This is a genomic window from Stenotrophomonas rhizophila (assembly GCF_020857975.1).
Lineage (GTDB): Bacteria > Pseudomonadota > Gammaproteobacteria > Xanthomonadales > Xanthomonadaceae > Stenotrophomonas > Stenotrophomonas rhizophila_C.
In genome coordinates, this window is the sequence record NZ_JACWUO010000004.1 from 55,990 (window position 1) to 170,472 (window position 114,483).

Annotated in this window: 101 protein-coding genes, 1 tRNA gene and 1 pseudogene (2 of these 103 cut by a window edge); 51 read left to right on the top strand and 52 right to left on the bottom strand. The window is 67.6% G+C overall.

Annotated elements, in window-relative coordinates; genetic code table 11:
• The 3 genes from IC535_RS05360 to IC535_RS05370 all read left to right on the top strand — a co-directional run.
• Positions 1-124: the 3' end of a protein adenylyltransferase SelO gene (locus tag IC535_RS05360; protein ID WP_228885192.1), read on the top strand. Its footprint begins 1,442 nt before the window's first position; the window shows 124 of its 1,566 coding nt (coding positions 1,443-1,566); its start codon lies beyond the left edge, outside the window; it ends in the stop codon at positions 122-124.
• A gap of 137 nt (positions 125-261) precedes the next feature.
• Positions 262-798, top strand: a complete 537-nt coding sequence (locus tag IC535_RS05365; RefSeq protein WP_228885191.1) for an adenine phosphoribosyltransferase — start codon at positions 262-264, stop codon at positions 796-798.
• Between the two features lie 22 nt (positions 799-820).
• Positions 821-1,150, top strand: a complete 330-nt coding sequence (locus tag IC535_RS05370) for a hypothetical protein (RefSeq protein ID WP_228885190.1) — start codon at positions 821-823, stop codon at positions 1,148-1,150.
• A gap of 411 nt (positions 1,151-1,561) precedes the next feature.
• Here IC535_RS05370 and dbpA read toward each other — a convergent pair whose 3' ends face one another.
• From dbpA to IC535_RS05385, 3 genes are read right to left on the bottom strand one after another with little or no spacing between them, the layout of a single operon-like run.
• Positions 1,562-2,938: an ATP-dependent RNA helicase DbpA gene (dbpA, locus tag IC535_RS05375; protein ID WP_228885189.1), complete on the bottom strand. Its 1,377-nt coding sequence runs from the start codon at positions 2,936-2,938 to the stop codon at positions 1,562-1,564.
• Positions 2,939-2,986: 48 nt separating this feature from the next.
• Positions 2,987-3,271, bottom strand: coding sequence for a hypothetical protein (locus IC535_RS05380; protein WP_228885188.1), 285 nt, complete (start codon positions 3,269-3,271; stop codon positions 2,987-2,989).
• Positions 3,272-3,298: 27 nt separating this feature from the next.
• Positions 3,299-4,375 (bottom strand): YeiH family protein, encoded by a 1,077-nt coding sequence (locus tag IC535_RS05385; RefSeq protein WP_228885187.1) that lies wholly within the window; start codon positions 4,373-4,375, stop codon positions 3,299-3,301.
• A gap of 106 nt (positions 4,376-4,481) precedes the next feature.
• On the opposite strand from IC535_RS05385, the gene IC535_RS05390 reads away from it, so the two are divergent.
• Both IC535_RS05390 and IC535_RS05395 read left to right on the top strand, forming a co-directional pair.
• Positions 4,482-5,381 (top strand): LysR family transcriptional regulator, encoded by a 900-nt coding sequence (locus IC535_RS05390; RefSeq protein ID WP_228885186.1) that lies wholly within the window; start codon positions 4,482-4,484, stop codon positions 5,379-5,381.
• 36 nt (positions 5,382-5,417) lie between these two features.
• Complete coding sequence (locus IC535_RS05395) at positions 5,418-7,301, top strand: ATP-binding cassette domain-containing protein (RefSeq protein ID WP_228885185.1); 1,884 nt, start codon at positions 5,418-5,420, stop codon at positions 7,299-7,301.
• 132 nt (positions 7,302-7,433) lie between these two features.
• On the opposite strand, the gene IC535_RS05400 is transcribed toward IC535_RS05395, so the two are convergent.
• Positions 7,434-7,895: a c-type cytochrome gene (locus IC535_RS05400; RefSeq protein ID WP_228885184.1), complete on the bottom strand. Its 462-nt coding sequence runs from the start codon at positions 7,893-7,895 to the stop codon at positions 7,434-7,436.
• Between the two features lie 8 nt (positions 7,896-7,903).
• Complete coding sequence (locus tag IC535_RS05405) at positions 7,904-8,299, bottom strand: c-type cytochrome (protein ID WP_228885183.1); 396 nt, start codon at positions 8,297-8,299, stop codon at positions 7,904-7,906.
• A 204-nt stretch (positions 8,300-8,503) separates the two neighbouring features.
• Between IC535_RS05405 and IC535_RS05410 the strand changes: the two genes are divergently transcribed.
• The 3 genes from IC535_RS05410 to IC535_RS05420 are packed head-to-tail and all read left to right on the top strand — an operon-like array spanning position 8,504 to position 16,259.
• The gene (locus IC535_RS05410) at positions 8,504-9,646 is read left to right on the top strand and encodes an efflux RND transporter periplasmic adaptor subunit (RefSeq protein ID WP_228885182.1); all 1,143 of its coding nucleotides are present in this window, start codon (positions 8,504-8,506) and stop codon (positions 9,644-9,646) included.
• Positions 9,643-13,158, top strand: a complete 3,516-nt coding sequence (locus tag IC535_RS05415; protein ID WP_228885181.1) for an efflux RND transporter permease subunit — start codon at positions 9,643-9,645, stop codon at positions 13,156-13,158. The genes IC535_RS05410 and IC535_RS05415 overlap by 4 nt, the downstream gene beginning before the upstream one ends.
• Entirely contained in the window at positions 13,155-16,259 is a 3,105-nt protein-coding gene (locus IC535_RS05420; protein ID WP_228885180.1) for an efflux RND transporter permease subunit, read from the top strand. Before IC535_RS05415 ends, IC535_RS05420 begins: the two co-directional genes overlap by 4 nt.
• 262 nt (positions 16,260-16,521) lie before the next feature.
• Here IC535_RS05420 and IC535_RS05425 read toward each other — a convergent pair whose 3' ends face one another.
• The 6 genes from IC535_RS05425 to ykgO form a co-directional block, all read right to left on the bottom strand.
• Positions 16,522-17,754 carry a TraB/GumN family protein gene (locus tag IC535_RS05425; RefSeq protein WP_429000328.1) on the bottom strand — a complete coding sequence of 411 codons (1,233 nt, stop codon included), beginning with the start codon at positions 17,752-17,754 and terminating at the stop codon, positions 16,522-16,524.
• The gene (locus tag IC535_RS05430; RefSeq protein ID WP_228885178.1) at positions 17,747-18,277 is read right to left on the bottom strand and encodes a GNAT family N-acetyltransferase; all 531 of its coding nucleotides are present in this window, start codon (positions 18,275-18,277) and stop codon (positions 17,747-17,749) included. Before IC535_RS05430 ends, IC535_RS05425 begins: the two co-directional genes overlap by 8 nt.
• A 20-nt stretch (positions 18,278-18,297) precedes the next feature.
• Complete coding sequence (locus IC535_RS05435) at positions 18,298-19,185, bottom strand: carbon-nitrogen hydrolase (protein ID WP_228885177.1); 888 nt, start codon at positions 19,183-19,185, stop codon at positions 18,298-18,300.
• A gap of 216 nt (positions 19,186-19,401) precedes the next feature.
• Positions 19,402-20,439 carry an agmatine deiminase family protein gene (locus IC535_RS05440; protein WP_228885175.1) on the bottom strand — a complete coding sequence of 346 codons (1,038 nt, stop codon included), beginning with the start codon at positions 20,437-20,439 and terminating at the stop codon, positions 19,402-19,404.
• Positions 20,440-20,483: 44 nt separating this feature from the next.
• Positions 20,484-20,810 carry a hypothetical protein gene (locus tag IC535_RS05445; protein WP_228885174.1) on the bottom strand — a complete coding sequence of 109 codons (327 nt, stop codon included), beginning with the start codon at positions 20,808-20,810 and terminating at the stop codon, positions 20,484-20,486.
• A gap of 130 nt (positions 20,811-20,940) precedes the next feature.
• The gene (gene ykgO, locus IC535_RS05450; RefSeq protein ID WP_057628212.1) at positions 20,941-21,066 is read right to left on the bottom strand and encodes a type B 50S ribosomal protein L36; all 126 of its coding nucleotides are present in this window, start codon (positions 21,064-21,066) and stop codon (positions 20,941-20,943) included.
• A gap of 194 nt (positions 21,067-21,260) precedes the next feature.
• On the opposite strand from ykgO, the gene cmk reads away from it, so the two are divergent.
• From cmk to galU, 8 genes are all read left to right on the top strand, one after another.
• Complete coding sequence (cmk, locus tag IC535_RS05455; protein ID WP_228885172.1) at positions 21,261-21,941, top strand: (d)CMP kinase; 681 nt, start codon at positions 21,261-21,263, stop codon at positions 21,939-21,941.
• A gap of 173 nt (positions 21,942-22,114) precedes the next feature.
• The gene (gene rpsA, locus IC535_RS05460) at positions 22,115-23,821 is read left to right on the top strand and encodes a 30S ribosomal protein S1 (RefSeq protein ID WP_324250471.1); all 1,707 of its coding nucleotides are present in this window, start codon (positions 22,115-22,117) and stop codon (positions 23,819-23,821) included.
• A gap of 87 nt (positions 23,822-23,908) precedes the next feature.
• On the top strand, positions 23,909-24,214 hold the full coding sequence (locus IC535_RS05465) for an integration host factor subunit beta (RefSeq protein ID WP_017355596.1): 306 nt from the start codon (positions 23,909-23,911) through the stop codon (positions 24,212-24,214).
• Between the two features lie 122 nt (positions 24,215-24,336).
• Complete coding sequence (locus tag IC535_RS05470; RefSeq protein ID WP_228885170.1) at positions 24,337-24,627, top strand: hypothetical protein; 291 nt, start codon at positions 24,337-24,339, stop codon at positions 24,625-24,627.
• 6 nt (positions 24,628-24,633) lie between these two features.
• Positions 24,634-25,812 (top strand): lipopolysaccharide assembly protein LapB, encoded by a 1,179-nt coding sequence (lapB, locus tag IC535_RS05475; protein ID WP_228885169.1) that lies wholly within the window; start codon positions 24,634-24,636, stop codon positions 25,810-25,812.
• 3 nt (positions 25,813-25,815) lie between these two features.
• Entirely contained in the window at positions 25,816-26,802 is a 987-nt protein-coding gene (locus IC535_RS05480; protein ID WP_228885168.1) for an MraY family glycosyltransferase, read from the top strand.
• A 4-nt stretch (positions 26,803-26,806) separates the two neighbouring features.
• The gene (locus IC535_RS05485; protein ID WP_228885167.1) at positions 26,807-28,714 is read left to right on the top strand and encodes a polysaccharide biosynthesis protein; all 1,908 of its coding nucleotides are present in this window, start codon (positions 26,807-26,809) and stop codon (positions 28,712-28,714) included.
• The gene (galU, locus tag IC535_RS05490; RefSeq protein WP_228885166.1) at positions 28,711-29,592 is read left to right on the top strand and encodes a UTP--glucose-1-phosphate uridylyltransferase GalU; all 882 of its coding nucleotides are present in this window, start codon (positions 28,711-28,713) and stop codon (positions 29,590-29,592) included. Before IC535_RS05485 ends, galU begins: the two co-directional genes overlap by 4 nt.
• A gap of 82 nt (positions 29,593-29,674) precedes the next feature.
• On the opposite strand, the gene IC535_RS05495 is transcribed toward galU, so the two are convergent.
• Positions 29,675-31,960 (bottom strand): TonB-dependent receptor, encoded by a 2,286-nt coding sequence (locus IC535_RS05495; RefSeq protein WP_228885165.1) that lies wholly within the window; start codon positions 31,958-31,960, stop codon positions 29,675-29,677.
• Positions 31,961-32,144: 184 nt separating this feature from the next.
• A complete protein-coding gene (locus IC535_RS05500; protein ID WP_228885164.1) occupies positions 32,145-33,278 on the bottom strand; it encodes an alpha-D-ribose 1-methylphosphonate 5-triphosphate diphosphatase in 1,134 nt (377 codons plus the stop codon).
• A 101-nt stretch (positions 33,279-33,379) separates the two neighbouring features.
• Between IC535_RS05500 and phnF the strand changes: the two genes are divergently transcribed.
• Entirely contained in the window at positions 33,380-34,129 is a 750-nt protein-coding gene (gene phnF, locus IC535_RS05505; RefSeq protein WP_228885163.1) for a phosphonate metabolism transcriptional regulator PhnF, read from the top strand.
• A gap of 62 nt (positions 34,130-34,191) precedes the next feature.
• On the opposite strand, the gene IC535_RS05510 is transcribed toward phnF, so the two are convergent.
• From IC535_RS05510 to IC535_RS05540, 7 genes are all read right to left on the bottom strand, one after another.
• The gene (locus IC535_RS05510) at positions 34,192-35,415 is read right to left on the bottom strand and encodes a TIGR03364 family FAD-dependent oxidoreductase (protein ID WP_228885161.1); all 1,224 of its coding nucleotides are present in this window, start codon (positions 35,413-35,415) and stop codon (positions 34,192-34,194) included.
• Positions 35,366-36,664: a DUF5690 family protein gene (locus IC535_RS05515; protein WP_228885159.1), complete on the bottom strand. Its 1,299-nt coding sequence runs from the start codon at positions 36,662-36,664 to the stop codon at positions 35,366-35,368. Before IC535_RS05515 ends, IC535_RS05510 begins: the two co-directional genes overlap by 50 nt.
• Positions 36,661-37,368: an HAD family hydrolase gene (locus IC535_RS05520; protein ID WP_228885158.1), complete on the bottom strand. Its 708-nt coding sequence runs from the start codon at positions 37,366-37,368 to the stop codon at positions 36,661-36,663. Before IC535_RS05520 ends, IC535_RS05515 begins: the two co-directional genes overlap by 4 nt.
• A 388-nt stretch (positions 37,369-37,756) precedes the next feature.
• Positions 37,757-38,287, bottom strand: a complete 531-nt coding sequence (locus IC535_RS05525; RefSeq protein WP_228885157.1) for a hypothetical protein — start codon at positions 38,285-38,287, stop codon at positions 37,757-37,759.
• 312 nt (positions 38,288-38,599) lie between these two features.
• A complete protein-coding gene (locus IC535_RS05530; RefSeq protein ID WP_228885156.1) occupies positions 38,600-39,808 on the bottom strand; it encodes an acetyl-CoA C-acyltransferase in 1,209 nt (402 codons plus the stop codon).
• Positions 39,809-39,899: 91 nt separating this feature from the next.
• Positions 39,900-42,320 carry a 3-hydroxyacyl-CoA dehydrogenase/enoyl-CoA hydratase family protein gene (locus IC535_RS05535; RefSeq protein WP_228885155.1) on the bottom strand — a complete coding sequence of 807 codons (2,421 nt, stop codon included), beginning with the start codon at positions 42,318-42,320 and terminating at the stop codon, positions 39,900-39,902.
• A 44-nt stretch (positions 42,321-42,364) separates the two neighbouring features.
• Positions 42,365-43,024, bottom strand: coding sequence for a TetR/AcrR family transcriptional regulator (locus IC535_RS05540; RefSeq protein ID WP_228885154.1), 660 nt, complete (start codon positions 43,022-43,024; stop codon positions 42,365-42,367).
• Positions 43,025-43,343: 319 nt separating this feature from the next.
• Between IC535_RS05540 and ndk the strand changes: the two genes are divergently transcribed.
• The 12 genes from ndk to guaA all read left to right on the top strand — a co-directional run bounded on the left by ndk (position 43,344) and on the right by guaA (position 58,000).
• A complete protein-coding gene (gene ndk / locus IC535_RS05545; protein ID WP_038688788.1) occupies positions 43,344-43,769 on the top strand; it encodes a nucleoside-diphosphate kinase in 426 nt (141 codons plus the stop codon).
• 10 nt (positions 43,770-43,779) lie between these two features.
• Positions 43,780-44,985 (top strand): 23S rRNA (adenine(2503)-C(2))-methyltransferase RlmN, encoded by a 1,206-nt coding sequence (rlmN, locus tag IC535_RS05550; protein ID WP_228885153.1) that lies wholly within the window; start codon positions 43,780-43,782, stop codon positions 44,983-44,985.
• A complete protein-coding gene (pilW, locus tag IC535_RS05555; protein WP_228885152.1) occupies positions 44,972-45,769 on the top strand; it encodes a type IV pilus biogenesis/stability protein PilW in 798 nt (265 codons plus the stop codon). The genes rlmN and pilW overlap by 14 nt, the downstream gene beginning before the upstream one ends.
• Positions 45,770-45,775: 6 nt before the next feature.
• Positions 45,776-46,639 (top strand): RodZ domain-containing protein, encoded by an 864-nt coding sequence (locus IC535_RS05560; protein ID WP_228885151.1) that lies wholly within the window; start codon positions 45,776-45,778, stop codon positions 46,637-46,639.
• A gap of 58 nt (positions 46,640-46,697) precedes the next feature.
• Complete coding sequence (locus IC535_RS05565; RefSeq protein WP_228885149.1) at positions 46,698-47,336, top strand: YfgM family protein; 639 nt, start codon at positions 46,698-46,700, stop codon at positions 47,334-47,336.
• Positions 47,336-48,544, top strand: coding sequence for an outer membrane protein assembly factor BamB (bamB, locus tag IC535_RS05570; RefSeq protein WP_228885148.1), 1,209 nt, complete (start codon positions 47,336-47,338; stop codon positions 48,542-48,544). Before IC535_RS05565 ends, bamB begins: the two co-directional genes overlap by 1 nt.
• Positions 48,545-48,556: 12 nt before the next feature.
• On the top strand, positions 48,557-49,948 hold the full coding sequence (der, locus tag IC535_RS05575; protein WP_228885146.1) for a ribosome biogenesis GTPase Der: 1,392 nt from the start codon (positions 48,557-48,559) through the stop codon (positions 49,946-49,948).
• 168 nt (positions 49,949-50,116) lie between these two features.
• On the top strand, positions 50,117-51,250 hold the full coding sequence (gene moeB, locus IC535_RS05580; RefSeq protein WP_228885144.1) for a molybdopterin-synthase adenylyltransferase MoeB: 1,134 nt from the start codon (positions 50,117-50,119) through the stop codon (positions 51,248-51,250).
• 349 nt (positions 51,251-51,599) lie between these two features.
• Positions 51,600-53,429 carry a monovalent cation:proton antiporter-2 (CPA2) family protein gene (locus IC535_RS05585; RefSeq protein ID WP_228885142.1) on the top strand — a complete coding sequence of 610 codons (1,830 nt, stop codon included), beginning with the start codon at positions 51,600-51,602 and terminating at the stop codon, positions 53,427-53,429.
• Between the two features lie 233 nt (positions 53,430-53,662).
• Positions 53,663-54,544: a bifunctional methylenetetrahydrofolate dehydrogenase/methenyltetrahydrofolate cyclohydrolase FolD gene (gene folD, locus IC535_RS05590; RefSeq protein WP_228885140.1), complete on the top strand. Its 882-nt coding sequence runs from the start codon at positions 53,663-53,665 to the stop codon at positions 54,542-54,544.
• Between the two features lie 321 nt (positions 54,545-54,865).
• Positions 54,866-56,323, top strand: coding sequence for an IMP dehydrogenase (gene guaB, locus IC535_RS05595; RefSeq protein ID WP_228885138.1), 1,458 nt, complete (start codon positions 54,866-54,868; stop codon positions 56,321-56,323).
• Positions 56,324-56,434: 111 nt separating this feature from the next.
• Positions 56,435-58,000, top strand: coding sequence for a glutamine-hydrolyzing GMP synthase (guaA, locus tag IC535_RS05600; protein WP_228885136.1), 1,566 nt, complete (start codon positions 56,435-56,437; stop codon positions 57,998-58,000).
• Between the two features lie 143 nt (positions 58,001-58,143).
• Here the strand turns inward: guaA and IC535_RS05605 are convergent, their stop codons facing one another.
• A complete protein-coding gene (locus IC535_RS05605) occupies positions 58,144-59,334 on the bottom strand; it encodes an MFS transporter (protein ID WP_228885133.1) in 1,191 nt (396 codons plus the stop codon).
• Between the two features lie 138 nt (positions 59,335-59,472).
• On the opposite strand from IC535_RS05605, the gene IC535_RS05610 reads away from it, so the two are divergent.
• Positions 59,473-60,360, top strand: a complete 888-nt coding sequence (locus IC535_RS05610; RefSeq protein ID WP_228885130.1) for a LysR family transcriptional regulator — start codon at positions 59,473-59,475, stop codon at positions 60,358-60,360.
• Between the two features lie 106 nt (positions 60,361-60,466).
• Here the strand turns inward: IC535_RS05610 and IC535_RS05615 are convergent, their stop codons facing one another.
• Positions 60,467-61,102, bottom strand: a complete 636-nt coding sequence (locus IC535_RS05615; protein ID WP_228885129.1) for an FMN-dependent NADH-azoreductase — start codon at positions 61,100-61,102, stop codon at positions 60,467-60,469.
• 157 nt (positions 61,103-61,259) lie between these two features.
• Here IC535_RS05615 and IC535_RS05620 point away from each other — a divergent pair, with 157 nt between their 5' ends.
• Positions 61,260-62,156, top strand: coding sequence for a LysR family transcriptional regulator (locus IC535_RS05620; RefSeq protein ID WP_228885128.1), 897 nt, complete (start codon positions 61,260-61,262; stop codon positions 62,154-62,156).
• Between the two features lie 119 nt (positions 62,157-62,275).
• Here IC535_RS05620 and IC535_RS05625 read toward each other — a convergent pair whose 3' ends face one another.
• Positions 62,276-62,608 (bottom strand): hypothetical protein, encoded by a 333-nt coding sequence (locus IC535_RS05625; RefSeq protein ID WP_324250472.1) that lies wholly within the window; start codon positions 62,606-62,608, stop codon positions 62,276-62,278.
• A gap of 23 nt (positions 62,609-62,631) precedes the next feature.
• Positions 62,632-63,222, bottom strand: coding sequence for a helix-turn-helix domain-containing protein (locus IC535_RS05630; protein ID WP_343238239.1), 591 nt, complete (start codon positions 63,220-63,222; stop codon positions 62,632-62,634).
• Positions 63,223-63,310: 88 nt separating this feature from the next.
• Here IC535_RS05630 and IC535_RS05635 point away from each other — a divergent pair, with 88 nt between their 5' ends.
• Both IC535_RS05635 and IC535_RS05640 read left to right on the top strand, forming a co-directional pair.
• Positions 63,311-63,763: a hypothetical protein gene (locus IC535_RS05635; RefSeq protein WP_228885125.1), complete on the top strand. Its 453-nt coding sequence runs from the start codon at positions 63,311-63,313 to the stop codon at positions 63,761-63,763.
• A 26-nt stretch (positions 63,764-63,789) separates the two neighbouring features.
• The gene (locus IC535_RS05640; protein ID WP_228885123.1) at positions 63,790-65,130 is read left to right on the top strand and encodes an MFS transporter; all 1,341 of its coding nucleotides are present in this window, start codon (positions 63,790-63,792) and stop codon (positions 65,128-65,130) included.
• A gap of 227 nt (positions 65,131-65,357) precedes the next feature.
• Here IC535_RS05640 and lpdA read toward each other — a convergent pair whose 3' ends face one another.
• From lpdA to IC535_RS05660, 4 genes are read right to left on the bottom strand one after another with little or no spacing between them, the layout of a single operon-like run.
• The gene (gene lpdA / locus IC535_RS05645; RefSeq protein WP_228885121.1) at positions 65,358-66,764 is read right to left on the bottom strand and encodes a dihydrolipoyl dehydrogenase; all 1,407 of its coding nucleotides are present in this window, start codon (positions 66,762-66,764) and stop codon (positions 65,358-65,360) included.
• Positions 66,765-66,767: 3 nt separating this feature from the next.
• The gene (locus IC535_RS05650; protein ID WP_228885119.1) at positions 66,768-68,108 is read right to left on the bottom strand and encodes a dihydrolipoamide acetyltransferase family protein; all 1,341 of its coding nucleotides are present in this window, start codon (positions 68,106-68,108) and stop codon (positions 66,768-66,770) included.
• Between the two features lie 3 nt (positions 68,109-68,111).
• Complete coding sequence (locus IC535_RS05655; protein ID WP_228885117.1) at positions 68,112-69,155, bottom strand: alpha-ketoacid dehydrogenase subunit beta; 1,044 nt, start codon at positions 69,153-69,155, stop codon at positions 68,112-68,114.
• 5 nt (positions 69,156-69,160) lie between these two features.
• Complete coding sequence (locus tag IC535_RS05660) at positions 69,161-70,411, bottom strand: 3-methyl-2-oxobutanoate dehydrogenase (2-methylpropanoyl-transferring) subunit alpha (RefSeq protein ID WP_228885115.1); 1,251 nt, start codon at positions 70,409-70,411, stop codon at positions 69,161-69,163.
• 263 nt (positions 70,412-70,674) lie between these two features.
• Here IC535_RS05660 and IC535_RS05665 point away from each other — a divergent pair, with 263 nt between their 5' ends.
• Positions 70,675-71,586, top strand: a complete 912-nt coding sequence (locus IC535_RS05665) for a LysR family transcriptional regulator (RefSeq protein ID WP_228885113.1) — start codon at positions 70,675-70,677, stop codon at positions 71,584-71,586.
• Here the strand turns inward: IC535_RS05665 and IC535_RS05670 are convergent.
• The 7 genes from IC535_RS05670 to IC535_RS05700 form a co-directional block, all read right to left on the bottom strand.
• Positions 71,556-72,698, bottom strand: a complete 1,143-nt coding sequence (locus IC535_RS05670) for a YkvI family membrane protein (RefSeq protein WP_228885112.1) — start codon at positions 72,696-72,698, stop codon at positions 71,556-71,558. The two genes, IC535_RS05665 and IC535_RS05670, sit on opposite strands and share 31 nt — an antisense overlap.
• Complete coding sequence (gene bla, locus IC535_RS05675) at positions 72,695-73,696, bottom strand: class A beta-lactamase (RefSeq protein WP_228885111.1); 1,002 nt, start codon at positions 73,694-73,696, stop codon at positions 72,695-72,697. The genes IC535_RS05670 and bla overlap by 4 nt, the downstream gene beginning before the upstream one ends.
• Complete coding sequence (locus tag IC535_RS05680; RefSeq protein WP_228885109.1) at positions 73,693-74,736, bottom strand: DUF1611 domain-containing protein; 1,044 nt, start codon at positions 74,734-74,736, stop codon at positions 73,693-73,695. The genes bla and IC535_RS05680 overlap by 4 nt, the downstream gene beginning before the upstream one ends.
• Positions 74,737-74,933: 197 nt before the next feature.
• Positions 74,934-76,232, bottom strand: a complete 1,299-nt coding sequence (locus IC535_RS05685) for a peptide MFS transporter (RefSeq protein ID WP_228885106.1) — start codon at positions 76,230-76,232, stop codon at positions 74,934-74,936.
• 19 nt (positions 76,233-76,251) lie between these two features.
• Positions 76,252-78,267, bottom strand: coding sequence for a serine hydrolase domain-containing protein (locus IC535_RS05690; protein ID WP_228885104.1), 2,016 nt, complete (start codon positions 78,265-78,267; stop codon positions 76,252-76,254).
• Complete coding sequence (locus IC535_RS05695) at positions 78,264-79,262, bottom strand: dipeptide epimerase (RefSeq protein WP_228885103.1); 999 nt, start codon at positions 79,260-79,262, stop codon at positions 78,264-78,266. Before IC535_RS05695 ends, IC535_RS05690 begins: the two co-directional genes overlap by 4 nt.
• Before the next feature lie 33 nt (positions 79,263-79,295).
• On the bottom strand, positions 79,296-81,275 hold the full coding sequence (locus tag IC535_RS05700; RefSeq protein ID WP_228885102.1) for a serine hydrolase domain-containing protein: 1,980 nt from the start codon (positions 81,273-81,275) through the stop codon (positions 79,296-79,298).
• A gap of 320 nt (positions 81,276-81,595) precedes the next feature.
• Between IC535_RS05700 and IC535_RS05705 the strand changes: the two genes are divergently transcribed.
• Complete coding sequence (locus IC535_RS05705) at positions 81,596-82,231, top strand: helix-turn-helix domain-containing protein (protein WP_228885101.1); 636 nt, start codon at positions 81,596-81,598, stop codon at positions 82,229-82,231.
• 100 nt (positions 82,232-82,331) lie between these two features.
• Here the strand turns inward: IC535_RS05705 and IC535_RS05710 are convergent, their stop codons facing one another.
• The 4 genes from IC535_RS05710 to IC535_RS05725 all read right to left on the bottom strand — a co-directional run bounded on the left by IC535_RS05710 (position 82,332) and on the right by IC535_RS05725 (position 87,251).
• A complete protein-coding gene (locus IC535_RS05710; RefSeq protein ID WP_228885100.1) occupies positions 82,332-82,793 on the bottom strand; it encodes an SRPBCC family protein in 462 nt (153 codons plus the stop codon).
• Positions 82,794-82,795: 2 nt separating this feature from the next.
• Positions 82,796-83,110, bottom strand: coding sequence for an ArsR/SmtB family transcription factor (locus IC535_RS05715; protein ID WP_228885099.1), 315 nt, complete (start codon positions 83,108-83,110; stop codon positions 82,796-82,798).
• A 267-nt stretch (positions 83,111-83,377) separates the two neighbouring features.
• Positions 83,378-86,500 carry a discoidin domain-containing protein gene (locus IC535_RS05720; RefSeq protein ID WP_429000326.1) on the bottom strand — a complete coding sequence of 1,041 codons (3,123 nt, stop codon included), beginning with the start codon at positions 86,498-86,500 and terminating at the stop codon, positions 83,378-83,380.
• A 313-nt stretch (positions 86,501-86,813) separates the two neighbouring features.
• Positions 86,814-87,251, bottom strand: a complete 438-nt coding sequence (locus tag IC535_RS05725; RefSeq protein ID WP_228885097.1) for a GNAT family N-acetyltransferase — start codon at positions 87,249-87,251, stop codon at positions 86,814-86,816.
• A gap of 105 nt (positions 87,252-87,356) precedes the next feature.
• On the opposite strand from IC535_RS05725, the gene IC535_RS05730 reads away from it, so the two are divergent.
• The 8 genes from IC535_RS05730 (at position 87,357) to IC535_RS05765 (ending at position 96,979) form a co-directional block, all read left to right on the top strand.
• Positions 87,357-88,262, top strand: coding sequence for a LysR substrate-binding domain-containing protein (locus IC535_RS05730; RefSeq protein WP_228885096.1), 906 nt, complete (start codon positions 87,357-87,359; stop codon positions 88,260-88,262).
• A gap of 171 nt (positions 88,263-88,433) precedes the next feature.
• Positions 88,434-89,612 (top strand): MFS transporter, encoded by a 1,179-nt coding sequence (locus tag IC535_RS05735; RefSeq protein ID WP_228885095.1) that lies wholly within the window; start codon positions 88,434-88,436, stop codon positions 89,610-89,612.
• A 102-nt stretch (positions 89,613-89,714) separates the two neighbouring features.
• The gene (locus IC535_RS05740; RefSeq protein WP_228885094.1) at positions 89,715-90,302 is read left to right on the top strand and encodes a TetR/AcrR family transcriptional regulator; all 588 of its coding nucleotides are present in this window, start codon (positions 89,715-89,717) and stop codon (positions 90,300-90,302) included.
• A complete protein-coding gene (locus IC535_RS05745) occupies positions 90,299-91,339 on the top strand; it encodes a DUF418 domain-containing protein (RefSeq protein WP_228885093.1) in 1,041 nt (346 codons plus the stop codon). The genes IC535_RS05740 and IC535_RS05745 overlap by 4 nt, the downstream gene beginning before the upstream one ends.
• Positions 91,340-91,791: 452 nt before the next feature.
• Positions 91,792-92,304 carry a hypothetical protein gene (locus IC535_RS05750; protein ID WP_228885092.1) on the top strand — a complete coding sequence of 171 codons (513 nt, stop codon included), beginning with the start codon at positions 91,792-91,794 and terminating at the stop codon, positions 92,302-92,304.
• A gap of 92 nt (positions 92,305-92,396) precedes the next feature.
• Positions 92,397-93,614: a hypothetical protein gene (locus tag IC535_RS05755; RefSeq protein ID WP_228885091.1), complete on the top strand. Its 1,218-nt coding sequence runs from the start codon at positions 92,397-92,399 to the stop codon at positions 93,612-93,614.
• Positions 93,611-95,806: an ATP-binding protein gene (locus IC535_RS05760; RefSeq protein WP_228885089.1), complete on the top strand. Its 2,196-nt coding sequence runs from the start codon at positions 93,611-93,613 to the stop codon at positions 95,804-95,806. The genes IC535_RS05755 and IC535_RS05760 overlap by 4 nt, the downstream gene beginning before the upstream one ends.
• A gap of 138 nt (positions 95,807-95,944) precedes the next feature.
• Entirely contained in the window at positions 95,945-96,979 is a 1,035-nt protein-coding gene (locus IC535_RS05765) for a phosphotransferase enzyme family protein (RefSeq protein WP_228885088.1), read from the top strand.
• 9 nt (positions 96,980-96,988) lie between these two features.
• Here the strand turns inward: IC535_RS05765 and IC535_RS05770 are convergent, their stop codons facing one another.
• The 10 genes from IC535_RS05770 to amaB form a co-directional block, all read right to left on the bottom strand.
• Positions 96,989-98,032 carry a hypothetical protein gene (locus IC535_RS05770; protein ID WP_228885087.1) on the bottom strand — a complete coding sequence of 348 codons (1,044 nt, stop codon included), beginning with the start codon at positions 98,030-98,032 and terminating at the stop codon, positions 96,989-96,991.
• A gap of 131 nt (positions 98,033-98,163) precedes the next feature.
• Complete coding sequence (locus IC535_RS05775) at positions 98,164-99,471, bottom strand: type II toxin-antitoxin system HipA family toxin (protein ID WP_228885085.1); 1,308 nt, start codon at positions 99,469-99,471, stop codon at positions 98,164-98,166.
• The gene (locus tag IC535_RS05780) at positions 99,468-99,815 is read right to left on the bottom strand and encodes a helix-turn-helix domain-containing protein (RefSeq protein ID WP_228885083.1); all 348 of its coding nucleotides are present in this window, start codon (positions 99,813-99,815) and stop codon (positions 99,468-99,470) included. Before IC535_RS05780 ends, IC535_RS05775 begins: the two co-directional genes overlap by 4 nt.
• Before the next feature lie 146 nt (positions 99,816-99,961).
• A complete protein-coding gene (locus IC535_RS05785; protein ID WP_228885250.1) occupies positions 99,962-100,849 on the bottom strand; it encodes a DMT family transporter in 888 nt (295 codons plus the stop codon).
• Between the two features lie 32 nt (positions 100,850-100,881).
• Positions 100,882-101,931, bottom strand: a complete 1,050-nt coding sequence (gene murB, locus IC535_RS05790; RefSeq protein WP_228885081.1) for a UDP-N-acetylmuramate dehydrogenase — start codon at positions 101,929-101,931, stop codon at positions 100,882-100,884.
• Positions 101,928-102,983, bottom strand: a complete 1,056-nt coding sequence (locus IC535_RS05795; protein WP_228885080.1) for a quinone-dependent dihydroorotate dehydrogenase — start codon at positions 102,981-102,983, stop codon at positions 101,928-101,930. The genes murB and IC535_RS05795 overlap by 4 nt, the downstream gene beginning before the upstream one ends.
• A 9-nt stretch (positions 102,984-102,992) precedes the next feature.
• Positions 102,993-103,763, bottom strand: coding sequence for a class I SAM-dependent methyltransferase (locus IC535_RS05800; protein ID WP_228885077.1), 771 nt, complete (start codon positions 103,761-103,763; stop codon positions 102,993-102,995).
• Positions 103,764-103,776: 13 nt separating this feature from the next.
• Positions 103,777-104,061, bottom strand: a complete 285-nt coding sequence (locus IC535_RS05805) for a DUF4190 domain-containing protein (RefSeq protein ID WP_228885075.1) — start codon at positions 104,059-104,061, stop codon at positions 103,777-103,779.
• A 46-nt stretch (positions 104,062-104,107) separates the two neighbouring features.
• Positions 104,108-104,869, bottom strand: coding sequence for an SDR family NAD(P)-dependent oxidoreductase (locus IC535_RS05810; protein WP_228885073.1), 762 nt, complete (start codon positions 104,867-104,869; stop codon positions 104,108-104,110).
• Positions 104,866-106,398 carry an L-piperidine-6-carboxylate dehydrogenase gene (amaB, locus tag IC535_RS05815; RefSeq protein ID WP_228885071.1) on the bottom strand — a complete coding sequence of 511 codons (1,533 nt, stop codon included), beginning with the start codon at positions 106,396-106,398 and terminating at the stop codon, positions 104,866-104,868. The genes IC535_RS05810 and amaB overlap by 4 nt, the downstream gene beginning before the upstream one ends.
• Before the next feature lie 234 nt (positions 106,399-106,632).
• Here amaB and kdsA point away from each other — a divergent pair, with 234 nt between their 5' ends.
• From kdsA to IC535_RS05830, 3 genes are all read left to right on the top strand, one after another.
• Positions 106,633-107,478: a 3-deoxy-8-phosphooctulonate synthase gene (kdsA, locus tag IC535_RS05820; protein ID WP_228885069.1), complete on the top strand. Its 846-nt coding sequence runs from the start codon at positions 106,633-106,635 to the stop codon at positions 107,476-107,478.
• Between the two features lie 122 nt (positions 107,479-107,600).
• Positions 107,601-107,677, top strand: a tRNA-Arg gene (locus IC535_RS05825).
• A 269-nt stretch (positions 107,678-107,946) separates the two neighbouring features.
• Positions 107,947-108,597, top strand: coding sequence for a DUF2306 domain-containing protein (locus IC535_RS05830; protein WP_228885068.1), 651 nt, complete (start codon positions 107,947-107,949; stop codon positions 108,595-108,597).
• Between the two features lie 12 nt (positions 108,598-108,609).
• Here the strand turns inward: IC535_RS05830 and IC535_RS05835 are convergent, their stop codons facing one another.
• The gene (locus tag IC535_RS05835) at positions 108,610-109,101 is read right to left on the bottom strand and encodes a DUF6265 family protein (RefSeq protein ID WP_228885062.1); all 492 of its coding nucleotides are present in this window, start codon (positions 109,099-109,101) and stop codon (positions 108,610-108,612) included.
• Positions 109,102-109,517: 416 nt separating this feature from the next.
• Positions 109,518-109,739 (bottom strand): hypothetical protein, encoded by a 222-nt coding sequence (locus tag IC535_RS05840; protein ID WP_228885060.1) that lies wholly within the window; start codon positions 109,737-109,739, stop codon positions 109,518-109,520.
• A 238-nt stretch (positions 109,740-109,977) separates the two neighbouring features.
• On the opposite strand from IC535_RS05840, the gene IC535_RS05845 reads away from it, so the two are divergent.
• Positions 109,978-110,427, top strand: coding sequence for a PA2169 family four-helix-bundle protein (locus tag IC535_RS05845; RefSeq protein WP_228885058.1), 450 nt, complete (start codon positions 109,978-109,980; stop codon positions 110,425-110,427).
• A 154-nt stretch (positions 110,428-110,581) separates the two neighbouring features.
• On the top strand, positions 110,582-110,869 hold the full coding sequence (locus IC535_RS05850; protein ID WP_228885057.1) for a hypothetical protein: 288 nt from the start codon (positions 110,582-110,584) through the stop codon (positions 110,867-110,869).
• Here IC535_RS05850 and IC535_RS05855 read toward each other — a convergent pair whose 3' ends face one another.
• Positions 110,870-111,349, bottom strand: coding sequence for a GNAT family N-acetyltransferase (locus IC535_RS05855; RefSeq protein ID WP_228885056.1), 480 nt, complete (start codon positions 111,347-111,349; stop codon positions 110,870-110,872).
• Positions 111,350-111,529: 180 nt separating this feature from the next.
• Here IC535_RS05855 and IC535_RS05860 point away from each other — a divergent pair, with 180 nt between their 5' ends.
• From IC535_RS05860 to thrA, 3 genes and pseudogenes are all read left to right on the top strand, one after another.
• Entirely contained in the window at positions 111,530-112,258 is a 729-nt protein-coding gene (locus tag IC535_RS05860; protein ID WP_228885055.1) for a helix-turn-helix transcriptional regulator, read from the top strand.
• Between the two features lie 71 nt (positions 112,259-112,329).
• Positions 112,330-113,206: pseudogene (locus IC535_RS05865) on the top strand (DMT family transporter).
• Between the two features lie 352 nt (positions 113,207-113,558).
• On the top strand, positions 113,559-114,483 hold the 5' end (the start) of the coding sequence (gene thrA, locus IC535_RS05870) for a bifunctional aspartate kinase/homoserine dehydrogenase I (RefSeq protein WP_228885054.1). 1,595 nt of this gene lie beyond the right edge of the window; only the first 925 of its 2,520 coding nucleotides appear in the window; the start codon lies at positions 113,559-113,561; its stop codon lies off the right edge, out of view.

Consider the following 114,483-nt stretch of genomic DNA (forward strand, 5'->3'; position numbering starts at 1 on the left):
TACCCTGCTGGAGGTGCTGCGCCATCCCTACCAGGAGCAGCCCGGGCGGGAGCACTACGCTGGCAAGCGCCCGGACTGGGCGCGCGACAAGGCCGGCTGTTCGACCTTGTCGTGCAGTTCCTGATCTGGTCCTGCGCCAAGTGACGCCAGGTGCCGCGCGCTGAGCCGCGCAACGCAGCTTTCCGGCCTGGGCAGCGGCAGGGTGAACGGCGCGCCGCACGGACCGGGTTACCCTATGCCACCCGTTTGCAGCCTGTTCCCATGACCGATTCCTCCGCCACGCCTGCCTGGGCCGGCCGCCTGCGCGATGTCGCCGATTTCCCCAAGCCGGGCATCCTGTTCAAGGACATCATGCCGCTGCTTGCCGACGGCGCCGATTTCGCCGCTGCGATCGATGCGATGGTGGCACCGTGGCGCGACGCCGGCCTGCAGGCGGTGATGGGCATCGAGTCGCGCGGTTTCATCCTGGGCGCAGCGATGGCGCAGGTGCTGGGCGTGGGCTTCGTACCGGTGCGCAAGCCGGGCAAGTTGCCGGGCCGCACCTTGAAGCAGGATTACACGCTGGAATACCGCACCGACAGCATCGAGGTGCATGCCGATGCGCTGCCGGCCGGTGCGCGGGTGTTGGTGGTGGACGATGTGCTGGCCACCGGCGGCACGCTGCTGGCGGCGTTGTCGCTGGCGCGCCAGCTGCAGGTGGAAGTGGTGGGCGCGGCGGTACTGGTCGAGCTGGCCGGCCTGGGGGCCCGCGACCGCTGGGATGCGGACGTGCCGCTGCTGGCGAACCTGGTGTATTGATCCGGCCGTGAGGTGGCGGTGGTTGCCGCTGTTGCTCTTGCGGTCGCCGTCGCCGTCGCCGTTGCCGTTGCCGTTGCCGTTGCCGTTGCCGTCGCCGTTGCCGTTGCCGTCGCCGTTGCCGTCGCCGTCGCCGTTGCCGTTGCCGTTGCCGTTGCCGTTGCCGTTGCCGTTGCCGTCGCCGTTGCCGTCGCCGTTGCCGTCGCCGTTGCCGTTGCCGTTGCCGTCGCCGTTGCCGTTGCCGTTGCCGTTGCCGTCGCCGTTGCCGTCGCCGTCGCCGTTGCCGTTGCCGTTGCCGTTGCCGTTGCCGTCGCCGTCGCCGTCGCCGTTGCCGTTGCCGTTGCCGTTGCCGTAGAGCCGGGCTCTGCCCGGCTGCCGTTGCTGTTGCTGTTGCTGGTGATCTTGATCTACCTCCCCCTTGGAGCGAGCCGAGCATCGCAGTCCCATACGTCAGGAGATAGGCGCGTGGCGACGCGTTCTTCACTACGGAGATTCGCTGTTACGGAGGCGCGGGCGTGTTCTTTGGTTACTTTCTTGCACGAGCACCAGCGCCGCAGGAGCGGCGCGGAACAGCGCAGCTGGCCCGTAGGGTGGCGCACACGGATGTGCGCCATCAGAAAGTGACTCGCGCCCCGCAGGGGCACGAAACGCATTTGATCCTGCCTGGCTTCATGAGGAGCCGGCCAGCGGCCGGCACTACCCAAGAAGCAATGCCAACAGCAACAGCAACAGCAGCCGGGCAGAGCCCGGTGCTGTGGCGGCGTGTTTACATCTTCCGCACGCGGAAGCGCTTGCCCTTGATCTTGCCCGCTTCCAGCCGCGCGATGGCCCGGCCGACCTGCTCGCGGGCGATGGCCACGTAGGAACGGGTGGCATAGATGTCGATCTTGCCGATCACCTTGGCCGACAGCCCGGCCTCGCCGGTCAGCGCACCGAGGATGTCGCCGGGGCGCAGCTTGTCGGTCTTGCCGCCGTCGATGCGCAGGGTCTCCATCGCCGCCTGCGGCAATACCGCCGGGCGTGCGGTGGCCAGCGGCGTCTTCTGCCAGTCCAGCGGCTTGCCCTGCGCCAGTTCCAGCGCATCGGCGCGGCTGCGCTCACGGCTGGTGACCAGGCTGATCGCCAGGCCGGTGGCGCCGGCACGGCCGGTGCGGCCGACCCGGTGTTCGTAGGTTTCGATGTCGGTGGGCAGCTCGTAGTTGATCACCGCCGCCAGGTCCTGCACGTCCAACCCGCGCGCGGCCACGTCGCTGGCCACCAGCACGTTGCAGCTGCGGTTGGAGAAGCGCACCAGCACTTCGTCGCGGTCGCGCTGTTCCATCTCGCCATGCAGCGGCAGCGCGGAGAAACCGAACTGCTGCAGCGAGATGGCCACATCGTCCACGTCGCGGCGGGTATTGCAGAACACCACGGTCGATTCGGGCGTGTACTTCAGCAGTAGGCCGGCCAGCGCCTTCTGCTTGTTGGCAAGGTCGGTCTCGCAGAACAGGTGGCGGATCGCCGGGGCGTGGTCGGCGCCTTCCACCGTCACTTCCACCGGGTCGCGCAGCAGCACGCGCGCGATCGCGCGGATTTCGTCGGGGAAGGTGGCCGAAAACAGCAGCGTCTGGCGGTCCTTGCTGGTGCGCCCGGCGATCTCGCGGATCGGCTCTTCAAAGCCCATGTCGAGCATGCGGTCGGCTTCGTCCAGCACCAGCGTGGTCACCCCGCCCAGGTGCAGGGCGCGCTTGCGGCCCAGTTCCTGGATGCGGCCGGGCGTGCCCACCACCACATGCGGGTCATGCGCTTCCAGCGAGGCCAGCTGCGGGCCCAGCGGCATGCCGCCGGTCAGCACCACCAGCTTCAGGTTGGGGATGCCGGTGGCCAGTTTGCGGATCTGCTTGCCGACTTGGTCGGCCAGTTCGCGGGTCGGGCACAGCACCAACGCCTGGGCGCGGATCACCGACGGGTCCAGTGCCTGCAGCAGGCCCAGGCCGAACGCGGCGGTCTTGCCGCTGCCGGTAGGCGCCTGGGCGATCACGTCGCGGCGTTCGAGGATGGCCGGCAGGCTCTGCGCCTGCACGGGGGTCAGGCGGGTGTAGCCCAGCGCGTCGATGCCCGCCGCCAGCGAGGCCGACAGGGGCAGTTCGGAGAATTCATTCATGGCGCATTCTACCCGCTGCGCCGCCTGCCGGGCGTGTGCCGGCGCTGCTCAGGCCAGATCCAACGCCTGCAGTCCCTCCACCAACGCGGTGTGCTGGGCATGGCTGAACTCGCCCGGGCCGTCGCTGACATCCAGAATCAACGTATGGAACCAGGGGTTGGGGTGGCCGATGTCCTGCTCCCAGCGTACGACCACATCCGGGCCCAGCACCCGCTGCAGCAGGTCGAGCAGGTCGTCTTCGGCTTCATCGACCGCCCCGTAGCGATCCAGCACCAGGCGGTACGGGATGTGCAGGCGACGGCGATCGACGGGGGGAACACGCTCACGCTTCATCGCACCAGTGTTGCATGGGGCACGCGCTCATCCCAGCAACGCGTGCACGCCAACGTTGATCCCCAGCCCGCCGGCCAGCAACCAGCCGAACAGCAGCAGGGCCAGCAGCAGCGGCCTGATCCCGGCCTGGCGCAGTGCCGAGACATGGGTGGTCAGGCCCAGCGCGGCCATCGCCATGGCCAGCAGCGCGGTGTCCACCGCGACGGCCTGGGCCACCAGCGCGGCCGGCAGCAGTTGCAGCGAATTGAGCCCGGCCACCGCGACGAAGCCGAACGCGAACCACGGCACCACGATCTTCGCCCGCGCCGCGCCGGCCCGGGCAGCGGCGCCGCGCGCCAGCAGCAGCGACAGCGCCACCAGGAACGGGGCCAGCATCATCACCCGCACCATCTTGGCGATCACCGCCGTGTCGGCGGCCGTCTCGCTGACCGCACGCCCGGCCGCAACCACCTGGGCCACTTCGTGCACGGTCGAGCCGGTGAACACGCCGTAGGCCTGCGCGCTGATCGGGATCCACCCGTGCGCCGCGTTGAGCTGGTAAAGCATGGGGTACAGGAACATCGCGAGCGTCCCGAACACCACCACCGTGGAGACGGCCACGGTCACCTGTTCGGCGCGCCCGCTCACCACCGGCTCGGCCGCCATCACGGCCGCCGCTCCGCAGATCGAGCTGCCGGCCCCGATCAGCAGGGCGCTGTTCCGATCCATGCCGAACCAGCGCGTGCCCGCCCACCAGGCCAGCGCGAACGTGCTGGCCAGCACCAGTGCGTCGATCAGCACGCCGGCCACGCCGACCTGGCCGATGTCCTGGAAGGTCAGGCGCAGGCCGTACAGCACGATGCCGGCGCGGAGCAGCCACTGCTTGGAGAACCCGACGCCGGCGCCGGCGCGTGCGGCCAGCCGCGGATAGAGCGTGTTGCCCAGCGCGATCCCCAGCACGATGGCCAGGGTCAACGCACTGATGCCGTGGGTCTGCAGCCACGGCTGGGTCGCCAGCCCCATCGCTGCGGTGGCCACTGCAGCCGTCAGCAACAGCCCGGGCAGGCGCACGCGCCAGCGCTGGGCCAGGGTGGGGGCGGGCAAGGGGAGGGCGGCGGCGTTCACGGGTGGGGCTCCTGTCCAGATCAGGCCTACAGCGTGCGCGCCTCAAATAAACCTGTAAAACGCATTGTCCGTGTCATTTCAACCGGTTTTGTGACTTAATTGCTGCGTGCATCTGACCCTTCGCCAATGGCAGGTTTTCGTCGCCACCGCCGATGCCGGCACCACGGCGGCGGCCGGCGCGCGGTTGGCCCTGTCGCAGTCGGCCACCAGCGCCGCGCTCAACGACCTGGAGAGCCAGCTGGCCGCGCCGCTGTTCGACCGCATCGGCCGTCGCCTGGTGCTCAATGCGCAGGGACGGGCACTGCTCGACCCGGCCCGTGCGCTGCTGGTGGCGGCCGGCGACCTGGAGCGGCAGGCCGGGGTGGGGCAGGCCGACGCCGGCGCGTTGCCGCTGCTGTTGCGGATCGGCGCCAGCACCACCATCGGCAACTACCTGCTGCCGGCCCGGGTCGCCGCGCTGCTGGCCGACAATCCGCAGGCGCAGGTGGATCTGCGCATCGGCAACAGTGCCGAGGTGGTGGCGGCGGTACAGCGGCTGGAGGTGGACCTGGGCCTGATCGAAGGGCCCTGCCATGCAAGCGGCCTGCAGGTGCTGCCGTGGCAGCGCGATGCACTGGTAGTGGTCGCCGCGCCGGGCATGGCGCTGCCCGCCGCGCCGGACCTGACCACGCTGGCGGCCGCGCGCTGGTTGCTGCGTGAACCCGGCTCGGGCACCCGCGAGGCGGTCGAGCAGGCCCTGTTGCCCTACCTGCATCACTTCGCCCGCGCCATGCAGCTGGGCAGCACCGAGGCGATCAAGCAGGCGGCCGCAGCGGGGCTGGGCGTGGCCTGCCTGTCCGCGCATGCGGTGGCCGACCTGGTGGCGCTCGGCACGCTGCGCATCCTGCCCACCCCGCTGCCGCCGCTGTCGCGCCAGCTCTGGGTGGTGCGGCACCCGGGCAAGCGGGTGCCGCCGCCGCTGGTGGCGTTGCTGGGGCTGCCCCCGGCGACTTTCGCGCACGGCTGAGCGACGGCGCGGGCCGCCAGCCCGTACAATGGCCGGATGCCTCTGATTACTCTGCAAAACGTCGACTTCAGCGTCGGCGGCCCACTGTTGCTGGAAAAAGCCGAACTGTCGATCGAGCCGGGCGAACGCATCGCCCTGATCGGCCGCAACGGCGCCGGCAAATCGACCCTGCTCAAACTGCTGTCCGGCGATCACAAGCCCGATGACGGCGAAGTCCGCGTGCAGCAGGGGGTGCGCATCACCCGGCTGGAACAGGAAGTACCGCACGGTGCCGCCGGCAGCGTGTTCGACGTGGTCGCCGACGGCCTGGGCGAGCTGGGCCAGTGGCTGGCCGAATTCCACCATCTGAGCGTGGCCGAAGAATTCGACGGCGACGCCCTGTCGGCCGTGCAGGCCAAGATCGACGCCGCCAACGGCTGGGGCCTGGACCAGCGCGTCAGCGAAACCCTGACCAAGCTGGACCTGGACGGCGATGCCGAATTCGCGCGCCTGTCCGGCGGCATGAAGCGCCGGGTGCTGCTGGGCCGCGCGCTGGTGTCCTCGCCGGACCTGCTGCTGCTGGACGAACCAACCAACCACCTGGACATCGAAGCCATCGACTGGCTGGAAATGTTCCTCAAGAACTGGAACGGCAGCGTGGTGTTCGTCACCCATGACCGTCGCTTCCTGCGCGCGCTGGCCACCCGCATCGTCGAGATCGACCGCGGCCAGGTCACCAGCTGGCCGGGCGACTGGGCCAACTACGAGCGCCGCCGCGAGGAACGGCTCAACGCACAGGCGCAGGAAAACGCGCGCTTCGACAAGCTGCTGGCGCAGGAAGAAATCTGGATCCGCCAGGGCATCAAGGCCCGCCGTACCCGCGATGAAGGGCGCGTGCGCCGGCTCAAGGCGATGCGCAACGACCGCTCGCAGCGGCGCGACCTCGGCGGCAACGTACGCATGGAAGCGGCGCAGGCGGAGAACTCCGGCAAGAAGGTCATCGACGTCAAGGACGTCTCCTTCGCCTTCGGCGAACGGGTGATGGTCAAGGATTTCAGCACGGTTATCCTGCGCGGCGACCGGATCGGCCTGATCGGCCCCAACGGCAGCGGCAAGACCACCCTGCTCAAGCTGCTGCTGGGCGACCTGCAGCCGCAGAGCGGCGAAGTGCGTGCCGGTACCAACCTGCAGATCGCCTATTTCGACCAGTACCGCGCGGTGCTGCGCGAAGACTGGACCGCGATCGAGAACGTGGCCGAGGGCCGCGATTTCATCGAGTTCAACGGCAAGCGCAAGCATGTGCACGCCTACCTGCAGGACTTCCTGTTCTCGCCCGAGCGCGCCCGCGCGCCGATCACCCGCCTGTCCGGCGGCGAGCGCAACCGCCTGCTGCTGGCCAAGCTGTTCGCCCAGCCGTCCAATCTGCTGGTGATGGACGAACCGACCAACGACCTGGACGTGGAAACCCTGGAGCTGCTCGAAGAGCTGCTCAGCGACTACGCCGGCACGCTGCTGCTGGTCAGCCACGACCGTGACTTCCTGGACAACGTGGTGACCTCCACGATGGTGATGGAAGGCGACGGCGTGGTGGGCGAGTACGTGGGCGGCTACAGCGACTGGCAGCGCCACGCCGCGCGCGTGGCCGCGGCCGCCGCGTCGGCCCCGGTGGCAGCGGCCAAGCCGGCAGCGCCGGCTGCGGCGGCCGCCGCGCCGGCCGAGCCCAAGCGCAAGCTCAGCTACAAGGATGCGCGCGAACTGGAACAGCTGCCGCTGAAGATCGAGAGCCTGGAAAAGGACGTCGAAGGCCTGACCGCGGCGATGAACGACCCGGCGTTCTACCAGCGCAGCGCCGCCGACATGGCCGCCCATACCCAGCAGTTGAACAAGGTGCAGGCCGAGCTGGATGCGGCCTATGCGCGTTGGGAAGCGCTGGACGCGTAGAACCGACCCTTGTCGGCTGGCGGTGCCATAGCGGTAGTGCCGGCCGCTGGCCGGCTCCAGGCAATCCCGAGGAGCCGGCCGGCGGCCGGCACTACCTTGATCGGCCTTCCACGGCCGCCGGTCTGCTGGCGGTCACTTCAACCCGTGCAGATCGCGCAGCTGGCTGGGCCGCGAACCGAAATACGCGGCCAGGTCGGCGATGTCCTGGTCGCTCAGGTCGGTTGCCTGGGGGGTCATCAACGCATGCTGGCGGTCGCCGGCACGGTAGGCCTGCAACGCATGGGCCAGGTAATCCCCGTACTGACCCCCCAGCTTCGGGTAGGTCGGGTCGATCGGCTTGTTGCCGTCGGCCCCGTGGCAGTCGATGCAGCTCTGCCCGGTAGCCTTGCCCTTGACCTGGGCACGGGCCTCACCGGCGGCAACCCGCCCGTTTGGCAGGCCGGCGGAGGAGCCCGACCCGTGCTCGCCACTGGCGTGGCCCGGGTCTGCGGCGGAATCTGCGCTGTTTTCCACCTGCGACTGCGAACAGCCAGCCAGCAGCAGGGCAACGGACAGGGCGATGGCATAACGCTTGAACGGCGCGGCTTTCGTCATGAGCGTGCTTATTTGGCGGTGGACAGGTAAACAGCGAGATCGGCGATCTCCTGTTCGCTGAAGCTCATGGACTGCGCCTGCATCGTGGGATGCTTGCGCTTGCCCTGGCGGTATTCGCTCAGCGCCTGGCTGAGGTACTGCTGGGTCTGCCCCCCGATCTTGGGCACCTTGTAGCTGGGGTAGGCGTTCTTGTAGCCGGTGATGCCGTGGCAACCCTGGCAGGTATAGGCAAGCACGCGGCCATTGTCGAAGCTCCCGGTGAGGGGGGCTGGCGTGGCGGCGGCAGGAGGCGGAGCGGGTGCGGCAGGTGCTGCGGGTACTGCAGGAGCAGTTGCGGCCTGTGCGGCGGCCCCGAGGGGCAGGAGGACGGCCAGAAGACAAGCGGCGAGCGGCTGCGGGCGCATGATGTCCTTTCCGGTATACGGGTCTGGTCGTTCCGGCGTGGGGTACGGAACTGGCCCGAGTATAGCCTGCGTTTTCATCTAGCTGAAACCAGGGGCCGGCGGCGGTCGCCGCAGGTCACCATGACCTATGGGATATGGTGTGATTGTGACGTGGTGCATTACTTTGCTACCACACCTGCCACCGCATCCCTCAGGGACACGACGATGTTGCGAATTTCCTTCCTGCACGGCCGCACCGGAACCTGTGCTGCCGCCTTGCTGATCACCACCTGCCTGTTGCTCACCGCCGGCTGCGGCAGCGGCACCGCCGATGCGCAGGCCGCCGAAAAGGACGCCAAGGCCGAAAAGGCCGCCGAGGCCGTACCGGTCGAAGCGGTGGCTGCCAGCCGCCGTGCGGTGGCCGCCAGCTACACCGGCACCGCCGCCCTGGAAGCCCGCGCCGAATCGCAGGTGGTGGCCAAGACCTCCGGCGTGGCGCTGGCGGTACTGGTCGAAGAAGGCCAGACCGTGCGTGCCGGGCAGCCGCTGGTGCGGCTGGACCCGGACCGGGCGCGGCTGGCGGTGGCGCAGAGCGAAGCGCAGATGCGCAAGCTGGAAAACAACTTCCAGCGTGCGCAGAAGCTGATCGGCCAGCAGATGGTCAGTGCCGCCGACGTCGACCAGATCCGCTACGACCTGGAAAACGCGCGCGCGCAGTACCGCCTGGCCACGCTGGAACTGTCCTACACCACGGTGACCGCGCCGATCTCCGGGGTGATCGCCTCGCGCTCGATCAAGACCGGCAACTTCGTGCAGATCAACACGCCGATCTTCCGCATCGTCGACAACTCGCGGCTGGAAGCCACCCTCAACGTGCCCGAGCGCGAACTGGCCACGCTGCGCGCCGGCCAGCCGGTGACCCTGCTGGCCGACGCGCTGCCGGGCAAGTCCTTCCCCGGCGTGGTCGACCGCATCTCGCCGGTGGTCGATGCCGGCAGCGGCACCTTCCGCGTGGTCAGCGGTTTCGGCGAAGACGCCCAGGGCCTGCAGCCGGGCATGTTCGGCCGCATCCGCATCGACTACGACCAGCGCGCCGACGCACTGGTGGTCCCGCGCCTGGCGCTGCTCGACGATGGCGAGCCGGCGGTGTTCCGCGTGCGTGCCGGCAAGGTGGCGCGGGTGCCGGTCAAACTGGGCTATGCCGAAGGGCCGTGGGTGGAAATCCGCGACGGCCTGGCCGCTGGCGACCTGGTGGTCACCGCCGGCAAGGTGGCGCTGCGTGATGGCACCGTGGTGCAGGTGATCGGCGCCAAGCCGGCCGTTGCCGCCGCCGCGCCCGCCGCGAAGAAGGCGGAGAGCCGTCAATGACCTCGGCCGGCAATGACCACGGCAACGATCCGCACCACGGCGATCGCCCCGGTGCACAGGGCGGCGGCCTGGTGGAGTTCGCCACCCGCCGCCGCGTCACCATCGCCATGTGCACGGTGACGCTGATGCTGTTCGGCGTCATCGCGCTGGGCAACCTCAAGGTCAACCTGCTGCCGGACCTGAGCTATCCGACCCTGACCGTGCGTACCGAGTACACCGGCGCGGCACCAACGGAAATCGAAACCCTGATCAGCGAACCGGTCGAAGAGGCCGTGGGCGTGGTCAAGAACCTGCGCAAGCTCAAGTCGGTCTCGCGCACCGGGCAGAGCGATGTGGTGCTGGAGTTCGCCTGGGGCACCAACATGGACCAGGCCAGCCTGGAGGTGCGCGACAAGATGGAAGCGCTGAACCTGCCGCTGGAGGCCAAGGCCCCGGTGCTGCTGCGCTTCAATCCGTCCACCGCGCCGATCATGCGCCTGGTGATCTCGGCCAAGGCCGACGCCAGCAGCGATGCCGACGCGGTACGCCAGCTCACGCAGCTGCGCCGCTATGCCGATGAAGACCTGAAGAAGAAGCTGGAGCCGGTGCTCGGCGTGGCCGCGGTCAAGGTCGGCGGCGGCCTGGAGGACGAGATCCAGGTCGATATCGACCAGCAGAAGCTGGCCCAGCTCAACCTGCCGATCGACACCGTGATCAAGCGGCTCAAGGAAGAGAACATCAATATTTCCGGCGGCCGCCTGGAAGAGGGTTCGCAGCGGTTCCTGGTGCGCACCGTCAACCAGTTCGCCGACCTGGACGACATCCGCAACCTGCTGGTGACCACCCAGGGCAGCAACGGCAGTGCCGCCGACGCGGCCATGCAGCAGATGTTCGCCATCGCCGCCTCGACCGGGTCCGATGCGGCGGTGGCCGCCGCCTCGGCTGCGCAGAGCGCGTCCAGCAGCAGCTCGGCGACCATCGCCAACGGCATGCCGGTACGCCTGAAGGACGTGGCCAGCGTGCGCCAGGGCTACAAGGAGCGCGAGGCGATCATCCGCCTGGGCGGCAGGGAAGCGGTGGAGCTTGCCATCTACAAGGAAGGCGACGCCAATACCGTGGCCACCGCCGAGGCCCTGCGCGCGCGCCTGGAACAGATCAAGGCGCAGATTCCCGGCGATGCCGAGCTGACCACCATCGAAGACCAGTCGCGCTTCATCGAACACGCCATCAGCGACGTCAAGAAGGACGCGGTGATCGGCGGCCTGCTGGCGATCCTGATCATCTTCCTGTTCCTGCGCGATGGCTGGAGCACGTTCGTGATCAGCCTGTCGCTGCCGGTGTCGATCATCACCACCTTCTTCTTCATGGGCCAGATGGGCCTGAGCCTGAATGTGATGTCGCTGGGCGGGCTGGCACTGGCCACCGGGCTGGTGGTGGACGACTCGATCGTGGTGCTGGAAAGCATCGCCAAGGCGCGCGAGCGCGGCCTGGGCATCCTGCAGGCGGCCATTGCCGGCACCCGCGAAGTGAGCATGGCGGTGGTCGCCTCGACCCTGACCACCATCGCGGTGTTCCTGCCGCTGGTATTCGTCGACGGCATCGCCGGGCAGCTGTTCCGCGACCAGGCGCTGACCGTGGCGATCGCCATCGCGATCTCGCTGCTGGTGTCGATGACCCTGATCCCGATGCTCAGCTCGCTCAAGGGCCAACCGCCGCTGGCCTTCCCGCAAGAGCCGGCGCATCAGCCGTGGCAGCCGGACAACCGCTGGCTGAAGCCGGTCGCCGGCAGCCGCCGCGGCGTGGGCACCCTGGTACGCTGGATCTGCTTCGGCATCGCCTGGTCGGTGATCCGCGTCTGGCGCGGCCTGGTGGCCGTGGTCGGCCCGGTGATGCGCAAGGCCAGCGACATCGCGATGAAGCCCTATGCCGGCGCCGAACGTGGTTACCTCAAACTGCTGCCGGGCGCGCTGCACCACCCCGGCAAGGTGCTGGGCCTGGCCGCGCTGGCATTCGTGGCCAGCATGGCGCTGCTACCGATGCTGGGCGCCGACCTGATCCCGCAGCTGGCCCAGGACCGCTTCGAAATGACCGCCAAGCTGCCGGCCGGCACGCCGTTGAAGCAGACCGATGCCTTGGTGCGCGAGCTGCAGCTGGGCCATGCCAAGGACGACAGCATCGCCTCGCTGTACGGCGTCAGCGGCAGCGGCACGCGGCTGGATGCCAGCCCGACCGAGAGCGGTGAGAACATCGGCAAGCTGACCGTGGTGATGGCCGGTGGCGGCGATGCGCGCACCGAGGCGGCGATCACCGAACGCCTGCGCGCGTCGATGCAGCAGCATCCGGGCGTGCAGGTCGACTTCGCGCGGCCGGCATTGTTCAGCTTCTCCACCCCGCTGGAAGTGGAACTGCGCGGCCAGGACATGGCCACGCTGGAACGCGCCGGCCAGTCCCTGGCGGCGATGCTGCGCAACAACCCGCACTACGCCGACGTCAAATCCACGGTGGAAGAAGGCTTCCCGGAGATCCAGATCCGCTTCGACCAGGAGCGCGCCGGCGCGTTGGGCCTGACCACGCGACAGATCGCCGACGTGGTGGTCAAGAAGGTGCGCGGCGACGTGGCCACCCGCTACAGCTTCCGCGACCGCAAGATCGACGTGCTGGTGCGGGCGCAGGAAGGCGACCGCGCCAGCGTGGACAGCATCCGCCGGCTGATCGTCAATCCGGGCAGCACCCGCCCGGTGACCCTGGACGCGGTGGCCGAAGTGGTTGCCACCAACGGCCCCAGCGAGATCCACCGGGCCGACCAGACGCGGGTGGCGGTGGTATCGGCCAACCTGCGCGACATCGACCTGGGCGGCGCGGTGCGCGAAGTGCGGGACATGGTGGCCAAGGATCCGTTGGGCGCCGGGGTGGGCATGCATATCGGCGGGCAGGGCGAGGAGCTGGCCGAGTCGGCGCGTTCGCTGATCTTCGCGTTCGGCCTGGCGATCTTCCTGGTCTACCTGGTGATGGCCTCGCAGTTCGAATCGCTGCTGCATCCGTTCGTGATCCTGTTCACCATCCCGTTGGCACTGGTCGGCGCGATCCTGGCGCTGACGTTGACCGGCAAGCCGATTTCGGTGGTGGTGTTCATCGGCCTGATCCTGCTGGTGGGGCTGGTGACCAAGAACGCGATCATCCTGATCGACAAGGTCAACCAGCTGCGCGAGGCCGGCGTGGCCAAGCGCGAGGCGCTGGTGGAGGGCGCGCGCTCGCGCCTGCGCCCGATCATCATGACCACGCTGTGCACCCTGTTCGGCTTCCTGCCGCTGGCGGTGGCGATGGGCGAGGGTGCCGAAGTACGCGCGCCGATGGCGATCACCGTGATCGGCGGCCTGCTGGTATCCACCCTGTTGACCCTGCTGGTGATCCCGGTGGTGTATGACCTGCTCGACCGCCGCGGGGATGCCTATTACCGTGCGCGTGGCCGCCAGCACGCCGGTGCGGCGCAGCCCGGCGGCACCACCGACGGCAGCGCACAGGAGCCGGCATGAGCATTGCCGAGTTCTCGATCCGCCGCCCCATCACCACCATCATGTGTTTCGTGTCGCTGGTGGTGGTGGGCCTGATCGCCTCGTTCCGGCTGCCGCTGGAGGCGCTGCCGGACATCTCCGCGCCGTTCCTGTTCGTGCAGGTGCCCTATACCGGCTCCACCCCGGAGGAAGTGGAGCGCAACATCATCCGCCCGACCGAGGAAGCCCTGGCGACCATGACCGGGATCAAGCGCATGCGCTCCTCGGCCACCTCCGAAGGTGCCAGCATCTTCATCGAGTTCACCGACTGGGACCGCGACATCGCCATCGCCGCCTCCGATGCGCGCGAGCGCATCGATGCGATCCGCAGCGACCTGCCCGACGACCTGCAGCGCTACAACGTGTTCAAGTGGTCCAGCAGCGACGAGCCGGTGCTGAAGGTGCGCCTGGCCAGCAGTGCCGACCTGACCGGCGCCTACGACATGCTCGACCGCGAGTTCAAGCGGCGCATCGAGCGCATTCCCGGCGTGGCCCGGGTCAACATCTCCGGCGCGCCGCCCAATGAAGTTGAGATCGCGATCAGGCCCGATCGCCTGACCGCGCACAACCTGAGCATCAACGAACTCAGCGACCGCCTGCGCACGCTGAACTTCTCGATCTCGGCCGGGCAGATCGACGACAACGGCCAGCGCGTGCGCATCCAGCCGGTCGGCGAGATCACCGACCTGCAGGAACTGCGCGACCTGGTGATCGACACCAAGGGCCTGCGCCTGGGCGACATCGCCGATATCCGGCTCAAGCCGACCCGGATGAACTACGGCCGGCGCCTGGACGGCAATCCGGCGGTGGGCCTGGACATCTACAAGGAACGCAGCGCCAACCTGGTGGAAGTCTCGCGCGCGGCGCTGGCCGAGGTCGAGGCGATCCGCAAGCAGCCGTCGATGCGCGATGTGCAGATCAAGGTGATCAACAACCAGGGCAAGACCGTCACCTCCTCGCTGCTGGAACTGGCCGAAGCCGGTGCGGTCGGCCTGCTGCTGTCGGTCACGGTACTGTTCTTCTTCCTGCGCCACTGGCCGTCCACGCTGATGGTCACCCTGGCGATCCCGATCTGTTTCGTGATCACCCTGGGCTTCATGTACTTCGCCGGGGTCACCCTCAACATCCTGACCATGATGGGCCTGCTGCTGGCGGTGGGCATGCTGGTGGACAACGCGGTGGTGGTAGTGGAGAGCATCTACCAGGAACGCGAGCGCATGCCCGACCAGCCGCGGCTGGCCTCGATCATCGGTACCCGCAACGTGGCCATCGCGCTCAGCGCCGGCACCTTGTGCCATTGCATCGTGTTCGTGCCCAACCTGTTCGGCGAAACCAACAACATCAGCATCTTCATGGCGCAGATCGCGATCACCATCTCGGTCTCGCTGCTGGCCTCCTGGCTGGTCGCGGTCAGCCTGATCCCGATGCTGTCCGCGCGCATGGCCACGCCCAAGCTGGTGCATTCGCAGACCGGGGTGATCGCACGGCTGCAGCGGCGCTATGCCGGGCTGCTGCAGTGGTCGCTGGAGCACCGCGGCTGGAGTGTGTTCGGCATCGTGCTGGTGGTGCTGGTCAGCCTGGTGCCGATGAAACTGACCAAGATCGACATGTTCGGTGGCGAAGGCGGCCACGAAGTGTTCATCGGCTACAACTGGAAGGGCGCCTTCACCTACGGGCAGATGTCCGATGAAGTGGCGCGGGTGGAGCGCTACTTGGATGCCAACCGCGAGAAGCTGCACATCACCCAGGTGTATTCCTGGTACAGCGAGCAGGAAGGCAGCAGCACCATCGTCACCTTCGACGAGAAGCACGCCGACAACATGCCGGCGGTGCAGGAAGCCCTGCGCAAGGGCTTGCCGCGTTCGGCGCGCGCCGATTATATCGTCGGCAACCAGGGCGGCGATGGTGGTGGTGGCGGTGGTGGCGGCCAGTCGGTGCAGGTGCAGCTGGTCGGCGACTCGACCAAGATGCTGCAGGAGATCGGCGAGGAAGTGGTGCCGCTGCTGGCCCGGCGCAAGGAGCTGCGCGATGTGCGCATCGACAACGGCGAGAAGGGCAGCGAGCTGGCCATCCACGTCGACCGCGAGCGCGCGGCCGCGTTCGGCTTCAATGCCGAACAGGTGGCCAGCTTCGTCGGCCTGGCCCTGCGCGGCGCGCCGCTGCGCGAGTTCCGTCGCGGCGACAGCGAGGTGCCGGTATGGGTGCGTTTTGCCGGGGCCGAGCAGAGCAGCCCGGAAGACCTGGCCAGCTTCACCGTGCGCACCGGCGATGGCCGCTCGGTGCCGCTGCTGAGCCTGGTGGAGGTATCGATCAAGCCGTCGGCGACCCAGATCGGCCGCACCAACCGGCAGACCACGCTGACCATCAAGGCCAACCTGGCCGAGAAGGTCACCACGCCCGAGGCACGCAAGGCGATGGAGGAAACGCTCAAGCCGATGAACTTCCCGGCCGGCTACACCTTCACCTTCGACGGCGGCGACTACGGCGATGACGACAAGGCAATGCAGCAGATGCTGTTCAACCTGGTGATCGCGCTGGTGATGATCTACGTGGTGATGGCTGCGGTGTTCGAGTCGCTGCTGTTCCCGGCCGCGATCATGAGCGGGGTGGTGTTCTCGATCTTCGGGGTGTTCTGGCTGTTCTGGATCACCGGCACCTCGTTCGGAATCATGTCCTTCATCGGCATCCTGGTGTTGATGGGGGTGGTGGTGAACAACGGCATCGTGATGATCGAACACATCAACAACCTGCGCCGGCACGGGGTGGGGCGGACCCGGGCGCTGGTGGAAGGCTCGCGCGAGCGCCTGCGCCCGATCATGATGACCATGGGCACGGCGATCCTGGCGATGGTGCCGATCTCGCTGACCGACACCCAGCTGCTGGGCGACGGCCCGCCCTACTATCCGATGGCGCGCGCGATCGCCGGCGGGCTGGCGTTCTCCACCGTGGTCAGCCTGCTGTTCCTGCCGACCATCTACGCGATGCTCGACGACATGAGCACGGCGGTGTCGCGGATCATCCGCCGCGCGCGTGGCCGCGGTGTGGACGCTCCGGTCGTCGAGCCCGGCGCAGAGTCGGTTTGAGGGTGGACGGGGGGCCGCTGGTGGGCCTCCTTCACCAGCCGCATCCACGCATGGCGTGGATCTACGCGTGTGGAAACGGTCGACATCCACGCGTGCACACGTGGGACGGTAGTGCCGGCCGCTGGCCGGCTTTGCTCCTATTCCCAGGCGGCGCATGTTGTGGACACCCCGCGAGCCGGCCAGCGGCCGGCACTACCCAAAAGAAAAGCCGACCCAGGGTCGGCTTTGTCTTTTGCGGCGGTGGGCCGGTACCGGCCCGGGTTTACCCCGCCACCTTGCCCCATACCTGGAACCCGGTCAGCCACAGGCCCAGCATGCTGCCCAGGTTGGTCAGCATGAAGGTCAGCACCACCCGGGTGACGCGGTTGCGGTACCAGCCCTTGACGCTCTGCGCATCGTCGCGCAGCTTGAGGAAATCCTCGTAGGCCGGCTTGCGCAGGCGCGTCTCGACCAGGGCGGCGAAGGCGCCGGTCGGGATGCTCAGGCGGAACGGCTTGAACGGGGCCACCACGATCGCCGTCAGGATGCTCAGCGGGTGGCTGCCGGCCAGCAGGCAGCCCAGGCCGGCCAGGCCGCCGGTATACATCGCCCAGGTCAGCAGCAGCTCGCCGCCCACGCCCAGCCCGCCACGGTAGAAACCCACCGCGATCCCGGCCAGCACCACCGCCAGGATGGTCAGGGTGATCCACGGAATATTGCGCTTCTTCGGCACGTCTTCCAGCGACTGGCGCAGCGGGCCGGGCGCCTCGGTATCGGTTTCCAGGTACTTTGCCAGCCCGGCCAGATGGCCGGCGCCGACCACCGCCAGCACCTCGCGCTGGGCCGGGTCGTGTACCTCGCGCAGGCGGGTGGCCATGTAGCGGTCGCGCTCGCCGATGATGGTTTCGTACAGCGCCGGGCTCTCGCTGGCGAACTCGCCGAAGCTGGCTTCGAGCATGTCGCCCTGCTTGAGCTTCTCGATCTCGTCTTCGCCCACGTCCTCGGAGGCGAACAGGCCGGCGCCCAGGCCCATCACCAGCTTGATCCGGCCGAAGAAGCCCAGCCGCTGCGAGGCGCGCTTGAAGGTCAGCCCGACTTCGCGGTCGATCAGGTGGACCGGCAGGTTGTGTTCGTTGGCCAGGGTCACCGCACGCTTGAGCTCGGCGCCCGGCTCGATGCCGAGCTGTTCGGCCAGGCGGCGCTGGTAGGCGGCCAGGGCCAGGTTGGCGGCGAACAGCGCGACGCGGCCCTTGCGGATCACCTCGACCAGGTCGAGCTTGGCCAGCGCATCGGGGTTGGTCAGCGCCTGCAGCCGCTGCGGATCCAGTTCGACTGCGACCGCGTCGAAGCGCCCGCTGCCGATCGCCCGCTCCACCGCTTCCACGCTGGCCTGGGAGACGTGCGCGGTGCCCAGCAGGGTATAGCGCACGCCATCGCGCTCGACCACGCGCACCGGCTGGCCGGCGAACAGGGTGTCGCCGGGTTCAATCTGGGTATCTGTCATTGCTTCATTCATTCGAAGGGGCGCTGTCGGCACCATCGCCGAGCGCGCGCTGCATCTGGACGGTATCCAGCCAGCGGCCGTGCTTGCGGCCGAGGCCGCGGAAAACGCCGACGGTATGGAAACCGAAGCGTTCGTGCAGTTTGATCGAGGCGGTGTTGGTCGGTTCGCCGATCACCGCCACCATCTGCCGGTAACCGCGCGCCACGCAGGCGTCGATCAGGCCCTGCATCAGCGCGGTGCCGACGCCGCGGCCCTGGAAGGCCGCGTCCACGTAGACCGAGTTTTCCACCGTCCACTGGTAGGCGATGCGCCCGCGGTAGGTGTTGGCATAGGCATACCCGGCCACCTGGCCATCGACCTCGGCCACCAGGTACGGAAAACCGCGGCCGACGATGTCGTGCATGCGCCGCTGCATTTCGGCCAGGTCGGGCACGTCGTACTCGTAGGTGTTGACCAGGTCGGTGACCTCCACCGCATAGATGGCGGTGATGGCGGCGAGGTCGGCATCGGTGGCGTCGCGCAGCAGCACGGTCACGGGGCAGGGGTCCTGTGCGATCAGTCGATGTAGCGCTTGAGCAGGTCGCCGTACGCATCGATGCGGCGGTCGCGCAGGAACGGCCAGATCCGGCGCACGTGTTCGCTGCGCTGCAGGTCGACCTCGCACAGCAGCACGGTCGGTTCGGCGCCGGCTTCGGCGATGAACTCGCCCTGCGGCCCGAGTACGTGGCTGTTGCCCCAGAACTGGATGCCCGAGGCGCCCAGCGGCGAGGCTTCATGGCCGACCCGGTTGCAGCTCAGCACCGGTACGCCGTTGGCCACGGCATGGCCGCGGTGGCTGAGCACCCAGGCATCGCGCTGGCGGCCTTGTTCGTCGGCCTGGTCGTCCGGGTCCCAGCCGATCGCGGTGGGGTAGAGCAGCAGTTCGGCGCCGGCCAGCGCCATCAGGCGCGCCGCTTCGGGGTACCACTGGTCCCAGCAGACCAGCACGCCGAGGCGGCCGACCGAGGTGTCGATCGGGGTGAAGCCCAGGTCGCCGGGGGTGAAGTAGAACTTCTCGTAGAAGCCCGGGTCGTCGGGGATGTGCATCTTGCGGTACTTGCCCAGCAAGGTGCCGTCCTTTTCAAGGACTACCGCGGTGTTGTGGTACAGGCCGGCGGCGCGGCGCTCGAACAGCGAGCCGACGATGACCACGCCGTGCTTTTTGGCCAGCGCGCCCAGGCGTTCGGTACTGGGGCCGGGGATCGGTTCGGCCAGGTCGAATTCGTCCACCGATTCGTGCTGGCAGAAGTACGCGCCGTTGTGCAGTTCCTGCAGCAGGACCAGCTTGGCACCCTGGGCGGCCGCTTCCGCCACGCGCGTTTCGATCACGGCCAGGTTGGCCGCGGCGTCGCCGTGGTTGCGTTCCTGGATCAGGGCGACGGAAAGGGTGTGGCGTGGGCTCATCCGAGTGCGGTCCTGCGGGGGAAAAACCCAGTTTATCGCGGATGGGTGTGCACGGCGTGCTGCCGGGTAAATGGCATAGTGCCGGCCGCTGGCCGGCAGCCTCATGAACGTTGCCGGCATCGCCTGGTTGCCGGCCAGCGGCCGGCACTACCGATCCACCCGCGCGGAAGGTATGAAGAGCTTGGGCCACGACCGTTGGTCGTGGCCCAAGCCGAGTCAGGCCAGCAACCCTTCCGGCAACTGCATGGTGATGCAGTGCAGGCTGCCGTTCTGCCAGATCAGCGAACGGCACGGTACCTGGACGATCTCGCGGCCCGGGTAGGCCTGGGCCAGCACGTCGCGCGCGGCGTCATCGGCGGCATCGCCATAGGCCGGCATCAGCACCGCGCCGTTGAGGATCAGGTAGTTCGCGTACGACGCGGCCAGGCGGCGGCCCTGGTCGATCACCGGCTGCGCCCACGGCAGCGGGAACAGCCGGTACGGCTGGCCCCCGGCGGTGCGCAGGGCGGCCAGCTCGTTGCCCATCGCCTGCAGTTCGGCGTAGTGCGAATCGCCAGCGTCGTCGCAGGCCTGGTAGACGATGCTGTCCACCGAGGCGAAGCGGGCCAGGGTATCGATGTGGGCGTCGGTGTCGTCGCCCTCCAGGTAGCCGTGGTCCAGCCACAGCACGCGGTCCTGCGCCAGCCAGTTGGCCAGGTCGGCGCTGAGCGAGGCACGGTCGCGCTCGGGATGGCGCTCGTGCAGGCACTGCCAGGTGGTCAGCAGGGTGCCGGCGCCGTCGGTTTCGATGCCGCCGCCTTCCAGGGCGAACGGAATGCTCTGCACGTCGGCGCTGGCGGCGAACGCGCCGGCCTGGTGCAGCACGCTCACCAGCTTGTCATCCAGGCTGGCGTCGAACTTGCCGCCCCAGCCGGTGAAGCGGAAGTCGAGCAGGCGGAAGCCGCCGTCGGCGCGCTTGAGCGTGATCGGGCCCGAATCGCGCAGCCAGGTGTCGTCGTAGGGCGCGGTGATGAAATGCACCCGGTCGGTGTCGATCCGGTTGGAGCGCAGGCGCGCATCGGCATAGGCCTCCAGGTCATCGTCGGCGACGATGATCAGCACCGGCTGGAAGCGGGTGATGGCCGCCACCAGGGCGATGTAGGTTTCCTCCACCTCGCCCAGGCGCTCGGCCCAGTCGGTGTCGGCGTTGGGCCAGGCGATCAGGATGGCGGACTGGGTTTCCCATTCGGCCGGAAAGCGGAGCGTGTCGTTCATGGTCTCGGTGCGGTGACCCGCCGAGCAGCCGGCGGAGTGGAAGTTCAGCGGATCGGCGGCTTGGGGCCGACTTCGTTGGCGTCGGCCCGGTTGGCCACCACGTCGATCACCTTCTGCTTTTCGAAGTAGACGGTGAACTGCGGGTAGACCCAGCGGTGGATGGTCGGCCATTGGCGCTTCTGCCCGCCGCGCGGTTCCAGGCGTTCGCCCGGGTCGCCGTACTGCGCCTGGACCTGCTGCATGCTCTGGCCGCGGACGGGCAGGGCGATGGCGGGCTTTTCCCGGCTGCGGTCGATCAGCAGGGTATCGGCGTGGACGCTGGATGCCGCCAGCAGGGCAAGCACGGGCAGGGTGGTCAGGTAACGCTTCATCTCGATCTACTCCCCAGTGGTCAAGAAATGCGATTACAACAAAAATGGCAGCAAAAAGCCGCCCGAAGGCGGCTTTTTGTTCATCGCCCGGTCCGTTGAGGAACCGGTGGCGGCCGCGAGGCCAGCCGGCTCAGCGCTGGCGAGCCTTGAAACGCGGGTTCGACTTGCAGATCACGAAGATCTTGCCGCGGCGACGGACGACCTTGCAGTCGCGGTGACGGGTCTTGGCCGACTTCAGGGAAGACAGGACTTTCATTGCATACCTCGGCGTAAACGTTGGATTCGGTTGGAGCGCGGCCGCGATATGCAGATGACAATCGGCAGGTGACGCCCGTTCAAGCCCGCCATTCTACCGGGCTTTTTCCCATCCTTTCAAGTGGTTGGCCCAAAAAAGTCTCAGGCCACCCCGGGCAGGGGCTAGAATGGGCGGTCACATCTATCGGGAAACCCATGAATCAGCTTCCATCCGTGCTCACCATCGACGGTCCTTCCGGGGCCGGCAAAGGCACTGTCAGCCGCATTGTCGCACGCCGGCTGGGCTGGCATTACCTGGATTCGGGCGCCCTGTACCGGGCGGTGGGCGTGGCCGCCAGCTGGGCCGATATCGATACCTCCGACGCCTCGGCGCTGGTCCGCTGCACCTTCGATACGCACGTGCGGTTCGTGGAATCGGCCGATGGCGGGCTGCGGGTGCTGGTCAACGAGACCGATGCCACCGACGAGCTGCGGCTGGAGACCACCGGCGCCCTGGCCTCGGCGATCGCGGCCATCCCGGAAGTCCGGGCGGCGCTGAAAGAGCGCCAACGCGCATTCAGGATGGAGCCGGGCCTGGTCGCGGACGGTCGGGACATGGGCACGGTGATCTTCCCGGACGCCCCGTTCAAGGTGTTCCTGACCGCCAGTGCCCAGGAGCGCGCCGAGCGCCGGCATAAGCAGTTGAAAGACAAGGGGGTTTCTGTTAACTTTGAAGACCTCCTGCGCGAGATCATGGCCCGCGACGCCCGTGATGCACAGCGCACAGTGGCGCCCCTGAAGCCGGCAGACGATGCCGTCATCATCGACACCAGTGGCATCGGCATCGACGCAGTCGTTGCCAGCGTGTTGGATCTGCTCCCGGTTTCGGGTGCCTGATCCGTTGTACAGGAGCACCGTCGATACAGTGGCGGTAGTCGCACCATCGCAAGGCAACAACAGCTCCGTCCCGCAATGATGCGTGGCGGTTTTCCTACTTAACACACGACCCGCGTTCCGGGGTCGACCAACAGGCGGGCAGTAAGCGGTTCCCTGCGGGGGCCATTGCCCATGTGTCCAACAGAGTAAATCTAATGACCGAATCATTTGCCGAACTGTTCGAAGCCAGCCAGGCCAATCTGGCCAAGCTGAAGCCGGGCTCCATCGTCGTCGGCACCGTCGTGGAAGTCCGCGGCGATGTGGTGGTGATCAACGCCGGCCTGAAGTCCGAAGGCATCGTGCCGATCGAACAGTTCCGTAACGACGCTGGCGAAATCGACGTGGCCGTGGGCGACCAGGTCAAGGTTGCCCTCGACTCGATCGAGAACGGCTTCGGTGAGACCGTCCTGTCGCGCGAGAAGGCCAAGCGCGCGATGGTGTGGGACGAGCTGGAAGAAGCGTTGGAAAAGAACGAAACCATCACCGGCCGCATCAGCGGCAAGGTCAAGGGTGGTTTCACCGTGGACATCAAGGATGTCCGCGCGTTCCTGCCCGGTTCGCTGGTGGATGTGCGCCCGGTGCGCGACCCGGCCTACCTGGAAGGCAAGGAGCTGGAATTCAAGCTCATCAAGCTGGACCGCAAGCGTAACAACGTCGTGGTGTCGCGTCGTGCCGTCGTCGAAAGCGAGCATTCGGAAGAGCGCGAGCAGCTGATGGACAAGCTGCAGGAAGGCGCGATCCTGAAGGGTGTCGTCAAGAACCTGACCGACTACGGCGCATTCGTGGACCTGGGCGGTATCGACGGCCTGCTGCACATCACCGACATGGCCTGGAAGCGCGTGCGCCATCCGTCCGAAGTCGTGAACGTCGGCGACGAGCTGGACGTGCGCGTGCTGAAGTTCGACCGCGAGCGCAACCGCGTTTCGCTGGGTCTGAAGCAGCTGGGCGAAGATCCGTGGGACAACATCGCCCGTCGTTACCCGGCCAACAGCCGCGTGTTCGGCAAGGTCTCCAACGTCACCGATTACGGCGCATTCGTCGAGATCGAGCCGGGCGTGGAAGGCCTGGTGCACGTGTCGGAAATGGATTGGACCAACAAGAACGTCAACCCGTCCAAGGTTGTGCAGGTCGGTGACGAAGTTGAAGTCATGGTCCTGGACGTGGACGAGGAGCGTCGCCGCATCTCGCTGGGCATGAAGCAGGTTGCCGCCAATCCGTGGGAAACCTTCGCTGCCATCCACAAGAAGGGCGACAAGGTGTCGGGCCAGATCAAGTCGATCACCGACTTCGGCATCTTCATCGGCCTGGACGGCGGTATCGATGGCCTGGTGCACCTGTCGGACATCAGCTGGAACACCACCGGCGAAGACGTGGTCCGCAACTTCAAGAAGGGCGACAACCTGGACGCCGTCGTCCTGGCCGTCGATCCGGAGCGCGAGCGCATCAGCCTGGGCGTCAAGCAGCTGGAGCAGGATCCGTTCGGCCAGTACATGGCTGCCAACCCGAAGGGTTCCAAGGTCGAAGGCGTGGTCAAGGAAGTGGACGCCAAGGGCGCAACCATCGAACTGGCTGACGGCATCGAAGGCTACGTGGCTGCTCGCGACGTCGCCAACGAGCGCGTGGACGACGCGACCCAGTTCCTGAAGGTCGGCGACAAGGTCGAAGCCAAGTTCGTGGGCATGGACCGCAAGGGCCGTACCCTGCAGCTGTCGATCAAGGCCAAGGACGATGCGGAAATGCGCGAAGTGCTGGAGGAATACCAGTCCTCTTCGGCGTCCAGCGGCACCACCCAGCTCGGCGCGCTGCTGCGTGCACAGCTGAACGGCAACAAGTCCGAGTAATCGGCCTGACGCTGTAGTCGTTTCCTGGGCGGCCCGGACATCAGTCCGGGCCGTTTCAGGGTCTGAGTTCCTCCCCAAGAGCCCGCAATGACCAAATCCGAGCTGATCGAAATCCTGGCGCGCCGACAGGCGCATTTGAAGTCGGACGATGTCGATCTGGCCGTGAAATCGTTGCTGGAAATGATGGGTGGGGCGCTGGCCGGCGGGGATCGCATCGAGATCCGCGGGTTCGGCAGTTTTTCGTTGCACTACCGGCCGCCGCGGCTGGGGCGCAACCCCAAGACCGGGGAATCGGTCGCATTGCCGGGCAAGCATGTCCCGCACTTCAAGCCGGGCAAGGAACTGCGCGAGCGCGTCAGCGCCGTGGTGCCGCTGGAAAGCGATCCTGCCTGAGCCTCCGCATCCGCATGGGCGGATGCATGGCGTGCCCGCCGGGCATGCTGGTAGAGCGGACTATTCGTCCGCTACTCTTTTATTCCGCTACTCTTAAAGCCTCCCGGAACTGGAGCTGCTGCATGAAAGTCGTACGTCTGCTCATCCTGTTGGCGGTTCTGGTCGCCGGGCTCATCATCGGTGCGCTCAACTCGGACAAGATGGTCCTGAGCCTGGGCTTCACCCAAATCACCACTACCACCGGCCTGGCGATCATTGTCGCGCTGTTGTCCGGTGCCATCATCGGCGGCGGCATCGTGCTGGCCAGCCTGGTGATTCCGTTGTACGCGAAGCTGCGCAGGGCGCAGAAGGCAACCCCGGCCGTGGTCGTGGCGCCGGCTTCCACTTCTTCTTCCCCTCTCGACGGACGCTGAGCACCGATGGAATTTGTCTCCGAGTGGTTCTGGTTCTTCCTGTTCCTTCCCCTGGCCGCGTTGTCGGGTTGGGTGATCGGGCGCCGCGGCGGGCAACGCCATGGCGACAACCAGGTCAGTCGCCTGTCCAGCACCTATTTCCGCGGCTTGAACTACCTGCTCAACGAGCAGCCGGACAAGGCGATCGAGCTGTTCCTGCACATCGCCGAGCTGGACAAGGAAACCTTCGAGACCCAGGTCGCGCTGGGCCATCTGTTCCGCCGCCGTGGCGAGGTGGACCGTGCGATCCGCCTGCACCAGGGCCTGGTCAACCGGGCCGACCTCACCGATGCCCAGCGCGTGCAGGCGCTGCTGGCGCTGGGTGAGGACTATATGAAGTCCGGCCTGCTGGACCGCGCCGAAACCGTGTTCACCGAGCTGGCCCAGATCGACCAGCGCGCCCCGCAGGCGCTCAAGCACCTGATCGGCATCTACCAGGCCGAACGCGACTGGGAAAAGGCGATCGACAACGCCAGCCGTTACGAGGAAGTCACCGGCGAGCCGATGGGCAAGCTGATCGGGCAGTTCGAGTGCGAGCTGGCCGAACGCTACCGCGGCGCCGGCAGGATCGACGAGGCCAGGGCCGCGATCGCGCGTGCCTACCAGGCCGACGCGATGTCGGTCCGCGCCGGCATCATCGAGGGCCGCCTGGAGGCCGACGCCGGCAACGCCGAGGCCGCGGTGCGCGCCTTCGAGCGCGCCGCGCGCAACGATCCCGAATACTTGCCCGAAGTACTGCAGGCGCTGATGCAGAACTACCGCAAGGTCGGCGACCTCGGCGGTGCGCGTGCCTTCCTGTCGGAGATGACCGAACACTACCGCGGCATCGCCCCGGTGCTGGCGCTGACCCAGCTGATGGAAGAGCAGGAAGGCGTGGCCCCGGCGCGCGCCTACCTGGGCCGCCAGCTCAAGGACCGCCCGTCGGTACGTGGCGAGTCGGCGCTGATCGACCTGACCCTGGCCGAGGGCGCCGATGCCACCGCGACCCTGCACGATCTCAAGCACATCACCGACCAGTTGCTGGTGCGCAACCCGGCCTACCGCTGCACCCGCTGCGGGTTCGGCGCGCGCACCCATCATTGGCAATGCCCGAGCTGCAAGGAGTGGGGCACCGTCAAGCCGCTGCTGAATTACGCGGTGCTCTAAGCCATGCCGGCTGCCTGGATGGCTGGATGGCTGGCGGTGCTGGCGATCTCGGCGCTGCTTACCTGGGGCGCGCGCCACTACGCGCTGCGCCGCAACCTGCTCGACCAGCCCGGCGCGCGCCGCAGCCACGGCGTGGCCACCCCGCGCGGTGGCGGCATCGCCATCGTGCTGACCCTGCTGCTGGCCGGCCTGGCTGCCGCGGTGCTGTGGCCGGGGGCGCGCATGGCGCTGCTGGTGTCCGGCCTGGGCCTGGTGCTGGTGGCCGGAATCGGCTGGTGGGACGACCATCGGCCGTTGCCGGCGGTGCGCCGGCTGCTGGTCCACGTGGTGGCCGCCGCCTTGCTGGCGGGCCTGGTCTGGCAGGCCAGCGGCAATCCCTGGCAGGCCCTGCTGGCGCTGTTGTTCACGACCTCGCTGATCAACATCTGGAACTTCATGGATGGCATCAATGGCATCGCCACCACCCAGGCAATCCTGGCCGGGGTTGCCTTCGCGCTGGTGATGCCGCCGCCGTTTGCCCTGGCCGGCATCGTGCTGGCCCTGGCCTGCCTGGGTTTCCTGCCGTTCAACTACCCGCGGGCGCGGATCTTCATGGGCGATGTCGGTAGCGGCGCGCTGGGCTATGCCATCGCCGCGCTGGTGTGCCTGGCCAGCGTGACTACCGATATCCATTGGCTGCTGCTGCTGGTGCCGCTGTCGGCCTTTCTTGTGGACGCCGGCTTCACACTGCTGTCGCGCATGCTGTCCGGGCAACGATGGATGGAGCCCCACACCCAACATCTGTACCAGCGCGCCGTCAAACGTGGCGCCGGCCACACTTTGGTCACCGCGCTCTATTTTGTTTTTGGTCTATTCAGTATTACAGTGTTTAATGCATGCAGCGATTTGCAGCCGAGGTGGGAGGCTGCCGTGGCCGTGTCGTGGTTGACCCTGACGACCGGTCTTTGGCTACTCCTGCGCAAGGGAATGCGCAACCAGAAGGATTGTTAGTTTTATGACGCCTTGGCAGGACCGTTTCACCAGTATGTTGCCCCGTGCCGCCATTGTGGCCCACGACCTGTTCATGGTCTGGGCGTGCTGGCAGCTGTTGCATGCCGGCCGCTATTCGATGCTGGCCGATGCCCCTTCGCTTCCGCTGTGGAACGTCGACACCTCGCTGGTGCTGGTGATCCAGGCGGTGGTGTTCTGGCGGGTGGGCCTGTACCGCGGCCTGTGGCGTTTCGCCAGCGTGGCCGACCTGCTCAACATCTTCAAGGCCAGCTTCATCGGCCTGCTCGCCATCGTGATGGTGCTGGCCTACAAGCGCTTCAACGGCGTGCCCATGTCGGTGCTGGTGATCTATCCGTTCGCGCTGTCGGCGCTGCTGGGCGCGCCGCGCCTGCTGTACCGCGCATGGAAGGACTACCAGTCGCTGCAGTCCGACGCCACCGCGCGGCGGGTACTGATCCTGGGCGCCGGCCAGGCCGGCGAGGCGCTGGTCCGCGACCTGCGCCGCTCGGGCGATTTCGAACCAGTCGGCCTGCTCGACGACGCCCCGCACCTGCAGGGCGCCAAGCTGCAGGGCCTGCCGATCCTGGGCACGCTGGACGATGCCCAGGCGGTGGTCCGCGAGACCGCCGCCAAGCTGCTGGTGATCGCCATCCCGTCGCTGGACGCGGTGGGCATGCAGCGGGTGGTGGCCATCTGCGAAAGCACCGGGGTGCCGTTCCGCATGGTGCCCAAGCTCAATGACGTGCTGCTGGGCCATTCGCTGCCCGGCGAGCTCAAGGAAGTGGCGATCGAGGACCTGCTCGGACGCAAGCCGATCCTGCCGGACTGGTCGCTGATCCGCGGCTGGCTGGGTGGGCGCACGGTGCTGGTCACCGGTGCCGGCGGCTCGATCGGCTCGGAGCTGTGCCGCCAGTGCGCGCGCCACGGCGCCGGCCGGATCATCCTGCTGGAAATGAGCGAACTGCTGCTGCTGACCATCGAGGCCGAGCTCACCCGCAGCTTCCCGGACCTGGACGTGCAGGCGGTGCTGGGCGACTGCGGCGACCCGGCGGTGATCCGCCACGCACTGGCGCTGTCCAGCGTCGATGCGGTGTTCCATGCCGCCGCCTACAAACAGGTGCCGGTGCTGGAGCGCCAGCTGCGCGAAGCGGTGCGCAACAACATCCTGTCCACCGAAACGGTGGCCCGGGCCTGCGTGGAAGCGCGGATCGAGCATTTCGTGTTCATCTCCACCGACAAGGCGGTCGACCCGGTCAATGCGCTGGGCGCCAGCAAGCGCTACGCCGAGATGATCTGCCAGAGCCTGGACCAGAAGACCAGCCATACCCGTTTTGTGACCGTGCGCTTCGGCAACGTGCTGGCCTCGGCCGGCAGCGTGGTGCCGGTGTTCCGCGAGCAGATCCTCAAGGGCGGCCCGGTCACGGTGACCGACCCGGAAGTGACCCGTTACTTCATGACCATCCCCGAGGCCTGCCAGCTGATCCTGCAGGCGGCCGCCTCGGCCTCGCACGGGGCGATCTACACCCTGGACATGGGCGAGCCGGTGCCGATCCGGGTCCTGGCCGAGCAGATGATCCGCCTGGCCGGCAAGCAGCCGTACAAGGACATCGCGATCATCTACACCGGCCTGCGCCCGGGCGAGAAGCTGCACGAGACCCTGTTCTATTCGGACGAGGACTACCGGCCGACCGCGCACCCCAAGATCCTCGAGGCCGGCGTGCGTACCTTCGCCCGCGAGCAGGTACTGGGCAACGTGCCGCGCCTGCGCGAAGCGATCGCCACCTACGACACCGACGCGATCAACAGCATCCTGTTCGCGACCATGCCGGAGTTTTCGCCGTTGCAACAGGACGATCACGTCGCATCGGCTAAAGTGCTTCCCTTTCCGGCACGAGAGGCCAACAGGCTGTGACGAACAAGCGTATCCGCAAGGCGGTTTTCCCGGTGGCGGGGCTGGGCACCCGGTTCCTTCCCGCGACCAAGACGGTACCCAAGGAAATGCTGCCGATCATCGACCGGCCGCTGATCCAGTACGCCGTTGACGAAGCGATCGAAGCCGGCTGCGACACCCTGATCTTCATCACCAACCGCTACAAGCACGCGGTGGCCGATTATTTCGACAAGGCCTACGAGCTGGAACAGAAGCTCGAGCGCGCCGGCAAGCTGGAGCAGCTGGAGCTGGTGCGGCATGTGCTGCCCAATGGCGTGCGCGCGATCTTCGTCACCCAGGCCGAGGCGCTGGGGCTGGGCCACGCGGTGCTGTGCGCCAAGGCGATCGTCGGCGACGAACCGTTCGCGGTGCTGCTGCCGGACGATCTGATCTGGAACCGCGGCGACGGTGCGCTCAAGCAGATGGCCGATGCCAACCAGGCCAGCGGCGCCAGCATCATCGCGGTGGAAGACGTGCCGCACGACAAGACCGGCAACTACGGCATCGTGGCCACCGACGCGTTCGACGGCCGCCAGGGCCGGATCAGCGCGATCGTGGAGAAGCCCAAGCCGGAGGACGCGCCGAGCGACCTGGCGGTGGTGGGGCGTTACGTGTTGAGCCCGAAAATCTTCGAACTGCTCGAAGCCACCGGCACTGGTGCCGGCGGTGAGATCCAGCTGACCGATGCGATCGCCGAACTGCTGCACAGCGAGCGCGTGGACGCGTTCCGCTTCGAGGGCCGGCGTTTCGATTGTGGTACCCACCTGGGCCTGGTCGAAGCCACCATCCGCTTCGCGCTGGAAAACGAAAAGCTGGCCGTCCCGGCCCGCGAAATGCTGCGCAAGGCCCTGGCCGAGTAGGTCCGACCCACGGTCGGACGCTCTCGCGTTCCGGCCCCGCGATGTCCGAGCATGGCTCGGACCTACCCCCGCCCGTCGTGCCCTAGAACCCCATCGTCACCGACAGGAACGCCTGGCGCGGGGCGCCGGGCAGCAGGGTCTGGAAGTCGCCGTCGCGGTCGTCGTCGCGGAAGCCGTTGCTGCCCAACGTGGCGATGTAGCGCTTGTCGGTGAGGTTGCTCACATCCAGCGCCACGTTGAGCTGGCGTAGCCGACCGATGTCCTTGCGCTCCCAGCTGAGGCCGGCGTTCCACAGCCAGAAGCCCGGCACCGACGCGTCGTTGGAATAGGTGTAGTAACGCTTGCCGGTGTACTTGCCGCCCAGCCGGACATTGAACGCGCCGAAGCGATGGCTCAGTTCGGTGGCGAACATGTGTCGGGGCGTATCCACCATCTGCTTGTCCCTGGCCGGCACCCTGTGGCTGCCGTCTTCGGGGTTGGTATAACTGTTGTTGAGGTAGTCCTCGTTGTAGCGCGAATCGTTGAAGGTGACGCTGTTGAGCCAGCGCATGCCCTCGACCGGCTTCCAGACCACAGCCAACTCGGCGCCGCGCGTGCTGGCACTGCCGACGTTGGCGAACTGGTTGGGGCAACTGACCACTCCGGCGCACGGCACGATGATCAGCTGGCGGTCGTTGAACGCGGTGGCATAGACCGTCGCCGAGGCCTCGACATGGTCGTTGCCGAAGCGGATGCCGGTCTGCAGCGAGCGCGAGGATTCCGGTTTGGCGGTCAGTGCACTCAGGTCGAATGCTTCCTGGGTGAGCGACCAGGCACCGTTGACGCCAGGGCGGAATGCAGCCTGGTTTTCGCTGTAAGTGGCGAACACGTCGGCCTGCTCGTTGAGCTGCCAGCGCAGCCCAAGCTGCGGCATGAACGCATCACGTGCCTGCAGGCGGCCACCTGCGCGACCGGGCGCGATCACCTCGGCATCGGTCACCACGCGCTGGCCCTTGAAGCCGATATCGATGCCGAGCCGGTCGTCTGCCAGCTGCAGCGAATCCTGCAGGTACCACTGCAGGGTGCGGGTTTCCCAGCGCTGGCGGAACAGCCGGCCGTCGAACCGGGAGGCATCGATCAGGTGGTGCTCGTTGACCGGCCCATCGATATGCACATAGCTGCGCCCACCGCTGTGCACGTTGCGCTCGTACCAGAACCCGGCTTCGATCTGGTGCACGCCGAACTGGCGGCTGAGCGCGGCCAGCGTACCGGCGCGTTCGACGTCGTAGCTGGTGACGCGCAGCGCCAGCGGGATCTCCGGCGAGGCGATGTGCGGGGTGAACCAGTGGCCTTGGCCGGCGTTGCGATGGTAGTAGACGCTGGCGTTGAGCGTGGTATCGGACCCCAACTGGAACACGCCGTTGAGGCCTGCCAGATAATCGTCGCGCAGGCCGCGTGCCAGGTAGTACGCATCATCCTTGCCCTGCGCGCAGCCCTGATAACGGCCATGCGCCGCTTCGAGCGCGGTATCCCAGTCCGGGGCATAGTTGTCCCAGTCCATGCCGCAGCGCTCGATCAGGTTGCGCGACAGGTCCAGATCGTCGGTTTCATCCCGGCTGGAGTAGTCGAACCAGCCATTGAGGCGATGGCCATCGCCCCATTCGAACAGGGTCTTGGCATTGAGTTGTTTCTGGCGCCGCGCGCCGCCGCCTTTCCACTTGTCCGCCTCGCTGCTCATCGCCGAAACATAGCTGCTGAAGCCGCCGATCTGGCCGCTGTCGTAGCGGGCGAACACGCGGTGGCTGGCGTTGTTGCCGATTGCCAGCGAGACCAGGGTCTCCGCTTCGGTGGCGGGATCGCGGGTGGTGTACAGCAGGCTGCCGCCGAGGTTGCTGGTGGAGGCGGTGCGCAGCGCACCCGCGCCTTGGGCGACATCAATCAGGGCGATGTTCTCGGCGCTGACCGCACGGTTCGGGCTGAGCCCGTTGCTGTTGGCATAGCTGTTGTCGCCCAGCGGGATGCCATCCAAGGTGTAGCCCAGCTGGTTCTGGGCGAAGCCGCGGATGGCGATGCGGTTGGACCATTCGTAGCTGCCCCAGGGGTCGGAGGCGACGAAATGGACCCCGGGCAGTTTCTCAAGCACCTTGATCGGATTGGTGCCTGGTGCACTGGCGGCGATTTCCACGGCGCTGACTTCCTGCTGCTGGCGGGTCCGGCGGCTGCCGATCACGCTCAGGCCGTCCAGGGTGACCGCCTCATGGGCGGCGCCCAGCTCGGCGCTGTCGTTGGCGGCAGCGGCCGAGGGTGCCGCGGTGGCCTGCAGCGGCGCGTACAGCAGGGCCAGCAGGCCCAGGGTCAGTGGTTTGCGTCGAACAAGAACGGGGGACATCGCGGGGGTCGCCTGTCGAGGGAAGGGACGCCTGGCAGGGCCCGGTGGCGGACGGCTGCGGCGGTGTCGACAGGATGCTGGTGGCCGGTGTAGCAGCGGTGGCATGCACTGCGCAGCTGCGGCCACCTGTCCAGGCTCTGCTCGGACTTGTCCGCGATTCACCGCCGCGATGCCCGGTCGCCGCTCAGCCCAGCCGGCGCCGGCCCGCGACCCACACCTCGACCAGGCGCAGCGAATCGTCGGCGCGGACCCGCAACAGGTCGGCGCGCGCGCCAATGGCCAGCGCACCGCGGTCGTCCAGTCCCAGCGCCCGCGCCGGCGCCAGTGTGGCGGTACGCACCGCCTGCGGCAGGCTCCACCCGGCCTGCTGCTGCAGCACGCCGATCGCCGGCAGCAGGCTGCCCGGTACATAGTCCGAGGAGATCGCATCCAGTACCCCGGCCCGGGCCAGTTCCAGCGCGGCGACGTTACCTGAATGCGAGCGCCCCCGCAGCAGATTGGGCGCGCCGGCGACCACCGTCAGCCCGGCGGCATGCGCGGCGCGAGCCGCAGCCAGGGTGGTGGGAAACTCGCAGATGTCGGCGCGGTAGCCCAGCGCTTCGTCGACGTCTTCCAGGGTGGTGTCGTCGTGACTGGCCAGGCGCAGCTGCGGTACGGACGCCTGCGCCATTGCCAGCGCACCGGCCAGGTTGCGTGCGCGATGCTGATGCTGCGCCGTGCGCGCCTGCTGCAGCCAAGCCTGCGCGGCGTCGGGCTGCATTCCGCACTGGTGCCGATAGCGTTCCAGGTCCCGATACTGGCGCTGGCCGGGCGTGTGGTCGGTCAGCGACAGCAGCCGCAGCCCGGGCTGGGCCAGCAGCGGCGGCAGCTGCTCAAGCAGGTCCGCACAGGGCAGCTCGGCGCGCAGGTGCAGGTAATGCGAGACCCGCAAGGTCTGCGCGGCCTGTGCCTGGGCCAGCGCCTGGCAGATCCGCAGCGGCGCGGGCAGCGGTTCGGTGCCCGGCGCGACGTAGCCCAGGCTCAGCGCCTCACAGGCACTGGTGATGCCGGCACCGAGCAATTCGCTGTCGTGCGCGGCCAGCGCCAGCGCCGCCGGCCAGTGCACCCCGGGTCGCGGCTGCAGGTGACGCTCCAGATTGTCGGTGTGCAACTCGACCAGGCCGGGCAGGACCAGGTCACCGCCAACATCGATTGCGCACGGCTGGCGTAAACGGCCCGTCCCGATCGCCGCGATGCGGCCATCGCGGATCGACAGGTGGCCATCCACTATCTCGTCGGGAAGCACCAGTTGCAGGTTGTGCAGCAGCAGTTCGGTCATGGGCGTGGGATCGTCGGGGAAGGCGTGTCATCGCACTGACATATATCGGGAATGGAATCCGTCGCGGCGCCGTCGGCGCGTTCCAGGCGAGGTGTGAGTGCATGAACGGGATTGAGTCTACGCAGGCCCTGCAGCGCAGAGGCCGGCAGCCATTGTGGCAGCAGATCGAACTGGCCCTGCTGCAGGATATCCGCAGCGGCACCTTGCGCGAGGGCATGCAGCTGCCTTCGGCACGCGACCTGGCGCTGCGTTTCGGGGTCAACCGGCAGACCGTCCGGCATGCCATCGAGAGCCTGCAGGAGCGCGGCGTGCTGCGCACCGAGAACGGCTGCGGCAGCTTCGTGCAGGAGCATCCGTACCGCTATCTGATCGGACGCCGCGCGCGCTTCGGCCGGGCCATGCACGACCTCAACGTCAGCAGCGAGTACCGGCTGCTGGAGAGCGGGGTGCAGCCGGCGTCGCGCATCGTGCAGCGGGCGTTGCGGCTGGCGTCGGGCCAGCAGGTGCAGCGCATCGTGTATGCCAGCAGCGTCGAGGGCCGGCAGGTGGATTACAGCCAGGCCTGGTTCCCACACGAACGCTTCCCCGGCATCTGCGCGGTGTTCGAGCGGGAGCGCTCGATCACCCGCAGCCTGGCTGCGTTCGGCGTGCACGACTATCTGCGTCAGTACACCGCTGTGATGGCGCGGCTGCCCAACGCCGAGGTCGCGCGTGAACTGGGTCAGTCCACCCGGCGTCCGGTACTGCATGTGCAGTCGATCAATGTCGATCCGCACGGAGTGCCGGTGCAGTTCGGTGACACCTGGTTTGCCGGCGACTGGATCCAGCTGCTGCTGGCACCGGATGCGTGAATGCAGCAGCGCCGACCCCTTGGGTCGGCGCTGTCTGCCGGCTTCATCGGCCAGGCGTTGGCTCAGGCAGCGCCCCGCACCTGCTTTTGGTAACGTCCGTCCACCACTTCTTCGGCCAGGCCGAAGCTCAGGGTCATGCCCAGTCCGCCGCCTCCCACCGCATTGACCACGGTTACGCCCGGCTCGGCCTCGACGATGAATTCACGGCTGCCATCGGTAAGCTTGGGGTAGATCCCGTGCCAGCTCTGCAGTAGTTGCAGGTCGGGCAGGTGCAGGAAGCGGCGCAGGTAATCGATGACGCGCTGGTTCACCGCCGCATCATCGAAGGGATCGTGCGTATGCGCATAGGCATGTGAATCGCCGATGCTGATCTGGCCCTGGCCGTTCTGCGCGGCCATCACGTGGATGCCAAGTTCCAGCAGGTCCGGGTACTGTTGCTGATAGCGGCGGCGCAGCGGTTCCAGATCGGTGACCTGCTGGAAGCCGGGGTAGTGCACCAGCGACAAGCCACCGCACAGGGCCGCGCCAAGCCTGAACGCCGACGATGGCGCGGCCAGGCGCATCATCTGCAGCTTGCAGCGCGTCAGCGGTGCGTTCGCGTACAGCTCCGGGTACAACTGTTCGAACTCCGGGCCGCTGCACACGAATACCCGGTCGGCGTGGAAGCGGCGCTGGCCGGATTGCGCCCAGCCGGGCCCTACCGCGGTTACCGGCGTGCGCCAGTGGAACTGCACCTGATGCCGCTCCTGCAGATAGAGCGGCAGGATGCGGATCGCTTCGCGCGGATCGACCACCAGTTCATCGGCATTGAACAGCGCGCCACGCAGTTGCCCAGTCACCAGTGCCGGGTAGCGGGCCAGCGTATCGGCGCGACCGAGCAATCGGCAGGGCCGTTGTCCCTGGTTGGCGGCGGCGTACTGGGCCAGCACCGCGTATTCGTCGTCGGCATTAGCAACATGCAGTGAACCGCAGGGATCATGCCACATGCCCGTGGCATCAATCAGTTCCTGCCAGATCTGCCGCGAGCGCAGGGCGCGCTGGTATTCCGGGCCGTTGCCGACGCCGATCGGCCAGATCATGCCGAAGTTGCGGATCGAAGCGCCTACCGCGCGCTCATGCCGCTCCAGTACGGCGACGCGATGGCCGCGGACGGCGAGGGCGCGGGCCATGGCCAGCCCGACGATGCCGGCGCCGACGACGATGGCGGAAGGTTGCGACATGAGGAAATCTCCGGAGTCAGACCGCAGGGGCGGCAGTGGCATGCCGTTCGCGACGCGCCCGGCCATGGAAATAGGCGGCCGAGCCGATCAGGCAGAGGCTGCCGAGCAGGGCCAGATGCAGGACCGCCTGGCCGAAGAACTCGACCCAGGAAAGCTGGACACGGGCCAGCTCCCTGGCCAGCAGTACCAGCACGCTGCCCAGATAGCCGAAGGCATCGGACAGGTACATCAGGAAGCCGACGTTGCCGGCGATCCGGAACGTCGAGATCAGCCGCTCGTAGAACACGCAGTTGAACGGTACATAGGCCAGGTACAGGCCGAACCCGGTCAGGCCCAGCCAGGTCAGCGGCGGCAGCCAGTGCGCCTGGAACGCCAGGGTGCTTAGCCCCGCGATCAGCAGCCCGCTCAGCATCATGCCGTGCAGCACCATCAGCCCACGCAGGTGGTCGCGGAACCAGCTCAGGCCGGCGGTCAGCGCCAGTACCGCCACCGCGATCGGGGTTTCGATCAGGACAAACACGCCGGCGCTATGGCCGTAGCCCAGGTCGGTCAGCAGTTCGGCTTCGAAGCTGTCGCGGAAGTCGCGGACCACGGTCAGGCACAGATAGCACAGCACCACCAGCACCAGCCCGGGCAGGAACCGGCGGACGAAGGCGCGGCGCTCAGCGCGGTCCATCGGCCGGCGCACGCTGCGCTCGCGGCGGTCGGCAGCGTCCGGGTCGGGGATGCGTTCGAGCATGCGAATGGACAGCAGCAACAGGGGCAGGAACAGCAGCCCGGTCAGGAACGGCATCCAGTATTCACTGACACCCTGCAGCAGCAGCCACTTGCCGACGCTTTTGACGATCCCCGAGGCCATGATGAAGCTGGAGGCCAGGATCGCGGCCATCACCTCGGTGCTGCGGCGCCCTTCCAGGTAGCTGAACACCAGCCCCCAGACCATGCCCAGCGGCAATCCGTTGAGGAACAGGAAGGGAATGTTCCAGGGCGCCGGCACCGTAGCGAAACCGAGCAGGGCCAGCCACGCGCAGGCCATCAGGCCGAGCAGCAGCGCCTGCCGATGTTCGCGGCGCAGGCCGCCGATCACCCCGATGCCGACGAACTTGCTGCACATGTAGCCCAGCACTTGGGCGATCACCAGCCACACTTTGTAGTCCAGTCCGAACAGGCTGTCGCCGCCGTCGAAGGTGGCTGCCGCGAACGGCTTGCGGAAGGCATACATGCAGCTGTAGGTACTCAGTGCCACGGCACCGGCAAACACGCTGATCCATGCCGGGTGCTGGCGCAGCCGGGCCAGCGTAGCCGCGGCTGTCATCTGGACGCCTCCGGTGCGGCAGACTGGACCTCGGGCAGCGGCGGCAGATCGAGCAGGCCGGGCAGGGCATCAAGGTGGGAAATGACCCGGTCCGGTGCATGGCTGCGCAGCTGCGTGCGGGTGTAGGCACCGGTGGTGACGGCCACCACCAGCCCGACCCGGGCATTGCGGCCTTCCTGGATGTCCACTTCGGTATCGCCGATCTTCACTACCGCGCTGGCATCGGTGATCTGCAGGCGCGCCATCAGGGTCTGGATCATATGCGCGGCCGGGCGCCCGGCGGGCACCTCGTCGCTGGCGATAAAGGCATCGATGCGTGACTGCCAGCCCAGGCGCTGGACGATGCTCTCGGCGATATCGCGGCTGAAGCCGGTGTTGAGCGCCACCGCCACCCCATGCGCACGCAGGTGGGCGAAGACCGCCTCGGCAGCAGGCAGGGCGACGATGCCCGGGCCGTGCCGGTAGCGATGCAGCATGCTTTGTACGAAGTCGGCATGGATTCGTTCGATCAGCGCAGGCGTGGCCGCAGCGCCGAGCAGGCGCCCGATCGCTTCGGGCTTGCGGTAGCCCATCAACGGCCGCACGGTTTCCGCATCGACCGGGTGCCCAGCGGCGGCCATCGCGTTGATGAAGGCCTGGCCGACATGGCCGGGATCGGCCACGGTGGTACCGGCCATATCGAACACTGCCAAGGAGTACTGCATCTGGGACACCGCAGGAAAGAAGAGATGGCCAGTTTGTGGGGAGACCATCCAATCACGATGACAGCAAGTAACCAGGTAGGTCCGCCTGGCTGCTCAGGCGGACCGCCGGCCAATGCATCGTGCGGATACGGGGCAAGCCGTGTCGCGCGGCCGAACCTGCCACCGCGGGGTCAACGGCTGGCTTCGGCGGAGGCCGGCGAAGCGGCTGGGCAGGCGTCGGTCATGGCGCACAGTCATCTGCGCGGTGGCAGCGGTGGGCAGTCCGGGTGATCGGTCGAATCATCAGCGTGGACGCCATCAAGATGGCAGATACGACAACGACAGCCGTGAGGCTGCCGTTGTGTTTTTGTAGCCTTACCCGCATCCGGCGGTGTTGATTGCGCGATGCCTACAGGATGACAAACGTGGACGGACCACCGCCGTCGGTGACGCCGGTGCTGGCACAGGCCGCGTTCAAGGTCGCTCCAAGATTCAGTAGATTGAACTGTGCCACCGCGGAACGGCCGACATAACGGCCCTGCGTGATGTTGCCGGTGGCGACGATCACCAGATTGCCACTGATCGCATTCACCGTAGCGGTGAAGCTGTACGTACTGCTGCCACCATCGCTCCAGTGGATGGTCCAGATGGCCGGCGCTGGGGAAAGCAGGCTCTGGCAAGAAAAAGGCGCGGTGAACTGTTCGACGGAAGTGGCTCCCACAAGGATGGGAAGCGTGCCCACCCCGGCACAGCTCCAGTCGGTCTCCGTAGAGACGGTATGGGTCTGCGTGGTATTGGTTACCCCCGGATCCCAGTTGGCGGTGTGATTTCCGGTGCAGATGACGGTGGCCTGCGCGCTGGGGGCCGCAACCAGGCAGGCTATCGCCAGGAGCAGCACGGTCAGCAGGGAGAGCGGTCTGGATGTTGGCGCATTTGACATGATCAAATCTCCATGGAATTCATGTGAGTTTGCTTCTGCTAATGACCCCAAAGCTGGATGTCTCCACTGGTCAGGTGGTCGATCAACGGCGCCGCTGACGGCTAGGACGCGAGCACAAGCTCACAGGCCGGGTGTGATGCTGCCGTGATCCTGCGTGAGGGGAGGGCGGCGATCAGACTGGGGTGGCACCGCAACCAGCGGCGCGACCAAGCCTTGACGTGGCCGCGCCGAAGGCCAGGTTGCTGCATCGACCAACGGTCGATGCCTACCGACGTGACCGGTGCCGGCCTGGGGTCGGCACCGGTCGCTGCATCACAGCGATTCGAAGATGCCTGCCGCGCCCATGCCGGTGCCGATGCACATGGTGACCATGCCGTACTTCTGCTGGCGGCGGCGCAGGCCGTGCAGCAGGGTGGCGGTACGGATCGCGCCGGTGGCGCCGAGCGGATGGCCCAGGGCGATCGCGCCGCCCAGCGGGTTGACCTTGGACGGGTCCAGGCCGCAATCGCGGATCACCGCCAGCGACTGCGCGGCGAAGGCTTCGTTGAGCTCGATCCAGTCCAGCTGGTCCTGGGTCAGGCCGGCCTGCTTGAGCGCCTTGGGGATCGCGGCAATCGGGCCGATGCCCATCACTTCCGGGCGCACGCCGGCCACCGAGAAGCTGACGAAGCGGGCCAGCGGGGTCAGGCCGTAGTCCTTGATCGCCTGCGCCGACGCCAGCAGCACCGCACCGGCGCCGTCGCTCATCTGCGAGGAGTTGCCGGCGGTGACGGTGCCGCCGAACTGGCCGTTGCGGAACACCGGGCGCAGCTTGGCCAGGCCTTCGGCGGACGAATCCAGGCGCGGGCCTTCGTCGGTATCGACGATCGTGTCGCGGGTGATGATGCGGTGGCCGTCGGCCAGGTCCGGCTGGCGGGTGCGCACGTCATAGGGGCTGATCTCGTCCTTGAACTCGCCGTTCTGGATCGCGGCGATCGCCTTCTGGTGCGAGGCGAGGGCGAAGGCGTCCTGCTCTTCGCGCGAGACCTTCCATTCCTCGGCGACCTTCTCGGCGGTGATGCCCATGCCGTAGGCGATGGCGACGTGGTCGTTGTCGAACACACTCGGCGCCATCGCGATCTTGTTGCCCATCATCGGCACCATCGACATCGACTCGGTGCCGCCGGCCAGCATCAGGTCGGCATTGCCCAGGCGGATCTGGTCGGCGGCCATAGCCACCGCCTGCAGGCCCGAGGAGCAGAAGCGGTTGACCGTCTGCGCGGCGATGGTGTCCGGCAGGCCGGCCAGCAGCACGCCGATGCGCGCCACGTTCATGCCTTGCTCGGCTTCGGGCATGGCGCAGCCGATGATCGCGTCATCGATGCGGTTGACGTCCACGCCCGGCGCCTGGGCGACTACGGCGCGGAGCACGTGGGCGAGCATGTCATCGGGACGGGTATTGCGGAACATGCCCTTGGGCGCCTTGCCGACCGGGGTACGGGTGGCGGCGACGATGTAGGCGTCCTGGATTTGCTTGGTCATTGCAGTGATCTCTTGAATGTGGGGACAGGTGTGCCGACCAACGGTCGGCACCTACCGGGCGCGGACGGGGGCCGTCGCGCCCGGCGCGCCATCAATTACGCAGCGGCTTGCCGGTCTTGAGCATGTGCGCGATGCGGGCCTGGGTCTTTTCCTGCTGGGCCAGTTCGACGAAGTGCTTGCGCTCCAGGGTCAGCAACCACTCTTCGTCCACCAGCGTGCCGCGGTCCACTTCGCCACCGCACAGCACAGTGGCGATGCGCACGGCGATCTCGTAGTCGTAGGGGCTGATGAAGCGGCCTTCGAGCATGTTGACCAGCATCATCTTGAAGGTGGCGATGCCGACGTCGCCAGCGACCTGGATGCGGCGCGCCGGCATCGGCGGGCGGTAGCCGCCCTCGGCCAGCGCCAGCACTTCGGCCTTGGCGATGTGCAGCGCCTCGAAGCTGTTGAACACCACCTTGTCGTTGGCGCGCATCAGGCCCAGTTCCTTGGCGTTGACCGCCGAGTTGGAGACCTTGGCCATGGCCACGGTTTCGAAAGTCTTCTTCAGCTCGGCGAATACGTCGCCGCCCGGACCGGCCGCCTGCGAGGCGCGCACGGCCAGTTCCTTCAGGCCGCCACCGGCCGGCAGCAGGCCGACCCCGGCTTCGACCAGGCCGATGTAGCTTTCCAGCGCGGCCACGCTCTTGGCGCTGTGCATCTGGAACTCGCAGCCGCCGCCCAGGGCCAGGCCGCGCACGGCGGTCACCACCGGCACCAGCGAATACTTGATCGCCTGGCTGGTGCGCTGGAAGTTGTGCACCATCTCCTCGAACTGGTCGACCTTGCCGGCCTGCAGCAGGCCCAATGCGCCGGCCAGATCGGCACCGGCGGAGAAGGGCTCCTTCTGCTGCCAGATCACCAGGCCCTTGTAATCCTGCTCGGCGCGCTTGATCGCTTCCTGCAGGCCATTGAGCACGTGATCGGAAACGGTGTTCATCTTGGTCTTGAAGCTGACCACCGCGATGCCGTCGCCGTCGTGCCACATGCGCACGCCGTCGTTCTCGAACACGGTCTCGCCCGGGGCGAACTTCTCGCCCAGCAGCGGATCGGGGAAGCGCTGGCGCTGGTACACCGGCAGCGCCGAACGCGGCAGCTTGGCGTTGCGCGACGGGCTGTAGCTGCCTTCGGCGGCGTGCACGCCGTCGCGGCCGTCGAACACCCAATCGGGCAGCGGGGCGTTGCTCATGCTCTTGCCGGCCACGATGTCATCGGCGATCCACTGCGCCACCTGCTTCCAGCCGGCGGCCTGCCAGGTCTCGAACGGGCCCAGCGACCAGCCGTAGCCCCAGCGGATGGCCAGGTCGACGTCGCGCGCGGTCTCGGCGATGTCGGCCAAGTGGTAGGCGCTGTAATGGAACAGGTCGCGGAAGGTCGCCCACAGGAACTGCGCCTGCGGGTGCTGGCTCTCGCGCAGCTTGGCGAACTTCTCGGCTGGGTTCTTGACCTTCAGGATCTCGACCACTTCCGGTGCGGCGGCGCGGTCAGCCGGACGGTATGCATTTGCGGATCCATCCGCAGAAGCCTGGCCATCCTTGGCCAGACTCTTCAATTTCTCCAAATCCAGCACCACGATGTCCTTGCCGACCTTGCGGAAGATGCCGGCGCCGGTCTTCTGGCCGAGCGCGCCCTTGGCAATCAGCGCGTCCAGCCACTTGGGCGACTTGAAGAATTCATGCCACGGATCGTTGGGCAGGGTGTCGCCCATGGTCTTGATCACGTGCGCCATGGTATCCAGGCCGACCACGTCGGAGGTGCGGTAGGTGGCCGACTTCGGGCGGCCGACCAGCGGGCCGGTCAGGCCGTCCACTTCGTCAAAGCCCAGGCCGAATTCCTGGGTGTGGTGGATGGTGGACAGGATCGAGAACACGCCGATGCGGTTGCCGATGAAGTTCGGGGTGTCCTTGGCGTACACCACGCCCTTGCCCAGGGTGGTGACCAGGAACGCTTCCAGGCCTTCCAGCACGGCGGCATCGGTGGTGCTGGCCGGGATCAGCTCGGCCAGGTGCATGTAGCGCGGCGGGTTGAAGAAATGCACGCCGCAGAAGCGGTGGCGCAGCTGTTCGGGCAGCACGTCGGCGAGCTTGTTGATGCCCAGGCCGGAGGTGTTGGAGGCCAGCACGGCGTGATCGGCCACGAACGGGGCGATCTTCTTGTACAGGTCCTGCTTCCAGTCCATCCGTTCGGCGATGGCTTCGATGATCAGGTCGCAGTCGCGCAGCTGCTCCAGGCCAGTCTCGTAGTTGGCCGGCGTGATCGCCTCGGCGTAGGACTTGCTGGCCAGCGGGGCAGGGCTGAGCTTGCCCAGGTTGGCGATGGCCTTGAGCACGATGCCGTCGGCCGGGCCTTCCTTGGCGGGCAGGTCGAACAGCACGGTGTCGACGCCGGCGTTGGTCAGGTGGGCGGCGATCTGGGCACCCATGACGCCGGCACCCAGCACGGCGGCGCGGCGGACTAGCAGGGAATTGGACATGTCGATAAGCCTTTGGTTGTCTGGAAGCCGGGCATGGCCCGGCTCTACGGGGTGGAGAGGGGGGCCGGCGCCGGGGCGGCCGCGCTGGCGCGGAACCCGGCTTCGGCGAAATGGATCAGTTCGTGGGCGGCATGGGCACGATGCGCCGCTTCGGTGACACCCGGCGGACGCTTGATCAGGCCGAAGTCGGCCATCGCATAGGTCAGCGCGCCGGCCAGGAAATCCAGCCGCCAGTACAGCTCTTCCTTGCTCAGGCCGGGCAGGCAGGCGGCGATGGTCCTGCCGAACTCGCGCAGCACGTGGCCGTAGTGGTCGGAGAGGAACTTGCGCAGGTTGTCGTTCTTTTCGGCGTAGGCGCGGGCGATCACCCGCACGAAGGCGCCACCGCTCTGGCGGTCCTGGGCCATCGCCAGGGCCGGCTCGACGAAGGCGGCCAGCACCGGGCGCAGCTGGCCGGGGTGGTCGCGGCGGGCGGTGTCCAGCTGGGCCAGGCGCGCGGTGGTCATTTCGTCCATGCGCCGGCGGAACACCTCGTTGACCAGGTTTTCCTTGGACCCGAAGTGGTAGTTGACCGCGGCGATGTTCACATCGGCCTGGCTGGTGACCTGGCGCAGCGAGGTCCCGGCGAAGCCGTGCTGGGCGAACAGCTCTTCGGCCGCGCCGAGGATGCGGTCCTTGGTGGAGAAATGGGCGGGCTTGGCCATGGGCGGGGCAGGCTTCAATCAAACGATTGTTTGATATTAGCGCCGCGGCTGCGCTGCGGCATTGTGCGGCGCACAATGCCGCATGGGATTCGTTCATCCGGGATCGGTAGTGCCGGCCGCTGGCCGGCAACCCCGCCGAGCTGAACGGGGCCGCTTCGCTTGGCGCGCATGGGGTTGCCGGCCAGCGGCCGGCACTACCGCATGGCCGGGTTACACGTTAGAATTGGCGCACGTATATCAGGCTAAGCCCGCGTTTTGACGCGGGTTTTTTTCATGCTAACCTCGGGCCGATCAGTGGCCCGCCCAACGGAGTATTCCCATGGCGCTGGAGCGCACCCTTTCCATCATCAAGCCGGACGCCGTCGCCAAGAACGTCATCGGCGAAATCTACGCCCGCTTCGAAAAGGCCGGCCTGAAGGTCGTCGCCGCCAAGTACAAGCAGCTGTCGCGCCGTGAAGCCGAAGGCTTCTACGCCGTGCACCGCGAGCGTCCGTTCTTCAATGCGCTGGTCGAGTTCATGATCTCCGGCCCGGTGATGATCCAGGCGCTGGAAGGCGACAACGCCGTGCTGGCCCACCGCGACCTGCTGGGCGCCACCAACCCGAAGGAAGCCGCCGCCGGTACCATCCGCGCCGACTTCGCCGAATCCATCGATGCCAATGCCGCCCACGGCTCGGACTCGGTCGAGAACGCCGCGATTGAAATCGCCTACTTCTTCGCCGCGACCGAAGTCGTTTCGCGCTGAGAGTGATGCCGTGAACGAGGTCGTACAGCCAACCGCCATCCCCGTCGTGCTCGTTCCGGGCGCGCCGGTGGCCAAGCAGAACCTGCTCGACCTCGATCGCGAGGGTCTGGAGCGCTTCTTCGCCGAGACACTCGGCGAAGCGCGCTACCGTGCCCACCAGGTGATGAAGTGGATCCACCATCACTACGTCACCGATTTCGATGAGATGACCGACCTGGGCAAGGCGCTGCGCGCCAAGCTCAAGCAGCATGCGCAGGTGCTGGTTCCCAACATCGTGTTCGACAAGCCCTCCGCCGACGGCACCCACAAGTGGTTGCTGGCGATGGGCACCGATGGCAAGAACGCCATCGAAGCGGTCTACATCCCCGACAAGAACCGCGGCACGCTGTGCGTGTCCTCGCAGGTCGGCTGCGCGCTGAACTGCACGTTCTGTTCAACCGCCACCCAGGGCTTCAACCGCAACCTCTCCACCGCCGAGATCATCGGCCAGGTGTGGGTGGCCGCGCGCCACCTGGGCAACATCCCGCACAAGCAGCGTCGTCTCACCAACGTGGTGATGATGGGCATGGGCGAGCCGTTGATGAATTTCGACAACGTCGTGCGCGCCATGAGCGTGATGCGCGACGACCTGGGCTACGGCCTGGCCAACAAGCGGGTGACGCTGTCCACCTCCGGCCTGGTGCCGCAGATCGACCGCCTGTCCACCGAGAGCGACGTGTCGCTGGCGGTGTCGCTGCATGCGCCCAACGATGCGCTGCGCGAAACCCTGGTGCCGCTCAACAAGAAGTACCCGATCGTCGAGCTGATGGCCTCGTGCGCGCGCTACCTGCGCGCCAACAAGCGCCGCGAATCGGTGACCTTCGAATACACCCTGATGAAGGGCATCAACGACCAGCCCGAACATGCCCGCCAGCTGGCGCGGCTGATGCGCCAGTTCGACAACGCCGTGCAGGCGTCGCACTCGGGCAAGGTCAACCTGATTCCGTTCAACCCGTTCCCGGGCACCCGCTACGAGCGCTCCGGCGATACCGAAATCCGCGCGTTCCAGAAGATCCTGCTCGACGCGCAGGTGCTGACCATGGTGCGCCGCACCCGGGGCGACGATATCGACGCGGCCTGTGGCCAGCTCAAGGGCCAGGTGATGGACCGCACCCGCCGCCAGGCCGAGTTCAACAAAACGCTGCAGGACGGGAAAAGCCGGGATGCCGCTGCCTGATTGCCGCCTGCCAGCCGTTGTGTTCTGCGCGCTGGCATTGGCCGGCTGCGGCAAGCAAGGCGTCAAACCCCCGTCGGGCCCCCTGGAGGTCGCGCCGACCTATGAGGTGCGCGACGACCCGGCCACCCGTCGCCGGGTCGGCTACCAGGACCAGATGACCCTGGCCTCGGCGGCCTACCGCGCCGGCCGGCTGGACACCGCCGAAAAGAACGCGCGCGCGGCCCTGAAGATGGACGGCGCCCGCCCGGAGGCCTACCTGCTGCTGGCCAACCTGGCCGGCCGGCGCGGCGCCGACGCCGAGGCCGGCAGCCTGTACCGCAAGGCCGCCGAACTGGCGCCGGGGCAGGGCGATGTGCTCAACAACTATGGCGCCTGGCTGTGCACGCATGGCCGCGCCGCCGAGTCGCTGGCCTGGTTCGACCGCGCCCTGACCGCGCCGGGCTATGCCACGCCGGAGTCGGCGCTGGCCAATGCTGGTGGCTGTGCGCTGGAGGCCGGCCAGCTGGAACGGGCCCGGCGCGACCTGCGCGCTGCCCTGGAAATGGACCCGGTCAATGCCTATGCGCTGGAGTCGATGGCGCGCAGCGAGTATGCCCAGGGCCGCTATTTCGAGGCCCGGGCCTTCTCGCAACGGCGTCTTGCGGCTGCGCCGGCCACACGTTCCGTGTTACAACTTGCCTCTGATATCGAGGCGCAGCTTGGTGACAAGGCCGCATCCAGTCGCTATTTGCAGCGAATTCATGACGAATTTCCGCAGGATGCGGCTCCTAATCCCCGGGGTTGAAGCATTGTGATTGATGACCAGACGGTGAACGCTTTTGAGGCCGCGACCGGATGCGGCGCCCGGCTTGCCCAGGCGCGCCAGGCCGCAGGCCTGACGCTGGAGGCAGTCGGGCAGCAGTTGCACATGCCGGTGCAGGTGTTGAAATCGCTGGAAGCAGAGCAGTGGGAGCGCCTGGGCGCGCCGGTGTTCGTGCGCGGCCAGCTGCGCAGTTATGCGCGCCTGCTCAAGATCGACCTGGGCGATGTGCTCGACCAGGCCCAGATCGGGCCGGTGGTGCCGCCGCAGCTGGTCAGCCATACCCATACCCCGCGTGCGCGCCGGATTGCCGAAAGCCTCGGCCGCCGGGTGCTGTATGTGGGCATCACCGCGGTGCTGGCGGTTCCGGTCTGGTTCGCCACCCGCGGCCATTTCGACGGCAGCGCCGACAGCCCCAATACCGCCTCGCTGGATGTGATCCCGGCCGCCATGCCGGTGGCCGGTGGCCCGGCCCCGACGGCAACCCCGGAGGCTGCACCGGTGGCGGCCGTCGCCGCCGCGCCGTCGGCGCCTTACCTGGCCTCGTTGACACCGGTGCCGCGCCCGGCCACCACCGCACCGGCGCCTGCCGGGGCGATGGAACTGCAGTTCAAGGGCGACAGCTGGGTCGATATCGCCGCACCGGACGGCAGCACCGTCGAGAAGGCGTTGATCAAGTCAGGCGAAACCCGCAGCTTCAACCCGGGCCAGGTTGGCCGGATGGTGCTGGGCAACGCCTCGGCGGTCGAGGTTCAGCAGGCCGGCACTATCGTCGACCTTTCGCCGTACCAGCGAGCCAACGTGGCGCGCTTTACGGTATCCTCTGACGGCTCCGTGGCCCCAGTTCCGCACTGAGCCGCGTTTCCCAATCCAATTCAAATAGCTCCTCCTTACGGGCGGGGCGAGAGTACGCATGGCGATCGACGACCTGCTCGACGAGCACGAACAAAGTGAACGCGTCCGCAGCTGGCTGCGGAAGAATGGTGTCAGCATCCTCGCCGGCGTGGCGATCGCCATCGGCGGCATCGCCGGTTGGCAGTGGTGGCAGAAGGAAGCCAGCAACTCGCTGGCCGGCGCCAACGTCCAGTACCAGGCGGTGCTCAAGCACCTGCAGGACAAGGACCTGGCGCAGGCCGCCAAGGGCGTCAAGGCGCTCGACGCGGGCAAGGCCAACATCTATTCGGACCTGGCCGCGTTGCAGCTGGCCAAGGCCCAGGTCGAGGCCGGCAAGAACGAAGACGCGCTGGCAACCCTGCGCGCGATCGAGGCCGACCCGGAATTCCAGCCGGTGATCGAGCAGCGCATCGCGCGCCTGCTGGTGGCCACCGGCAAGGCCGACGAAGCAATCAAGGCGCTTGGCAGCGCCACCGACAGCGCCAGCCTGGAGATCCATGGCGATGCGTTGATGGCGCAGGGCAAGCGTGATGCCGCCCGCGGGCAGTATGAGAAGGCGCTCAAGACGCTGGACGTGGCAGCGCCGCAGCGGCGCCTGCTGGAAACCAAAGTGATGGATGCCGGTGGCACCGTCACCGATCCTGCGGAGTCGGTGTAATGAAGCAGATGGTCATGATCAAGCGTGTTGCCACCCTGGTTGTGCTGGGTGTGGCGTTGTCCGGTTGCAGCACCGTCAAGGGCTGGTTCGCCGGCAAGGATGCCGCCGCCAAGAAGGCGCTGGAACCGGCCGAACTGGTCAAGTTCGAGCCGACCGCCAAGGTCGACAGGCTCTGGAGCGTCAACGTCGGCAAGGGCGAAAAGCGCATCGGTGTGCGTCAGGGCCCGGTAGTGGCCGATGGCCGCGTCTACGCGGCGGCCATCTACGGTGGCGTGCATGCGATCGACCTGCAGACCGGCAAGAAGGTCTGGACCTACGAGCCGGCCAAGGTCAAGAAGCAGCCCAAGCTGCGCCTGTCCGGTGGCCCCGGCGTCGGCGAAGGCCTGGTGGTGATCGGCACCCTGGACGGCCAGGTGATCGCGCTGGACGCCAACGACGGCAGCGAGAAGTGGCGCGCCAAGGTCAGCGGTGAAGTGATTTCGGCCCCGGCCATTGGCCAGGGCATGGTGTTCGTGCGCAGCAACGATGGCCGCGTCACCGCCTTCGACGTCAGCAACGGCACCCAGCGCTGGTTCAACCCGCGCGAACTGCCGGCGCTGACCGTGCGCGGCAATGCCGCGGTGGTCACCGGCCCGGGCGTGCTGTTCATCGGCAACGATGACGGCTCGGTGTCGGCGCTGGCGATGACCGACGGCCGCACCGTGTGGGACCAGATGGTCGCCAACGGCGAAGGCCGCACCGAACTGGAGCGCATGTCCGACGTGGACGGCGCGCCGGTGCTGGAAGGCAATACGCTGTTTGTCAGCAGTTTCAAGAACCAGACCATGGCGATCGAAGGCCCGACCGGCCGTCCGCTGTGGTCGCGCGATCATGGCGGCGCCGGCGGCGTGGCCCTGACCTCGGGCAATGTGTTCGTCACCGACAACAAGGGCGGCGTGTTCGGCCTGGACAAAACCAGTGGCTCTGCCATGTGGTCGCAGACCGGCCTGGCCCGGCGCTCGCTGACCGGTCCGGTGGTGCACGGCGACTACATCGTGGTCGGTGACTACAAGGGGTATCTGCACTGGTTGCGGACCGATAACGGTGAGTTCGCGGCGCGCGCCAAGAGTGGCGGCGACGCCCTGCTGGCGCAGCCGGTGTCCGCCGATGGGATTCTGCTGGTGCAGAACGTTGATGGAAAGCTGACCGCGTTCCGGTTGGCACAATAAGGAGTTACCGCGATGCTGCCCTTGGTCGCCCTGGTTGGACGGCCGAATGTCGGCAAGTCCACGCTGTTCAATGCGTTTACCCGTACGCGCGACGCGCTGGTCCATGACCAGCCCGGCGTGACCCGGGACCGTAATTACGGTGTTTGTCGTCTTAATGAGGACCACCCATTCCTGGTGGTCGATACCGGCGGCATCGCCGGTGAAGAAGAAGGCCTGGCCGGCGCAACCGCGCGCCAGGCCCGCGCCGCCGCCGCCGAGGCGGACCTGATCCTGTTCGTGGTCGATGCCCGTGAGGGCCCGATGGACGACGAGATCCTGTCCTGGCTGCGCAAACTGGCGCGTCCGACCCTGCTGCTGATCAACAAGATCGACGGCATGAACGAAGATACCGTGCGCTCGGAGTTCGCCCGCTACGGCTTCGGCGAAATGCTGACCGTGTCGGCTGCGCACCGCCAGGGCCTGGACGACCTGCTCGATGAAGTGGTCGAGCGGTTGCCCGAGGAAGGCACCACCGAAACCCTGGATACCGACCCGGGCCGGGTGCGCATTGCCTTCGTCGGCCGCCCCAACGTAGGCAAGTCGACCCTGGTCAACCTGCTGCTGGGCGAGGAGCGCATGATCGCCTCCGAAGTGCCCGGTACCACCCGCGACTCGATCGCGGTGGACATGGAGCGCGACGGCCGCGAGTACCGCCTGATCGACACCGCCGGCCTGCGCCGCAAGGCGCGGGTGGAAGAGGTGGTCGAAAAGTTCAGCGTGATCAAGACGCTGCAGGCGATCGAGCAATGCCAGGTGGCGGTGCTGATGCTGGATGCGGCCGAAGGCGTGACCGACCAGGACGCCAGCGTGCTGGGCGCGGTGCTAGACGCCGGGCGTGCGCTGGTGGTGGCGATCAACAAGTGGGACGGCTTGACCGACTACCAGCGCGAGCAGGCCGAAGCCCTGGTGTCGCGCAAGCTGGGCTTTGTGCCGTGGGCCGAAGTGGTGCGGATCTCGGCCAAGCACGGCTCGGGCCTGCGCGAGCTGTTCCGCTGCATCCACGCCGCGCATGCCTCGGCCACGCACGAGTTCAGCACCAGCGAGGTCAACAAGGCGCTGGAAGTGGCCTATGAGACCAACCCGCCGCCGGCCATCCGCGGTCACGTCTCCAAACTGCGTTACGTGCATCCGGGCGGTTCCAACCCGCCGACGTTCATCGTGCACGGCACGCGGCTGAAGGATCTGCCGGAGTCGTACAAACGCTATCTGGAGAACTTCTTCCGCAAGCGTTTCAAGCTGGTGGGCACGCCGGTGCAGTTCATCTTCCGCGAGGGCGTGAACCCGTACGAGGGCAAGAAGAACGTGCTGACCGAACGCCAGATCAAGCGCAAGCGGCGCCTGATCAAGCACGTCAAGGGCCGATAAATCCCACGTAGAGCCGGGCTCTGCCCGGCTGTCTTGGGGGGGGCTCTGCCCGGCTGCTTCGGTCATTGCCACGCTTCGCGTGGCCGTCCGAGCATGGCTCGGACCTACCCGCCGCCGTGCGGGCATGGCCCGGCCCTACCGCCGGCATGCCTGCGCGATAATCGTGCCATGGACATCCCCGAACTTTCTCCGGCCGACGCCCGCGCCTGCCTCACCCATGGCGCGCTGCTGATCGACGTGCGCGAGGCGCACGAGCGTGCCACCGGCATGGCCGAAGGCGCGCTCGGCATCGCCTCGGGCGATCTGCAGGCCGAGCCGGCCACGCACCTGCCGGCCGCGGACCGGGAGATCGTCCTGATCTGCCAGAGCGGCAGGCGTTCGATGCAGGCGGCGGTCTTTCTTGCTGGGCTGGGCTATACCCGGATCGCCTCGGTCCATGGTGGCACCACCGCCTGGGGCGCGGCCGGACTGCCACTGGTGCAGCCGCTGCAGAGCGACGCCGAGCGCGATTTCAACGAGCGTTATTCGCGTCATCTGCTGCTGCCGCAGGTCGGTATCGAGGGTCAGAAGCGCCTGCTGGCCTCGCGCGTGCTGGTGCTGGGCGCCGGCGGGCTGGGTGCACCGGCCAGCTTCTACCTGGCGGCGGCCGGGGTAGGGCACCTGCGCATCGCCGACGACGATGTGGTGGAGCGCAGCAACCTGCACCGGCAGATCATCCATACCGATGCCAGCGTCGGCCAGCCCAAGGTGTTGTCGGCGCGCGCACGGCTGCTGGCCTTGAACCCGGGGCTGGACGTGGAGGCGGTGCAGGCGCGGGTGACATCGCACAACATCGACGCGCTGCTGGAAGGCGTGGACGTGGTACTGGACGGCTCGGACAATTTCCCGCTGCGCTACCTGCTCAACGATGCCTGCATCCAGCACCGCATCCCGTTGGTATATGGCGCGGTCGAGCGGTTCAGCGGCCAGGTCAGCGTGTTCGACGCCGGCCGCCAGCGTGGCGTGGCGCCGTGCTACCGCTGCCTGTTCCCCGAGCCGCCGCCAGCCGAGTTCGCGCCCAACTGCGCGCAGGCCGGGGTGCTGGGGGTGTTGCCGGGCATGGTCGGCCTGCTGCAGGCCACCGAAGTGCTCAAACTGCTGCTTGGCATCGGCGAGCCGCTGGTCGGCCGCCTGCTCAGCTTCGATGCGCTGGGCATGCAGTTCCGCCAGACCCGGCTGGCCCCGGACCCGGCCTGCCCGCTATGCGCCCCCGGCCGGGCCTTCCCCGGCTATATCGATTACGCGGCCTTCTGCAGCGCGTAGAACCGTAGCGCCGGGCTCTGCCCGGCTGCGTTTCGCGGGGTCTGACCCAAGCCGGGCAGAGCCCGGCTCTACGGGATGTGGGCGGGACCGTGGCGCGGGGCTGCTTTTCGCGGAGTCTGACCCAAGCCGGGCAGAGTCCGGCTCTACGGGATGTGGTAGCGCCGGGCTCTGCCCGGCTGCTTTTCGCGGGGTCCGGCCGCATTCGGTTCTGTTCGATTTCAGGACGCCGCCGGGTTCAAACCGCAGGATCGTTCTGTATTCAGCACGATAAAACGCAACATGGATGCTATTGCCGTCCATCGCTTTGCCCTATCGTTAACCCTCTATACGCAGCCCAGGGAACAACCGCATGGCGGTCGAAGCAGGTGCCAGTGAGCTGGTGAAAGTCGTGGCGCTGCTGGGCGCGGCGGTGGTGATGGTGCCGCTGTTCCGCCGGCTCGGGCTGGGCTCGGTGCTGGGCTATTTCGCCGCCGGGCTGGCGATCGGCCCGTTCGGCTTTGGCTGGTTCTCCGACCCGCAGGCCATCCTGCATACCGCCGAACTGGGCGTGGTGATGTTCCTGTTCGTGATCGGGCTGGAAATGCGACCCTCGCACCTGTGGAGCCTGCGCAACGAGATCTTCGGGCTGGGCACGCTGCAGATCGTGGTCTGCGGCGCGGTGCTCACCGGGGTGTGCATGCTGTTCGGTTTCCCGGTCAACGTGGCCTTCATTGGTGCGTTCGGTTTCGTGCTGACCTCCACTGCGGTGGTGATGCAGCTGCTGGCCGAACGCGGCGACATCGCCCTGCCGTCCGGGCAGAAGATCGTCTCGATCCTGCTGTTCGAAGACCTGCTGATCGTGCCGCTGCTGGCAGTGGTGGCGTTCATGGCGCCGGTACAGGCCGACGCCGGCGACAGCTCGCGCTGGGTCAGCATCGGCATCGCCGCCGGCGCCATCGTCGGGCTGGTGCTGGTCGGGCGCTTCCTGCTCAATCCGCTGTTCCGCATCCTTGCCGCGGCCAAGGCGCGCGAGGTAATGACCGCCGCCGCCCTGCTGGTGGTGCTGGGCGCGGCGCTGCTGATGCAGCTGGGCGGGTTGTCGATGGCGATGGGCGCGTTCCTGGCCGGCGTGCTGCTCAGCGAATCCACCTTCCGCCACCAGATCGAAGCGGACATCGAGCCGTTCCGCGGCATCCTGCTGGGCCTGTTCTTCCTCAGCGTGGGCATGGCGCTGGACCTGACCGTGGTGGCCAACAACTGGCCGCTGATCGTGTCCGGCGTGTTCGCGCTGATGCTGGCCAAGGCGGTGTGCATCTACGGCGTGGCGCGGATCATGGGCAGCGACCACCGCCAGGCGCTGGACCGCGGCGTGGTGATGGCGCAGGGCGGCGAATTCGCCTTCGTGCTGTTCTCCGCGGCAGCCGCGGCCGGCGTGATCGGGATCGAGGTCAATGCCAACCTGACCGCGATCGTGGTGCTGTCGATGGCGCTGACCCCGTTGTTCGTGCTGCTGCACGACAAGCTGATGCCCGACCGCGAAGTCTCGCTGGAAGGCGTGGAAGCGGCCGACGGCCTGTCCGGCAGCGTGCTGCTGATCGGTTTCGGCCGGTTCGGCCAGGTCGCCAGCCAGTCGCTGCTGGCGCGCGACGTGGACGTGACCATCATCGACAACGACGTGGACATGATCCACAACGCCGAACGCTTCGGCTTCAAGATCTACTACGGAGACGGCACCCGGCTGGACGTGCTGCACGCCTCCGGCGCGGCCAGCGCACGTGCGGTGGCGGTGTGCGTGAACAACGCCCAGGACGCCGACCGCATCGTCGAGCTGGTCGCCCACCAGTTCCCGCAGGCCAAGCTGCTGGTGCGCTCGTTCGACCGCGAACACTCGCTGCGGCTGATCCACGCCGGGGTCGACTACCAGGTGCGCGAAACCTTCGAATCGGCGCTGCTGTTCGGCCAGGCCGCGCTGACCGAACTGGGCGCCGACCCGGACGATGCGCGCGAAATCGCCGACCAGATCCGCGAACGCGACGCCGAGCGGTTCGAACTGGAAATGGCCGGCGGCAGCCTGCGCGCCGGCGCGCACATGGTGTTCGGCACCGCGCTGCCGGGCGTGCCCACGCCCACCCCGTTCACCGCGCCCAGGCGCAAGGCGCGCACGCTCAACGCCGACGAGATTCCCGAAGAGGAAGAATGACCGGTAGTGCCGGCCGCGGGCCGGCAGCCAGGCAGAGTGACCGGTAGTGCCGGCCGCTGGCCGGCAACCAGGCAGAGTGACCGGTAGTGCCGGCCGCTGGCCGGCAACCAGGCGGTCCGTCCGAGCGCGGGTTACCGGCCGCCGTCGGCAACCCGCCGGCCCATCCAACGGTGGGCGGGGCGGCCTGAATCGGGGACAATAGCCTCCCCGCCGCCCCACGCCTGCCGCCCTCGATGACCTCACCGACCCCCGCACCCGCCGCTACCGCCCGCATCCTGGACGGGCGCCGCATCGCCGAAGACCTGCTGGACAGCCTGAAGGTGCGCGTGGACGCCCGCCTGGCCGCCGGTGGCAGCCGGCCCGGGCTGGCGGTGGTGCTGGTGGGCGGTGACCCGGCCTCGAGCGTCTACGTGCGCAACAAGCGCCGGGCGGCCGAGAAGGTCGGCATCGAAGCGTTCGACTACGACCTGCCGGCCGGCACCAGCGAAGCCCAGCTGCTGGCCCTGATCGACCAGCTCAATGCCGATCCCAGGATCCACGGCATCCTGGTGCAGCTGCCGCTGCCGGGCATCCCCGACGCCAGCCGGCTGATCCACCGCATCGACCCGCGCAAGGACGTGGACGGCTTCCACCCGGAAAACGTCGGCCACCTGGCCCTGCGCGAGTTCGGCCTGCGCCCGTGCACCCCGCGCGGCATCGTCACCCTGCTGGGCCACACCGACCAGCCAGTGCGTGGCCGCAACGCCACCATCGTCGGGGTCAGCAACCACGTGGGCCGGCCGATGGGCCTGGAATTGCTGATCGCCGGCTGCACCGTGACCAGCTGCCACAAGTTCACCCCCAAGGACGTGCTGGAGCAGTCGGTGCGCAATGCCGACATCCTGGTGGTGGCCGTGGGCCGCCCGGGCATCGTCCCGGGCGAATGGGTCAAGCCCGGGGCCGTGGTGATCGATGTGGGCATCAACCGCCTCGACGACGGCCGTCTGGTCGGCGACGTCGGCTTCGATGCCGCCGCCACCCGCGCCAGCTGGATCACCCCGGTCCCGGGCGGGGTAGGGCCGATGACCGTGGCGACTTTGATGCAGAACACCATCGAAGCCGCAGAAGCGTTCTGACCCGGGAACGGCGTGACGACCAACGGTCGGCACCTACCGGCACCTGACGCGCCGGGGTAGCGCACGACCGTTGGTCGTGCGGCCCGTAAACCCGCCCGGTAGTGCCGGCCGCTGGCCGGCAACCCCGTAGTGCCGCCGAAGGATCATGAGGAGCCGGCCAGCGGCCGGCACTACCGCTGGTTGGCTTTGGCGGATTCATCGGTCGCATTCCACCGTCCTGAACCGGCGTTTGCCGGCGCGACACAGCGTCGCACCGGCCCCCTGCCCATCGGGCCCGAATCAGGGTAAAATGTCGCGCTTCCCCACATCTCGGGTATGCCGATGCTGCGCATCCAGGCTGAAGCTCTCACCTACGACGACGTCTCGCTCGTCCCCGCACACTCCCTGATCCTGCCCAAGGATGTCAGCCTGGAAACCCGGCTGACCCGCGACCTGCGGCTGAAGCTTCCGATCCTCTCCGCGGCCATGGACACGGTCACCGAAGCACGCCTGGCCATCGCCATGGCCCAGCTCGGTGGCATGGGCATCATCCACAAGAACCTCAGCGTGGAGCAGCAGGCCGCCGAAGTGGCCCGGGTCAAGAAGTTCGAGGCCGGCGTCATCCGCGACCCGATCACGGTCGGCCCGGAAACCACCATCCGCGACGTGCTGGCCCTGACCCAGGCGCGCAACATTTCCGGCGTGCCGGTGGTGGATGGCGGCGGCCAGCTGGTGGGCATCGTCACCCACCGCGACATGCGCTTTGAAACCGAGCTGGACGATCCGGTCCGCCACATCATGACCAAGAAGGATCGCCTGATCACGGTCAAGGAAGGCGCCGCATCGGAAGAAGTGCTGCAGCTGCTGCACCGCAACCGCATCGAAAAGATCCTGGTGGTCAACGACGAGTTCGCCCTGCGCGGCCTGATCACCGTCAAGGACATCCAGAAGAACACCGACTACCCCAACGCCGCCAAGGACACCGCCACCCGCCTGCTGGTCGGCGCCGCGGTCGGCGTGGGTGGCGATACCGACCGCCGGGTCGAGGCGCTGGTCGCCGCCGGGGTGGACGTGCTGGTGGTGGATACCGCCCACGGCCACTCGCAGGGCGTGCTGGACCGCGTCAGCTGGGTCAAGAAGCACTTCCCGCAGGTGCAGGTGGTCGGTGGCAACATCTGCACCGGCGAAGCCGCGCTGGCGCTGCTGGACAGCGGTGCGGACGCGGTCAAGGTCGGCATCGGCCCGGGCTCGATCTGCACCACCCGCGTCGTCGCCGGCGTCGGCGTGCCGCAGATCACCGCCATCGACCTGGTCGCCGAGGCGCTGCAGGACCGCATTCCGCTGATCGCCGACGGTGGCATCCGTTACTCGGGCGACATCGGCAAGGCGCTGGCTGCCGGTGCCTCCACCATCATGATCGGCGGCCTGCTCGCCGGTACCGAGGAATCGCCCGGCGAAACCGAGCTGTTCCAGGGCCGTTCGTACAAGAGCTACCGCGGCATGGGCTCGCTGGCCGCGATGGAGAAGGGCTCCAAGGACCGCTACTTCCAGGACGCCTCCAGCGCCGACAAGCTGGTGCCCGAAGGCATCGAAGGCCGCGTGCCGTACCGCGGCCCGGTCGGCGGCATCATCCACCAGCTGATGGGCGGCCTGCGCGCCACCATGGGTTACGTGGGATGCGGCACCGTCGAAGACATGCGCACCAAGCCCAAGTTCGTCAAGATCAGCGGCGCCGGCCAGCGTGAGAGCCACGTCCACGACGTGCAGATCACCAAAGAGCCGCCGAACTACCGCGCCTGACGTGGCACGAGCAAAGAGGAACGAGGAAGCAGATTCCCGTTCCTCTTTCTCTATCGGCCGCCGCAATCGTTTCTGTGTTCCCCGTATTCACTCCAGCATTGCCCGGGCACCATGACCAACATCCATAACGACAAGATCCTCATCCTTGATTTCGGCGCGCAGTACACCCAGCTGATCGCCCGCCGCATCCGCGAGATCGGCGTGTACTGCGAAATCTGGGCCTGGGACCACAACCCGGCCGAGATCGCCGCGTTCGGCGCCAAGGGCATCATCCTGTCCGGTGGCCCCGAATCGACCACGCTGCCCGGCGCGCCGGCCGCGCCGCAGGAAGTGTTCGACAGCGGCCTGCCGATCTTCGGCATCTGCTACGGCATGCAGACCCTGGCCGCCCAGCTCGGTGGCGCCACCGAAGCTGCCGACCAGCGCGAATTCGGCCATGCCGAAGTCAACGTCGTCGCCCCCGATGCGCTGTTCAAGGGCCTGAGCGACCACGCCGGCGAACCGCGCCTGAACGTGTGGATGAGCCATGGCGACCACGTCTCGGTGGCCCCGCCGGGCTTCACCGTCACCGCCACCACCGACCGCATCCCGGTCGCGGCGATGGCCAACGAAGAAAAGCGCTGGTACGGCGTGCAGTTCCACCCGGAAGTGACCCACACCCTGCAGGGCCAGGCGCTGCTGCGCCGCTTCGTGGTCGACGTGTGCGGCTGCGGCACCCTGTGGACGGCGGCCAACATCATCGACGACCAGATCGCCCGCGTGCGCGAACTGGTCGGCGAGGACGAAGTGATCCTGGGCCTGTCCGGCGGCGTCGATTCGTCGGTCGTGGCCGCGCTGCTGCACAAGGCGATCGGCGACAAGCTGACCTGCGTGTTTGTCGATACCGGCCTGCTGCGCTGGCAGGAAGGCGACCAGGTGATGGCGATGTTCGCCGAGCACATGGGCGTCAAGGTGATCCGCGTCAATGCCGCCGACCGCTACTTCGCCAAGCTCGAAGGCGTCAGCGACCCGGAAGCCAAGCGCAAGATCATCGGCAACCTGTTCGTGGACATCTTCGATGAAGAATCCAACAAGCTGAGCAACGCCAAGTGGCTGGCGCAGGGCACCATCTACCCCGACGTGATCGAGTCGGCCGGCAGCAAGACCGGCAAGGCCCACGTGATCAAGAGCCACCACAACGTCGGCGGCCTGCCGGAGCACATGAAGCTGGGCCTGGTCGAGCCGCTGCGTGAGCTGTTCAAGGACGAAGTGCGTCGCCTCGGCGTCGAGCTCGGCCTGCCGCGCAGCATGGTCTACCGCCATCCGTTCCCGGGCCCGGGCCTGGGCGTGCGCATCCTCGGCGAAGTGAAGCGCGAATACGCCGAACTGCTGGCCAAGGCCGACGCGATCTTCATCGAAGAACTGCGCAAGGCCGACCTGTACGACAAGACCAGCCAGGCCTTCGCGGTGTTCCTGCCGGTGAAGTCGGTGGGCGTGGTCGGCGACGCACGCGCGTATGAGTGGGTGATCGCGCTGCGCGCGGTGGAGACCATCGATTTCATGACGGCCCATTGGGCGCACCTGCCGTATGAGTTCCTGGGTACCGTGAGCAACCGGATCATCAATGAGCTGAGGGGGGTGTCGCGGGTGGTGTATGACATCTCCGGGAAGCCACCGGCGACGATCGAGTGGGAGTGAGTTGACCTCCTTCGGTGACTACCGCCGGCCGGCAGAGCCGGCTGGCGGTAGCGCCGATGCAGGAACGTGAGGTCTGATGAAGACCCTCACGTCAGCAGGGCGCGCGGGCCCATGCGCCCGATCTGATCGGGGCGCACGTCCTCTCAGTTCTTGACCGCCAGGGCTCTGTTCATGGCGAAGACGACGCCCAGCAACGAGACGGCAAGAATGCCGATGACGATCCAGGCAAAGGACGCCACGCCTGACCGGTCGAGCAGGATTCCGCCAACAACGCCGCCGCTGGCCACCGCGGTGTTCCAGCCCGTGGTGTACATGGATTGCGCCACGTCCACCGACTCGCCGGCAAAGCGGGACAATGCCGTTTGAGTGATCGTGGCAAAGCCGCCGACAGCAAGGCCCCAAATCGCCACCGACGGGTAGACCATCTGCGCAAGGTCGCCCCAAAGACCCAGCAGCAGGGACGCGACGGCAAAGATCATGATGCTGGTCAGGGCAAGAAGCTGCAGCCGGCGATCGACCATGGCACCGACGAACCACAGGCCGATGATCGAACCCAGACCGAAGACGAACAGGACAATATCCACGTTCGCTGACAGGCCGGAAGGCTCGAGGAAGGGCTCGATATAGATGTAGAGAATGTTGTGGGCAACAACGAAGGTGAACACAACGAACAGTACGGCGCGGATACCGGTTTTCAGAAATACGCTGGAGAGAGGTTGGCGCTGTGCCCGGGTCTGGCCAGGGAAGTCGGGGACGACGGCAACGACCCACGCCATAAGGAGGAGCGCCAGGGCGCTCATCAACCCGAACGCGCCTTGCCAGCCGATCGCGCGGCCAAGCAATGCCCCGAGCGGTACGCCGAGCACCAACGCGATGGTTGCGCCGGCGCCGGATATCGCAATCGCCCGGCCACTGAGATGCGACGGCGACATGCGCACCGCATAGCCGGCCAGCAGCGACCAGACGATGCCGCCGAAGACGCCGGCGAAAAAGCGTGCCACCAGCGAGACGCCATAGCTGTCGGACAACGCAGTGACCAGGTTGACTGCGGCAAAGCCAAAAATTGCAGTCAAGAGCAACGGGCGCCGCCGCAGGCCTTGGGTGAGGCTGGTCACTGGAATGGCGGCGACCAGCGCGCCCACCGCGTAGGCAGTAATGAACTGACCGGCGAGGCTTTCAGATACGTTCAAGCCTTGCGCGATGGAAGAAAGCAATCCGGCCGGCATGATCTCGGTCAGCAGGGTGATGAAGGCTGCCATTGCCAAGGCGAGCAGGCCACCCAAGGGCAAGTGTTCGGTGCTCTTGGGTAGAACAGGCGCTGTTGCGTGATTCATAAACCAGGTTCCTTAAATCGAAGTCGTTCTGGAGCTTGCGGAGCATCAGCGCGCATGGTGTCGGGAGACGCATAAAAGAAAAATGGGCTACAGTGAACAAGATATGTGACATAAACGTCATTAATAGACAGGCCGCAAATGGAAAGCCTTGGTTCGCTTGATGTATTCGTGCGCGCATGCGACTGCCGCAGCTTCACTGCGGCCGGGCAGCAGTTGGGGATCTCCGCATCGGCGGTCAGCAAGGCCATTGCGCGGTTGGAGGAACGCCTGGGGGTTCGTCTGTTCCACCGCTCTACGCGCACCATCAGCCCGACGCCGGAAGGTGCGCTGTTTCTGGAGCGCTGCCGCCGCATCCTTTCCGAGGTCGAGTCGGCCGAGGCCGAGCTGCTGCAAACGCAACGCGCTCCGCAGGGCAAGCTGCGCATCAGCGTGCCATCGGTAGGCGCCTTGTTTATGCCCACGCTGGCGGACTTCCAACGGCGCTATCCCGATGTCGCGCTGGACATCGACTGCTCGGATCGGTTGGTCGATGTGATCGAAGAGGGTTTCGATGCGGTGATCCGTACCGGTGAACCCGGCGACTCCCGGTTGATGGCGCGGGTACTTGGCGCTTACCGGAGAATCATCGTCGGCGCTCCGGACTATTTCCAGCGCACGGGAGTGCCACAGCGACCTGAAGACTTGGTCGACCACGCCTGCCTGCTGTACCGGTATCCCAGCACCGGCAAAACCGACGTATGGCCGTTGAGCAGGGACGGACGGCCGCTCGCCATGGATCTGTCAGGCAGCATGGTGACCAACTCCCTGGACCCGCAGATATGCTTTGCCGAACAAGGTCTCGGTATTGCCTGCATCCCTGACATCGCCGTGCGCCGTCTACTGGACGAAGGCCAACTGGTCACTGTGCTGGACGACTACAACCAGGACCGCACCACGTTCCGGATACTGTGGCCTTCCAGCCGATACCTGTCGCCCAAGCTCAGGGTGTTCGTGGACTTCATCGTGCAGAACCTGTTTCCGCTTTGACGGCGGGAATCGCGCGATATGACAGGTTCGGAATCTATCCCCCTGCTGGTCAGGGCGCAGCAACGCCTTCAGGGTGGCCAAAGCTGCCGGCAGAGGAAACGCAGGCTCAGTACTGGATTTCGATCTCGGCCATCGCAGCGCGGTCGATCTGTGGTTGCAGCGCGCCCAGGAAACCGTCCATCGTCTGCTCCTGCAAGTCCACGGCTTTTGCCCCGCCGCCAGCGACAACGGTGACGTTCTCGATGCCGATCACGCCAAGGATGAGCCGAAGGTATTGCGTCGCGAGGTCGCGGTCGCGGATGGGCGATCCTTCGGTGTAAACGCCGCCTGAGGCCATCAGCAAGGTCGCCGCCTTGCCTTTGACGAGCCCCCGTCCGTCGAAGCCGAGCGTTGCCCCCTTGCGCACGATGTGGTCCACCCACGCCTTGAGCGAAGCGGGGACGTTGTAGTTGTAGACCGGTGTCGAGATGACCAGATGATCGGCCGCGAGCAGTTCGCCGATCAGAACATCGGACAGCTGGAGTTCCTCCTTCATCGCTTCCGATTGAGCCGGTGGCGGCGTGAAGTAGGCCTGCAGCCAGCGCGCAGAGACGAAGGGGAGCCCGGAGTCGGCGAGGTCGCGATGCACGATGAGGCCGTTCGGGTGAGAGGCACGCCATGCTGCCAGGAAGCGTTGGGTCATTTGGCGCGAGACCGATTGAGCACCGCGCGGGCTGGTCTCGACAACGAGAAGTCGGGTCATGGAAGGTTCTGTCCGAATAGGTGAGCGATGCGCCGCAGCCAATGAAGGCGAAGACGGGCTTTGGATGGCTCGCGGCGCTTTGGAACAATCTAGGCGCCGGGCTTCTTCGGCGGAAGCGATAAAAATCTGATACTTTCCATCTGATTCGGAGATGGAAATGATCGGCACGCTTACCCTCGACCAGTTGCGCGTCCTTGTGGCCATCGCCGATACAGGCAGTTTCTCCGCCGCCGGCCGCGAGCTCAGGCGCGTCCAGTCGGCGATCAGCCAAACGGTGGCCAATCTTGAGGAACTGCAGGGCGTCGCCCTGTTCGACCGCGACGGCCACCGCCCGCGTCTGACCGATGTGGGGCGCGTGCTGGTGGACCAGGCGCGCCTGGTGCTGGCAAGCGCCTCCCGTTTCGAGGCCGTCGCGGCCAGTACGAGGGCGGGCGTGGAGCCGGAGCTGACGATCGCGATCGATCCGTTGGTGCCGACCGCGCCGTTGATCGACAGCCTGCGTGCGCTCAGCGAAACCTTTCCCGATCTGCCGGTGCATTTTTCAACCGAAGGGCTGGGGGGATCATTGCGGCGGCTTCGCAGCGGTTCTGCCGCCATTGGCCTATGCCTGCTGCTGCCAGGTGTTCCGGAAGACCTCGCCGCCTATCCGCTGTTGCACGCACCCATGCACGCAGTCGTGTCGCCCGGCCACCCGCTCGCTACGTTGGGGCGCCCAGCGACCGAAGGCGACCTTGCGCCGCACGTCCAGCTGGTGCTCTCCGATCCGGCCGACCCGGACGGCCCCAACTATGGCGTGGCCGGTACCCGGCTGTGGCGATTCGTCGATCTGGGCCGCCGGTTGGATTTCCTGTTGGCGGGATTCGGTTGGTGCCGTATGCCGGAGCACCTCGTCGCACCCCTGGTCGCCATCGGCGTACTCACGACGATTGAGGTTCACGAAGATCCAACGCCATCGGAAGGGTTGACGATCTATGCCGCGCATCGCCGTGATCGTGCGCTGGGTGTGGCGGGGCGGTGGCTGCTCGACGATTTGCGTCGACGCCTGGTCTCCTGATTAAGTAAAGCGCGCGAAAAAGCGCAGCTCGAAAACGCGCGCCTGGCTCCGACAGCCGAAGTCTGGTCGCGGCCCGAAGAGCAAAAACAAACGGCCCGCAATGCGGGCCGTTTGTTTTTCTAGATATGCAGCGCATGCCCCAACGCACGCAGCGCCGCTTCCTGCACCGCCTCACCCAGGGTCGGGTGCGGGTGGATGGTGCCGGCGATATCTTCCAGCGTGGCACCCATCTCGATGGACTGCACGAAGGCGATCGACAGTTCCGAGACCTGCACGCCCACGGCCTGCCAGCCGAGGATGCGGTGGTCGCTGCTGCGTGCCACGACGGGCACGAAGCCGTCGGTGGATTCCAGCGACATCGCACGGCCATTGGCCGCGGACGGGAACAGCGCGACCTTGGTCTCGATGCCCTGTGCCTTGGCTTCGTCCGGCGACAGGCCGACCACCACGATTTCCGGATCGGTATCGAGTGAACTTACCTGCTGCGCTGGAAAGCGGCAGTCGGCGACATTGGGTCGGACCGATGTTTAGGCGAGGAAAGCTTGGCCGATCCTGCTGCGCGCAACAGGCCCTGGAAAGTAGGGCAGTCAGCATGATTCTTGGCCGGGCACACGGCCGCGTGCCGCAGACCCTTGCTCAGCGCCTTTAGCCTTGCGACGGTAGCGTCCACCTCGTCGGCTTTCGCTGTCAGAGCGCTGCGATTGATGTTCGTCCGCCCATCCGCGGAAAACATGACCTTGATTTCATCGAGGGAGAAGCCGGCAGATTGCCCCAGTGCAATCAGCGCAAGCTGGTCCACGACAGAAGGCGAAAAGGTCCGCCGGAGCCCGGAGCGCCCCGTCGACGCGATCAAGCCCTTCTCCTCGTAGTAGCGCAGCGCTGAAGCGGGCACGCCAGACCGCTTTGCCACCTCGGCGATGTCCATCCAAAACCCCTTGACCTCAAGTTGACTTGAAGTTGCATAGTGCAACTCACATCCCATCACGTCAAGGAAAAGCAAATTGAACGACATACCGAACAGCCCTGAACGTTCCCGGTCCACGCAGGGCCTGGAGACAGGCTCCATTCGTAGCTCGTTGGACGTCGCGATGGAGGCCATAACGAAGGAATGGGGTCCACTCAGCACCGCGGTTGTCGCTGCGTGTCGAGGCCACTTGGAGCATCTCCTCAAGGCGCCGGCCACGGAGGATTGGCTGGAGGACCTGCATCGGGACGCGCCCGCAAACAAGGAGCTGCACCGCGACCCCCTCAATGGGTTCGTCCTCTTGGCACACACCGAACCAATGGGGCTGTATAGGCCGCCTCACGACCACGGCCGGGGGTGGGTCATCTATGCACTTCAACAGGGTGAAATCGAAATGGGTACCTACGCCCGCCTGGTCAGCGCCGACGGCAGCGTTCAGTTGGTGCAGAGAGGGTCGACAACGGTGCGTCCAGGCGAGGTCCAGGCCTATCTTCCGGGGGATATCCACGACACACGCTGCGTGAATGGACCCGCGTTGCTGTTCCGCTTCACGGAGCGGGACTTGAAGAAGGAGGACAAAGAAGAGCGTCGCGTTACCCGGTACGTTGATCGCGATGGGACATGGATACCGGAAGGCTCGTGACGGCCCCGTCCGCACCGGAGGTGGCAATGGAACAATGCCCCAAGCTGCCTGGGCGACGGAGGGCTGCCGCGACTGTTGCCGTGTTGATGGCCATGGTTCTCGCGGTCCTCGACGCAGCCGTGGTCAACGTTGCGCTACCGAGCATGGCCCGCTCTTTACAGGTGTCCCCGGGAACATCGATCTGGATCATCACCGCTTACCAGCTCGCGTTGGTGATGGCCCTGCTGCCGTGCGCTGCGCTGGGGGATAGTCTTGGCCATCGCCGGGTTTTCACCGGTGGAGTTGTGCTGTTCACGGCCGCGTCCGTGTTGTGTGCAGTGTCGCCATCACTTCCTTGGCTCGTCGCGTCGCGTTTCCTTCAAGGCCTGGGTGCTGCCGCGATCATGGCGCTCGGCATCGCCTTGCTTCGCGCCATCGTGCCCCAGGACCGGTTCGGAGCCGCGATCGGCTGGAACGCGCTGGCCGTGGCGCTCTCGTCTGCGGCGGGCCCCGCCATCGGCGCAGCGATCCTCGCTGGCGCAAGTTGGCCGTGGCTATTTGCTCTGAACCTGCCGTTGGGTGCAATGGTTCTTCTTGCCACGCGCGCACTGCCTGACGTCAAGGGCACGGCGCGCGCCCTCGACAAGATCAGTGTCGCCTTGAACGCAGCCGCGTTTGCATCGCTCGTCGTCGGCATGGAACTACTGACTTCGCATTCGGTGCCTGCGGCATTGCTGATCGGTGCCGCAGCCATCACCCTGGCGGCCTTGGTCCGACGGGAACTGCCGAAGGAGGTGCCGTTGATTCCTCTAGACCTGCTGCGCACGCCTTCGTTTCGCACTTCAGTGGTCGCATCGTTCTGCTGTTTCGCCGGCATAACCCTCGGCTTGCTGGCGCTGCCGTTCTACCTGCAGCACAATCTCGGGCTGGACCCCTTGATGACGGCGTTCTACATGGCGCCCTGGCCCCTGACGGTGGCGATCGCGGCGCCATTGGTTGGCCGTCTTGCTGATCGCGTCTCAACAGCCTGGCTGTGCGTGGTAGGCGGTGCATGCCTGGCGGTCGGGCTGTCTGCGACCGCAATGTGGGATCTACAGCAGAGCGTGCGCCCCTTGATGATCTTCACGGTGCTGTGCGGGCTGGGTTTTGGCCTTTTCCAAGTGCCCAACAATCGCAACATGTTCCTGGCGGCGCCAAGTGCCAGAAGCGGTGCGGCCGGAGGCATGCAGGCCACGGCCCGTCTGGCGGGGCAGACCGTCGGCGGGGTTGTCATGACGCTGATCTTTGCCCTTTTCCCCGTCGACACGGCGCCGATGCTTGCGTTGGGGATCGGTGCCACGCTGACGCTGGCCGCTGGTGTTCTGAGTGCACTTCGGGTGGACACGTAGGAAGGTGTTGGTGGCGATAAGCACGATGCCGGCGAACCTTGGCCTGAGTGGCTGCGCCTCGTCTGTGCCATTGCATTGTTGCTTGCCGGAGGCTGCGCCACGACCATTAGCGCTACGCCGACGGTCTTCCCGGAAGCCTCCTGGGCGGAGGCGCAATATCCGGGCATGGCCCGGATCTACCATTACCCGCTAGAACAAACGGCCCGCAATGCGGGCCGTTTGTTTTTCTAGATATGCAGCGCATGCCCCAACGCACGCAATGCCGCTTCCTGCACCGCCTCACCCAACGTCGGGTGAGGGTGGATGGTGCCGGCGATATCCTCCAGCGTGGCACCCATCTCGATGGACTGCACGAAGGCGATCGACAGTTCCGAGACCTGCACGCCCACGGCCTGCCAGCCGAGGATGCGGTGATCGCTGCTGCGTGCCACGACACGCACGAAGCCATCGGTGGATTCCAGCGACATCGCACGGCCATTGGCCGCGAACGGGAACAGCGCGACCTTGGTCTCGATGCCCTGCGCCTTGGCTTCGTCCGGCGACAGCCCGACCACCACGATTTCCGGGTCGGTGAAGCACACCGCCGGGATCGCGGCCGGGACGAAGTGGCGCTTCCTGCCGCTGACGATCTCGGCCACCAGTTCGCCCTGCGCCATCGCCCGGTGCGCCAGCATCGGCTCACCGGCGACATCGCCGATCGCCCACACGTTGCGCATCGAGGTCCTGCACTGGTCGTCGATCTTGATCGCCTTGCCGGCCAGATCCAGCTGCAGCGATTCGAGATTGAAGCCGTCGGTCTTCGGGCGACGGCCCACCGCGACCAAGATCTGGTCGGCGTCCAGTGCGATCTCGGTGCCGTTGGTGTCGCGCACGCGCAGCTGGCCGTTGTCGGCCAGGCCGAGCACGCTGTGGCCAGTGAGCAGCTTCACGCTGGACTTCTCCAGGTGCGTGGCCACCGGCTTGGTCAGTTCGGCGTCGTAGGCCGGCAGGATGCGATCCTGGGCTTCGACCACGGTGACCTCGCAGCCCAGCTTGCGGTACACCGTGCCCAGTTCCAGGCCGATGTAGCCGCCACCGACCACGATCAACCGCTTCGGCAGCGCGGTCGGCGAGAGGGCTTCGGTGGAGGAGATGACCTTGCCGCCGAACGGCAGGAACGGCAGTTCCACCGGTACCGAACCGCTGGCGATCAGCAGGTGCTCGCAGCGGATGCGCAGGGTGCCGCCGTCTTCGGCCGCGCCGGCCACATCGACGGTCTTGCCGTCGACGATCGTGGCCCAGCCCTTGACCAGCTGCGCGCCGTTCTTCTTCAGCAGCGCGGCCACGCCACCGGTCAGCTTCTTGACGATGCCGGCCTTCCACGCCACGGTCCTGGCCAGATCCAGCGCCGGGGCCTGCACGCTGATGCCCAGCGGCGAGGTGCCGGCGGCATAGGCGGTGGCCTTGGCGAATTCCTCGGCGGCATGGATCAGCGCCTTGGACGGAATGCAGCCGATGTTGAGGCAGGTACCGCCCGGGTTGACGCCCTCGACCACGATGGTCTTGACGCCGAGCTGGCCGGCGCGGATGCCGGCGATGTAGCCGCCGGGGCCGCCGCCGATGATCAGCAGTTGGGTTTCAAGGGTGCTCGACATCGCTTACTCCACAAACAGCAGGGCCGGGGTTTCCAGCCGGGTACGGATGGCCTGAACGAACTCGGCCGCATCCATGCCATCGACGATGCGATGGTCGAACGAGGACGACAGGTTCATCAGCTTGCGCGCCACCACCTGGCCCTCGCGGAACATCGGGCGTTCGATGATGCGGTTGACGCCGACGATGGCCACTTCCGGATGGTTGATGATCGGGGTCGAGACCAGGCCACCAATCGCGCCGAGACTGCTGAGGGAGATGGTCGAGCCGGACAGCTCCTCGCGGGTGGCCTTGCCCGCGCGCACGGCGTTGGCCAGGCGCGCGATCTCGGCGGCGGTCTGCCACAGGTCCAGCGACTCGGCATGGGCCACCACCGGTACCGACAGCCCGACCTCGCTCTGGGTGGCGATGCCCAGCTGCACGCCTTCGTAGCGGGTGACGATGTTGGCCTGGTCGTCGAAACGGGCGTTCATCTGCGGGAAGTCGCGCACGGCCAGCACCACCGCGCGGGCCAGCAACGGCAGCAGGGTGAGCTTGCCGCGTTCCTTGCCCCAACGGGTGTTGAGCCTGGCGCGCAGGGCTTCCACTTCCGTGACATCGATTTCTTCCACATAGGTGATATGCGGAATGGTCGACCACGACTGCTGCATCTTCTGCGCGATCTTGCGGCGCAGGCCGATGATCGGCACCTGCTGCTCGCCGGTGCGCCGCGCATAGCTGCTGCCGCCGGCACTGCCACCCGCCGGCTGGGCCTTGCCGCCGGCGGCGGCATAGGCGTCCAGGTCGGCCTGCAGGATGCGCCCGCCCGGGCCGGTAGCCGGGACGAAGCGCAGTTCGATGCCCAGGTCCCAGGCGCGGCGGCGCACCGCCGGCGAGGCCAGCGGGGCTTCACCGGCGGTGAGCACGCCGTTGGTGACCGCGCCGCGCGCGTCGTGCTGGGCCGCAGGGGCGGGCGCGGCGGCTGCGGCGGGCTTGGCCGGCGCCACGACGGGGGCCGCTTCGACGGCGTCCGCAGGCGCGGCGGTGGCCGGTGCTGCCGGCTGGGGCGCGGCAGCCGGTTCGGCAGGCGCGGCCGCGGCGCTGGCGGCGCTGGCATTGCCGGCGCCTTCCACTTCCAGCCGGATCAGTTCGCTGCCGACGGCCATCATCTGGCCGGGCACGCCGCCCAGCGAGACCACGGTGCCGGCCACCGGCGAGGGGATCTCGACCATGGCCTTGTCGGTCATGACTTCGGCCACGACCTGGTCTTCGGCGACCGGGCCGCCAACCTCGACCTTCCAGGTGATCAGTTCGACTTCGGCGATACCTTCACCGATGTCCGGCATCTTGATGACGTGATGTCCCATGGTTCAATCCTCCAGCACGCGCTGCATTGCATCGATGACCCGGGACGGACCCGGGAAGTAGTCCCATTCCTGCGCGTGCGGATACGGGGTGTCCCAGCCGGTGACGCGTTCCACCGGAGCCTGCAGGTGGTAGAAGCAATGCTCCTGCACCAGGGCGACCAGCTCGGCGCCGAAGCCGCAGGTGCGGGTGGCTTCGTGCAGCACGATGCAGCGGCCGGTCTTCTTGACCGAGTTGACGATGGCGTCCAGGTCCAGCGGCCACAGGCTGCGCAGGTCGATCACTTCGGCATCGATCCCGGCATCTTCGGCGGCGGCCTTGGCCACCCACACGGTGGTGCCGTAGGTGATGATCGTCAGTGCCTTGCCTTCGCGGGCAATGGCGGCCTTGTCCAGCGGCACGTTGTAGTAGCCCTCCGGCACCAGGTTGTCCGGGTACTTGGACCAGGCGGTGACCGGGCGGTCGTGGTGGCCGTCGAACGGGCCGTTGTACAGGCGCTTGGGCTCCAGGAAGATCACCGGATCGTCGTTTTCGATCGAGGCGATCAGCAGGCCCTTGGCGTCGTACGGGTTGGACGGCATCACCGTGCGCAGGCCGGTGGCATGGGCAAAGATCGCCTCCGGGCTCTGGCTGTGGGTCTGGCCGCCGTAGATGCCGCCGCCGCACGGGGTGCGGAATACCAGCGAGGAGGTGAACATGCCGCCGGAGCGGTAGCGCATGCGCGCCGCCTCGGAGACGATCTGGTCGTAGGCCGGGTAGATGTAGTCGGCGAACTGGATCTCGGCCACCGGGCGCAGGCCGTAGGCGGCCATGCCGATCGCCGCGCCGGCGATGCCGTTCTCGGAAATCGGCGCATCGAACACGCGCTGCTTGCCGTACTTGGTCTGCAGGCCGTCGGTGCAGCGGAACACGCCGCCGAAATAGCCCACGTCCTGGCCGAACACCACCACGTTGTCGTCGCGTTCCAGCATCACATCCATCGCCGAGCGCAGCGCCTGGATCATGGTCATCGGCGTGCCGCCGGTGTTGTCTTGTTCGTTTCCGCTCATGGTGTTCAGACTCCCAACTGCTGACGCTGGCGACGGAGGTGCTCGGGCATGTCCTTGTAGACCTCTTCGAACATGAGCGCCGCGCCGGGACGGTTGTCGCTGCCGAGCAACCCGTGGGTCTCGGCTTCCTTGAGGGCGCGCAGGACTTCGGCATCGAGGTCGGTGCGGGCCTGCTCGTGCTGCTGCTCGCTCCACAGCCCGCGCTTGATCAGGTGCTGCTTCAGGCGGTCGATCGGATCGCCGAGCGGGAAGTGCTGGGCATCGTCGGCGGGGCGGTACTTGGACGGGTCATCCGAGGTCGAATGCGGGCCGGCGCGGTAGGTGACCCACTCGATCAGGGTCGGCCCCAGGTTGCTGCGGGCGCGTTCGGCGGCCCAGCGCGAGGCCGCGTAGACGGCCAGCAGGTCGTTGCCGTCCACGCGCAGCGACGGAATGCCGTAGCCCACGCCGCGGGCGGCGAAGGTGGTGTTCTCGCCGCCGGCAATGGCCTGGAAGGTCGAGATCGCCCACTGGTTGTTGACCACGTTGAGCACCACCGGGGCGCGGTAGACGTGGGCGAAGGTCAGCGCGGCGTGGAAATCGCCTTCGGCGGTGGCGCCGTCGCCGACCCAGGCGGTGGCGATGCGGGTGTCGCCCTTGATCGCCGAGGCCATCGCCCAGCCCACCGCCTGGATGTACTGGGTGGTCAGGTTGCCGGAGATCGAGAAGAAGCCGTAATCCTTGTAGGAGTACATGATCGGCAGCTGGCGGCCCTTCAGCGGGTCGGCCGCGTTGGACAGCACCTGGCACATCATGTCCACCAGCGGGACGTCCTTGGTGACCAGGATGCCCTGCTGGCGGTAGGTGGGGAACTGCATGTCGTCATCGTGCAGGGCCAGGGTCTGGCCGACCGCGATGGCTTCCTCGCCCAGGCACTGGATGTAGAACGAGGTCTTCTTCTGGCGCTGGGCGATCAGCATGCGCGCGTCATAGGCGCGGGTCTTGAGCATGGCGCGCATCGCGCGCAGCAGCAGCGCATCGTCGATGTCGGCCGCCCACGGGCCGACCGCCTCGCCGTTGTCGTCCAGCACCCGGATCAGCTGGGCGGTCATCGGCGCGGTCTGGCTGGCGCTGACATCCACCGGCGGCTTGTCCACGGCGCCGGCCGGGCTCAGCTTGAGATAGGAGAAATCGGTGGCCTGGCCGGGCCGGGCGCTGGGCTCGGGCACGTGCAACTGCAACGGTGCGCGGGCGGCGGAATTCTGGGGTGAAGACATGTCAGGGGCCTCGCTGGGCATGGGTCATGGAGCTACAGGCAAACCGCCGGCGGGGGGCGACGGACATGGCGCAGGTGACGCGGCCGATACCGGTGAGGACATCGCCGCGAAAGCGGGCAGGGACTGGCGGCGTTGGCCGCTGCCGGGACCCTGGCGCATTGCACCCGAGGTGAAGTCTAGAGCGCCGGGGGCTTATCGTAAATTTGTTTAATTGACTATGAGGTATTGTTTATTCAGATATCTACCGACCGCCGGAGTGGTGCATGCAAATCCCCGCCAACATGACCCTGCGGCAACTGCGCTATTTCGCCGAAGCCGCTGAATTGGGGCAGTTTTCCCAGGCCGCGCGCAAGCTGCACGTGTCCCAGTCGGTGATTACCACGGCGGTGGCCCAGCTGGAAGCATCGTTGGGGCTGCGGCTGTTCGACCGGATGCCGCACGGGGTGGTGCTGACCGTGGAAGGGCATCGCTTCCACCAGCACGTCCGGCACATCCTGGACACCCTGCAGGACGCGCTCAGCGAGCCGATGTTCCTGGCCAACACCTTGCCGGGCACGGTGCGGGTGGGGGCGTCCTATACGGTGCTGGGCTATTTCCTGCCCAGCCTGCTGGCGCGCTTCAAACGCTCCTACCCGCAGGTGGAGATCGAACTGGTGGACATGGACCGCGCCGCGATCGAGCACGGGGTCAACACCGGCACGCTCGACCTGGGGCTGTGCATCATCTCCAACATGCCACAGCCCTACGTGCTCAGGCGGCAGGTGCTGATCCGCTCGCGCCGGCAGCTGTGGCTGGCCGAGTCGCACCCGCTGCTGCAGCTGCCGGTGATCGGCGTGGCCGACGTGGCGCCGTATCCCTACATCATGCTCACCGTCGATGAGGGCCAGGAATCTGCGCTGCGCTACTGGCAGGCGCTGGGGCTGCAACCCAACGTCGCCTTCCGCACCTCTTCGCTGGAGGCGCTGCGCGGCATGGTGGCCTACGGGTTCGGGGTCAGCATCCTGTCGGACATGGTCTACCGGCCCTGGTCGCTGGAAGGGCGCCGGATCGATGTGCGTACGCTCACCGATGCGGTGCCGCCGATGGAAGTGGGCCTGATCTGGCGCCCCGACGAGGAACTGTCCGCGCCGGCACGCGCACTGCATCAGTTCCTGGTGTTTGCCTGCGGCGGCTGAGCCTGGAAGGCCTGCCCGCGGCGGCTCCAGAACTGCCAGAGCGCATAGGCCAGCAACGGCATCACGTAGGTGGCCAGGATGGCGTAGGCCAGCACCCGGTAGCCCTGCGCGATCAGCGCCACCAGGCCGATCGCATCGGCAAGGAACACCGCCACCAGCAGCAGCGCGGCAATCAGCGCCACGCGGATGCCCGGCGCCGGCGGGGCGCCGGTGCGCTCCTTCCAGTTGGCGCCGATGCGGCCGTCCACCGAGGCCATCAGGGTGACCCCGGTTTCCACCAGCGCCACCATGATCATCAGGCGGAACAGCCACTGGAACCACGGCAGGCCGAGCTGGCCCAGCATCAGGTCCGAGGGCAGCGGGGCATCGGCGATCTCCGGCAGGAAGGCGATCATGCACAGGTAGAACACGATCGCCGGCAGGATCGCCAGCGGGCCGGCCAGGGCCCCGGCGATCACCGCATCGCGCCGGTGCAGCAGATGACGCACCACCAGCAGGATCGAGACCGCGCCGAAGATGTTGTAGCCGGCGTAGGTCACGCCATTGAGCACCCAGCCCGGGCCGAGTCCATCGGTGCCCGACAGCTGCGCCATCGAACCGCTGCCGAACCGGGACAGGATCAGGCAGGCGGCGATGGCGTAGACCAGGTACATGAACGCCGACATCCATTTGAACATCCGCTCGACGGCCTGGGTGCCGGCGTGCACGATCGCGGTGACCACCGTCACCAGCGCCAGGGTGCCGATGATCCGCGGCGAGCCGAACATGGTGGCGGCCAGTTCCCCGGCCGCTGCGCCGAACACCGCCAGCACCACCACGATCAGGGCCAGGTAGGCCACTTCGAAGGTCCACCAGCCACGGCCGAGCAGATGCCGGAAGAAGCTGCGGTAGTCGTTGGCCCCGATGGCGCGTGCCAGCAGGAAGGTGAGGATGCAGATCACGCTCCAGATCAGCATCGACAACAGCATCGCGGCCAGGCCGCCCCAGGGGCCGGACGGCAGGAAGAACTCGGCCAGCTCGCGACCGGTGGCGTAGCCGCCACCGATCACCGCCGACTTGAACGCCAGACCGGGCAACAGGAAGCGCTGGAACCGGCTGGCGGTGGCGGTCATTTCCCGACGGCCACGGGCTGCAGCAGGTAGTAATCGCGCACGGTGCGTGCGATCTCGGCGATCACCCGCTCGCGTTCGCTGCGCGGTGCATTGCTGGCCTTGACGAACACCGAGATCGCAAAGCGGCTGCCGTCGGGCAGGGTGACCACGCCCACGTCATTGACGGTGCCAGCCACGGTGCCGCTCTTGTCGGCCACTGTGGTGCCCGGCGGCAGGCTGCCGCGCAGGCGCGCGCTGCAGGTGCGGCAGCGTTCCATGATCTGCGCCAGGGCCTGGGTGCTGGCCGGGCTCAGCGCCTTGCCGGTGAAGAGCCGGGTCAACAGGGTGGACATCGCGCGCGGCGTGGAGGTGTCGCGCGGATCCTGGTCGAAGGCGGCGTTGTTGGATTTGGTGCGCTTGAGCACCTCCGGGTCACGGGTCAGTTCGGCGACGCGCTCCTTGGTCAGCGGTTCGTCGCCCAGGCCGAAGATGTCGCTGAGCAGTTGCCGGGTGTTGCGGTCCAGGCGCTGGCCTTCGATGCCCTGCGCGCGCAGCCAGGCGGTGACCGCGGCCGGCCCACCGGCCTGCGCCACCAGTACGTCGGTGGCGGTGTTGTCGCTCTGGGTGAGCATCACTTCCAGCAGGTTGTGCACCGACAGGCTCACCCCGTCATGGATGAAGCGGTCGGCGATCACTTCCGAATCGACGTAGAAGGTTTTGGGCACCGGCACCATCGTGGTCAGCGCCAGTTCGCCGGCATCGACCTTGGCCAGGATGGCCGCGGCCACGGCGACCTTGAAGGTGCTGGCCATCGGGAACCCTTCATCGGGGTTCAGATGCACCTGCGCGCCTTTGCCGTCCAGGCGCCACGCCGAGACGCCGACCTTGCCGTCGATCAGGGTGGCCAGGCGTGCCACTTCGGTTTCCACCGGACTGCGGGTGGCGCCGAACGCGGCCAGCGGGCTCAGCCCCAGCAATGCCGCCACGCACAGGCTCAAGCTACGGGATGTCATCTTCATGCGATGCAGGCCTCCAGCAAACGGTTGAACCGCCCATCTTGCCGCATCGGGTCGGCCGTCGGCAGGCCAAGGCGCGCGCTGATTTCGGCGCAGGCCGCCTGTGCGTCCTGCTCGGTCATGCCGTGGGTGTTGAGGCTGACGCCGACGCAGCGGATCGCCGGATTGGTGCGGCGGCCCAGGCGCACGGTCAGGTCGATCACGTCCTCGATGGACGGCAGCGGGTAGTCGGGATAGCCGAGCACATGCTGGCGCCCGGGCTGGTGGCAGACCACGAACACATCCGGCTGGCTGCCATGCAGCAGGCCGAGGCTGACCCCGGCATAGGCCGGGTGGAACAGCGAGCCCTGGCCTTCGATGACATCCCAGTGGTCTTCGGCCGCATCCGGGCTGAGCAGTTCGGCCGCGCCGGCGGAGAAGTCGGCCACCACCGCATCCATCGGGATGCCGCTGCCGGCGATCAGGATGCCGGTCTGGCCGCTGGCGCGGAAATCGGCATCCACGCCGATCCCGCGCAGGCCACGGGCCAGCGCCAGTGCGGTGTACTTCTTGCCCAGCGCGCAGTCGGTGCCCACGGTCAGCACGCGCTTGCCGCTGCGCTTGCGGCCGTTGCCGACCGGGATGCCGCGCGGCGGCACGCGCACGTTGATCAACTGGCGCCCGCTGCGTTCGGCGGCGGCGGCCAGTTCGGGGATATCGCCGAGTTGCTGGTGCATGCCGCTGACCAGGTCCAGGCCCTGTTCCAGCGCCTCGACCAGCGCCGGCAGCCAGGTGGCGGAAATCACGCCACCGCCGTTGGCCACGCCGATCACCATGGCGCGGGCGCCGGCCGCGCGGGCCTGGGCCGGCGTCATGGTCGGCAGGCCGGTGCTGATCGGGCAGCCAGGCAGGCTCCATTCGGCCACGCAGACTTCCGGTGCCCAGTCGTGCAGGCCGATCGCGGTCTTGGCAAAGCCCGCTTCGGTGGTATCGCCCAGGAACAGCAGATAGGGCTGGGGCAGGGCGGCCAGTGCGTGCACGGCAGCGGTCGAAGTCGAGGTCATGACGGGGTCCGTTGGTCAGGGGAGCAGAGAGGAGTGAGTGCCCCTCTCGGCGACGATGCGCTGGTGAGTGACCTCGTTAGGACTGTATATGTCCTAATCAGAGAATATGAAACCTAATTTGGGTTTTACTTTCCGCTTCCCCGGCGCCGTGGGACGCCGCCTCATGCCCTGCCGGCCCGGCTCCCGGGGGCGGGCAATCACCGCGTCGGTGCCGGCACGCCATTGCAGGCCAGCAGTGGCCGGCTGCGCCGCTCCAGCTGCCACAGCAGGAACGCCACCAGCAGGCAGGTGCCGCTCATCAGCGAGAAGAACACCGTACTGGAGAGCGTCGACCACAGCGTGCCGACCGCGCCGGCCAGCAGGTTGCCGCCGAACGCGGCGAGGAACCAGAACGCGATGATCGTCGCGCCGAAGCCGGCCGGTGCCAGGCGTGCGAACAGGCCCAGTCCCACCGGCAGGATGAACAGCTCGCCGAAGGTGAAGGTCGCAAAGAACAGCGCGGCCCACAGCCAGCCGACCTTGGCCGACGGTTCACCGCCCAGCGCGGCGACCAGCGCGAACGACAGCCCGACCACGGCCGCGCCGATCGCCATCTTGGTGAGCGCGGCCGGCTCGCGGCTGGCGCGGGCCTGGCGGGTCCAGTGGCTCACCAGCAGTGGCGTGATCACAAACACCAGCAGCGGATTGAGCGAGAAGAACCAGGTCATCGGGAGGGTGAAATCCGCGGTGAACACGCGGTCCACGCCGGTATCGAGCCAGATCGCGATGGTGTTGCCGATCTGCTCGTAGGCCAGGCGGAACACCACGATCAATCCGGCAATCATCGTCATCAGCTGCAGCAGCGGGCGATAGGCCGGTTGCCACAAGGCCGAGAAGGGCAGTGCGTCGCGCTCGCTGCGCGGCGGGTCCGGTGGCAGGTGGCGGCGCCCGGCGATGTAGATCGCCAGGCCCAGCAGCATGCCCACGCCGGCGGCGGCGAAACCGACATGCCAGCCATACACCTCGCCCAGCGTGCCGCAGACCAGCGGGGCCAGGAAGGCGCCGAGGTTGATGCCGACGTAGTACACATTGAACGCCGAGCCACGGCGCGGATCATCGCGCTGGTAGAGATCGCCGACCTGGCCGGGCAGGGTCGGCAGGAACAGGCCGTTGCCGATCACGATCGCCAGCAGCGCCGGATACAGCAGCGCATCGAAGGCCATCAGGAAATGGCCGAAGGCCATGATCGCCCCGCCCAGGATCACCGCGCGGCGCTTGCCCAGCCAGCGGTCGGCGAGCATCCCGCCGAACACCGGGCTCAGGTAGGCCAGCGCGGTATACAGGCCATACACCATCGAGGCCTGTTCCTGCGAAAACAGCAGCTGCTTGGTCATGTAATAGACCAGCAGCGCCCGCATGCCGTAGTAGGAGAATTTCTCCCACATCTCGGTGAGAAACAGGATGGTCAGGCCTGGCGGTTGTCCGAACCAGGCCGTGCGCGGGGCATCGATGCTCATCGGCGGGCCGGTCCGAGGCTCAGAGCTGCAGGCCGGTGCTGACCAGGCGCTGGGTGATCGCCACGAAGGCCACGATCACCCCGGCCAGTGCCACCACCCAGGCGCCGAAGCGGCGCAGCCGCGGCCAGCTGGCCGGCTTGCGCAGCGCCACCCAGACCAAGGCCACCGCGGCCAGGACCGCCAGCCAGGACAGCGCCTGCATCAGGATCAGCGGTCCGTTGCTGTAACTGGAGATACCGCCCGGTGCCGACATCGACTTCACATATGCCAGCCAGGCGATCACGCTGCCCAGCACCACGGTGATCGACAGCGTCTGCAGCCGGCGCAGGCCGCGGCCTTCAGCCGGTGCGGCCACGCGGTAGTAACGGCGCACGAATACCCCGCCGATGCGCAGCACCGCCGACAGCACCAGCAACCCCAGCGCCACGATCAGTGCCGGGCGCAACCAGCTTGGCGAGCGCCAGCCGGGCATCGGTTCAAAGCCGAACACCGAGGCGAACGGGCCACCGGAGAAATACACCGGGCGTCCATCGACCACCTTTACTTCCAGCAGGCTGCGGCCATGCTCCTGTTGCCACAGCCACGGCGATACCTCGCGCCAGCGCAGCAGCTGGCCATTGAGGCCCTTCTGGCCGTCCACGGTGATGCTGCCGTCCTTCTGCGGGTGCACGCGCACCGGCGAGAACAGCGACAGCAGGCGCAGGTACGAGCTGTCCGAGCGACGCGTGCTGTGCCAGTCCACCTTGGCCAGCGCGGCGGCGTGCTGGCGGGCGGTGTCGGCGTCCACGCCGGGGCCGGCGGCCTGCACCGGCAGGGTCGGCAGGAAGTTTTCGACGAAGCGTTCCCATACCTGCGCACGCAGCGCCGAGCCGGCCGCATCACGCCCGACGCTGTTGGTGGAAACGAACACGCCGATGTTGCGCTCGGGGATCATCCACAGCCACGAATAGAAGAACAGCATCGTGCCGCCGTGCGAACGGGTGTCGTAGCCGCCGGTGTCCGAGGCCATCCAGCCCAGGGTCATGCGCGGCAGGTGCGGCAGCACCGCCGCCTGCGGGGTCAGCATCTGTGCGTTGGTCTCGGCGCGCATGATGCGCTGGCCGTCGAGTTCGCCGTGGTTGAGCGTGGCCATCATGAAACGTGCCATCGCCGAGCCGGAGGCATACAGGCCGCCCACGCCCGGCGCGGTGTTCTTCTCGGCCGGGTAGCTCTTGCCCGAACCCAGCCGGTAGCCCTTGGCGGCGTGCGGCAGCAGTTCGGCCGGCAGCTTTTGTTCGAAGCTGGCGTACTGCATGCCCAGCGGCTGCAGGATGTGCTGCTCGGCGTAGTCCTCGAAACGCTGGCCGCTGACCCGCTCGACGATGTAGGAGGCGATGCCGGTGGCGTAGTTGGAATAGGCCGGCACGGTGCCGGGCCGGTTGATCTGGTTGGGCACCCATTCCTTGAGATAGTTGTCGCGGTTGGCCGGATGGTCCGGGCCCAGCACGATCAGGTAGCGCATGCGCTCTTCAAGGCCGCTGGTGTGGGTCATGATCTGGCGCAGCGTGACCGGCTCACCCTTGGCCGGGACCTTGATGTCCAGGTAGGTGTTGATGTCCGCATCCAGGTCCAGCTTGCCCTGTTCGACCAGCTGCATCACCGAGGTCCAGACGAACAGCTTGGAAATCGAGCCGGGGCGGAACAGGGTGGTGCGGGGATCCACCGGCGTGCGTTTTTCGACATCGGAGAAACCGAAACCGCGTTCGGTGACCACCTTACCGTTCTCGACCACGGTGACCACCGCGCCGGCCAGGTCGCCCTGCGCCATCAGGTAGGGCACCAGGCCATCGAGGAAGGCATCGACCCGGGCCGCATCCAGCGTGCCGACGCTGGCCGGGGCAGCAACGGTGGCGGGCACCTGGCCGGTGGCTGGTGCCTGCGCTGCGGCCGGTGCCTGCGCATGCAGCGGCGAGAACGCCGCGGCCGAGGCCAGCAGCAGGCCCGAGGCGACGGCGCGCCAGCGACCGCCGCGTGAACGCTGCGATGTCATGTTCATGCCTGCACTCCCTTGCCCCAGACGCTGTCGTCGCAATGCACCAGGCCGCCGTCGTAGCGCAGGCCGGGAACGCGGTCTTGGCTGAGGAACAGCGGGCCATCCAGGTCGACCACGTCGCAGTGCTGGCCGACGATGTAGGCAGGGCCCATCGCCCAGCTGCTGCCGATCATGTTGCCGACCATCACCTGCATGCCCAGCGTGCGTGCCTTGTCCACCATCGCCAGGCCCTCGGTCAGGCCGCCGGCCTTGTCGAGCTTGATGTTGATCACGTCGAACAGGCCGGCCAGCGCCTCGATCTCCGCCGCATCCTGCACGCTCTCGTCGGCGGCAAACGGCAGCGGCCGCGCAAAGCCCCTGAGGTCGGCTTCGCGGCCGCGCGGCAGCGGCTGTTCGAGCAGCTTGACGTCGTTGTCCAGCAGCACCGGGATCAGCGCGTCGAGCGCATCCACCTGGTAACCCTGGTTGGCATCCACGCCGAGCCACACGTCCGGCCGCACCCGGCGCACCGCGCGCACGCGTTCGATGTCGGTGTCCAGCTCGCCGCTGAGCTTGAGCTTGAGTGCCTTGGCCGGCGCATAGCGGCCGGTGGCGATGGACTGCATCGTCGCCGGATCGTCGGCGCCCAGGGTCCAGGTGGTCAGCAGCGGACGCACCTGGCTCAGCCCGGCCAGTGCCCAGGCCGGCTTGCCGGCACGGCTGGCTTCAAGGTCCCATAGCGCGCAATCGAGCGCGTTGCGCGCGCCACCGCGCGGCAGCAGTTGCTGCAGGTCGGCGCGGCTGATGCCCGCTTCGATCCGTGCCCGCAGCGCTTCCAGCGTGGCCAGCATCTGCTCGGGTTTGTCATCGAAGTAATACACGCCACTGGCTTCGCCACGGCCCCGATGGCCGCCGTCTTCCAGTTCCACGCGCAGTACCGGCGCGTGTTCGAACACGTAGCCGCTGATCCGGAACGGGGCCAGCAAGGCAAGCGAGTCGATCTGCAGGGTCAGTTTCACAGGAAGTCTCCAGCCCCGTGGCGGGGCGATGGGTCAGTAGTTGAGAGCGAAATCGGCCAGGCCCATCAGGAAGATCGCGTAGCCGAGCAGGGCCGCGGAGGCCAGCAGCAGCAGCGCCCACAGCCGTGCCAGCCAGCCGCGCCCGGCGCGCACGGTGTGCAGCAGGTTCCAGGCCATTGCCGCGATGCCGCCGACGATGGCGACCACCGAGGCGATGCCCAATCCGATGATGGCCGGATCCAGGCGGTCGTCGATGCGGGCGAAATCGACCGATACCCAGGCCATCAACCCCAGCGCCACCGCCGGAACCAGCAGCAGCAACCAGCAGGCCATGCGGCTGAGGCGATAGGCGCGCAGGGCAGCGCGCGGCCAGCCCAGTACCTGGCCGTGGCGGCGGCGGACCAGCGCGGCGATCGGCCAGCCCAGCGCCGACAGCGCAAGTACGGCGGCCGCGGCGATCAGCAGCGGCATCAACCAGCGTGCCGAGCGGTAGCCTTCTGCACGCACGAACACGTTGTAGGGCGAGGACGAGTCCACTGCAAAGCCCACCGGCTGCCCGTCCTTGACGATGGCGGCCAGGCGCAGCTCGCTGTCGGTGGCCCGCCATACCCACGGTGCGATCGGCTTGAAGGTGGTGGGCTGCCCGTTGGGCTGCTTCAGGCGCGCCATGCGCAGCCCGCCGTCGTCCAGGGCCTTCAGCCGCGTCTGCGACAGGATGCCGGTGAGGCCGATACCGGTTTGCGCGCGGCGCGAGGTGAGATAGCTCGGCGCGGCCAGTGCGCGTGCCTGCTGCCTGGCCAGCGCCAGGTCGGCCGCCGGTGCCGGTGCGGCGGTGCCCTTCGGGAAATAGCGGTCGGCGAAGTTCTCCAGCAGTTGCCGCCGGATCGGGCCGGTGATGCCGTTGGTGCCGGCGCTGTTGAGCGAGACGAACAGGCCGATGTCGTGGTCACGGAACAGGGACAGCTGGGAGTGGAACAGCAGCGTGTCGCCGGCATGGGACACCACGCGCTGGCCGTTCACGTCGCTTTCGTAGAAGCCCAGCGCCATGGTGTTCAGCGGCGGTGCGAAGCGGGTCTGCGGGGTCAGCATCTGCGCGCTGGTGGCCGCCTTGAGGATGGCCGTGTCGGTACCGCCGGCGGCGCGCAGGTGGGCGATCATGAAGCGCGCCATGTCGGTGGCGCTGGCGGTCAGGGCACCGGCCGGCGCCGAGGGGGTGACTTCGAAGGCGCGCGGCGTGCCCGAGCCCAGCGCATAGCCCTGGCTGACCATGCCGCGCAGTGCCGGCGGCAGCGGCTGGCGGAAGCTGGCGTGCTGCATCTGCAGCGGCGCGAAGATGTGCTGCTCCACGTACTCGGCGAAGGGCTGGCCCGAGACGCGCTCGACGATATAGCCGGCCAGGCTGGTGCCGTAGTTGGAATACGCCGGCACGGTGCCCGGTGGGTAGATCTGCGCCGGTACCCGTTGCTTGAGGTAGGGACCCAGTTCGGCGCCGCCGCCTGCGGCCACCGCCTCGGTGGTCCACATGTATTTGAGGTTGGCTTCGAAGCCGCCGGTATGGGTCATCAACTGCCGCAGGGTGATCGGCAGGCCGCGTTCGGGCACCTTGAAGTCCAGGTACTGGTTGATGTCCGCGTCCAGGTCCAGCTTGCCGGCCTCGACCAGCTGCATCACCGCCGTCCAGGTCATCAGCTTGGACACCGACGCCATCCGGAACAGGGTGCGGTCCGGGTTCACCGGCGTCTGCTTTGCCACATCGGAAAAGCCATAGCCGCGACGCACCAGGATCTGGCCGTCCTTGACTACGGTGACCACCGCACCGGCGATATCGCCGCGCGCGATCGCATAGGGCATGAACCCATCCAGCCAGCGGGTGGCGTCGGCCGCGGTCAAGCGGGGCGCGGCGTCCACGCCAGGCGCCGCCGTCGCGGGCGCGGTCTGCGCCTGCTGGGCCAGGGCCGGGAAGGACAGCAGCAGGGCACAACAGAACACGACAGGCCATGACAACGGACGCATGTGACGATCCTCTGGGAGCTGGCTGACGATGCACTCCAGGTAGCCGCTTCGGAGTGCCAAAACAATCTCAATCAGATAACAATATTCCTGATTGGAGAAAAGTCAAACAGAAGTCACCGTCCGATCCCTGATCGGACCGCCGCAGTTGACCTCATCATCACCAGCCGCTGGCATCCTCCAGGCGGGGGAGTCGCTTCCTATGCCCCGAACGAGGCAGAAACAGTCGGAATCGTCGGAAAACCATCCTGATCAGGATGGAGTTCAGGTCCGCGTAGTATCGTATCCACAACTTCACTGGCAATAGCCCAAAGGTCCCGTCGATGAGTCCGAAGAGCCCCACGCTCGGCACCCTGCTGCGCGGTCTGCGCACGCGCAAGGGTTGGACGCTCAAGGAAATGAGCGAATACACGGAAATCCCCCTGTCCACCCTGTCCAAGATCGAGCACGACCGCCTGACCTTGACCTACGACAAGCTGCAGCACCTGGCGCAGCGGTTGAACCTGCGCATGTCCGAGCTGTTCTCCGAGCCGGACACCGACAGCACGCCCAAGCCGGTCACCGCGCGGCGCAGCCTGGGCACGCTGGACAATGCGCTGCGGGTCAAGACCGACAACTACGATTACTACTATCTGTGCACCGAACTGCGGCGCAAGCGGATGATCCCCATCCTGACCAAGATACGCGCCAAGACCGCCGCCGAGTTCGGCGAGCTGGTCCGCCACCCGGGCGAAGAATACGTGCACGTGCTTGAAGGCCGTATCCAGGTGCATACCGAGTTCTACGATCCGGTGGTGCTGGAGACCGGGCAGGGCATCTATATCGACAGCCAGATGGGGCACGCCTACATCGTCGATGCCGGCTGCGAGGAGGCCGTGCTGCTGGCGGTCTGTGCCAGCGCGGACGAGGACCTGATGGAATCGCTGATCACCCTGCATGAGCATGAGGGCAGCCCCTGAGCGTGCGGGTGCCAGGGGCGTTGCATGAAAAGGGCGCCCAGTGGCGTCCTTTTTGTGTGCACGGCCGGCCCGTTGGTCGGACCGGCCCCGCACTCTTTGCCTACGCCAGCGGCTTGGCGAACACATCCATCCCCTTGCCGGTTTCAAGCCACGATTTCAGGCTGGACAGCACCATCGGCCAGCCCTGACGGATGCCGTTGTCCATGCCGCTGCCCGGCTCAAGCGCGTCATGGGTTACGGTCAGCCTGACCATGCCGTCGTAGGGCACGATGTCGAACGTCACCCGGCTGTAGGCGGCCGGGTCGTCGGCCTGCGAGGCTGCCGCCCAAGTTATGACCAGGCGTGAGGGTGGGGTGCTTTCCACCACCTCGCCGACCAGCTCGACCTTGCGTTGCTCATTGGCGCGCACATGCTGCCAGCGCGAACCGGGCTGCCAGTCCGACACGTTCTCGTGGCCCCAATAGGCCCGTGCGATTTCCGGCCGGGTGATGGCGTCGAACACCTTGTCGGCGGTCGAGGCGATGTAGATCACGTGGATGAAGCGCGTGGATGCGGTGGACATCGTCATTCTCCCTCGAGTTCTTGTTTCAGGTCATGCAGCAGGCCAAGCCGCTGCTGTTCGAACTTGCGTACCCAGCGTTGGTAGACCTCGTACAGCGGCACCGGGTTGATGAAGTGCAGCTTCTCGCGCCCGCGCCGGACGGTACTGAGCAGGTTGGCGTCCTCCAGCAGACCCAGGTGCTGGGCGACCGATTGGCGGGTCATCTGCAGCTGCGCGCAGAGCTGGCCCAGCGACTGGCCGTTGTTGGCGCAGAGCGCATCCAGCAGCGCCCTGCGGGTGGGATCGGCCAATGCCTTGAATACCTTGTCTGCTTCCATCCGGGGCGCTCGGTTCCAATGGGCCATCGGTGGGTGGGCGGACCCTGCGGGCCCGTGCCGGTCTGCAACCTGGCCTCCCGGCGTATCCGGACAAGGGCCCGCCGGAGTGCGGCGGCGCCGCGGGTGGTTGCGGATCGATAATATGCAGGTAAATACCTGCATGTCAAGCCGGGATGGAATGCGCGCCGGAACGGCCGGCGCGGCGGCGGCCACCGTTGTTTCAGTCCCGAGCGCGGTACAGCCGGGCAGGCCCCGGCTGTGCCTGTATCACCACTGCGCCTGGAGCGTCTGGAACGGGCGCTTCAACAGCACGCCCTGGGCGTCGTAGTCGGTGATGGTGCGCCCATCCACGCGGACGCTGGCCGGCCGCTTGCGCGAGGGCCACCACACCCGGACCGCTGCATCGCCGCGCAGGCCCTTGCCCAGCGTCAGCTGCAGCCGGCCGTCGCGCTGTAGCGCCTGCAGCTGCAAGGTGCCGTAGGCGGTGGGCAGGCGGTCGATGGCCAGGCCTTCGCCGGCTACCCACGACGGTGGCGTGCCCGGCAGCAGCGACAGCGCGTCGTCGTCTTCGCGCATCAGCATGCCAAACAGGGTGCGGCCATACTCGGCGCCGATCCAGGTATGCGGCATGTCGCCGAGATAGCGCGGGAAGCGCAGCCGCGAATGCACCACTTCGGCCAGCACCTGCCATTCCAGCGGGCGGCGGTCGTGCAACAGGCCGCGCAGCAGTTCGTCGGCCGCCTCGGGCTGGCCCAGGTGCACATAGCTGAGCACGTTGCGGATCTCATACGGGGTGTAGGCGTATAGCGCACCGGGCTGGCTGCGCTTGCGCACATCGTCCAGGTAGCGGGCGAAGGTGGTGCGCAGGGCCTGCGCCGGCAGTACATCCTGCGCGCCGGTGGGGTCCAGCGCGATCGACACGCCGGTGGGGTCGCCGTCGCCCAGATCGGCCGAGGAGGGGATGAAGTCGATGCCCTTCCATTTCATGGTGGCGCGGATCGAGGCGGCCAGCGCATCGTGCAGCAGGCGGCCCTGCTGGCGCGCCCAGGCGGCGGTGGCGTGGTCGCCCAGCGACTCGGCCAGCCATGCGCCGTCGTGCCAGCCCTTCAGGCCCCAGTAGTCGTCCCAGTAGCTGTGGGTGGGCGAAGGGTAGCCCTCATGGCTGATCGACGGCGCCAGGATGCCGGCGAAGCGTTCCGGTGCGGGCTGGTTGGCCATGTAGCCGGGTACCAGGGTGCGCTCGCGCAGCTGCTGCAGGAACTGCATGGCCGCCTTCACCTTCGGCAGGTAGGCGCGTACCGCTTCGGGGCCGCCGTCCAGGCGGGCGACATCGGCGACCAGGGCGATGTACTGGCCCTGGCTGTCGTATTCGATGTCCGAGCCGAAGCCGGTATTGACGCTGCCGTCGTCGTTGAGGATCGGCGAAACCAGGCCGTTGGCGTGCACGCCGTGTTCGCTGTACCAGGCCAGGTAGTCGCGGGCGACCTTGGCTTCGCCCATGCGCAGTAGCACCGCCGAGGTGGCCATGCCGTCGCGGATGAAGGAGCGGTTGTAGTTGCGCGGGCCCGGTTGCATCGCCGGGCCGGTCTGGTTGATCAGCATGTAGGCAGCCTGCGCACGCAGCATGTCCACCAGCGACGGGTCGGGCAGGCGCAGCCCGACCTGGCCCAGGCGTGCCTGCCAGTCGGCCGAGGCCCGCGCGGCCAGGGTGTCGTAGGCGGCATCGGCCTGCGCCGGCAACGCGTCCAGGCGCAGCGCCGGGGCGGCGGGCAGGCTGCCATCGGCAGCGGCGGCGGCGGTGCCCAGCGGGAAGGCGACTACCACCGAACGGCTGGCGCCGGGGGCCAGCTGGATGCGGTAGTCCAGCGCGGCGGCGGCCAGCCCGTCGGCATCGCGGGCCTGGCGGCTGGCCGGCAGCGTGCCGCTGGCGATGGCGGCGGTGATTTCGCTGCTGCCATCGGCGCCGAACGCGGCCGCGCCGGCCGCATCGATCGGCGTCAGCGACTGCAGCAGCGGGCGGCCGTTGACGCGCACCGACTGGCCTTCCACCGCCACCTCGCGGATCGGCGACAGCCCGCCGTTCTGCCACGGCGGGTTCATCTGCATCGGCCGCACCACCAGGCTCAGGCTGCCGTCCACCGGGCTGGTGCCGGTATTGCGCAGGCGGTGGCGCACGAAGGTGACCGGTTGGCCGTCCAGTTCGATGGCGAACGCTTCGCTGTCCAGTTCCAGCCCCGGCTGCGGCGTCCAGGCCGCCGACGGCATCGGCTTCCAGCCGTCGCGCAGCGCATGCCGCACCGCTTGCCCGGCCGCACCGGCGGCGTTGCCGTCGGCGTTGCGCCAGATCGGCTGCACCAGCGGGGCGCCCTTGAAGGCTTCGATATTGCCGTATTCGTCGAAGATCGACTTCTGCCGGCCGCCATGCACGCCCACGGCGGTCCAGTAGGTCTGCTGCATCTGCAGCGAGGCCGGGAACAGGGCGCGTTGCGCGCCGCTGGCGGCGATCTGGTAGCGCTTCATCGGCGTCATCACCGCGGCCGGGCCGAGCAGGCGCACGCGCCCGATCTGCGGCGCCTTGCCGTCCACGCTCAGTCGCAACGCCTGGGCGGTCACCGGCGCGTTGCCGGCCAGCCAACTCTGTTGGCGGCGGTCGGCCTGCGCGTCGTGCGCCAGCTCGATCCAGCGGCCCTGGTTGTCCTGTGCCTGCAGCCGCGCCGCGCCGTGCGCGCCGGCCCATTCCACTACCAGGCCGGTGGTGGATTGGGCGCGCGGCAGGGCGATGTCCAGCGTATGCGTGCCGCCCTTGCCGGCGGGCACGGCCACTGCGCCGCCGCCTTGCCACAGCGCGGCGGCCTGGGCCGGGTCCAGCCCGGCCACGCGCGCGCTGGTGCTGCGGTCCAGCGGTTGCAGTTCGAAGATCGACACGCCCCAGTCGGAGGTGCGCTCGGGGCTGGCCAGGCGCAGGTAGCGTGCCTGCCGCGGAGCGAAGAACAGGGTTTCGATGCCGCCCAGCGAGTCGCCCATGGTGTAGGCGGTCTGCCACTGCCGGCCATCCAGCGAGGTCTGCAGGCTGTAGCCCTCCGGATTGGAGACGTCCCAGGTCAGCTGCACGCCGCCCAGCGTGGCCGCCGCGCCCAGGTCCACCTGGAACCAGTGGCCGGGGCTGAAGGCGCCGCCGGTGACGGTCTTGGGGTCGCCATCGATCAGGTGGCTGACCGCCATGGCCGGCACCTGCTGCGAGGAGGCACTGGCCTGCCACTGGCTGCGCGGCGGCAGGTCCTGGGCCAGGCAGCTGGCAGCCATTGCCAGTGCGACGGGGAACAGCAGGGCGCGCACCCTGGTGTGGTTCGGCCTGGGCAGTGCGGCCCGGCGTTCAACATGCAGCCCCATCAACGCGCTCCTGATGTCGTCGGCCTCGACAGTGAGGTCGGGCTACACGCTAGCAAGGGCTGAAATCGTTTACATGACGCATCGCAATATCGCCGCCGCGCGCCCAATTCACCATTCGGTACCGCAGGGTGGGGCCTGCCTTGTGGACAGCGGCGTGGCAGGCAAATGCACGGGATGCCGCCGGGTCCATGACGGCAATGCCACTGCTGGCGGGCAGGGGGCGGTTTTTGCCGATTGCGACAGGTTGGTTCAACCGCAGGGGCGCGCAGCAATCGGCGCAGGGGTGACCAGGCTTGTCCGGCGGCACGGGTGTTCAGCCCGGGCAGGCCGCCCGGAAGTACACCACCTCGGCATCGCCGGGGTCGAGGTTGTCGATGCTGCCACTTTCCACGAAGCCGCAACGTTGCAACAGCGCACGCATGGGCCGGTTGGACTGGTTGGTGGACGAAAACAGCTTCGGGCGTTCGCACTGTGCAACCAGATGCTGCAGCAGCAACGCGCCAAGGCCGCGGCGGCGGAACGGTTCGCCGACCATCAGCATGTCGATGAAACCGTTGTCGAAGAAGTGATAGTGCAGCACCCCGTATGCGGCCGGCACACCGTCGAGCAGGAGCAGGTGGCAGCTGCGCTGCCCGATCCATTCCTGGAGCAGGATGGATCGGCGCGGATCGTGCGTGGCCGCCGAATCGAGCGCGACCACGCTGGAATAATCATCCGGCTCGGCCAGACGGAAGCTTGTGCGGCTGTTCACTGCGGGTCCTGCGCAAACGGGATGGCCAGGGTAGGCCAGTGCCAGGTTCTTCGCCAGAACGAATGGGCGAACGACTTAAGATGAGCGCAGACCCCGGAGGCCGCGATGATCGAGACACGCCTGTTGCAGCAATTCATCGCGGTAGCCGAAGAGCTGCATTTCAACCGCGCCGCCGAGCGCCTGCACATGGCCCAGCCGCCGCTGAGCCAGGCGATCCGCCGGCTGGAGGCCGAGGTCGGGTCGGCGCTGTTCGACCGCAGCAACCGCAAGGTGGTGTTGACCGCTGCCGGTGTCGCGTTCCTGCATACGGCGCGGGCCACGCTGCAATCGCTGGACGAGGGGCTGGCGCATACCCGCCGCGTCGCCAATGGCGTGGACGGCCACCTGACCCTGACCTTCATCAATATCGTGGCCTATGCACCGCTGCTGCGGGCACTGCGAGGCTTCCGCCAGCAGTCGCCGGGCGTTGCCTTCACCCTGCACGAAGCCAGCACGCACGCGCAGGTACTGGCGTTGGAGGAAGGCAGTGCCGATCTGGGTTTCATGCGTGCCCCCGGCACCAGTACGCCGCAGCTGCATGTGCATACCTTGCTGCGTGAGCGCATCTGCGTGGCATTGCCGGCCGGGCATGCACTGGCCGGTAATGCCGTCGTGGCCCTGGCGGCGCTGGCAGGCGAGGATTTCGTGGCCTCGCCACGGCCGCTGGGGCAGGGTTTCCACGACCAGTTGCTGCAGTTGTGCCAGGCCGCCGGGTTCGTGCCGCGCGTAGTGCAGCAGGCGCGCCGGTTGCAGACGCTGGTGGCACTGGTGGCCAGCGGCTTCGGGATCGCGCTGGTGCCCGAATCGGCCGCACTCGCGGCGCCGGAGGAGGTGGTGTTCCGTCCGATCCAGGTCGACGCCCCCGATGCGTTGTCGCAGCTGGAACTGCTGATGGCCTGGAACCCCGGCCGGCATTCGCCGGTGCGCGACCGGTTGATCGAGCAGATCCAGCAGGCACTGCCGGGCCGGTAATCCAGCAAGACGCGGCACGTCTTGCCACGGGACAAAAACGGTCTTTTACCTGCTCCGGGCACGCTACTAGGCTGTGCCGGCACCGTGCCTGCGCGGCGGATCGGCAGTGCGGCGGTGGCCGTCGCAGGCATCGCGGTGCGGCCCTTTTTGCTGGTCGAGCCTGGAGCATCCATGCCTGTCGTCATCTATGTGTTTTCGTTGTGTACGTTCGCCTTCGGCCTGTCCGAATTCGTGGTGGCCGGGCTGGTCTCGACCATGGCCGTGGATCTGCATGCACCGGTTTCTGCGGTAGGTGCGGCCGTTGCCGCCTATGCCGCTGGCGCGGCGATCGGGGCGCCGCTGCTGACCGCGCTGGTGGCGCACTGGAAGGACCGCAACATTCTGGTGCTGGCCATGGCGATACTGGCCGTGGGCAGCGTGGCGATGAGCCTGGCGCCCACCTTGTCGCTGCTGCTGGCGGTGCGGTTCCTGGTCGGGCTGGGCCATGGCGTGTTCATGGCGGTGGCCTCCGATGCGGCCACCCGCCTGGTCGACCCGCAGCGTGCCGGGCGCGCCTTGTCGGTGGTGTGGATCGGATTGACGCTGGCGTTGGCGCTGGGCGTGCCGTTGGGCACCCTGCTTGGCAGCCTGTGGTCGTGGCGCGGTATTTTCCTGGCCATCGCGCTGCTGGGGGTGGCAGGCATGCTTGGCCTGTTGTGGTGCATGCGCGGCGCGCAGGTGCCGCACGCGCCCAGGGCGGGCGGGGCATGGACGGCGTTGAAGGCCATCACCCATCCGCAGCTGCTGGTCACCGCCGGTATCGGCGTACTGGTGAGCGTGGCCACGTTCTGCTTCTTCACCTTCATCTCCCCGTACCTGCTGCAGGTAACCGCCGTGCAGGTGTCCTGGCTGAGCGTGGCGATGCTGTTGTTCGGGGTGTGTTCGATCCTGGGCAACCTGCTGGGCGGTTGGCTGGCCGACGCCGGCAACGCCACCGGCAGCACGCTGTGGGCGCTGGCCGGGCTGGCCCTCAATCTGCTCGGCCTGTATCTGCTGCGTGACTGGGCGTGGCCGATGATGGTGCTGGTCGGCGCGCTGGGCGTGTGCTTCTTCTGCATTGTCACCTTGCTCACGTTGCGCCTGTTGACCCTGGCCCAGCGCCACGTGCCGGCATCATCGGCGGTGGCGGCAGGGCTGAACATCGCCTCGTTCAACCTGGGCACCGCGCTGGGTGGGCTGCTGGGCGGCCTGGCCATTGCCGGCGGTGGCCTGGTCTACCTTCCGGTACTCGGTGCAGTGGCCGCACTGCTGGCCGCGGCGGTGCTGTGGCGGCAGGGCCGGCGGGTGGTGGGGCCGATGTCGGCTGCGTGAGTGCCTTGCAGGGTGCGCCGGACTGAACGCCAGCACAGCGTCGCAGGTTGACGATCGGCCCGGCTCTTTCAATGAACGGACGTTCGTTCAATACTTGGCCGCATGAAACGACTCGACCAGACCCGGCAGCGCGCCACCCACATCCTCGACGCCGCGATGGCCTGCTTCATTGCGCAGGGCTTCCACCCCACCAGCATGCGCGACATCGCGCAGGCGGCGGGTGTCAGCCTGGGCAATCTGTACAACCATTTCGCCAGCAAGGAAGCCCTGATCCTGGCCGTGGCCGGTGCGGAACAGACCGAGCTGGCGCCGCTGCTGGCGGCACTTGCGTCAGGCAGCGGCGGACGCACCGCCCTGAAGCGCTTCCTGCGCGACTACCACGCACTGTGTACGCGGCGCGAGTGGGCGCGGTTGAGCGTGGAAGTACTGGCCGAATCCGCCCGCAACCCGGTCGTTGCCACTGCCTTCGCGCGCAATCGCGCGCAGTTGCTGCAGGCGTTGGCGACGTACATCGCGCGGCTGCCGCGTGCGACGGCGTTGTCGCCGGCGCTGATCGCACAGTTGCTGCTGGATGCCGTGGAAAGCGATGGGCTGCGGCGTGGGCTGGATGCCGATGGCGGGATCATGCCTGCCAGGGTACCGGTCCTGCAGCCGGCGCTGCTGGATGCGCTGCTGGGTGGCGCGATATGAGCAGCAGCCATGACGCAGCGCGGCTTGATGGCATCGATGTGGCGCGCTATCTGAGCCTGGCCGGAATGGTGCTGGTCAACTTCCGCCTGGCGATGGAGGTGGGCACCGCCGAGGGTGGCCTGTTGGCAGCGTTCTTCCACTTCCTCGAGGGCAAGGCGTCGGCGACCTTCGTGATGCTGGCTGGCATGGGGCTGGTGCTGGGCACGCGGCGGCTGACGCTGCGCGCCGCCGTCTGGCAGACCTGGCGGCGCGCGCTGTTCCTGGCGGTGCTGGGGCTGGTCAACCTGCTGATCTTCCCGGCAGACATCCTGCACTACTACGCCTGCTACTTCGTGCTGGCCGTGCTGTGGCTGCGTGCAACGCCCCGGACGCTGGCCATCAGCATGCTTGCGCTGGCGCTGCTGTCGTGGGGCTGCCTGCTGCACCTGGATTACAGCCAGGGCTGGAACTGGCAGACGCTGGAGTACAGCGGGATGTGGCAGTGGCCAGGCTTCGCGCGCAACCTGTTGTTCAATGGGTTCCACCCGGTGCTGCCGTGGATGGTGTTCCTGCTGGGGGGCATGTGGCTGGCACGGATGCCGTTGGCACAGCCCCGGGTGCAGCTCGCGCTGCTGGTGACCGGTGCGCTGATGCTGGCTGCGGCCTATGCGGTGCAGGCGCTGGCCGCCGGCGGCGCTTGGCAGGCGCTGCTCGACGTGCAGCCGCTGCCGCCCGGGCCGACCTATCTGCTCGCCGGCCTGGGCGCGGCGTGCACCGTCATTGGTGCGTGCCTGCTGCTGATGCGGCGGGCCGGCGCCAGGGCGCTGCGTGCATTGCTGCCGGTGGGGCGGATGACGCTGACCTTGTATGTCGCCCACATCCTGGTCGGTATGGGGACGCTGGAGGCATTGGGCATGCTTGGCAACGGGCGCACGCTCGGCGAGGTGGCATGGGCCGCGTGTGTGTTCCTGCTGCTGGCCACGGTATTGGGCTGGGCATGGTCGCGGCGCGCATCGCGGGGCCCGCTGGAGGCCGTGATGCGGCGGTTGACCGGTTGACCAGGTCCTTGCACTCCATCCAGACCACCACGGAAAACAGAATGTGCCTGCCACGATTCGGTGCACGCTCACCGACATAGGCTTGGTGCTGCCCGCCGTGTGGCGCGGGCGCCTGGCCGGTGCGCGCGTCCAGGCGCAGGTGGGCGGCGCGTCGCGGGCCGATGTGTTCCGTGTGTAGTGCATGCAGTGCTGCGCCCGACTGGTTCCTCAAGTCCGAGCCGGCCGATGCCTTCAGCGAATTGCCTGATGAGATCGCGCGGTTGCGCTCGCTGTCTACCGCGGCCGGGACGAATTGTTCTGATCGCCCTCGGCGGGTTGACGCATTGTCAACCACGCCGTAGCGGTGGTTGACGGCTTGCAGGTTCGCGCCCATGGCGGCGCCGCACACACTATCTGCTGCCTTCGGCCTGCCTGCCGCCAGCGACAACCATTCATTCCACGGGGGAAATACCATGATCCGCATTCCTGTATCCGACGCCACGCATATCCACCTGACCCGCGCCTCACGCTGGCTGTGCAGCCTGGCCTATGTCGGGGTGGCCGCCGTGTTCGTGTTGTCCGCACTCAGCGGCCACCGCCAGGCCCAGGCCATCCTCGGCGATGCGGTGACGGTGATGGCGCCGGTGCAGCTGGATCGCATCGAGGAAAGCCGCCATAAGGGCCGGGTCAGCCATGAGTACCAGTTCCGCTACGACTTCACCGCCAACGGCCAGCGCCATCGCGGCCAGTTCGCCACCTCCGAGGCCAATGCCACGCCGTACCTAGGCGACCAGCCGCAGGTGGAAGTGGCCTACGCGCGCGCCGACCCGTCCCGCTTCGAGCGGCTGGAACGCCTGCGCAGCCAGAAGGACCTGGGCCCGGTGCTGGGGCGGCTGACGGTGGGGCTGTTGCTGCTGGTGGTACTGGCCGGGGTGCTGCACCTGCTGCTGACCCGGCGGCTGTTCGTGCGCCGCGCGGCGGCGTAAGGCAGGTGCCGCGCATGCACGCCGCGTCGATGGTTGACAGCGCCGATGGCCACGGTAGGGTGGCGAACCCTTGCCCATTCTGGTCCCTGCCCATGCCCGTCCCGGAGTTCGCGGACCTGCTGTCCCGCCACATGCGCCGGATCCGGGCCAGCGCCGGCGGGGTGGCGGCGGAGATCGGCATCAGCCGCGAGGCGGTCAACAACTGGCGCGCTGGCACCTCGCGGCCCAGCCGACGCCATCGCGGCCGGGTACTGGCGTGCGCCAACTACCTGCGGCTGACCGAGGCGGAGAGCAATACGCTGCTGCAGGCGGCCGGCTTCGAACCGGAGTTTCCGGCCGAGCCGGCGGTGGCGGCCACTGACGCCGCGGTGGTCATCCCGGCCACCGTGCTGCAGTTGTTCGACCGCTTGCAGCAATTGCGTCCCTATCCGGTATGCCTGCTGCTGACCCAGGCGCATTGGGGCCAGCCGCCCGAACGCGCGGCGATCCTGGCCGAGGCGGCGGCACGCTACGGCAGCGACCGGGTGCTGCATCTGCAGCCACCGTTCCGCGCCGGCGATGGCGACCAGGATTACTTCGCGCTGCTGGCCGCGCAATGCGGCCTGGCCGGGGTCGGTTTCGATGCCGGTTTCGAAGCGGCGCTGGCGCAGCGGCTGCAGCAGCCCGGTGCCTTGTTCTGCCTGGTCAGCCGCTTCGAACAGGGCGCGGCCGGGCCGCGCGATGTGCTGGCCGGCATCCTGCGCAGCCTGAGCGAAATGTATAGCGGCAAACTGCACCTGCTGATCTGTGGCGGCGCGGCGCTGGCGGACCTGAAATACCAGGGCGGTGATCTGTCGCTGCTCAATATCGCCGCCAGCGAGAGCTGGCCGGAACTGGACGCGGACGACTTGCAGCGCGGCAGTGCGACCGTGCTGCCGTTGGCCACGCGGGTACGTGCGCTGCATCTGTCCGGCGGCCATCCGCTGCTGGCACAGGCAGCACTGGCCCTGCTGGAGGAGGCGGCCGGCGGGCCGGCGCCGGACGATGCTGCGTTGACCGAGACCCTGGCCACCCATCCGCGGCTGTGGGAGGCGTTGTTGCCGTTGCTGCGCGAGCGCGCTGCGCGAACGGCGATCGCTGCCTGGCTGGCACGCACCCGGCTGGGACCGGCACGGCCGTACCTGGTCGATCCGCTGCTGCGCCAGCTGTACTGGAACAACCTGCTGGCCGCGCGCACGCATCCGGACGGGCAGTGGCTGGAATGGCGCTGCGCGGCGATTGTCCGTGCCGTGCACCTGGTGATCGACAGCCTGGATGACGTACCGGCATGAGCCGGCTGCTGCACATGCGTGGCTGGCGCGGTTGGCGCCTGCTGCTGATCGCGGCGGCAGCCTGGTTCATCGGCAGCCTGCTGTTCGCGCCGATGTTGAACCCGTGGGTGGCGTGGCGGCTGCATCGCGATGGCGAGGCGATGATGTTGATGCAGCAGGCGGCGATCGACAGCATGTTCCTGCGCGAAGAGGCGCTGACGGCGTGGCTGCAGACCGAACAATGGCCTGCCCAGGTGGCGGTGCCGGGCGTGCACGACCCCGAGCAGGCGCTGGTGCAGGCCGAACTGCTCGCCCCATTCCTGCTGCGGTTGCGCTTCACCGATCGTTTCCCGGCCCATACCGGGCTGTCGGGCACGGTGCTGGAACATACCCTGGAGCCGCGCACCCGGCACTGGAGCTGCCGGCCGGGTACCCCGGCACCGCCCTCGCGCTGGCTGCCGCCGAACTGCCACGGGCATGCGCCGTGGACGATGGTGCAGTGGCTGACCCTGCTGCTGGTCCTGGCCGGGGCGTTGCTGGCCGGGTTGGGCCTGCTCTGGTACCGGCTGCGGCCGGCGGTGGCCGCGATCGTGCGCGACCCGGCGCAGTTGCTGGGCCAGCCGCTGCAGGCACTGCCGCTGCTGGACCGCCAGCTGGGCTGGCTGCGCCTGCGCGGGCGGGTGCTGGCGCAAGCGGGGGTGGCGACCGTGCGCTGGCGCGAGGCGTTGCGCCATGCCGCCGCCGAACCGGCGCTGCGCGCCGCGCAACTGGCCGCGCGGATGGGCGCCGACGATGCACCGGCGCGCGACTGGGCGCTGGCCGGCGCTGTACGCGAGTGGACCCTGCCGCTGACCCTGCCACTGGCACTGGAACGGCTGTGGTTGTATCTGCCCGCGCCCGGGCTGTCCGGCGAGGCGATCGTGCAGCAACTGCGCGGCATGCCCAATGGCCAGGACGTGGTGCTGGTGGTCAGCCCGTCGCTGGCGGTGGAGACGGTGCTGATGGCCCACGCCGATGATCCGGCCAACCTGTGCGTGTGCCTGGACCAGGCCGCGCAGACCCGCTGGCTGCTGCAGCCCGGCGCATTGCAGCTGCTGGTTGGGTTGCTGGCGCGGCAACTCAAGGTCACCCGCATTTCGCCCTACCAGACCCATGGCGGGATCACCCGGCCGGCGGCGTTCTTCGGCCGCGAATCGTTGCTGGCGCGCGTGCTCAACCGCGAGCCGGGCAACTACCTGCTGGTCGGCGGGCGGCAACTGGGCAAGACCAGCCTGATGAAGGCGATCGAACGGCGGTTTGCCGGCCACCCGCGGGTGCATTGCGTGTACCTGTCGTTGCGCGACCACCGCCTGGCGGTGCGCCTGGCGCTGGAACTGGGCCTGGCCGAGGACACCGGCATCGATGCGCTGGTGGCCGCGCTGGCCGCACGCGCCGAAGGCCGCGGGGTGCTGCTGTTGATCGATGAAACCGACCTGTTCCTGCGCGCCGAAGCGGCCCAGGGCTACCCGCAGCTGGCGGCATTGCGCGCGCTGAGCGAGCAGGGCCGCTGCCATTTCATGCTGGCCGGGTTCTGGGATCTGTACGAAGCGGTGACCCTGGATTTCGCTTCGCCGTTGCGCAACTTCGGCGAGGTGATCCATGTCGGTGGGCTGGAGGACGAGGCCTGCCAGGCCCTGGCAACCCTGCCGATGGCGCGGCTGGGCGTGCATTTCAGCCTGCCCGGGCTGCCGCGCCAACTGGTGGCCGCGTGTGGCCGGCGTGCCAACCTGGTGGCCATCGTCTGCCAGCAACTGCTGTCGCAGCTGGCGCGCGGGCAACGGCTGATCGACGCCGCGCAGCTGCATGCGGCGCTGGCAGCCGAGCCGGTGTTCGATGCACTGGCCGGCTGGGCACGGCTCAGTCCGGACCCGCAGGCGTGCCGGGTCGACCGCATCGTGGTCTACCGCATCGCCTGCGCGCAGTTGGCCGCCGCAGGGACGCGCGGCGTTACCCTGCTGCAGCTGTTGGCGATGTTCGACGCGGCCGGCGTGGGCGTGGAGCCGGAACAGCTGCGGCGGGCACTGGCCCGGCTGCAGTTGGCCCATGTAATCCAGCGCGAGGACGACGGCGTGCAGTTCGTGTTTGCCGTCCCGCTGTTTGCCACCCAGTTCCAGCATGAGGAAGCGCAGGCGCTGTTGCAGCGCGAACTGCAGGTGATCGGCGACGCTGGGTGAGCGGGGCGGCGCCGCCCGATGGTCGCCGCCGGTGGATATTTTAACCGGGATTGATGCGTCACTACGTGACGCATTGCGCTGTGTTGGCGCAGTGGACTCTGCGATAGTGACGCTCTGTTCGCGCGCCATGGCGGAGTGATGCTGCATCCACAGGAATTGTCTTCTGCGCAGATCGGCGCGGTGCTTGCGCATGGCTGGGGCGTGCAGGCGACGGCGGTGGTGCAGCGGCCGGCCGGGGCCGATGCCGGTGCGACGGTCTACCAGGTGGCCGCGCAGGATGGCCGGCGCTGGTGGCTGAAGTGCCGGCGCTATGCGGTGCACGACACGGTGTGGAAGGTGCTGCAGTATCTGCGCCAGCACGTCGAGCTGGAGGAAGTGGTGGCGCCGCAGCCGGCGCTGGACGGCACCCCGGCGCTGCGCCATGCCGGGATGCAATGGACGCTGTTTGCCTATATCGAAGGCCAGTCCGGGTTCGAGGCGGCGTTGTCGCAGGCGCAGTGGCAGCGGCTGGGGCAGGTGCTGCGCCAGGTGCATGAGGTGCGCCTGCCGGCCGAGCTTGCCGCCGGGCTGGCCCAGCCCGGGTTCGATGACGACACCGCAGTGGAACGGGTGGGGGCCTGGCTGCGCCGGGGCGATGCGCATTGGCCGTTGCCCGATGCACTGGCCGAGCAGTATCTGCGCGGCTGGCGCCAGCACCGCCTGCGCATCACCGAGGTCTGGCAACGTTGCGTGGCGCTGCGTGAGCGGCTGGCGCGGCAGCCGTTCACGCGGGTGTTGTGCCATGGCGACCTGCACGCGGGCAATCTGCTGCTGCGCGCCGACGCGGGGCTGTGCCTGATCGATTGGGACGACATGGTGCTGGCGCCGCGCGAGCGCGACCTGATGCTGGTCGGCGCCGGCGTCGGCGGGCGCTGGGGCCGCGAAGATCCGCCGGGTTTCCGCCAGGGCTATGGTGCGGTGACGGTGGACCGGGCACGGCTGGCCTACTACCGGCATTGGCGGATCCTGCATGACATCCAGGAGTTCCATGACCTGATGCTGGAGCCGGGCGCGGCCGCACGACCACCGACCCAGCGCCGGCAGGCACTGCGGTACATGGACGAACAGTTCGCGCCGGGCAACGTGGTCGACAGCGCGGCGCGCAGTTGGGTGGCGGCGACGGTTCCTGCCTGATGCGGCCGCTCAGGCGTCGCCCGGATCGCGCCCGGGCAGGTTGTTCCATATCGTCAAGGCGATCTGCAGGTCCTGGATGCCCAGGCCGGTGAGATCGACCAGGACCGATTGAGCGTTGGGAATGGCCGTGGCCTCGGCCAGGTACTGCCCGAATGCGGTCACCTGCGAACGCTTGATGTGGCCCAGCGCGAATGCGCTGGCCAGTTCACCGTGGTCCAGGCACTGATCGATGCTGTCGGCGATCAGGATGTCCATCGCGGCGGTGAGTGTGGTCGTGAGCTCCTGTTTGCCTGGGCTGTCGGCACCGACTGCGACGATGCGCACGCGGCGCTCGAACATGCCGGCCTGCAGCAGTGGCGTCGAGGTTGGCGTGGTAGTGATGAGTACATCACTGGCCCGTGCCAGGTCGTCCAGGCTGGGTAGCGCGCGTGCACGGATGCCCTCGGCGCACAGTTCGGCCGCCAGCTGCTGCGCCTGCGGGTAGCGTCGGCCCCAGATCAGCAGTGTGGAAAACCCGCCGCGGTGTGCTGCCAGGCGTGCCTGCAGTGCGCCCTGCACTCCGGTACCGACGATCCCTAGGGTGTCGCCTTCGGTCGGCCGCAGCAGTTCGGCGGCGAGGGCACCGGCCATGGCGGTGCGCATATCGGTGAGCCAGCCCGCATCGCGCAGCAGGCAGCGCGGCACGCCGGTGTTGGCGTCCAGCAGCACCATCATGCCGTTGCTGGTTGGCCGACCCTGTGCCGCATTGTGCGGAAAGCCGGTTGCAACCTTGACCACGAAGCAGTCCTGGCCATGCATCGAAGCGGTTTTGACATGGCAGTCGCCGGATACTGCCGGAAGTGCCAGATGCGACACCGCGCCGAGGCTGACCCGGCCCTGGAAATGCGCGATGAAGCCTTGGCGCACCGCCTCGAAGGCCGCGTCCAGGTCAAGCGCGGCGCGGATGTCGGGCAGATCCACGACCTTCATGCGGTACCCGCCAGGAGCGTGGCCGGGCTGCGTCGGAAATGCGGATGCGGAGCGTGCTGGCGCATGCGGGGTGGTCGCTGGCAAGGGGTAGGCAGTGTAGGCGATGCACTCGGGACGGTGCCCGCGTTGCGGGGCGAACGGTACCTGCAGCGCGACCTGAGCGTGGTTGGCGGCGACGGACCGGTGTCGGCGATGGCCACCGCTGCGCGCTGCGCTCAGCGGATGGCGGTGCGCAGGCTGCGGCTGATCTGCTCACGCCAGACCGGCGCGACGCCAGCGGCATCGGCAACGTGCGGCCACTGCCGCACGCTGTGGCGGACCTGTTCGACGATCTCGCGGGCGCGGCTGGCATTGATCGAGGCGGTTGCCGCGCAGGCGGCCAGATCGGCCAGGCCGATATCCTCGCGCTTGCCATTGATCGACATCTGGTGGCGTGCGGTCCAGTCGCCGTCGGGGTTGTAGGCCCAGGTGATGTCGAATGCCGGCGACAGCGACCATTGCCCGCGGCGGTCCATCAGGTAGGCGATGTTCTTCACGTGGTCGTCCTGGTTGCGTGCGATCACGTTGAACACCATGCGCCGGTACTGTTCTTCCAGCTGCGCCATCGGCAGCTGCAGCTGCCGCATGACCAGCAGCGCCTGCTCGTAGGCGTATGCGGTGGGGTCGTTGAAGTCGTAGTGGGCGATCGCCGCCAGCGACTGCATGTGCAGCTTGCCGCCATCGTCGCTGCGGTCGAAGCGGCGGGTCATGAAGTGGCGGCGGCCGCCTTCCTCGAGCAGCCGGCAGTCGGCGATGGCGATGCCGGCAGCGCGCGCCATGCGGAAGTAGGCGTATTCGACCACGCCATAGCCCATGGGGTCGGCCAGTTCCTTGTCCCGATTGTTGCGCACGCCATCGAACTTGAGCAGCCAGTAGCTGAAGCCCGGCGCGGCGGTGGCCTGGCCCGAGCGCACTTCGCCGCTGGCCTGGTTCCAGGCGATCACCGCCTTGGCGCGCGCGCCACCGGCCGAGGTGCCCACGCGCAGGATGTCGCGCAGCGCATCGGCGCGGGCTTCATCGCCGAAGGAACTGCGCAGGTCGTGGCGGTGGCTGAGCACTTCGCTGGCCAGCGCGACCAGCGCATCGATCTGGATGCTGTGGGCGGTACGCACGCGTGGCCCGTGCACCGGTGCGAACTCCAGCGCGCCCATGCCGCGGGTGCCGGTGTAGCACAGCCGCTCGACCGCGTTGAAGCTGTCCGGGGTACGGCCCTGGGTGGCCAGCCAGGCGTTGATCAGGGTGTTGCCGTACTTGTCCGGCAGTGCATCGGCCAGCAGGCCGGGCAGGCCGTGGAAGCTGGCCTGGGGGAGCGAGGGGAAGCTGTAGCTGCGCCCGGCGGCCAGCGGCATCATCAACGGCGCCACTTCGATGCCGGAGCGGGCGAACTGCGGGTCGTAGGCGAACTGCGCCACACGCTCGCCGTCGGCCAGGCTGACCGCGCCGATACGGCTGCCCCACAGGCGCACCTCGGCGGTGGTGCTCATTTTTCATCGCCCCAGACCCAGGCCGGGGCAGGCGGTTCGGCCACGCCGGGCCGCGCGCGGCGGCGCGGCTGGCCGCGGCGTTGCAGCAGGTCCAGCGGATTGTCGGCCTGTTTGGGCAGCAGCATGTCCAGTGCTTCCAGTTGGTCCAGTGCGCGCAGGCAGCGGATCAGGTTGGTCAGCTGTGCCGGGCTGCCATCTTCCAGCCGTTGCACGGTGCGCTTGGAAACACCGGCGGCGTGGGCCAGCTGCTCCTGGGTAATGCCGCGCGACAGGCGCAGGGTGGCCAGGCGTTGGCCCAGTTCCAGCAGTACGGCCTGGTCGGTACTCAGGTGTGTGATGTTCATAAAGCGACCCTCCTGGCGTCTTATATCCCACCAGCGGGTTAAGAAGTCAAGTTTGGCGCTTTATGTCGACAAGTTTATGATCTTATAAAGCGTCATATATGTCGCATTAATGGCGTTTTACGGCATAAATGGCCATTTTTGTCGTCTTATTCGCCCGGCTTTGCGCCGGCGGATGCGGCCTCGGAGGCCGCGCGCCGCGACAGCACCGCTTCGCGGTGGGCGATATAGGCGTTGGCGCCGAGGATGATGCTGGCACCGATCACCGTCCAGCGGTCCAGGGTTTCGCCAAACAGCAGCCAGCCCAGCACGGCCACCAGGGGCAGCTGCATGAAGCTGATCGGGGTCAGCGCGGACACTTCGCCCAGCCGCAGCGCGCGGGTCCACAGCAGCTGGCCGACGGTGCCGAACAGGCCGGTCGCCGCCAGCCACAACCAGGCCATGCCGGTCGGCCAGATCCAGACGAACACGGCCGGCAGCAGCGACAGCGGTACCCAGAACACGTAGGTGTAGAGCACCACGGCATCGGCGCTGTCGACCCGGGTGAGCTGCTTGATCTGGATCGCCACCAGCGAACTGAGCACCGCGGCCAGCACCGCCATCAGGGTGCCGGGCGTGAAGCTGGTCGAGCCTGGCCGCACGATGATCAGTACGCCGATGAAACCGATGATCACCGCCGCCCAGCGCCGCGCGCGCACGGTTTCGCCCAGCCACAGCACCGCGGCGATGGTGACGAACAGCGGGGTGGAATAGGACAGCGAAATCGCCTGCGACATCGGCAGGTGGCCGATCGCCCAGAACGCGCACAGCATCGAGGCCAGCCCGATCGCGCTGCGGATGAAGTAGCGTGGCAACTGCCGGGTTTTCAGCGAGGCGCGGCCGGGGCGCAGCAGCATCGGCAGCAGCACCAGCAGCCCGAACACGTTGCGGAAGAACGCCACTTCCTGGGTTGGCACCGAGGCGGTGGCATAGCGGATCGACACCGCCATCAGCCCGAACGCCAGGGTGCTGCCGAGCATCAGCAATGCCGCGCGCATCGGCATCGGCGTGGGCAGTGCCAGGGCCGGGCTCACCACTGGGCGCCGATCAGGCGCGGCTCCGGTTCGATCGGCACGCCGAACTTCTCCAGCACCGAGGCCGAGATCTGCCGGGCCAGCGCCAGCAGCTGTTGGCCGCTGGCGGTGCCATGGTTGACCAGTACCAGCGCATGCTCGGCCGATACCCCGGCATCGCCGTCGCGGTAGCCCTTCCAGCCGCAGGCCTGGATCATCCAGGCGGCCGACAGCTTGCGCCGGCTGTCCTGGTCGGCCGGGTAGACCGGCAGTTCGGGGAAGTGCTGCAGCAGCACCTCGACCTGCTCCAGCGGCAGCACCGGGTTCTTGAAGAAGCTGCCGGCATTGCCGAGCACGTCCGGGTCGGGCAGCTTGCGCCGACGGATGTTGATCACCGCGTTGGCGACATCGGCGGCGACCGGCAGTTCCACGCCCATCGCCTGCATTTCCTCGCTGATGCCGGCATAGCCCAGGCGCAGGTCATGCAGCAGCGGCAGGCGCAGCTCGATGGCGCTGATCAGGTAGCGGTCGGTCTCGCGCTTGAACACGCTGTCGCGGTAGCCGAACTGGCAGGCCTCGCTGTCCAGCCGCACCCACTGGCCGCTGTGGCGGTCCCAGGCTTCCACGGCCTGGATGAATTCCTCCACCTGCACACCATAGGCGCCGATGTTCTGGATCGGCGCGGCACCGGCGGTGCCGGGAATCAGCGCCAGGTTCTCCAGCCCGGACAGCCCGTTCTGCAACGACCACATCACCAGGCCATGCCAGTTCACCCCGGCCCCGGCGCGGACCACGGTGTGGTCGGCGCGGTGTTCCAGGATCTGGATGTCGGCGTTGGCGAATACCAGCACGGTGCCGTCCACGTGGCCGGCCAGCAGTACGTTGCTGCCGCTGCCCAGTACCAGCAGCGGCTGGCCGGCCACCTGCGGCAGTGCCAGCACCTCCGGCAGCAGCGCCGGGTCGTGCAGCTCCAGCAGCTGGTCGGCGCTGGCGTCGACGTGGAAGGTGTTGAGCGCCTGCAGCGAGGCGTTTTCGGTCAGGGTCCAGGCGGGCATTGCATTACTCATAGGGGGGCGACCGCACCGCGGCTGGGGGCTTCGCGGCGGCGGCGGATCGCCTCCACGCAGTCCTGCACCAGTGCCGGGCCGCGGAAAATCAGGCCGCTGTAGCATTGCACCAGCGCCGCGCCGGCGGACATCTTGGCCACCGCATCGGCACCGGACTGGATGCCGCCGACGCCGATCAGCGGCATCGACTCGGGCAGGCGCGCGCGCAGCCGGCGCAGCACCAGCGTGGACTGGCCCAGCAGCGGCGCGCCGGACAGGCCGCCGGCCTGGTCGGCCTGGCGGTCGCCGGCCACGGCACTGCGGTCGATGGTGGTGTTGGTGGCGATCACCCCGTCCACCTGCAGTTCGCTGAGCACGCGCGCGGCCGCGTCGATGTCGCGGTCGCTCAGGTCCGGGGCGACCTTGACCAGCATCGGCACCCGTTTGCCATGCTGCGCGGCCAGGCTTTCCTGGCTGTCGCGCAGCTGCGAGACCAGCTGGCGCAGCGCGTTTTCTTCCTGCAGCTCACGCAGGCCGGCGGTATTGGGCGAGGAGATGTTGACGGTGATGTAGTCGGCCAGCGGGTACACCTTCTGCAGGCAGTGCTGGTAATCGTCGAACGCCCGCTCGTTGGGCGTGTCCTTGTTCTTGCCGATGTTGATGCCGAGCAGGCCGGTGCGGCGCTTGGCGCGCTCGACGTTGCGCACCAGCGCATCCACGCCCAGGTTGTTGAAGCCCATGCGGTTGATGATGGCCTGGTGGGCCGGCAGCCGGAACAGCCGCGGCTTCGGGTTGCCTTCCTGCGGGCGCGGGGTGATGGTGCCGATCTCGACGAAGCCGAAACCCAGCGCCAGCAGCGCATCGATGTGCTCGCCGTTCTTGTCCAGGCCGGCGGCCAGGCCGACCGGGTTGGGGAAGCTCAGGCCGAAGGCGTTGGTCGGCAACGGCGCGATGCGGCCGGCCAGCAACGGCGTGGTGCCGGTGCGCCAGGCCAGCTCCAGGGCGTTGAGGCCAAGGCCGTGGGCGCGCTCGGCATCGAGGGCGAACAGGAAGGGACGGGCAAGCGAGTACATGGCGTTCAATCAGTCCAGCGTGCCGATGAAGGCACGGGTGTGGTATTGGAAGGCAACCTGGCCATCCACCGCGTGGGCGTCGAACAGCTGCTGCAGCGCCTCCAGCATCGGTGCATGGCGCCGGTGCCCGGCCTGGGGGGCATACGAAGAAGACAACAGGCGGCCGCGCAGGCCATCCAGGTCCATGCGCTGCACGTTGGGGAAACTGGCCAGGCCGCGCAGGCCCGGGCCGAACCAGGCACGCATGGCGTCATCGTCCTGGTAGCGTTCGGCGACCTGGGTGTAGTCGGTGCCGAACTCCAGCAGCAGCTGTTCGTAGCCGACCAGGAACGGGGAGGCATCGAGCAGGCGCGAGTTCCAGAACACCAGCGCCATCCCGCCCGGGTGCAGGATGCGCGCCCATTCGCGGCGCACCGCGGCGGTGTCGAACCAGTGGAAGGCCTGGGCCGCGGCGACCAGGCCAACGCTGTCCTGTGCCAGGGTGGTTGCCTCGGCGGTGCCGTCGACCAGTTTCAGGCGCAGGTAATCCGGGGCCAGCCATTGTTCGGCGGCATTGCGCATGGCCGCATTGGGTTCCACCGCGATCACCGGGTGGCCGCTGGCCAGGAACAGGCGGGTGGAGATGCCGGTCCCGGCGCCGATGTCGGCAACCAGGGTTTCGGTGGGGATGCCGATATCGTGATGCAGCCAGTGCAGCAGGGCCGGCGGATAATCCGGACGGTAGCGCACGTAGTCGGCAACGCGGCTGCTGAAACGTTCGGTGGAATCCGATCGGCTCATGGGAACCTCGCCATTACGATTGGGTTGCGGCAAACCAGGCCAGTCCGCCGAAGAACAGGATCATCGCCAGTACCGCCAGCACGGTGCCGATCACCACCACGTAGCCCAGGATCAACCCGCCGATGGCCAGGCCATCGCCCTCGAAATACTGGGGCTGGCGGCGGATTTCGGCGCGGGCCAGATGGCCGGTGACGATCGCCACCAGGCTGCCGACCAGCGGAAGGAAGGTCCAGCCGAGGATGCCCATGATCAGGCTGATCACGGCCGTGGTACTGGTTTGGCGGGGTGGCTGGCTCATCCGGGTCCTCCATGGCAGAGCGGCCATGATAGTGCCTGCGCCCCGATTAGCCCATCAACACCTGGCCGCCATCCACGTTCAAGGTGTGCCCGGTAATCCAGCGTGCCAGCGGCGAACACAGGAACAGGGCGGCATCGGCGATCTCCTGCGGCTGGCCAAAACGGCCGAATGGAATCCTGGCCAGGGTGCCGTGGTACAGCGCCGGGTCCTGGGTGCGGCGACGCGCCCACAACCCGTCGTCGAACTCGATCGAGCCCGGCGCGATCGCATTGACCCGGATCCGCTGCGGTGCCAGCGCCAATGCCTGTGAGGTGGTGTAGTGCATCAGTGCGGCCTTGGCCGCCGCGTAGGGCGCCGCGCCCGGTCGCGGTTGCAGCGCGGCGATCGAGGCCAGGTTGAGGATGCAGGCATCGCTGGACTGCCGCAGCCAGGGCAGGGCCAGCCGGGAGGCGCGCACCGCCGCCATCAGGTCGATGCCGAGGCTGGCTTCCCAGCCGGCCTCGCCATCGTCCATGCCGTAGCCGGTGGCGTTGTTGACCAACACATCAATACCTCCCAGCGCGCCGGCCGCATCACCGAGCCAGCGGCCGATATCGTCCAGCACCGCCAGGTCCGCCGAGGCGGTATGCACGTCCAGGCCGAGCGCCCGGGCATCGGCGCGCAGCGCGGCGAGCCCGGGCTCGCGTGCGCAGACCGAAACGCGGGCGCCCGCCGCAGCGAACGCCAGCGCCATCGCGCGGCCGATGCCCTTGCTGCCACCGGCCACCAGAACCCGGCGGCCGGTGAAATCCAGGCAGGGCCCGCTCACAGGTCGAACTTGATGCCCTGGGCCAGCGGCAGTGAATCGGAGTAGTTGATGGTGTTGGTCTGGCGGCGCATATACACCTTCCACGCATCCGAACCCGATTCACGGCCGCCGCCGGTGTCCTTCTCCCCGCCGAACGCACCGCCGATCTCCGCGCCGGAGGTGCCGATGTTGACGTTGGCGATGCCGCAGTCCGAACCGGCCGCCGACAGGAAGCGCTCGGCCACCTTCAGGTTGGTGGTGAAGATCGACGAGGACAGGCCTTGCGGCACGCCGTTCTGCATGTCGATGGCTTCATCGAGCGTGCTGTACTTCATCACGTACAGGATCGGCGCGAAGGTTTCGTGCTGCACCACTTCGTCGCTGTTGTTCAACCCGGTCACGATCGCCGGCAGCACGAAGTTGCCGGGGCGGTCGATGCGGGTGCCGCCGGTCTGGACGGTGCCGCCACTGGCCTTGGCCTTCTCGATCGAGGCCAGGAACTGCTGCACGGCGCCTTCGCTGTTGAGCGGGCCCATCAGGTTGGCCGGGTCGGTCGGGTCGCCGATCTTGCCTGCCACCTGCTGGTACGCCTTGACCAGGGTGGCCAGCACGTCGTCGTGGATGGATTCATGCACGATCAGGCGGCGGGTGGTGGTGCAGCGTTGGCCGGCAGTACCCACCGCGCCGAACACGATGCCGGGGATGGCCAGCTTCAGGTCGGCGGTTTCATCCAGGATGATCGCGTTGTTGCCGCCCAGTTCCAGCAGGCAGCGGCCCAGGCGGTGGGCGACCTTCTCGGCGACCTGGCGGCCGACCTGGGTCGAGCCGGTGAAGCTGATCAGCGGCACGCGCTTGTCGGCCACCATCTTCTGCGACAGCTCGGTGCCGGCATCGTTGATCAGGAAGAACAGGTCCGGGAAGCCGCCCTCGCGCAGCGCCGCGTTGCAGATCTTCATCGAGGCAATGGCGGTCAGCGGGGTCTTGTTGGACGGCTTCCACAGGCAGATGTCGCCGCAGACGGTGGCCAGGAACGCATTCCACGCCCACACCGCAACCGGGAAGTTGAACGCGCTGATGATGCCGACCAGGCCCAGCGGCTGGTACTGCTCGTACATGCGGTGGCCGGGGCGCTCGGAATGCATGGTGTAGCCGTACAGCATGCGGCTCTGGCCCACGGCGAAGTCGGCGATGTCGATCATCTCCTGCACTTCGCCATCGCCTTCGGGCTTGCTCTTGCCCATTTCCAGCGCGACCAGCGAACCCAGCGCATCCTTGTGCGCGCGCAGCGCTTCGCCGCACAGGCGCACTGCTTCGCCGCGGCGCGGGGCCGGGGTGGTGCGCCACACTTTGAAGGCTTCCTGGGCACGCGCGATGATGGTTTCGTAATCGGCGTCGGTGGTGGCGTGCACGGTGGCGATCGCTTCACCGGTGGTCGGGTTGAGCGGGGTGATCACCCCGGCGCTGGTGGCGCTGGACCACTGGCCGTTGCCGAGGTAGGTGCCAGCGTTGGTCGCGTCCAGGCCAAGGGCCTTGAGCAGCTCAGAGGACATGCAAACTCCTGTTGCGTATCAAAAAAGGGCGCAGCCGCTGGCAGGGTGGGGGCGCGGCATGCAGAACGCCGATTCTAGCAGGGGTAGGTGTGCCGGCTGGCGTGGCCCCGACGCCGGCGTTGGCCGCTGCGCTGAATGCGCCGACACCCCCGTGCGGCGTGCAACCGCTAGAATGCGCCATTGATCCGGGGCGGCGGCTGCCGTGGCCCGGTCGTCCCGTCTCCAGGAGTCTGAATGAACGTTACCGTTGCAGAAGGTGTGGTGGTCGGCAATCGTCTGCCGTTCGTGCTGTTTGGCGGCCTGAACGTGCTCGAAGACCTCGATTCGACCCTGCACGCGGCCGAGCATTTCACTACGGTCACCGCCAAGCTCGGCATTCCGTACGTGTTCAAGGCGTCCTTCGACAAGGCCAACCGTTCTTCGATCGCCTCCTACCGCGGCGTCGGCCTGGACGAAGGCCTGCGCATCTTCGAGGAGGTCAAGCGCCGCTTCGGCGTGCCGGTGATCACCGACGTGCATGAAGTGGCACAGGCCGCGCCGGTGGCCGAGGTGGTCGACGTGCTGCAGCTTCCGGCGTTCCTGGCGCGCCAGACCGACCTGGTCGAGGCGATCGCGCGGACCGGGCGGGTGGTCAACATCAAGAAGCCGCAGTTCCTCAGCCCCACCCAGATCAAGCACATCGCGGCCAAGATCCGCGAAGCCGGCAACGAGAACATCATTCTGTGCGAGCGCGGCGCGCAGTTCGGTTACGACAACCTGGTGGTGGACATGCTCGGCTTCCGCGAGATGGTCGAATCCACCGGCGGCCTGCCGGCGATCTTCGACGTCACCCACAGCCTGCAGCGCCGCGACGCCGGCAGCGAAGCCTCCGGCGGCCGCCGCCGCCAGGTGGCCGAACTGGCCCGCGCGGGCATGGCGCTGGGCTTGGCCGGCCTGTTCCTGGAAGCCCACCGCGACCCGGACCACGCCCGCTGCGACGGCCCCAGCGCGCTGCCGCTGGCGGCGCTGGAGCCGTTCCTGGTGCAGATCAAGGCGCTGGACGAGCTGGTCAAGGGCTTCCCGGAGCTGGATATCCGCTGATCCGTCAGCGGCACGCAGCGCAGCGGCCTTGGTCCGGCCGCTGAATGTGGGTATCCTTCACGGCTGCACCGTGCATCGCGCCGGTGCAGCCCGCGGTCTGGCGACAGCGCAGCACCGTCAATGGCCCCGTAGCTCAGCTGGATAGAGCGTCCCCCTCCTAAGGGGAAGGTCGCCCGTTCGAATCGGGCCGGGGTCACCATATTTCAAGCACTTGGGCGGGTCGACGCCAGTGTATTTTCCACTGTTACCCATGTATCAACAGGCGTTGGTCATAGTGGTCGCAGCCAGAAATTCACCGTAGCCACGGCTCCATCATCGCCTCTGGGCGCGTAGTGCGTTGCGGTTGTCGCGTGGTCAGTGAGCAACCGCGCACGCCGCCGTGGTTCACCTGCGATCACCATGTCCGCCGATCGCGTAGTGAAGTTGCGGCGGTCTACACTGGGCCAAATCGGTCTCGGGACGGGTCGGATGGCAACCAGAGGAAACAGCGCCGCGCGCCTGTGGACGCGCCTGGGGTGGGGGCTGGTGTGGTGCCTTGCACTGGGGATGGGTGCGGAGTTTCTGCTGGAAACCTACCGCAAGTACAGCGTGCTGGATTCGCAGGCCTACCAGATGTTCCTGCTCCGGCGCGGCTGGCTGTGGACCCATCTGGCCGGCGGCACCATTACCGTCGTGCTGGGCCTGCTGCAGTTCCTGCCACGCCTGCGGCAACGCCATCCGGGCGTGCATCGCTGGGTCGGGCGGGTCTATCTGTTGGGCATGCTGGTGGCCTGCACCGGCGTGGTGGCCCTGTTGCTGACCTCGCCGGCGCCGGCGCAGATCCTGATGGGCTTTGCGATCACCGCACTGGCCTGGCTTGCCTCCGCGCTGGCCGGGCTGGTCGCCATCGGTAAGGGGCGGGTGGCTGTCCACCGCCGCTGGATGATCCGCAATTACCTGGTCACGCTGGCGCCTGTGCTGTTCCGCCTGGCGCTACCGCTGGCGCTCTGGCTGGGGGTGGTGCCGTCGCCGCAGGTGATTGGTGTGCTGCTGGTGGCCGCGTGGATGGCGCCGTGGCTGGTGTATGAGGCGTGCCGCCACGCGGCGGGGTGGCTGGGCATTGCGGCCCCGGCCCGATAACAGACGGCGCGGTCAGGGCCGGTCGGCGTTGCCGCAGGCTGTCCGCGTCATCGGAAAATCCACGACCCTGGTGGTGCCATCCACGCTGCCTTCGATCCGGGCGAGCAGCCGCGTTTGGCCCTGGCGGGTGTAGATCACCCGCTGCGGGAAATCATGGCCGGGCTGTTCGAACGTCGCGCTGGTGTCGCTGATGCGCAGCAGGGGAAACTCGGTCCGGTCCTGTCCGGCGGGCAGGGCGATGAAGGCCAGGCGTCCATCGGGGGCGTCCAGGTGGCGCAACTGCATGAACTCGAAGTCGACGGTTTTGCCGCCCTTGATGGTGCGGCCCACGCCCAGCAGGGTGCCGCCGGCCAGTGCGCTCCAGTGCTCGCCCGAGCCGGGCTCGCCGCCATCGCGCGCCCAGCAGCCTTCCAGCCAGGCCAGCTTGTCGATGTCCTGGGCGGCGGCGTGCGCGTTGCCCATCGACAGGGCCGAAACCACCAGCAATCCCAATGCGCGGTACATGGTCGGCCTCACCTCGAGTGGATGTGGGGCAGCGTAGGCGCCCGGTGCAGGGCCGGCAACACCGATCTTGCGCAGTGGTGGCCGGATCCTCGCCCGGTATTGACGAGGCCGCCGGCATGCTGGGGCCCGGACAGAAATGGAGACCGCCATGCGTGCACTGCCCATGTCGGCACAGGCAGGACAGCACCCCGTGCCTACGCCCGAACCCCAGCCACCGCCGGAGACAATGCCGGTGCCCGTAGAAGCGCCCATGCCCGCCGATCCCTCGCCGCGCGAACCGCCCGGCGAGCTGCCACCGGCGCAGGATCCAGCACCGCTCGATCCGCCGGTCGAAACACCGCCGGCGCAGGATCCACCGCCGACCGACCCGCCGATCGAGGCGCCGCCGGAACAACCGCCGCGCCCGGAATCCGCGCTCAGCCCTGCGACAGTTCGCTGATCAGCTGTTTGGCTTCGTCCAGCTCCTTCAGCGCCAGGCGCAGGCCCGCCTTCTTGGTCAGCACGGTGTGCTGCTCACCGTCGACCTCGATCACTTCCAGCTCGGCCTCGGAGGCGGCGCGGCCGGTGTTGATGCGTAGTTCCCTGGCGCGGTTGCTCAGCAGCAGAACCTGGATGTCTTCCAAGAGTTGCTTTTCCATCTCACCCTCCTTGCGGGCGTTGTTGTCGACAGCTGCAGCGTAACCCAATGGCGCGCACCGCCCCCGGGATGCATCGCGTGACGGCCCAGTCGCATGCCGAACACGCGCAGCAAACAAGTGCATGGCGCGCTGCATACCTCACTGAACCGCGTGTTTTGCATGTCACGTGGACTTCATTGCCGATGCGGAAAAGTCGTTCCACACCAACACGGGCAATACGCCCCACAGGAGCAACACAATGACCACCGAATCCCGGACCGCGCACAATTTGAACGACCTGATCCAGATCGCCCGCGATGGCAAAGACTTCTATACCGAAGCGGCAGGCAAGGTGAAAGACGCCGAGCTGTCGGCGCTGTTCACCCGCATCGCCGGGGTCAAGGAACAGATGGTGCGCTCGCTCAGCACCAGCGTGCTGGCCGCTGGCGGCACCCCGGCCGAGCACGGCACCGTGGTCGGTTCCATGCAGCAGTTCTACGGCAAGGTGCGCGCCACCCTGGGCGACACCCAGTACGGCTATGTAGCCGAGCTGGAAGAATCCGAAGACCGCCTGTTGAAGGCGTTCAAGGACACCCTCACCGATGCCGACACTTCCCCGGCTGCCCGCGCCGAAGTGCAGCGCCTGCTGCCGCAGGTGCAGGAGTGCCATGCGGTGATGCGTGAGCGCAAGCACGCGATGAAGCACTGAATGCGCTGACGTCGAGCGCGTCGCGTTGCCAGGCAGCCCCGGCCGGTCCGGGGCTGCCTGGTTTGAGTAGACCGCCTGGAGAGGTCACGCACGCCGGCGTACGGGGGCAGGAGATTTGGTGCATACTCGATTGAAAGAACCGCTTGGATTCGCTATGGAACACATGCGTTGGCTGACGCTTCGTCTTAGCAACAATCAATCCATCGGACCGAAGGTTCTGTTGGACCTGTGGGCCAATGCCTGCGAGACCAACCAATCGTCGGTGACGCGCGAAACGCTGCCCGGAAAGTCCACGTCCTACGCGCTGCACGCGCCGACCTCGCTGGCCTACCCGAAGCGGGCCGAACTGCGCATGCGCAAGCTGCTGGAAGAAGCCGGTTACACCTTCACGCTGGGCTCGCTGGCCGACCGCCCGGCGCCGCAGCCGGTGCGCTTCCGCTGATCAACGCGGCGCCAGCGTGCGCCGCATGATGCGCACCGGGAAGCCGCCGGCATGCTGGACCGATTCCAACGGCTCCCAGCCCAGCCGCCGGTACAGGCCGCCGTCATCGGCCTGCGTCTGCAGATAGACCTCACGCACGCCCAACGCCGCTGCGCGCGCCATCAGGTCGTCGATCAGTAGCGCCGCCAGGCCCTGGCCACGGTGCGATGCCTGCACGTAGACCCCGCCCAGCCAGTGCTCGCGCTCGGGACGCTCGGTGCGTTCGTGGAATTTCAGCTGCGCCGCCGCCACCGGTTCGCCCTGGTCCATGGCGATCAGCAGCAGGGGCAGTTCGGCGTCGTGCAGGAACACTTCCAGCCGCTGGCACTCGTCGGCCAGGCCGAGCCCTGGCACGTGCCTGCCCCATTCGCTGAAATACCACTGCGCCACCACCGGCAGCAGGGCGGGGGTGTGGCTGAGCAGGGTGTGTTCGATGGTCATGGGAGCCAGGGTTGGGGCGGTGGTCGGCAGAAACAGATGGACGGCGGTCACCGCGCAGCGCATTCCATGCGGACAGGATTGCCCGGACTATAGCAGCGGCGGCCTGCCACCCCGCCGGATTGCGCCGCCGGGACGGCGCGCGCAGACTCGGGGCGACCCCCTGCTGCGCCCGATATCCACGTGCCACTATCCGCCGCCGCTTTCAATCTGCGCCGCTATGGCCGCTGTTCCAGCGTGGACCGGCACGACTTCGCGCAGTGGGTGCTGCCGGTACAGGGCGAGTTGGCCTTCGAACTGGAAGGCCGCAGCGCACGCCTGGACCGGTGGCAGGGCGCGTTCGTGACGCCTACGGCCAGGCATGCGCAGAGCGCACGCGATCAGGATCGGTTCCTGATCGTGGATTGCCCGGCCACGCTGCTCGACGATGACACGCTGCAGCGCCTGGACCGGCAGCCGGTGCTGGCATTGCCGGCGCCGGTGCGGGCGATGGCGGAGCGGGTCGGTGCGGGGATGCCGGCGCAGGTGGCGGCCGCCACGGTGGCGCGTGAACTGCCGGTGCTGCTGCACGCGTTTTCGTTGGCCGGCAGTGCCACCCGGCTGCAGGCGGTGTGCGCGCAGATCGACGCTGCGCCGGGCCAGCCATGGCCGGTGGCGCGGATTGCCGCGCAGGTGGGGGTCAGCGGCAGCCGCGTACATGCGTTGTTCGCCCGGGCATTCGGGCTCAGCCCGCTGGCCTGGCTCAGTGCCTGCCGCCTGCGCTGGGCGCGTGGGCAGCTGGCCAACGGCGATCTGCCGATTGCCGCCATCGCCCAGCATGCCGGCTATTCCGAACAGAGCGCGCTGACCCGTGCACTGCGCCGCGAATGGGGCATGACCCCGGCCGATTACCGGCGCTGTCACCGGCAGTAGCCTGGGTCAAGCTCGCCAGCCGCCAGTTGCCTACACTGGCCAATCTTTCCGCTGGCCGGGCCGCGCGTGCAATGAAACGATCGATGGGGGTGGGCATCGCCAACGGCGTCGCCGCCGGTGCGTTGTGGGGCGTGGTGTTCCTGGCCCCGGCCATGCTCGACCGTTTCAGCGCGGTGCAACTGTCGGCCGGCCGTTACCTGGTGTACGGGTTGATCGCGGTCGTGTTGCTGGCGCCGCGCTGGCGGCAACTGCGCGGCAGTATCGGCAGGGCCGAGTGGCGCGGCCTGCTGTGGTTGAGCCTGGCCGGCAACCTGGTGTATTTCGTGCTGCTGGCCACGGCGGTGCAGTGGGCCGGCGGCGCGGCGGCTGCGTCGGCTGGCGCCGGCCTTGCTGCTGTGCCTGCTCGGGGTGGCGCTGGTCGGCTACGAAGCGGTGCAGGCCGGGCACGCCGCCGGTTCGGCCGGGCAGCGCCTGCTCGGCTTGCTGTGCGCGGTGGGGGCGTTGTTGTCGTGGGCGGTCTATTCGATCGGCAACAGCCGTTGGCTGGCGCGGCGCCCGGACCTGTCCGGCCACGACTGGTCGCTGTTGACCGGGGTGGCCACCGGCGCGCTGGCGCTGCTGTTGGTGCCCGCCGCGTTCATGGCCTCCGGCGCCAGCCACAGCGCGTCGGCATGGGGCGGGTTCTGGTTGGTCAGCGCCGGCGTGGCGGTGGTGGCCTCGGTGCTCGGCAATGCGTGCTGGAACCGCGCCAGCCGCCACCTGCCGCTGACCCTGACCGGGCAGATGATGGTGTTCGAAACCCTGTTCGCGCTGCTGTACGGGTTCGGCTGGCAGCAGCGATGGCCGACCCTGATGGAAACCGTGGCGATCGGGTGCCTGGTGTCCGGCGTGCTGCTGTGCGCGCATGCGCATCGGCCGCCGCGCGCGGTGGCCGAGCACGTGGGCTGATCGCCTGCGCTGGCTGGATGGTCTCATTGGCAACTTTTTGTCGACGTTGGCGGCCGATGTCGACCGCATTCTTTTTGCACCGCAGCACTTGACAAGCCCCCCGGCCGCGTAGTTTTCTTGAACCCATGGTCCTTGTTGCCGCCACCGCCGAACTGCTCGCCCCCGCTGCTGCGGGCGGTACGGGCGCGTCGATCCGGAGCCGCGGTACCACCACCATTACCACCGTCACCACTTGCCTGGTGCGGCCCGTCGTCTTCGCGTAATTTCCGAAAACAACGGCCCCGCACCCGGAACAGGTTGCGGGGGAGCGCCTTCAACCTGAGCCGACGCGGGGCCTCGAATCGAGGTCTACATGTCTTCCGTCGCCGCTGTTCCCGCTGTCGCTGAGTCCGCCGCCGCCCCTGCACCGCAGGCCGGCACCACCACGGTCGTGCACAAGTTCGGCGGCACTTCGGTGGCCGACGCCGAACGCTACCGCCATGTCGCGCAGTTGCTGCTGGCCCGCGATGAGGCGGTGCAGGTCACCGTGGTGTCGGCGATGAAGGGCGTCACCGATGCGCTGATCGCGCTGGCCGGCTTGGCCGCCGACGACGCCCCGCAGTGGCGCGAGCACTGGCATGCGCTGCGCGCGCGTCATCGTGGTGCGGCGGTGGCCCTGCTCGGCGAACATGCCGGGGCAACCGTGGAGTGGCTGGACGCACGCTTTGACCACCTGGCCGAAATGCTGGCTGCACTGGCGGTGATCGGCGAGTTGCCGGTCGAAGTGCTGGACCGCGTGCAGGGCCTGGGCGAGGTGTATTCGGCGCAGCTGCTGGGACAGTACCTGCAGAGCGTGGGCGCGGACTGCGCGGTGCTGGATGCGCGCGAGGTACTGGTAGTGGACCGTGGCGAACTGGGCGTGGACGTGGACTGGGTGCAGAGCGCGCAACGCCTGGCCGTGTGGCGGCAGGCGCACCCGGGGACGCGGGTGGTCGCCACCGGGTTCGTCGCCCGTGACCGCCGCGACCGGATCACCACGCTGGGCCGCAACGGCAGCGACTATTCCGGGGCGATTTTCGCCGCGCTGTTCAATGCCGACGAACTGCATATCTGGACCGATGTCGACGGCGTGCTTTCGGCCGATCCGCGGGTGGTGCCCGAGGCGGTGCAGCTGGAGGCCCTGAGCTATGACGAGGCCTGCGAGCTGGCCTACTTCGGCGCCAAGGTGGTGCATCCGCAGACCATGTCGCCGGCGATCGAGCGCGGCCTGCCGATCATCATCCGCAACACCTTCCGCC

Excerpts from the sequence above, each read along its gene's own strand:
- IC535_RS05365 (WP_228885191.1), top strand. The coding sequence starts at position 262 with ATGACCGATTCCTCCGCCACGCCTGCCTGGGCCGGCCGCCTGCGCGAT.
- dbpA (WP_228885189.1), bottom strand. The coding sequence starts at position 2,938 with ATGAATGAATTCTCCGAACTGCCCCTGTCGGCCTCGCTGGCGGCGGGC.
- IC535_RS05380 (WP_228885188.1), bottom strand. The coding sequence starts at position 3,271 with ATGAAGCGTGAGCGTGTTCCCCCCGTCGATCGCCGTCGCCTGCACATC.
- IC535_RS05395 (WP_228885185.1), top strand. The coding sequence starts at position 5,418 with ATGCCTCTGATTACTCTGCAAAACGTCGACTTCAGCGTCGGCGGCCCA.
- IC535_RS05400 (WP_228885184.1), bottom strand. The coding sequence starts at position 7,895 with ATGACGAAAGCCGCGCCGTTCAAGCGTTATGCCATCGCCCTGTCCGTT.
- IC535_RS05405 (WP_228885183.1), bottom strand. The coding sequence starts at position 8,299 with ATGCGCCCGCAGCCGCTCGCCGCTTGTCTTCTGGCCGTCCTCCTGCCC.
- IC535_RS05410 (WP_228885182.1), top strand. The coding sequence starts at position 8,504 with ATGTTGCGAATTTCCTTCCTGCACGGCCGCACCGGAACCTGTGCTGCC.
- IC535_RS05415 (WP_228885181.1), top strand. The coding sequence starts at position 9,643 with ATGACCTCGGCCGGCAATGACCACGGCAACGATCCGCACCACGGCGAT.
- IC535_RS05420 (WP_228885180.1), top strand. The coding sequence starts at position 13,155 with ATGAGCATTGCCGAGTTCTCGATCCGCCGCCCCATCACCACCATCATG.
- IC535_RS05425 (WP_429000328.1), bottom strand. The coding sequence starts at position 17,754 with ATGAATGAAGCAATGACAGATACCCAGATTGAACCCGGCGACACCCTG.
- IC535_RS05435 (WP_228885177.1), bottom strand. The coding sequence starts at position 19,185 with ATGAGCCCACGCCACACCCTTTCCGTCGCCCTGATCCAGGAACGCAAC.
- IC535_RS05440 (WP_228885175.1), bottom strand. The coding sequence starts at position 20,439 with ATGAACGACACGCTCCGCTTTCCGGCCGAATGGGAAACCCAGTCCGCC.
- IC535_RS05445 (WP_228885174.1), bottom strand. The coding sequence starts at position 20,810 with ATGAAGCGTTACCTGACCACCCTGCCCGTGCTTGCCCTGCTGGCGGCA.
- ykgO (WP_057628212.1), bottom strand. The coding sequence starts at position 21,066 with ATGAAAGTCCTGTCTTCCCTGAAGTCGGCCAAGACCCGTCACCGCGAC.
- cmk (WP_228885172.1), top strand. The coding sequence starts at position 21,261 with ATGAATCAGCTTCCATCCGTGCTCACCATCGACGGTCCTTCCGGGGCC.
- IC535_RS05465 (WP_017355596.1), top strand. The coding sequence starts at position 23,909 with ATGACCAAATCCGAGCTGATCGAAATCCTGGCGCGCCGACAGGCGCAT.
- IC535_RS05470 (WP_228885170.1), top strand. The coding sequence starts at position 24,337 with ATGAAAGTCGTACGTCTGCTCATCCTGTTGGCGGTTCTGGTCGCCGGG.
- lapB (WP_228885169.1), top strand. The coding sequence starts at position 24,634 with ATGGAATTTGTCTCCGAGTGGTTCTGGTTCTTCCTGTTCCTTCCCCTG.
- IC535_RS05480 (WP_228885168.1), top strand. The coding sequence starts at position 25,816 with ATGCCGGCTGCCTGGATGGCTGGATGGCTGGCGGTGCTGGCGATCTCG.
- IC535_RS05485 (WP_228885167.1), top strand. The coding sequence starts at position 26,807 with ATGACGCCTTGGCAGGACCGTTTCACCAGTATGTTGCCCCGTGCCGCC.
- IC535_RS05495 (WP_228885165.1), bottom strand. The coding sequence starts at position 31,960 with ATGTCCCCCGTTCTTGTTCGACGCAAACCACTGACCCTGGGCCTGCTG.
- IC535_RS05500 (WP_228885164.1), bottom strand. The coding sequence starts at position 33,278 with ATGACCGAACTGCTGCTGCACAACCTGCAACTGGTGCTTCCCGACGAG.
- phnF (WP_228885163.1), top strand. The coding sequence starts at position 33,380 with ATGAACGGGATTGAGTCTACGCAGGCCCTGCAGCGCAGAGGCCGGCAG.
- IC535_RS05510 (WP_228885161.1), bottom strand. The coding sequence starts at position 35,415 with ATGGCCGGGCGCGTCGCGAACGGCATGCCACTGCCGCCCCTGCGGTCT.
- IC535_RS05515 (WP_228885159.1), bottom strand. The coding sequence starts at position 36,664 with ATGACAGCCGCGGCTACGCTGGCCCGGCTGCGCCAGCACCCGGCATGG.
- IC535_RS05520 (WP_228885158.1), bottom strand. The coding sequence starts at position 37,368 with ATGCAGTACTCCTTGGCAGTGTTCGATATGGCCGGTACCACCGTGGCC.
- IC535_RS05525 (WP_228885157.1), bottom strand. The coding sequence starts at position 38,287 with ATGTCAAATGCGCCAACATCCAGACCGCTCTCCCTGCTGACCGTGCTG.
- IC535_RS05530 (WP_228885156.1), bottom strand. The coding sequence starts at position 39,808 with ATGACCAAGCAAATCCAGGACGCCTACATCGTCGCCGCCACCCGTACC.
- IC535_RS05535 (WP_228885155.1), bottom strand. The coding sequence starts at position 42,320 with ATGTCCAATTCCCTGCTAGTCCGCCGCGCCGCCGTGCTGGGTGCCGGC.
- IC535_RS05540 (WP_228885154.1), bottom strand. The coding sequence starts at position 43,024 with ATGGCCAAGCCCGCCCATTTCTCCACCAAGGACCGCATCCTCGGCGCG.
- ndk (WP_038688788.1), top strand. The coding sequence starts at position 43,344 with ATGGCGCTGGAGCGCACCCTTTCCATCATCAAGCCGGACGCCGTCGCC.
- pilW (WP_228885152.1), top strand. The coding sequence starts at position 44,972 with ATGCCGCTGCCTGATTGCCGCCTGCCAGCCGTTGTGTTCTGCGCGCTG.
- IC535_RS05565 (WP_228885149.1), top strand. The coding sequence starts at position 46,698 with ATGGCGATCGACGACCTGCTCGACGAGCACGAACAAAGTGAACGCGTC.
- bamB (WP_228885148.1), top strand. The coding sequence starts at position 47,336 with ATGAAGCAGATGGTCATGATCAAGCGTGTTGCCACCCTGGTTGTGCTG.
- der (WP_228885146.1), top strand. The coding sequence starts at position 48,557 with ATGCTGCCCTTGGTCGCCCTGGTTGGACGGCCGAATGTCGGCAAGTCC.
- moeB (WP_228885144.1), top strand. The coding sequence starts at position 50,117 with ATGGACATCCCCGAACTTTCTCCGGCCGACGCCCGCGCCTGCCTCACC.
- IC535_RS05585 (WP_228885142.1), top strand. The coding sequence starts at position 51,600 with ATGGCGGTCGAAGCAGGTGCCAGTGAGCTGGTGAAAGTCGTGGCGCTG.
- folD (WP_228885140.1), top strand. The coding sequence starts at position 53,663 with ATGACCTCACCGACCCCCGCACCCGCCGCTACCGCCCGCATCCTGGAC.
- guaB (WP_228885138.1), top strand. The coding sequence starts at position 54,866 with ATGCTGCGCATCCAGGCTGAAGCTCTCACCTACGACGACGTCTCGCTC.
- guaA (WP_228885136.1), top strand. The coding sequence starts at position 56,435 with ATGACCAACATCCATAACGACAAGATCCTCATCCTTGATTTCGGCGCG.
- IC535_RS05605 (WP_228885133.1), bottom strand. The coding sequence starts at position 59,334 with ATGAATCACGCAACAGCGCCTGTTCTACCCAAGAGCACCGAACACTTG.
- IC535_RS05610 (WP_228885130.1), top strand. The coding sequence starts at position 59,473 with ATGGAAAGCCTTGGTTCGCTTGATGTATTCGTGCGCGCATGCGACTGC.
- IC535_RS05615 (WP_228885129.1), bottom strand. The coding sequence starts at position 61,102 with ATGACCCGACTTCTCGTTGTCGAGACCAGCCCGCGCGGTGCTCAATCG.
- IC535_RS05620 (WP_228885128.1), top strand. The coding sequence starts at position 61,260 with ATGATCGGCACGCTTACCCTCGACCAGTTGCGCGTCCTTGTGGCCATC.
- IC535_RS05630 (WP_343238239.1), bottom strand. The coding sequence starts at position 63,222 with ATGGAGCCTGTCTCCAGGCCCTGCGTGGACCGGGAACGTTCAGGGCTG.
- IC535_RS05640 (WP_228885123.1), top strand. The coding sequence starts at position 63,790 with ATGGAACAATGCCCCAAGCTGCCTGGGCGACGGAGGGCTGCCGCGACT.
- lpdA (WP_228885121.1), bottom strand. The coding sequence starts at position 66,764 with ATGTCGAGCACCCTTGAAACCCAACTGCTGATCATCGGCGGCGGCCCC.
- IC535_RS05650 (WP_228885119.1), bottom strand. The coding sequence starts at position 68,108 with ATGGGACATCACGTCATCAAGATGCCGGACATCGGTGAAGGTATCGCC.
- IC535_RS05655 (WP_228885117.1), bottom strand. The coding sequence starts at position 69,155 with ATGAGCGGAAACGAACAAGACAACACCGGCGGCACGCCGATGACCATG.
- IC535_RS05660 (WP_228885115.1), bottom strand. The coding sequence starts at position 70,411 with ATGTCTTCACCCCAGAATTCCGCCGCCCGCGCACCGTTGCAGTTGCAC.
- IC535_RS05665 (WP_228885113.1), top strand. The coding sequence starts at position 70,675 with ATGCAAATCCCCGCCAACATGACCCTGCGGCAACTGCGCTATTTCGCC.
- IC535_RS05670 (WP_228885112.1), bottom strand. The coding sequence starts at position 72,698 with ATGACCGCCACCGCCAGCCGGTTCCAGCGCTTCCTGTTGCCCGGTCTG.
- bla (WP_228885111.1), bottom strand. The coding sequence starts at position 73,696 with ATGAAGATGACATCCCGTAGCTTGAGCCTGTGCGTGGCGGCATTGCTG.
- IC535_RS05680 (WP_228885109.1), bottom strand. The coding sequence starts at position 74,736 with ATGACCTCGACTTCGACCGCTGCCGTGCACGCACTGGCCGCCCTGCCC.
- IC535_RS05685 (WP_228885106.1), bottom strand. The coding sequence starts at position 76,232 with ATGAGCATCGATGCCCCGCGCACGGCCTGGTTCGGACAACCGCCAGGC.
- IC535_RS05690 (WP_228885104.1), bottom strand. The coding sequence starts at position 78,267 with ATGAACATGACATCGCAGCGTTCACGCGGCGGTCGCTGGCGCGCCGTC.
- IC535_RS05700 (WP_228885102.1), bottom strand. The coding sequence starts at position 81,275 with ATGCGTCCGTTGTCATGGCCTGTCGTGTTCTGTTGTGCCCTGCTGCTG.
- IC535_RS05705 (WP_228885101.1), top strand. The coding sequence starts at position 81,596 with ATGAGTCCGAAGAGCCCCACGCTCGGCACCCTGCTGCGCGGTCTGCGC.
- IC535_RS05710 (WP_228885100.1), bottom strand. The coding sequence starts at position 82,793 with ATGTCCACCGCATCCACGCGCTTCATCCACGTGATCTACATCGCCTCG.
- IC535_RS05715 (WP_228885099.1), bottom strand. The coding sequence starts at position 83,110 with ATGGAAGCAGACAAGGTATTCAAGGCATTGGCCGATCCCACCCGCAGG.
- IC535_RS05720 (WP_429000326.1), bottom strand. The coding sequence starts at position 86,500 with ATGGGGCTGCATGTTGAACGCCGGGCCGCACTGCCCAGGCCGAACCAC.
- IC535_RS05730 (WP_228885096.1), top strand. The coding sequence starts at position 87,357 with ATGATCGAGACACGCCTGTTGCAGCAATTCATCGCGGTAGCCGAAGAG.
- IC535_RS05735 (WP_228885095.1), top strand. The coding sequence starts at position 88,434 with ATGCCTGTCGTCATCTATGTGTTTTCGTTGTGTACGTTCGCCTTCGGC.
- IC535_RS05740 (WP_228885094.1), top strand. The coding sequence starts at position 89,715 with ATGAAACGACTCGACCAGACCCGGCAGCGCGCCACCCACATCCTCGAC.
- IC535_RS05745 (WP_228885093.1), top strand. The coding sequence starts at position 90,299 with ATGAGCAGCAGCCATGACGCAGCGCGGCTTGATGGCATCGATGTGGCG.
- IC535_RS05750 (WP_228885092.1), top strand. The coding sequence starts at position 91,792 with ATGATCCGCATTCCTGTATCCGACGCCACGCATATCCACCTGACCCGC.
- IC535_RS05755 (WP_228885091.1), top strand. The coding sequence starts at position 92,397 with ATGCCCGTCCCGGAGTTCGCGGACCTGCTGTCCCGCCACATGCGCCGG.
- IC535_RS05760 (WP_228885089.1), top strand. The coding sequence starts at position 93,611 with ATGAGCCGGCTGCTGCACATGCGTGGCTGGCGCGGTTGGCGCCTGCTG.
- IC535_RS05765 (WP_228885088.1), top strand. The coding sequence starts at position 95,945 with ATGCTGCATCCACAGGAATTGTCTTCTGCGCAGATCGGCGCGGTGCTT.
- IC535_RS05775 (WP_228885085.1), bottom strand. The coding sequence starts at position 99,471 with ATGAGCACCACCGCCGAGGTGCGCCTGTGGGGCAGCCGTATCGGCGCG.
- IC535_RS05780 (WP_228885083.1), bottom strand. The coding sequence starts at position 99,815 with ATGAACATCACACACCTGAGTACCGACCAGGCCGTACTGCTGGAACTG.
- IC535_RS05785 (WP_228885250.1), bottom strand. The coding sequence starts at position 100,849 with ATGCGCGCGGCATTGCTGATGCTCGGCAGCACCCTGGCGTTCGGGCTG.
- murB (WP_228885081.1), bottom strand. The coding sequence starts at position 101,931 with ATGAGTAATGCAATGCCCGCCTGGACCCTGACCGAAAACGCCTCGCTG.
- IC535_RS05795 (WP_228885080.1), bottom strand. The coding sequence starts at position 102,983 with ATGTACTCGCTTGCCCGTCCCTTCCTGTTCGCCCTCGATGCCGAGCGC.
- IC535_RS05800 (WP_228885077.1), bottom strand. The coding sequence starts at position 103,763 with ATGAGCCGATCGGATTCCACCGAACGTTTCAGCAGCCGCGTTGCCGAC.
- IC535_RS05805 (WP_228885075.1), bottom strand. The coding sequence starts at position 104,061 with ATGAGCCAGCCACCCCGCCAAACCAGTACCACGGCCGTGATCAGCCTG.
- amaB (WP_228885071.1), bottom strand. The coding sequence starts at position 106,398 with ATGTCCTCTGAGCTGCTCAAGGCCCTTGGCCTGGACGCGACCAACGCT.
- kdsA (WP_228885069.1), top strand. The coding sequence starts at position 106,633 with ATGAACGTTACCGTTGCAGAAGGTGTGGTGGTCGGCAATCGTCTGCCG.
- IC535_RS05830 (WP_228885068.1), top strand. The coding sequence starts at position 107,947 with ATGGCAACCAGAGGAAACAGCGCCGCGCGCCTGTGGACGCGCCTGGGG.
- IC535_RS05835 (WP_228885062.1), bottom strand. The coding sequence starts at position 109,101 with ATGTACCGCGCATTGGGATTGCTGGTGGTTTCGGCCCTGTCGATGGGC.
- IC535_RS05840 (WP_228885060.1), bottom strand. The coding sequence starts at position 109,739 with ATGGAAAAGCAACTCTTGGAAGACATCCAGGTTCTGCTGCTGAGCAAC.
- IC535_RS05845 (WP_228885058.1), top strand. The coding sequence starts at position 109,978 with ATGACCACCGAATCCCGGACCGCGCACAATTTGAACGACCTGATCCAG.
- IC535_RS05850 (WP_228885057.1), top strand. The coding sequence starts at position 110,582 with ATGGAACACATGCGTTGGCTGACGCTTCGTCTTAGCAACAATCAATCC.
- IC535_RS05855 (WP_228885056.1), bottom strand. The coding sequence starts at position 111,349 with ATGACCATCGAACACACCCTGCTCAGCCACACCCCCGCCCTGCTGCCG.